This is a genomic window from Aliidongia dinghuensis (genome assembly GCF_014643535.1).
Taxonomy (GTDB): Bacteria; Pseudomonadota; Alphaproteobacteria; order ATCC43930; family CGMCC-115725; genus Aliidongia; species Aliidongia dinghuensis.
In genome coordinates, this window is record NZ_BMJQ01000004.1 from 1 (window position 1) to 110,444 (window position 110,444).

Here is a 110,444-nt window from a genome sequence, read left to right on the forward strand (position 1 = left end):
GGTGGTGGCGGCACCCGCCAGGGTCGCGCCGCCGCGTGCGGCGCCAGCCGCCACGCCGGCAGCAGCGCCGACAGCGCCAACACCGGCAGCCGCCAGTCCGACCCCCGCCGCGCCCACACCGGCGACGGCGAGGCCAGTACCAATGGCCGCACCGGCGCCGAGCTGCGGCCCGCCCGAGATCAGCCCGTTGGCGATCCCCGGGCCGAAGATCGTGAGCGCGAGCAAGGCGAGCGAGGCCAGGATCAGGGTCAGGGCATCGGAGATCGTCGGCGGATTGTTGAAGCCATTGGTGAACTGCCCGAAGATCTGCTGGCCGATGCCGACGATGACGGCGAGCACCAGAATCTTCACGCCGGAGGAGACGACGTTGCCGAGCACTTTCTCGGCGAGGAAGGCGGTGCGACCGAACAGGCCGAAGGGGACGAGGACGAATCCCGCGAGCGTGGTCAGCTTGAACTCGATCAGGCTCACGAAGAGCTGGATCGCCATGATGAAGAAGCTGAGGATCACGATCATCCAGGCGACCAGCAGGATGATGATCTGGACCAGGTTCTCGAAGACGCTGGTGAATCCCAACATCCCCGAGATCGAGGTCAGGATGGGCTTGCCGGCATCAATGCCAACCTGGGCGAGCTTGCCCGGCTGCAGGAGCTGCGCGGTCGAGATCGTGCCGCCGCCCGCCTCGATGCCGAGGCCGGCGAAGGAGTTGTAGATGGTCTGGGCGAGATTGTTGAAGTTGCCGATGATGAAGGCGAAGACGCCGATATAGAGCGTCTTGCGGATCAGCCGGGCGAGCACGTCCTCATCGGGCGCCAGCGCCCAGAATAGACCGGCAAGCGTGATGTCGATGCCGATCAGGACGCCGGCGAGCCAGCGCACATCGCCTTGGACGAGGCCGAAGCCTGAGTCGATGTATTGGGTGAACGTGCCCAGGAAATTGTCGATGACGCCGGTGCCACCCATCGCGCTTACCGCCCCTCCGCCGCAGGCTGGTCATTGAAGAAGCGCCGCCGGTTCTCAGCCCAAGTCGCCTGGCAGTCCGCGTCCTGCTCGGCGGCCGGCCCAAGCGCCTGGCAGCGAGCGAGCGCCAGCGCGAGCGGATCACGGCCGGAGGTCAGCGGCGGCGCGGTGTCGTGGCGGGCCGGACCACTGCGGGCCTGGATCGCGGCTAGGACGATCGCAGCCGTCACGAAAGCGAAAGCCGCAACGCGCCCGATCACCTTGAGGCTGGGGGGCCGGACGCGCATCAGTGGAACATCTGCGCGGAGCCGGGCTGGTAGCCAGCGCCGTAGTTGAGGAAGTTCTGCATCTGCTGCTGGGACTGCGCCTGGCTTTCGAGCCTGCCGGCGCCGTCGATGCTCTGCGCGCGCGCCATCGCGGCGATGACCGACGTCACGTCCGCGAGCTGCTGGGCGGCGAGGCCCATGAGCTGATTGCCGGACTGCGCCGCCTGCAGGGCGCCGCTGGCCGACTGGCTCGACGAGATCAGGGCGTTGATCTGGGTGCGGGCATTGTCGAGGTTCTGGACCACGCCGACCTGGACATGCATCGAGTCCTGATAGGCGGCGCGCGCGTTCTGCCAGCGCGTCTGGGCGTCGGCCAGGAGCTGGGCGTTCGGCGTCGAGCCCGAGTAGCTCTGCGGGTAGACCTGGGTGAAGGCCTGGTCGATCGTGCCGACGCTATAGGCGATGCGCTGCGCCTGGGTCAGGAGCTGCTCCGTCCGCTGGATCGACGCTTCGAGCTGCGCGACCGACGAATAGGGCAGGCTGGCGAGGTTCTTCGCCTGGTTGATCAGCATCGTGGCCTGGTTCTCCAGGCCCTGGATCTGATTGTTCACCTGTTGCAGCTCGCGCGCGGCGGTGAGCACGTTCTGCGAGAAGTTCGTCGGGTCGTAGACGATCCATTGCGCACGGGCGGGCGCGGTGGCCGTGACGAATGTCAGGGCGACGATGCCGGCGCCGAGCGCGGCGCGAACATGGCCTTGGATCATGATGTGGTCTCCTTCGCGGGCGAGAGCATGCCGGCGGCCCAGTCGAGCCCCTTGCTGCGCAGCCAGGCGGCGGCGAAGCCCGCCTTGCCGTGCTGGGCGAGGAGATCGGCGATGGCGGCTTGGTCGGTCTTCGACGATGCGGCGGTGAAGGCGAGCGCGACCTCCGAGAGGCCGAGCTCGAACAGGCGGTTCCCGCGGCGCGACTGGCAGTAGTAGTCGCGCTTCGGTGTCGCGCGGCTGAGGATCTCGATCTGCCGATCGTTCAGGCCGAACCGGCGATAGACCACGGCGATCTGCGGTTCGAGCGCGCGCTCGTTCGGCAGGAACAACCGCGTGGGGCAGCTCTCGATGATGGCCGGCGCAATGGCGGAGCCGTCGATGTCCGCGAGCGACTGCGTGGCGAAGATGACGCTGGCGTTCTTTTTGCGCAGCGTCTTCAGCCACTCCCTGAGCTGGCCGGCGAAAGCGGGATCGTCCAGGGCGAGCCAGCCCTCGTCGATGATGAGAAGCGTCGGCCGGCCGTCGAGCCGATCCCCGATGCGGTGGAAGAGATAGGCGAGCACGGCCGCGGCGGATCCGCTGCCGATCAGGCCCTCGGTCTCGAAAGCCTGGATATCGGCTTCGCCAAGCCGCTCGGCTTCTGCGTCGAGCAGGCGACCCCAAGGCCCTGCGACCGTGTAGGGCTGGATGGCCTGCTTCAGCGCACCCGACTGCAGCAGCACAGATAGGCCGGTGATCGTGCGCTCCTCGACCGGTGCAGAGGCGAGCGAGGTCAGCGCCGACCAGAGATGCCCCTTCAGCTCCGGCGTGATCGTCAGAGATTCGCGGCCGAGCAGCGCCGCCACCCATTCGGCCGCCCAGGCGCGTTCGCCGGGATCATCCACGCGCGCCAGCGGCTGCAGCGCCACGGGCTCGGCAGCCTCGCCTGCGAGGGCGCCGCCGAGATCATGCCAATCGCCGCCCATGGCGAGTGCCGCCGCGCGGATCGAGCCGCCGAAGTCGAAGGCGAAGACCTGGGCACCGGGGTAGCGACGGAACTGCAGCGCCATCAGCGCCAGCAGCACGCTCTTGCCGGCGCCGGTGGGGCCGACGATGAGCGTGTGCCCGACATCGCCGACATGGAGCGAGAAGCGAAACGGCGTCGAGCCCTCGGTCCGGGCGAAGAACAGCGGCGGCGCCTGGAAATGCTCGTCCCGTTCCTCCCCCGCCCACACCGCCGAGAACGGCATCATATGCGCGAGGTTGAGCGTCGAGATCGGCGGCTGGCGGACATTGGCGTAGACGTGGCCGGGCAGCGAGCCGAGCCAGGCTTCGACCGCGTTGACCGTCTCGCGCATGCAGGTGAAGTCGCGGCCCTGGATCGCTTTCTCGACCAGGCGCAGCCGGTCGTCGGCAGTATGCGCGTCCTCGTCCCAGACCGTGATCGTCGCGGTGACATATGCTTCGCCGATCAGATCCGAGCCGAGCTCCTGCAAGGCGGCATCGGCATCGAGCGCCTTGTTGGCGGCGTCGGAGTCCATCAGGACCGACGCCTCGTTAGTCATGACCTCCTTGAGGATCGCCATGATCGACTTGCGCTTGGCGAACCACTGCCGCCGGATCTTGCCGAGCAGCCTGGTGGCATCCGTCTTGTCGAGGCAGATGGCGCGCGTGGCCCATCGGTACGGAAAGGCCAGGCGGTTGAGGTCGTCGAGCAGGCCGGGCCAGGTCTGCGACGGGAAACCCATGATGGTGAGGGTGCGGAGATGCGCGCGGCCGAGACGCGGCTCGAGGCCGCCGGTCACGTCCTCGTCGACCAGGATGGCGTCGAGGTACATCGGCGTCTCGGGCACGCGGACGCGCTGGCGCCGGGTCGAGATGCAGGAGTGGAGATAGGTCAGCGTCTCGCCATCATCGAGCCAGGCGGCCTCGGGCATGAAGCCTTCGACCAGGGCGAGGACACGATCGGTACGGTCGGCGAAGCCATCGAGCGCCGCGCGCCAATCGGTCGAGCCGCTGGCGCGATTCTCGTAGAGCCAGGCCTCGGCCCGCGCCGCGTCGTCGGCCGGCGGCAACCACAGGAGCGTCAGGAAGTAGGCGCTCTCGAAGTGAGCGCCCTCTTCCTCGAACTGAGCCCGCCGCTCGGCGTCTACGAGCCCCGAGGTCGGTTCGGGGAAGTCGCTGACGGGATAGCTGTGCGCGGGTGCGCGCTGCGCCTCGATGAAGATGGCCCATGCCGATCCGAGGCGGCGCAGGGCGTTGTTGAGCCGCGAGGTGATCGCGACCAACTCCGCCGGCGTCGAGGAATCGAGATCGGGCCCACGGAATCGCGCCGTCCGCTGGAACGAGCCGTCCTTGTTGAGGACGACGCCCTCGGCGACAAGCGCCGCCCAGGGCAGGAAATCGGCGAGGCTCTGGGCGCTGCCGCGATATTCGGCGAGGTTCAGCATGGCAACCTCACGCGACCAGGTGCTGCGGATAGCGCAGGTGGCGGCGAACGACATCGACGAAGGCGGCGTCGCGCTTGGCGGCCCAGACAGCCGCGAGATGGCCGATCAGCCAGATCATGCCGCCGACGATCCAGAGCCGCAGGCCGAGCCCAACGGCTGCCGCGAGCGTGCCGTTGACAATGGCGACGGCGCGTGGGGCGCCACCCAGCAGAATCGGCTCGGTCAGGGCGCGATGGACGGGGGCGTAGAAGCCGGCGATGGGTACGTCCTGCTCCATCACTGCACCAGGACTCCGCCGCCGAACTGGAAGAAGCTGAGGAAGAAGCTCGACGCGGCGAAGGCGATCGACAGCCCGAACACGATCTGGATCAGCCGGCGGAAGCCGCCGGAGGTCTCGCCGAAGGCCAGCGTGAGGCCGGTCACCACGATGATGATGACCGACACCACCTTGGCGACCGGACCCTGCACGGACTCGAGGATCTGATTGAGCGGCTGCTCCCAGGGCATGTTGGAGCCGGCGGCGTAGGCCGGGGCGGTCATGAGGGTGACGACGGCAGCGGTTGACGCCACGGCGAGCGCGCGGCGGGCACGGTTGAGCATCACGGTTCTCCGGCGGGGGTGAGGACGTAGTCGCCGTCCGCGCCGAGGCCCTTCACGGCAGCCAGCTCTGCGAGGCGGCGGGAGGAGCCGCGCCCCGCGAGCACGGCGATGAGATCGATCGTCTCGGCGATGAGCGCGCGCGGGACGGTCACGACGGCTTCCTGGATGAGCTGTTCGAGCCGGCGGAGCGCGCCGATCGCCGAGCCGGCGTGGAGCGTGCCGACGCCGCCCGGATGGCCAGTGCCCCAGGCCTTCAGGAGATCGAGCGCCTCCGCCCCCCGGACCTCGCCGATCGGGATCCGATCAGGGCGCAGGCGCAGCGAGGACCGGACGAGGTCGGAAAGCGAGGCGGCCCCGTCCTTGGTCCGAAGGGCCACGAGGTTGGGCGCGGCGCATTGCAGCTCGCGCGTATCCTCGATCAGCACGACGCGGTCGTTGGTCTTTGCGACTTCGGCGAGGAGCGCATTGACCAGCGTGGTCTTGCCAGTCGAGGTGCCGCCGGCCACCAGGATATTGCGCCGCTCATGCACGCCGACGCGCAGCCGCTCGGCCTGGTCCGCCGACATGATGCCGCCGACGACGTAATCGCCCAGGGTGAATACCGCGACCGCAGGCCGCCGGATGGCGAAGCACGGCGCCGCCACGACCGGGGGCACCAGCCCCTCGAACCGCTCCCCCGTTTCCGGCAACTCGGCCGAGACGCGCGGGCTGCCGGCGTGGACCTCGACGCCGACGTGGTGGGCGACCAGGCGGACAATCCGCTCCGCATCCGCGGGGAGGATGCTGTAGCCGGTATCGGCGAGGCCACCGGACAGGCGGTCGATCCAGAGCTTGCCGTCCGGATTGAGCATGACCTCGACGACCGCCGGGTCTTCGAGGAAGCCGCCGATCGCTTCGCCGAGCGCGGTGCGCAGCATGCGCGCACCGCGGGCGAAAGCTTCAGAGCGAAGGGAGATCGTCGTCACGTCGAACCCCGCAAGTTCGCCTCAAGTCGGAGGCGGATGTGTCAGCGGGGTTGATTAGAAAGAGCCGGAAATATGCCTTTGCAACAATGGCGATGAGTGCGGAAGGCTCGCGGATGGAAAAACATGCCGCCGGTATAGTCGTGTCCTGGGCCAACGGCCGCGAGAATGACTGCTAACGGTCGGGACTCGAACCCCGACCCCAATTTTGGCGCACACCCCGCCAAGGGGCCTGCACGCCAGATATCGGCGAAGCATTCGCGCGCCACCATTCATTGAGGTCGATAGACCGCCTTTTGCCGCTCAGCCGGAAGCTGTGCGGTCCAGCTTGTCTCGATCAGACTTCCATCAGTCGCCAAGTTGTCGATGCCATACATAAATGGCTTGTCGTCGACCGTTTCGGTCCATCGCATTTCAGTCGGAGAGACCGTCTGTACCGCAAGTTTCACTGTCGAAACGGCTCGGGGACCTTGGTTGATCGCTGGCGGCCCATTCGGCGCCACGTCGAAGAAATTACCGTCTTCGAGTCTTGCCCAACGAATGCGGCCGTCGGAGAGAGCTGTCAGCGTCATTGTCTCGGCAACGTCGAGCCCCGGTTTGGTGCTCCGCCAGGTTCCAGCCAATCCGCGGCCATCGCCGACGCGCTGCAGGATATCCTGCGACCGCTCCTCCCCGCCATCAGGCAGGATCGCTTTTGTGTCGATGGTCAGCGTCTGCTGATCGGGCGAAACGATGATCAGGCTGCGATCGACTTCTCGGCCGTTATTGCGATGAATCCGCTTCCATTTATTGTCGCTGATTGCCTTGAGGCTCGTTGTCCGACCGGAGACCGTGGGATAAAATCGTCCATCATCTCCGATATCGAAGGCCGCCGCGCCGAAATCGAAATGATAGCCAGTGGGAATACGGGCGATTTGGATCGTCGCGCCTATCAGTTGGCTGTGAGCCCGGTCCAGTTTCCAGGTTCCAAGCCAAAGGATCTCAGCCGCGTGCAGAGGCTGTCCCAGAACCGTTAATGGCAACGCCAAAACGATATATAGCAGCACTCGAGGTTTCATCGATGTGTGGCTCCTTGTCAGCGCTGTCGCGTGACCGTCGCGTTCGAGCTTGCAGGAAACGCCTTAGACGTGTGGTAGATGGCGACCGCAAGCGACCCGCTAAAAAGCTTGTCTCGCTTGACCGGTTGACGCGTTATTTAACGCGCAAGAACCGTAGCTTGCTTGCGTAAATGGATGATTTGGGCGGTTAAGCCGACGACAAGAATGACCAGAAGGCTGGCCATAACGCCGGTCAGGATTGGCGAGTGCGGGTCGGTGACGAAAGGATGGCCGTCCGGAACACGGCGCAGGGTTTCAGAAACGGTTGGGACCGTCAGCAAGAATGCGGTCACGCTCAGGAAGATCGTTTCTATGTAGTCGGCCGCGCGTCCGAGGCCTGAGATCCGTTTGACGCCATAACCTGCTAGCAGGAACAGCATCGTAGCAGCGCCAATGCCGTAGCTGATTGGTTGATGCGCAACGAGAAAGACCGTCACAGCTCCTATGAGCATTGCCGCGAAATAGACCGTCCCTGGCGTCGATCGCGGCACGATCCGACCGTGACGCGCGAACATGTACACGGCCACAGGAATGGCGGGTAGACTGCCGAGTGTATGCACCCAACCCAGCGGTGAAATTCCGAACATGTAGAGATCCTTTTCATCATGTGTGAGAGTTGTCTTGGCGAGCTCAACGCACGCCCGAATTCGCCATTCAAATGCCGGCGTACCACTCGTACCCTCGGTCTTCCCAATATCCGCCGTTGCCGCCCCACAGGCCGCTGAAGCTGTCGATGATCTCGATGCGCATGAGGTACTTGGCCTGCTTGTAGCCGAGTTGCCTCTCGACCCTCAGTCGCAACGGCGCACCGTGGCCGACGGCAAGGTCCTTGCCGTTCATCGCGTAGGCGAGGATCGTCTGCGGGTGGAAAGCGTCGATCAGGTCGATGCTCTCGTAATAGCGGCCGCTGCCGTCCAGCGTCTTTTCGAGCTCGTCGGCACAGTGGAACACCGCGAAGCGCGCGGCGGGCTTCAGCCCGACCGAGCGAAGCAGGGAACCGAGAGGAACGCCCGTCCATCTGCCGATGGCGCTCCAGCCCTCGACGCAGTCGTGACGAGTGATCTGCGTCCGCGCCGGCAACGCCTTCAGATCCGCGAGCGAGAACTCGCGAGGCTGCGACACGAGCCCGTCGATCTTTAGGCGCCAGTCGGCGAACTTGCCGTCGAGGAGTGCTGCGTACTCGTCGCTCTCCGGCATGGTGCTGCCGTTCACCCTGAACGAGGGCGAAATGTCGGATTCTGAGAACTCCCGTGCGAGCGCGCCGCGCCCCTGCAGGAGCCGCTGGGTCCGCATCGTCAGTTGCTCGGCCGAGCGCAAGACAGTTGTCCCGTCGTCCTGTTTCAGCGCCTCATAGCCGGCGAGCGCTGCCGCGGCGGCGCCGAGCGTGCCGCCGATCATGAAACGGCGGCGTGACAGCGAGATCTTCGTCATGCTTTCGGTCCGCTCTCACGAATGGCGTAGCGCCCGGTGATCATGGAGCGCATGTTGTTTGCCGCGCCCGACAGGACGACCATCGCGACGTGAACCAGCACGAACGTCACGAGCAGCGAGGCGGTGATGAAATGGACGGTGCGGGCGGACTGGCGCCCGCCGAAGAGATCGACGAGCGCCGGAACGGCCGCATCGATGCCCGGCGACATGGTCAATCCGGTCAGCACCATCATCGGCAGCAGGCCGGCGATGACGACCAGATAGGTCAGCTTCTGCAGTACGTTGTAATGACGAGCCTCCTCGCCATGGGGAAACCGCAGGCGCGCATGCGTCACGATCTCGTGCCAGAGGCAGGATGCCGATAGCTGCCCGCGTCCTGGGGCGAGATCCCGACGGAAATGGCCACTCAGAATGCCGAATCCCAGATAGACGGCGCCGTTGATGACGAAGAACCACGCGAAGAAGAAATGCCAGCGGCGGCCGGTGGCGAGGTCCTGATAGGACGGGATGGTCAACCAGGCCGGAAAGGCCCGTGCCGTCGGCTCGCCCTCGAAAGTCGAAACGCCGAGGAAACCCGTCGTCGGGATCTCGATGCCGGCCGCCCGGACGAAGCCGCGCGGCCCGTCCTTGCCGTCGGCCGATCCGATCGTCAGGACAGCCGGATCGCCATCCGCGCCATATTGCCCCCAGTAAAGTTCAGGGTGCGCGTTAAAGATCTGCAGCCCGCTGAGCAGCAGGATGGCGAGGCAAAGCACGTTCAGCCAGTGCGTCACGCGGGTGACGACGGAATGGCGGCGGATCAGGATCGTCCCCGCCGGCCGGTCACCCGTGTGTCGGATCGTTTCGTCGCTCATGGAAGACTCCGAGATCTGGCGCGGCATTCGCCTCGAAGGGCGAGCGCATCGCTTCGATCGTTGCCGCCGGTCGGAGCCGGTAAGCGGCCCGGCGAGGGCCGCTCGATTCCGACCGGCGGCAGCGCGGCTCACATCGGCGGGACGACGCCGTGGGTGCCGACGACGATCTGGCGCGTCGCAAGGGTGCCCGACGGGTCCTTCACCGCCGTGATGAAGACGATTGCGCCCGGGATCAGATCGTCCTTGGTCGCGGGCGCCAAAGTGACGACCGGCGTGCCGTCGGGAATGGAGATCTTCTTTTCCTTGCCCTGGTAGGACACGGTGACGGTCTGCCCGTCGACCCCCTTGACCGCATCGGCGACCGTCGCGTTGGTCATGCTGCTATTGGGCTTCAGATCCCAGCCGTGGCTACCCTCTCCAGCGCCCTTGAGCGCCGGCGGGAATATCAGAACCTCGAGCGCGCCGTCGCCACCATCCGCCTTGCGCAGCGACGCGATGCCGACATAGTCGCCAGGCTTGATGTCCGTGATCGCGGCTTTCGCCACGCCCGAGACCTTCCATCCATTGGCCAGCGTCACATCGACTGTGCTGCCTTCGCGGGTCTTCACTTTGAGCGCCTTGTCGCCGAGGCTGATAACGCTGCCTCGCACGCGGACCTGATCCGCCGGCTGGCTTTGGGCCATCGCCGGCGCCGGCGCCGTAAGCACGGCAGCCGCAGGGAGAACTGTGGTGGCGACGAGGAGCGCCGGGAGCAACTTGCGAAGCATGAGAATTTTCCTTTACCTACTAGTCGGTAGCTTTGGGGCGCGAGTTTCGGGTTTATATCGATGCGATGCGCCACGTGATCGCTCGAAAAGCCGGCTGCCTAGGGAAACGATCGCGCCAATTCGACGTCGGCTGACACCTTTCTACTAGTTGGTAGTCTTATCGCCCCGCCAAAGCGGGTCTTGCGGCTGATCAATGTCGGGGGGCGAGCCTCTCCAGAAGCGAGGCCGTCACGACACTGAAAACCTTAGGATCGCCATAGGCCCGTGCGGACAGCATTGCGCCGTGAACCGTCGCCATGAAGGCTTCAGCCTCGACGCGCGGAGTACTCGTCAGGTGGAATTGGCCATTCAACGCACCGCGCTCCAGCACAACGGCCAGCCATTCCGACAGGGACCGGAAATGTGCCCGCACCTCAATGCCGACTTCCTCCGGCAGAACCGGGAGCTGGCTCGCTAACAATGCGCCAATACAGAAGGGAGCGCTGGCATCGGCAATGCACGCTTCCCAATATCCGACATAGAGCCGGAGCTGCCCGACCGGATCGGATACCCGTAGTTCCAGGTTCGCCAACCCCGTCCTGGCCTCTTCCCGATACTGCGCCACGAGTGTTCGGACCAGATCGACCTTGTTCGGGAAATGGTGATGGATGCTCGCCTTGCGAATCCCGACCACGTCGGCGATGTCGGCATAGCTGAAGCCATTATAACCGCCAGCGACGATCAGCGAGCGCGCACAGGCCAGGATGGCGTCGGAGGTGGATGACAGGTTACTCATGCCATATGTCTACCTACTAGTCGGATGGATGTCAAGCGTGTAGGATGCGTGCGACAATCGGAGCCGAGGCGTGGCAATGGCGCAGATGCAGCACTCCTTCCAGGATCGCGGGGATACGACTTGAGCAGCCAGCCAGTGATGCCGTATCGGCCGCCGCTGGCGCTTTCTCTCGCCTGGTTATGTGCCGCTGCCTGGCTGGTCGCGCTGATCGTCGGCGCGGCGGCCCCGCCGCCTTCCAGCGCAGCGCGGGTTATGCAGGCATTGCTGCTACTGTTCGTGCTGCTCCACGCCGGCGTAACCTACGGAGTTCGCGGGCTCGGGCTCTTTGCTTTGCTTGTCGGTCTGGTTTCTTTTGCGATGGAGGCGTCAAGCATCACGACCGGCTTCCCCTTCGGCTACTACGTCCATCACTTGGCGGGACCGAGGATCTTGGACGTACCGCTGGGCATCGTCGTCGGCTGGATCGTGTTGGGCTGGTTCGGCTGGACGCTCGCCCGGCTGATTGCGCGCCGCGACCCGGCCGCGCCGACTCCCTGGGATCGCTTCCTGACACCGCTGATCGGCACCTTTCTGCTCGGCGGCTACGATCTGGCGGCTGATCCGGTCGCCGCAACGGTGCATGCTCTTTACAGCTACCGCGTCCCGAGCGGGCTATTCGGAGTGCCGCTGGTCAATTTTCTCGGTTGGTTGCTGACCGGCTGGCTGGCGATGCAACTCTTCGCGCTCGTGGAGCCACATCTGACCGTGCGCCCCGTCGTTGAACGGAGAAGCTACTGGCTGGTCCCCGTGCTTGTCTGGTTGGTGATGCCTCTCACCTACGTCGCCGAGTTTCTCAGGGCTGGGACCGCGACGGTCGCGGTGGACGGGCGCCGCTTTCTAGTTTCAGACGTTCTTGAATCGGCGATCAGTTGCGCTCTTTTCACCACCGTCGCCACGTCCGTGCTCGGCTTGATACGGCTGATTCAGCGTCCGGGAAGAGAAAATACTCCTGACCCCAGGTGATCAAGCGCGCCTGCCCCCTAAGCCCGCAGAAGTTTTCGAACGCCTGCCGCGAGCGCGTTGGCAGCCCTTGAATGATGGGCTTCCGGAGTGCGGGCAAGCATCACAATACGAGACTTTGGAAGCTCTGGCAGCGCATCTCGTTTACGAAACGGCGTCAGTCCCATGGCCGTCAGGCGTCCCAAGGGTGCGACACCAGCACCGGCATCGACGGCGGCCGCCAGCGCCAGGCAGCTGCCGCCGGTAAAGGCTTCCCGCCAGTGCAGGCCGGATTTCTCGACCGCCGAAATGGCGGTCGCACGAACGCCGCACGGCGACGGCAGAAGCACGAGCGGCAAGGCGTCGCCGCGCGACGGTTCCGACGCGTCGCCATACCAGTCCAAACCGTCCTCGCCGAGCACCTCACCATCGCCGCCGCCGCCGTCGCGCCGAATGATGGCGAGATCGACCTCCCGCCGATCGAAAAGCTCACGCATCTCGTGCGACAGCCCGAGCCGGACGGTGAGTCGGGTGCGGGCCGGCAACCCAAACCGGAGCGACCTCAGCACCTCATGCAGCGAGGTGCCGAGCACATGGTCGCTGATCCCGAGGGTGACGGACGGGATCTCCACGCCCTCATCCATCAGGGCTGCATCATGGGCCGCCAGCAGCGTCCGCGCGTGGTTCAGGAACAAGCCGCCAGCGTCGGTCAACCTGACGAAACGCGGGCTGCGGTCCAGCAGTTTTCGGCCCAGACGGGCCTCGAGCGCCTTGATGCGCTGGCTGACAACCGGCTGAACGGTGCCGGCCGCTTCCGCCGCACGAGTGAGGTTGCCGTATTCCACCGCGAGCACGAACAGCCGAACCGATTCCAGATCGAGCATCATATGAATCCACGATGTTAGCTATAGGCAATCATCGTATTCATATATCATTGGGCCGGGCGCATGTATCGGTCGAAAGGAGATGACCGATGCCCATGATCACCGTTCGCTACGTAACCCCCAAGGAGGGAGAAGACCTCCGTCCCCGTATCGCCGAACTCGCTGTCCGGCTGGGGCATGAGAAGCTCGGCAAGGATCCCGGCGTGACCGCCGTCTTGGTCGAGGCTGCCGATCCGCAAGGCTGGTTCATCGCGGGAAAGCGACCGACCGATGCCGGATTGGCCGCGTTCTGGCTCGACATCAAGATCACCGCCGGCACCAACACGAAGGCGGAAACCGCCGCTTTCGTGAAGGCCGTGTTCGACGGCATGAGCGCGCTGCTCGGCCCCACCCATGAGGAGAGCTACGTGCTGGTCCATGCGGCCGACGGCGACGCCTACGGTTATGGCGGACGCACGCAGAACGCCCGCTGGGCGGTTGCGCATCCAGGTTGAGAGGAGACAGGGCACAGACGGTGGGCGGGCGTCGTGCCCGCCCACCGAAGAACCAGCCAAGCAGAGCGGGCGTGATGGCGCCCGTCCCGAAAGGAGCGGAGATGGATCGCAGACAGATGATGGCCGGTTCGATAGCGGCCGCGGCAGCCTTGGCTTTACCGGCCGCGGCCCAGACGAAGCAAACGGCGAAAGTACCGGCCCACAATGTCGTGCTCGTGCACGGCCTCTTCGCGGACGGCTCCTGCTGGTCCGACGTGATCGCCCGGCTCCAAGCGTCGGGGCTCGATGTCACCGCGGTCCAGAACCCGTTGACCACGCTCGACGCCGCCGCAGACGCGGTTCGCCGCGTGCTCGCGCGAACCGACGAGCCGACCGTCCTGGCGGCGCATTCCTTTGCCGGGACCATCATTTCCGAGGTCGGCGCCGCCGCCAATGTTTCCGCACTCGTCTATATCGCCGCGCGGGCGCCCGACGCCGGCGAGGACTATGCCGAGTTGGGCAAGAGATTCGCCTCCGCGCCGGCAACCGCCGGGATCATCTTCGATGGCGACGAAGGTCGGCTGAGTGAAGACGCCTTCCTGAACGATTTTGCCGGCGACATCCCCCGTGCGCGGGCCCGTATCCTCTATGCCACGCAGCAACCCTTTCGCAAGGTGCTGACGCAGGCGAAGACGACGAACGCCGCCTGGCGGGAGAAGCCGACCTATTACGCCGTCTCCGACGCGGATCGCACGATCAATCCCGATCTTCAGCGCTTCATGGCCAAGCGCATGGGCGCGTATACCATTTCGCTGGGCGCGAGCCATCTCTCGCTCATCTCGCAGGCAGACAAGGTCGCTGATCTGATCAAGCTGGCTTCGCGAGGAGCCTAGCGCCGCAATACTGAACGCGTTGCCGGCTATCCAAGGGGGCGCTACGGCGGTTGACGTGATGGCGCGCCCGACACGATTCGAACGTCTGGCCTTCACCTTTGGAGGGTTGCCCTCTAATTAACGGAGCTACGGGTGCCTAACCGATGAACTAGTCGTCGTACCTGTCCGAGTCAGCGAGGTGCTCGGGGCAGGCAGTACACGCCTCCGCCGCTGCGGATCCTTGCCTTCCGTCAGAGCCTTCCACCTCAAGGCGTTGCCGAGCCCCGAGTGATCGGCCTCACGAGCTTTGGTCGTCGTGAGACGGATGCGAAGCCTCCGAAACATCACGGATCACTTCGTCCGAAAGTTTCCGCCCGCGAGCCAATCGACGCCCAAGTGCTTCGATGAAGCCTTCGTACCGTTCACGGCCCTTGGTTTGGGCAACAGCAAGAGCCGCCTCAGGCAAGGCGGGCGTGCTGGTCAACCAGAAGCGAACGAACACGGCCAACGCCTCGTTCGAGATATCGACGTGTCGCTCGATCCGCTCAAGATGGCGGCTCATACGGTCGAGCCGCCGCGCCAATGCCGCTTCGAGCCGATCGGCACCGTCGGGTGAGAGATGCGACGCGAGGGCCGCTTCCACGACCAGGGCTTGGGGGACACGCTTTCGCGCAGCGTAGTCCGCGAGCTTGCCGGCGAGATCTGGCGGAAGACGGAATGTGTGCTTGGTCCGCAACGCCGCTACATCCCGAGATCATCGGCCGGATCGATGGCCGTCTGCTGCCGTACGGTCCCGAAATTGCGCTCCATGATGCGCTGACGCTGGACTTCGTCGTCGGTATCCTCCTCCGGCTCGAACTCGTTGATGACCTTACGAGGCTCGGGAACGATTTCTTCGTGCTCGGGCAGTTCCGGTTCGCGGCGGATGCCCGAATTGGCTGGATCGTCAGTCGAAGAGACGGATGGCGCGCCGATGACTGCCCCCTCCCACTCGCCGGAGGTCGCCACTGAGATCTCGGGCGCGGCGGATTGGCCGGGCGGAGCAAGACGCGGCGGCGGCAGGATGCGCGTCGTCAACTGGGCGTCCTCGAAGTATCGGATCTTCTTGGCCCGGATCGGGTTGCAGCCCGAGACCAGCACCAGCTCGTCGTCGTGCGGAAGCTGCATTACCTCGCCCGGGGTCAGCAGCGGCCGTGCGGTTTCCTGACGAGAGACCATCAGGTGGCCGAGCCACGGCGAGAGCCGGTGACCGGCGTAATTTTTCATCGCGCGCATCTCGGTCGCAGTGCCAAGGGCATCTGAGACGCGTTTGGCGGTGCGCTCGTCGTTGCTCGCGAACGAGACGCGGACATGGCAGTTGTCGAGGATGGAATTGTTCTGGCCGTAAGCCTTCTCGATCTGATTCAGGGACTGCGCGATCAGGACGCTTTTCAGCCCATAGCCGGCCATGAACGCGAGCGCGCTTTCGAAGAAGTCGAGGCGCCCGAGCGCCGGAAATTCGTCGAGCATGAGCAACAGGCGCTGGCGGCGTCCCTTGGCCTGCAGGTCTTCGGTGAGGCGACGGCCGATCTGATTCAGGATGAGGCGGACCAGGGGCTTGGTTCGGCTGATGTCGGACGGCGGCACGACGAGGTAGAGGGTCGCGGGCGCCTTCCCGCCGACAAGATCGCGGATGCGCCAGTCGCAGCGGCGCGTGACGGTCGCGACGACGGGATCGCGATAGAGGCCGAGGAACGACATCGCGGTCGAGAGGACGCCCGACCGCTCGTTGTCGCTCTTGTTGAGCAGCTCGCGCGCCGAGCTCGCGACAACAGGATGCACGCCGGCCTTGCCGAGATGCGGCTTGGTCATCATGGCGCGGAGCGTGGTTTCGATCGGACGCCGCGGGTCGGACAGGAAGTTGGCGACGCCGGCCAGGGTCTTGTCCGGCTCAGCGTAGAGGACATGGAGGATCGCGCCGACGAGAAGCGAATGGCTCGTCTTCTCCCAATGGTTCCGGCGTTCGAGCGCGCCCTCCGGGTCGACCAGCACGTCGGCGATATTCTGGACGTCACGGACTTCCCATTCGCCGCGCCGCACTTCGAGCAGCGGATTGTAAGCCGCGCTGGCCGCGTTGGTCGGGTCGAACAGGAGGACGCGACCGAACCGTGCCCGCCAGCCGGCGGTCAGCGTCCAGTTCTCCCCCTTGATGTCATGGACGATCGCGCTCCCCGGCCAGGTCAACAACGTGGGGACGACAAGGCCGACACCCTTGCCGGATCGTGTGGGCGCGAAGCAGAGGACGTGCTCGGGTCCATCGTGCCGGAGATAGTCGCCCTGCCAACGGCCGAGCATCACCCCATCTCGATGGACCAGACCGGCGGCACGGATGTCCTTGGCATCGGCCCATTGGGCGGAGCCGTATGTGGTGACACGCTTGGCCTCGCGGGCGCGCCAGACCGACAGCGCGATCGCGACGACGACAGCGGCGATCCCGCCCGAGGCCGCGATATAGGCGCCTTCGATGAAGATATCGCGGGCGTAGGCGTCGTAGGCAAACCACCACCAGAAAAAGGCCGGCGGCTGATAGACCGGCCAGCTCAGGACGGTGAACCACGGATGTCCTAGTTCGGGCTGATAGGCCAGACGCCACGCCACCCACTGCGTCGCGCCCCATACAAACGCGAGCGTGACGACGCTGACAGCGAGGATCTGGCCCCAGAGGATCTTGGTCGCATTCATGGCGACGAAAGATCAGGGTCTTGTCGCGGCTCTGCCGCAAGGCCCTGAAAGTAGCCATCGTAGTATCGGCTGAGGACGGATAAAAATAGGATAGGGCTGTCGAAACGGTCCTCAGACATCAGTCTTGAATATCGCTTAACGACGAAATCATTCCTCGAGGATCGTCAAAGCAACCTCTACGCTCATGACGTCGAGGCACGTCGAATCCACGATGCCTACGGCCAGGCCGCCTATGCGGGCCGCCTCACAGATGAGCCGTTCCGCTTCCTGCGTTGCGACGGACCAAAGCTCGCCCAAGCGTTTGGTGTCGATCGTGATCCTCTCGTACTCGGAATCCTCGACCTGCCTGGTCAGTAGAGCGGCCAGGCTTTCGAGCCAGGCCGAGGAAACAAGCGTCTGCGCTTCCGGAACCAATGCCATATCGCGTCCCCGAGCTGTGGCCGTTGGTGCTGGCCGTTCGGAGAGCATGCTGAGCATGTCACTGCATCCGGACAGGTCGTCGACTGCAACGTGCATTATAATACCCGTAGGCCACTCGACCTATGGGCGGTTTAGATGCCCAGGCCGCGCCTCCGGCCGAAGCTCCAATCAACCTGCCCCGACGGCCCCATGACGCCGCCGACCTGACGGCCGAGTTGCTGTTCGAGCGCTGGCCTCCACGGAACGAGTTGGAGGCTGGCGCCATCGTCGATCATGGCGAAGCGACCGGATGACAGGTCGACGCGTTGGCGATAGATGCCCGCGACGTGCTTACCGACAGCGGCGACGCGATACGGCAGGCCCGTCTCGGACGCGAGCCTGCCACCGATCTCGGCCAGCTCCCTGTCGCGCAGCGTGCTCAAAAGATCGCGGGCGAAAATAATCCGCAGACCCTGGCGGCGGGCGAGATCCTGCTCGATCAGGTGCTCGACGCGCTTTTCCATCGCCTCGCGTACTTCCCGCCCGAAGCCGGCGTTGCCCAGATCGTTGTCCTTCGCGAGAAGCTGGCGGTCCAGCCAGGTCGCGCCGGGCGCGGTCGTCTGGCTCTCGATCGACAGGTCCGATCGGGTCGCGAGCGAGAGGCGATGGCGGCCGCCGGCGTCTTCATAGGCGCGCGTCTCGACGATCGCGCCGGGTCGGGCATCGCCGGTGAATTCCAGGTCCGAGAAGCGGAGATGGTGCGTCCGCCCATCGACGCCGTCGATGACGACGTATGCCGTCCCTTTCAACTCGTCGTCGAGCCCGCGCTCGATGAGGCGGCCGACGACAGGTTGCTCGGGCTCGGCGCCGTGCATAGCGAACTGGCTGACATCGGGCTCGCGGCCCGAGCCGGACATGGCGCGGTGCATGGTTCTGATGATGTCGCCGCGATCACCCAGCTCACGCAGGGATGCCTCCAAGCCAGGCTTCAAGGACCACTGGGCAGGCCCCACCTGCTCGGCAAGGCCGAGGCGTTCCAGCTTCGTCGCCCGGCCGATCAACAGCCGCTGCGTCTCCGGATCATCGCCACCTCCCGGCCGGAGGTCGGCGACGCCGCCGCCCTCGTCGGCGATATCGCGCAGGGCGCGGTCGAGACTCGTCCAGCGCTCTGCGCTCACTTCCCGATCGAGGGCGTTGCGGATCTCTTGCTCGCTGCGCGGCCCCAGCTCCAGCGTGACGCGCTCGGCGGCCCGGTCGCGGAACCCGCGGCTGATGTAGTCGCGGCTGATCACGAGGTCCTCGCCGTCGTCGGTGCGCCCGCGGACCAGCACGTGGACATGCGGGTTGTCGGTGTTCCAGTGATCGACGGCGACCCAATCGAGCTTGGTCCCGAGATCGCGCTCGACATCCTGCATCAGCTCCCGGGTGAAGGTCCGCAAGTTCTCGAGTTCGCCGGCATCCTCCGGCGAGACGATGAAACGGAAGTGATGGCGGTCGTCCTCGGTCCGCTCAGCGAACGCGCGCTCGTCGGCCGCATCCGAGGCGGCATCGAACATCCTGGCGTCGGCGCCGTCGCGCGTGACGCCTTCCCGTTTCAGGTAGGCCATGTGCTTCGGCAGCGGCGCCGAGCGGAAGCGCGTGCCGCTATGGCGAACGACCCGAGCCTTCAGCACCACACGCCGCGCGTTCGAGCGCAGGCGCACCGAGGCGGCAGCACGCCGACCCCGGCCGAAGCGAGACTGGCTGCGGCCCTGGCTGGAGCGGAAGCTGTTGCCGACGTGACCTGCCTTCTTCGCGGCGCGCATCACCTCGCCGGCGAATGTCTTCGGACGCTGGGCGCCGCGGTTGCCGTGGCGGATGCGCCCGGGCCGGATATGCAGTTGGTCGTCACGCGTCGCCACGGCGATAAATCCATGATTTTCGGCCGGCGACGGCGGTCGAGTGATTGAAATCATTGAGGAAATACCCGGAAGCGCCAGCAGGTCCCAGTGCCACCGGCACCAAAATCCCTAACCCAACCAACCACTTGCGCCGCCCAGAGGGCCGGCCTTTTACCTTGCCGTCCGTTGGTCGTGTTCCCCTGCTATCCGTCCCCCCGACAGCTTCTACCAATTCAGCATCCATCACAGGCCCTCCCGCCCACCGGATCATTGCGGCCGCCGCGACGCAGACAGCGAGACGAACAGGCCGTCGGATTGCGGCGCGAGCCCGGTCCAATCGCGGACCGGTGCGTCGTCCGACTGCGGCTTGGGATTCGCCCCTGATGCTGGCGTTTGTGCAGACGGCGCGTCGTTCCGATGGGGCGGAAACAGTGCGGCTTCGGTCCAGGATTTGACGACGGCGGCGAGGATCGTGGTGTCGTCTTCGGCATGTCCGCCGATGATCGGGGCGAGACGGATCAGGTAGGCACGCGTTTCGGCCGACAGCGGTCGCCCGGTCGCCACGTGGTCCTCCCATCGCGCCGGCCCTGCATTATAGGCCGCGAGGAAACCGGGGATGCCGTAGCGGTCGTGCAACTCCCGGAGATACGCAGCGCCGGCGATGATGTTGTCGTGCGCATCGTAGGGATTGGCGCCAAGACCGTAGCGCCGACGCAGTAATGCCCACGTCTCCGGCATGATCTGCATCAGGCCCATGGCGCCCTTCGGCGAGGTCGCGCGGACGTCGCCGAAGCTCTCCGCAAGCATGACGGCGCGTATCCATGCTGCGGGAATGCCGAAGCGGCGCGCGGCCTCCTCTACGATCGGGGACAGGCCGGGCGCGACGGCCGGCGCGGCCGCCACTTCCAGCGGCGGCATCGCCTGGGCGCTTGCCGGGCCGCTCCATAGCGGAAGGACGGCGCCGAGAATGGCGAGCGCGAACCATCTGGCCCGCGCATCGGCGCCCGATCGACTGGCAGCAGCCCGTTGTGACGAGGCCGGGAAGGAGGAAGGGCATTGGCTGGCTGGCCTCATGGTCAGTCTCCCTCCCGCGTCCAGAGGGCGTCGGCCCGGCCGATGATCGTGGTGATGGGCAGAAGCCCGAAATACCGACCGTCGAAGGAGGCCTTTGACTGCCAGTTCATGAGAAAGACCTCGCCCGGTTGGACGGGACGGCAGCCGCTCCAGACGGGCAGCGGGCGGCCTCTGCCGTCGCTCGCGAGCGCGTCGCCCATGGCGATGCCGTCGACAGTGATCGTGCTGCCGACACGGCAGACGACTTGTCCCGGCAACGCCAGGACCCGCTTCAGCATGGGCACGCCGTTGGCGAGGTAGCGTCGCCGATCGAGGAACTCCGCCAGGGGCCCGGGCGGCTTTACGACCACCAGTTCGGTGACGCGGAGATCGCCTGTCGGTCGCACGCGGTAGAGGCCGATCGGCACGCTCGCGCTGGCGTTCCACATGAACTGGGCGCGGGGCGGCGCGACCGCGGGCCCGACGATGCAGGCGATCGCGGCGAGGCTCGTGGCGAGCCAGCCGAGCCGCGTCACGGCTGCAGCCTCCGGCGCAGCAGCCAGGCGCGGTGCTGGTCGAGACTATACGGGCGCGGGTCCAAACCGGCGTTCAGCCGGTTGTGGACCTGGCGCCAATGGTCGGGCGCCGCGTCCGCCGGGTCGATTTGCAGGGCGTCCACCGCGTCGATCGCGGCGAGCACGCGCTCGACTTTGGGCCAGCCGTTGATCCGCAGCAGGATTTCGCCGCCGGGACGGACAAAGGGCAGCGTCTGGAAGCCTTCACCCGGCGCCACTGCGCGCACGATGTCGATGCGGGAGACGGCGGTGCCGTAGTCGTTCGCGGCCCAGCGCACGAAGGCGAAGATCGTGTACGGCGCGAAGCTCAGGACGCGGCGACGGCGGTCGAGGATGGTTTCGGCGACGTCGCGCCCGAACCTGATCCAGTGCTCGATGCGCTTCTCGTACCAGGTCAGCTCGACGGCGGTCAGGTCGCCGGTCGCGGCGGCGCGCACGTCGCCTGCATTGCGATCGGCGATCATGAGGCGTCTCGTTCGGTGGGAGGAAATTCGCGGGCGAGCAGGTCGCGCAGCATGTCGGCGACGGTCTGACCGCGCTGAAAGGCGGTAATCTTGATCCGGCCGCGCAGCTCCGGCGTGACGTCGATGGTCAGTCGCGCCGTGAAGGCATCGTCGGCACCGGGCGCGCTTTTGGCAGCCGCCGGCGCGCGCACCCAGTCGTCGGGATCGCCGGGCCTGGCGACGAAGCGGCGCTGTGATGGGCGCTCGCTCATGGCGCTATCCGATCGACTTCGGCGGCGAAGGCGGCGATATCGCGCGTCGCAGCGGTGGCGCCATCCATGTCGAAGACCAGGCGGCCCGTGCGTGCGGCGTCGGCGAAGGCGACGCGCTGGCCGATGCGTGAGGCGAGCACCGGCGGCTCATGCTCGGCGAGGCCGTCGGCCGTGTCCCGTGCGATGACGGTGCGGGCCACGCACCGATTGAGCACGAAGCGCGCCGCCAGTTCGGGGCGGAAGACGCGCGCTTCATCGAGCAGCTTCAGCATCTCCGCGGAAGCCCATCCATCGAACGGCGAGGGCTGGGCCGGAATGAGAACGAGATCGGCGGCAAGCAAGGCCGAGCGCAACAGGCCGGCAACGCGCGGCGGCCCGTCGATGACGACGTCGTCGACCCCTTGGGCGAGCTCGGGTGCTTCGCGGTGAAGGGTGTCACGGGCCAGGCCGATGACCCCGAAAAGGCGCGGCACAGCCTCCTTGGCGCGCTGGGCGGACCAGTCGAGCGCCGACCCCTGGGGATCGGCATCGACGACGGTTACGCGGCGCCCCTGGCGGGCCCAGGCGCCAGCCAAGTGCAGGGCGAGCGTCGTCTTGCCGACGCCCCCTTTCTGGTTCAGGAGCGCGACGATCATCGCCGCCCTCCCGTTCCGGGTTGTCCCCGCGACTCACCGCCCCCAACAACAAAAAAGTTAGATTCTGAGTTAGAGTCTAAGTTAGGCGGCGACGAAGCCTCTGATTCGACTTCGGAAAATGCCGCTCTCGGTTCCTGATAGCACGAGGGTCCGGTTCCTAATGGCACGTGCCCGGCGGTTCCCGATAGCACGACCGGATTCACAGGTTTTCCACAGGCCTCGGCGGTGGATTGTGCATGCCTGACGAAGGCGAGCATCTCGCGGCCGCCGGTCGCGCGGTCGATACCGAGGCGATAACCAGGAAGGGGCTGCCGGCGCGCAATGTCGCGCAGTTCGAAGGCGAAGCGTTTGAACGGCGAAAGGCTCGCCGATTTGGCATAGAGGTGACGAAAATCGAACCGCCAGCCGGCGGACTGCTTGCCGGCGTGCTTGCGCACGAGGCGGTACAGCCAGCGCTCGAGACCGCCGGTGAGGTCGAAATACGCGCGGTCGATCGTCAGGACGAGCGCATCGTCCAGCACGGCTTTGTAGAACCAGTCCGGCACGATGAGATCGATGCCGGCGGCGTGCCCATGAGCGTCGGCGTGTTCCGTCCACTCGTTGATCCAGGAAAAGCGGTGCATGCGGCGTTCGCTCACCTGGCGCAGCGATGTCGCCACCGTCGTCGATTGGAGCCGATCCAGCGCCGCCTTCAGGCGGTGATAATCACGCGCGCTCGTGCCGCGGCCGATGAACGTCAGGATCTCGTATGGCGTCGCCGCCATGAGGCGCGAGGTCCGCAGGCCCGCGTCGCGCGCCTGAACGATCTGGGACGCCGCCCAGATGAGGATGTCGGCGTCCCAGATCGTGGCGAGACCATGCTCGGGAACGGCTTCGACGCGGATCGCCACCTCGTTCATGCGGTAGTCGATGGGCGTGGTGCGGTGCGTCTTGGCGAGGCTGAAGAACGGATAGGCCATGAGGTCCTGCGCGTCGCGCGGTGCGAGATCGCCTGGCAGCGCGCGGAAGAGTTCGAGCTGCTCGCGTTCGGATGGAGGGCGGTGGCGCACCAACATAGGGAGGTCAGCGGCGGGCCTGGCCGGCTGCGGCCAGCGCGTCGGCGGTGTGGCGCTTGGCCGGCAGCACCGTCGCGGAGCCGGGGTCGGAGGTCGACGCCTTGGCGGCGGAATCGACCCAGGCCTGCAGATCCTCGACGCGGTAGACGACACGCCCGCCGAGCTTCGAGTAGCGCGGGCCGGTACCATAGATCCGATGCTTCTCGAGCGTGCGGATGGAAAGGCCGACGAAGCGGGCGGCCTCGGGGGTGCGCAGATAGCGTTGCGGGACGCCATTCATGGGGGCGGACATGGGATACCTCCGTGATCGCAGCGGGGGTCGCCGAATGCCGGCGGCCGTTGTCGATCACGGTGGCGGAGGGCCCGAGCGCGCAGGAGTGCGATGTCGCCCGGCGGCGAGATCGCACTATTGCGGTCGGATAGGTCTCAGATCCTGCGCCGGAAGGGGTGAAGGAGGAGACGGCGATAGCCGCCGTTCATCAGGCGAAGGCCGAGCCTGACGAGCCGGCCGGTGCGATCGCGCAGATCATGATCGATCCAGTCGCGCTTGGTGAGGTTTCTCGGTCGAAAGAGCGCGGTCGCAATCTCGAACTGCGTCGCGCCGTCGAGTTTTCCGTCGAGCGCGCGCAGGGCGAGGATGAGCCGGTCGGCGGCTTGGGCCGTGAGCGCGCTCGGATTGGGCCCGGGTCGATGGCCACAGAGCATGCGCCATAGCCGGAGCGCAGCGGCGACGCGGGTCTCGAAGAGCTGATCGAGAGGCAGGAGCACGGCCTCGGCACCGTCGCCCAGGCCAAGCCGCTCTATCCTCAGCATCCCCCCATCCGCCGCGACCGCAATATTCTGGTGGGCGGTTTGGATGAAGGGTAGAAAAGCCTCGGCTGGAAGCTCAACCCCGGGAGCGGTAATCCTAATCGGTGCCGTCGTTACGGCAGTGACAGTGGGAAGCGCCTGCGCGGTCCAGAGGGCAATGCCAAGCGTCGTCCTGGCTGGCACATCGTCGAAATCGCACCCCCCAGCGCCGTGCGAAGTCGTCGGCGTCTGACGTCTTCAGTGCGCCCTGCCGATCAGCTTCCTCGAGGCTTATCCGTTCTTTGTTGAACTGCGCGTTCCGACGCAGATATTCCCAGGCGAAGCCGGGCGCGTCGAGGTCTCGGAGTTCCTCATACGGCGCAGGCGACCGCCAATCCTCGGAAGCCATTCCAGCTCCTCCCGGCATAGGCCGACCATTGGGGTGGCCTCCGAAAATGCACGTTTAGGTGGCGGAGCGAAACGGAGGCGTTCTGCATAGTACGTTGCAGAGTTCGCAAGGAACGAGTTCGCGCGTCGCGGGTCAGTGCGGCGCGCCGCCGCGGAGCAAGTGGCAATATCCGTGCTCGGTCATCCAGCGGGCGCGGGCGAGATGGCTTTCCCAAGCGCGGTGGGCGCGATCCGGTTCGCAGTCGGGATCAATGTGCAGGACGATCCTTGCGACCTCGCGCCAGTCGGCGCCCTCGGCCTCCGCGTCGAGGAGCCGAAGGTAGGTGATCAGGTGCTTTTCGTCATAGCCGGTGAGTATTGAGGCATCTGGAGCAAGGTCCGCCACGGGCGGGTCGAGCGGCGGTGGCTGCATCTGGCCCTCCAATCGATCAAGCGGAATATGAGTTGTTCTACTATACCCCGATGTGGGGGCGTTGGCGTGACGGTCCTTTCGCCATTTCGTCGTTCGCATCGTGAAGGAGCATCACGCCGCGTCCGCGGTCGGACTCGATGAACAGGATTCCAGCGCTCTCGAGCGCGCGACGCACCTGGTCGCGCGTGCTCTCGTGCGTCTGGAGATCGCGTTCCGATTCCAGGCGCTTGAGGGCGGTCAGGGCCACCAGGGCTTTTTCGGCGAGCATTTCTTGCTTCCAATTCAGCAAGGCCCGCGCTGCCCGAATCTGTCGGCCGGTGATCATTCATGATCACCTCCGACAGACGATCTGCACGTGCCAGGAATACGACTATAATAGTCGCTTTCTGGTCACTCAACGCCCGAATTGCCATGGTTTCGGTATCTGTCAGGGTCGTTCCGCTATGCTGATAACAAGCCGATTCGGCTAGTTAGCCGCGTATTATAATGCGTAGCAATAAAATACGCGAACGGCATCCATCCTTGGGATGGATATCCGGGTCGCATTTGGAAAAAATCTGAGACGGTTTCGGCTTCAGGCAGGCCTCAGCCAGGAGGCCGTCGCGGAGCGAATGAGCGTCGATCGTGCGCATGTCAGCAGCATGGAGCGCGGGCTGCAGAATGTGACGCTGCTGACTATCTGGGAGGCGGCACAGGCCGTTGCATGTGCGCCGGCCGACTTGCTGGCGACCGTGGGCGACGAGCCGGTCGTCGGGGCGGCGGTCGTGAAGGCGCCGAGACGCAGGCGCACGAAGTCATAAGCGAAGCCTTGGTGCGTATGGCAGCGATGGCCGGCCCGCCTGGGGTCCAGGCGGGCCGTCGCGTCACCGCTACTCGCCGCGCCGCCCGTTGGGGCGCGACCAGATGAGGCTGTAGCCCTCGCCGTCTTCGTCGTCGAAGAGGTTGGCGTAGATCGCGGCATTGAAGGAGGGATCGTCCAGCTTCACCGACAGGTAGTCGCGGCCTTCGTTGGAGCGCTTGGTCCACGCGGCGCCGATCTCGGCGCGGCCCACGAAGACGCGGTGGCTGGGAGCGTTGTCGTTGGCGCGGTTGGTCTCCGGAACGATCCGCACACCCTTGGTCTGGACGCTTAGGGTGACGATCTCGCCCTGGAACTCGCTGCCGACCTTCTTGAAAGAACCGATGTTGGCCATGTCACTTCTCCTTGCTGTTTCGAGCCCGCGACCACCGCGGCCTCGATGGCGATCGGCAGGCCGGAGGCGATCGGCGACGCACCCGCTCGCGGGCCGGAGCGCAGCGGAGGATGACGGCGGTGAGACTTTCTTGCCTCGCGAGGAATGGGCCTGCCCGGGGTCCCCACGAGGCTTGCCTCGTGGGGTGGGTGTCCCAGGGGAAGAAAGTCGATCCGCCGGCGTTGCGGCTCAGGCGATCGAGGCGTAGCCGCCCTTCGGCCAGATCAAGCCAAGGAGAGGCCAGGTGCTCGCGTGCCGAACAGCATCCTCGGGAGAAGCCTGGCTAAACTCGGTCACTGATCACAAGAGGGGCAGCGAACAGGGCGTAGAGAAAGAGTCTCTAGCGCAGAATAGGGTGTGGCCTCGACTCGGTCCGTTCGCGGCTCGATGAAGTGTGCCCCCACCTGCGGTCGTGCGCCGCCGCAGCGGCTAGCCGGATCAACCGCGCTCAATGCCCGTGATGCAGGAGGGGAAGTCGGGCGATCCCTTGTCGATGTCAGCCTCGTAACATCCCGACGATGAAGACGGCGAGGGCAATGGGCACGTCCGGGGTCACGTTACGGGTGCTGCGGTGGGAGCGCGGTAGGTGTCGGCCCTACCGCGGGCGGGCCGGCGATCGCTGCCATGCGCACCAAGGCCGTCCCCCCGACGCAGATTGCGCCGATCACGGCGAAGACGTCGCTCCAGATCAAGGACGGCGTTCCAATGCGAGACAGGCCAAGCGTCATGCAGAAACCGGCTATGGCGGCGGGTGCAGCGTAGAGCAGAGCGATGGCACCGCGCGCAATCGGCGAGCGTGTCGAGGCGAAGAGGAATTGTCCGATCATAAGCGTGGCGGCGCCGGCCAGAACACCGACGACGATGGCGCCCAAGACACCGGCGCCACTGTGGTAGGCCGCGAAGAACGCTGTGAGGCCGGCGTAAAAGGGCAAGGCATAGACGGCCAAGGTGAACAGCAACCAACAGAGGAAGCCGATCCCGAACACGCTGAGAATGAGGCCGACGATGATCATGGTGGCGGGCTCCGTGACTTGGGGTTCAACGGTCGCGTCTTCCACCACCACCACGACGCGTATTGGATTATAGTCGAAGGCCAAGAGCGCCGGGAGCGAAAAACGCATGAGGCTGAAGTATCCGGAGAGGCGGCTCGGCGGAGAGCCGTCGATCCGGCTTTGCGCCTTTCAGGCATTACGGTGTCGGGAGAGGCGGCGCTTACGCGCCGCCGAACTTCCAGACCGGGATGCCGAGCGCCTTGGCCTTGTCGGCGAGGTTGTCCTGGATGCCTGTGCCCGGGAAGTGCATCACCCCGATCGGCAGAACGTCGAGCATCGCATCGTTGCGCTTGAACGGTGCGGCCTTGGCGTGCTTCGTCCAGTCGGGCTTGAACGCGATCTGTGGGACCTTGCGGTTGTCGGCCCATTTGGCGGCGATCAGCTCGGCGCCTTTTGGCGATCCGCCGTGCAGCAGCACCATGTCCGGATGCTTGGCGTGGACCTGGTCGAGCTTGGCCCAGATCAACCGGTGATCGTTGAAGTCGAGCCCGCCAGTGAGCGCCACCTTGGGACCCGGTGGCAGGAGCACCTGGTTGTCGGCGCGCTTCTTGGCGCTGAGGAAGTCGCGGCTGTCGATCATCGCCGAAGTCAGGTTGCGATGGTTGACCTTCGACCCGTTGCGCGGCCGCCAGGCTGAGTGGGTGTGCTGCTCGAATTGGTCGGCGGCCTGGTCGCGCATCAGCTCGAAAGCATTGCGGCGCTCGATCAGCGTCTGGCCCTCCTCCGTCAGCCGTTCCAGTTCGACGGACTTTACCTCGCTGCCGTCCTGCTCCCGTTGCGAGCGCTGCTGCGCCAGCTCGTTGTCGTCGAGTTCGCGTTCGATCCGGTCGATAGCACGGTGGAACACGTTCACCGTCGACCAGAGCAGGTCTTCGAGGTCGGGTTCGAGGCGAGTGTCCGCCAGTGCCACCACCAGGGCGTCGAAGATGTCGGAGATGCTGCCCGCGAGGATATTTGCTTCAGGGAGCGGCCTGGGATCGGGCTCGTCGTGGAAGGGACGGTAGCCATAGAGCTGGAGTTCGTGGAGGACCTGGTCGGTAGGGGATGAGCTGTGATGCGGCTCGAAATCGTCGTCGCGGTCGGTGGTCATCGCAGGCTTCCTTCGTAGGATCGACCGCGCCCATCGCGGCCTTCATGGCGACGCAGGCGGCAGGCGGACCGGACCTGCACCCGAAGCGAAGCGGAGGGCCGAAGCGGCAGCGGAGGGCCGAAGGGGGCCGACTATTTTGTCTCGCGATGGAAAGGCGGCCTCGTCCGCCGCCGGAAAATAGTCGGCCCACAAGGTTGCCGGTCCGGGCCGTTTGCCGCCCGATCGCCCTCTCAGAAGGCCGTGGGAGTGGTCCTTTCCGACGTTGACAGGAAGCATGACCGGCGGCCTCGCCGTGACGACGCCGACGCGCCTCCTCATCCCGTTCCGGCTATGCTGCCAGCTCCATGAAACGGGTGACGTCCTGCGCTGCGATCTGTACCCGGCTTGCCGCCCGAAGCGCGTCGATTCCGAGCAGCCGGAGATCCTCGTTGAAGTCGCCGAGCCGTGGCGAAATCACGATCGCCTCGATCCCGGCCTCCTGCGCCCGGTCGACCAACGTCGCCATCGCGCCGTCCCCGGCGGGATCGTCGTCTCGGGCGATGTAGAGCCTGCGCAACGTGTCCGGGAACAGGATGGCGGAGAGATGCGCTGCCGAGAGAGCTGCGACCATCGGCAGGGTTGGCAAGACGCATCTCAGCGAAAGCATCGTCTCGATGCCCTCGCCGGCCGCCATGATTTCGCCCGCCACGCCAAATCGAACGGCGTGACCGAGCAGGTCGCCCATCGCCCGCCTCGGCGTGTCGATCGGCGCCTTGCCGAGCGTAGCCTCTGTGAAGCCGCCGGGATCGAGCCAGGTGCGATGCGCCCCGGTCAGATGGCCAGAGAGGTCGGTGACGGAAGCGATCATCGCCGGCCAGGTCTCGGTCGGGCTGTGCTCGTCAGGCCGGTAGTAGCAGCGCGGGTGGAAGCGCAGGCTTCCGGTTCCGTGCAAAGACGTAATGCCGCGGTTGCGGAGATACGTTTCTACGAGAGTACGGGAAATCGACTGCGACATGGCGAACAGCCGCCGTGCTGCTTCGGGTGATCCGGTTGGAGCGCTCGGTGGGCGTGATCGGGCACGATCCGGCTCCGGTTCGGGATGGGGTAAGCTGAGGAACACGCGCGCTTCGTCGGCGACGTCCTTGAAGTCGATCAAGCCGCAGCTTTCGCGGATCACGTCGAGCAGGTCGCCATGCTCGCCGGTTGCGGCGTCGGTCCATTTGCCGGCAGGCCCTTTCACCGACTCTTTCAGCCGCACGAACATCGAGCGGCCCGGCGTGTTGCGGACGTCGCCCACCAGCCAGTAGCGGCCCTCCCGCCGCCCGGCCGAGAGGTAATGTCGGCACACCGCCTCGGCGTCGCGCGCGAGACGGTGTGCCAGTTCGGACGCATCGTGGCGGGCCATCACGCGGCTTCCCGCTCGCCGATGCGCCCGATCGGATAGTGGTCTAGCACCTTCATCAGCACATCGGCGCCGGTCGGATCGGTCGGCACGAACATGCGCAGTTTCCAGGAGATGATCTCGCTGAAGAGGCCGTAGGCGCGTAGCCGGTCCCGCATCGTGTCGGCGAAGCCCGACAGTTCAATGCGCTGGGCGCCCATGACGCGCACCCGATGGAGCTGCAAGCCTTCGGCGAGGTCGAGGACGGTACGGCCCTCGATCAGCGCCGCGAAGGCCGCATCGGGTGTCAGACTGGTCGCTCCGGTCAAGGAGGCGTTCGCCGCCCAGGCGGGCGAGACCCTGCGGCCGATGATGCGTTCGCCCGCGTCGGTCTGGAGCCGATAGACGCGGGTCGACTCGTTCGGCAGGCGCTTCCAGATCGGCAACAGCAAGCCGGCGACGATATGGATCGTGGTGTCGGCGAACTCGGGGACCTCCGACACTTCGCGAGCCCATATCGCGGCGAAAGCCTCGCGGTCGGCTGCCTGCCAGTGGCTCTCATCAATCATCTTCAGCGAGGCGTGATGGTGCTCCATCGGCCGGATCAGCCGGACGCGGCGTTCGATCTCGCCGTCGTCGAGCATCAGGCTCGGCGCCGGGATCTGCACGGCGGCTCGGCCCGAGCGCTCGTTGATCAGCAGCCTCGCGCGAGGATCGGCGAGATGATCGAGCGCCTCATTGAGCGCCACCGGACGATTGCGCCGGCGCTCGGTGATGGTGAGCAGCCGGGTCTCCGCGCCAGTCGCGGGATGGGTGTAGATCGCGCGGCGATCGGTGACGACGAAGCTCTCGGCCTGCAGCGTCTCCAGGCCGACGTCATAAACGCCGCTGGCGATCGCGCCCTCGATCTTGGCGTTCAGCAACTGCTCGAACGCTGTGAACAGCACGCCCTGAAGGTCGATGGTGAGCGCCAGCAGGCGGTTGAGGAAGGTCGTGATTGGCGGCAGTTCGTCCTTGATGCCGTTGGCGTCCATGAGCTTGAGGCCCGTGGCGTCCTCGAACATCTGGAGCGAACAGTCTTCGATCTTGCCGCGCACGAGCAGCAGATAGAGCTGGCGCAGCGCGTCGCGGGCATAGTGCGATTCCAGATTGTCTTCGGGCCTGAACAATCCCTGTCCGCCGGTCTGGCGCTGGCCGCGGGTGATGGCGCCCAGCGTGTCGAGGCGGCGGGCGATCGTCGAGAGAAAGCGCTTCTCGGCTTTCACGTCGGTGGCGATCGGCCGGAAGAGCGGCGGCTGCGCCTGGTTGGTGCGGTTGGTGCGGCCGAGACCCTGGATCGCGGCGTCGGCCTTCCAGCCGGGTTCGAGCAGATAGTGGACGCGCAGCCGGCGGTTCCGCGCCGACAGTTCGGCGTGGTAGCTCCGACCTGTCCCGCCCGCCTCCGAGAAGACGAGGATGCGCTTCAGGTCGTCCATGAAGGCAGCGGTCTCGGCGAGATTGGCCGAGGCGGCGCGGTTCTCCACGACGAGGCGGTCGCCTTTGCGCACGATGCGGCGCGAGCGCCCGGTCACTTCGGCGACGAGGTCCGTGCCGAAGCGCTGGACGATCTGGTCGAGCGCGCCGGGCACCGGCGGCAGCGAAGCAAGCCGTTCGATTAGTTCGCCCCGACGGGCGACGGCCTCGCGGCTCTCGACCGGCTGGCCGTCGCGGAGAACGGGCCGGGACGAGAGGTTGCCCTCGTTGTCCGTGAACGGCTCGTAGAGCTGCACCGGGAAGGAATGGGCCAGATAGTCGAGGACGTATTCGCGCGGCGTGATGTCGACGCGGACGTCGTTCCATTCCTCGGTCGGGATTTCGGCGAGACGGCGCTCCATCAGTGCCTCGCCGGTGGAAACGATCTGCACCACGGCGGCATGACCGGCGGCCAAGTCCTGTTCGATCGAACGGACCAGCGTCGGCGTCTTCATGCTGGTGAGCAGGTGGCCGAAGAAGCGCTGCTTAGCGCTCTCGAAGGCCGAGCGGGCCGCCGACTTCGCCTGCCGGTTCAACGTGCCGGTCTGGCCGGTGATGTTGGCGGCCTGCATCGCCGCGTCGAGGTGATTGTGGATGATCGAGAAGGCGCCGGCATAGGCATCGTAGATGCGCCGCTGCTCGTCGGTGAGTTGGTGTTCGACTAGCTCGTATTCGACACCATCGTAGGAGAGCGACCGGGCGGTATAGAGACCGAGTGAGCGCAGGTCTCGCGCCAGCACTTCCATGGCGGCGACACCGCCATCCTCGATAGCCTCGACGAATTCGGCCCGCGTGACGAAGGGGAAGTCTTCGCCGCCCCAGAGCCCCAGCCGCTGCGCGTAGGCGAGATTGTGGACGGTCGTGGCCCCGGTCGCCGAGACATAAACCACGCGCGCATTCGGCAGGGCGTGCTGTAGGCGCAAGCCCGCGCGGCCCTGCTGCGACGGTGCGACGTCACCCCGTTCGCCCTTGCCGCCACCGGCGTTCTGCATGGCGTGGCTCTCGTCGAAAATGATCACTCCGTCGAAGTCGGAGCCCAACCATTCAACGATCTGGCGCACGCGCGAAAGCTTCTCGCCGCGGTCGTCGGACCGCAGCGTAGCGTAGGTTAAAAATAGGACGCCTTCGGTCAGCCGGATCGGCTTGCCTTGGGGGAAGCGCGAGAGCGGCGTGATGAGCAGGCGCTCCATGCCGAGCGCGGACCAGTCGCGCTGAGCGTCTTCGAGCAGCTTGTCGGACTTGGAGATCCAGACCGCCTTGCGCCGGCCCTTTAGCCAGTTGTCGAGGATGATGCCGGCCGACTGGCGGCCCTTCCCTGCGCCGGTGCCGTCGCCCAACATGAAGCCTCGGCGAAAGCGGACGGCGTTCTCCGCATCGTCGCGCGCGGCGGTGACGAGATCGAAGGTCTCGTCCACCGTCCAGGCGCCGGCGAGATAGTCGCCATGCGCCTCGCCGGCATAGATCACCGTCTCGAGCTGGGCGTCGGACAGGACTCCCTCGCTGACGAGACAGATCGGCAGGCGCGGCCGATAGCTGGGCTTCGGCGGCGCGACCGAGGACATGGCGGCGGACTGCACGAGCTTGGTGGGATGCGCCTGGGCGCCGGGAATCCGGATCGATTGAAGCCGGTATTCCTCATAGATCGCATCGCTGAGCCGGACGCCTTCAGCGGGCGCCCAGTCGATCGTCTCGTAGGCGAGATCGACCGCCTCTGGATCGGCGACTGAGGGCCTGGCGGCTTGCGCGGTAGCGGCGCGAGCGAGATAGCCGCGCACGGTTCGCGGCGCGGCGGCGGCCGACATCGGGATGGCAAGGTTGGGCGCGAGCGCCTGGCGAGCCGGAACGTGCTCGGCGATCCAGCTCAGCAGCGTGGCGACGTCGGGCGCGATGCCCCGTGACGCCGGCAAGGCGGACGGGTCCTCGGCGGGCGCCTTGTCGACGACGATCAGCCGCGTGTCGATGCTGGTACCATGCTTGGCGTAGACCGCGCCGTCGATTGCGGCGGTGAAGACGATGCGGCCGCGTTCCTGCAATCGAACGAAGGCGTCGCGCCAGGCCGGGGCGTCGGGCGAGAAATTCGCGCCGGTGATCGCCACCAGCCGCCCGCCATCGACGAGGCGCGCGAGGGCCGAGGCGATGTGGCGATAGGCAGTGTCCGCCATACGGCCGGTCACATTGGCCATCGCCGAGAACGGCGGGTTCATCAGGACGACGGTCGGGACGACGGCCTGATCGAGGTGATCGTCGAGCTGGGCGGCGTCGAAGCGGGTGACGGGGACGGTCGGAAAGAGAGGGGCGAGAAGCGCGGACCGGGTCTCGGCCAGCTCGTTCAGCGCGAGCGCGCCGCCGGCAATCTCGGCCAGGATGGCAAGGAGCCCAGTGCCGGCTGAAGGCTCCAGCACGCGATCCGCCGGCGTGATGGCCGCCGCGGTGAGGGCCGCGAGGCCGAGCGGAGCCGGGGTGGAGAACTGCTGGAAGGCCTCACTATCGGCGGAGCGGCGGGTGTGGGTGGGGAGAAGGCCCGCGATCCTGGCCAGGGCGGAAAGACGCAAAGCCGGAGAGCCGGCTTTCCGGAACAGCGCCTTTCCGTATTTACGCAGGAAGAGGACGGTCGCGGCCTCGCAGGCATCGTAGGCCGTCTTCCAGTCCCAGGCGCCAGAAGCGTCGGAAGCGCCGAAGGCCGCTTCCATGGCGGCGCGCAGGATCGCAGCGTCCACCCGCTGGCCGCGTTCGAGATGCGGGAGGAGTCGCTCTGCGGCGGCGATGATGGCGCCAGCCGTGTCAGGATGAGGAACAGGCGACAGCGGCGCGGCTTGGTCGGCCGCGATCGGAGAAAGGTCGTTCATGAAGGGAGCCTCGGGAGAGCGGGAACGGGGGAGCCGGTCGGCGCTCTCTCTCGGACCGCACCTGCTCAAACCCGTCCCGGCCATCCTTTCACTCTGGGGTCAGCAACGCCGTGGCGCGGGCGTTGCTGGCATAAAAAAAAGCCCGGCTTGCGCCGGGCTGTCTCAGGGTTCCGCGGTGATCAGTGGGGACGCTTCATCTCCTGCGCCATGGTCTCGACGACATGCTCGAACCGTGCCGGGTCGCGAACCGCGCTCTTGAGGAGGTCGGTCCAATCAGGATGCTCGTGCGTCCACGTCATCATCGATGCCGGGTCGATGCCGCGGTGCTTGATCAGAAAGTTGCTGATCTTCGCCGGGATGAAGCTGGCGACCGAAGCGGCGTTGGTGGGCTTCGCCCGCGCCAGGATGATGAAGGCGCGCGAGAAGCTCACGAGATCGTCCTCGTCGGCGAGTTGCGTGAGAAGATCGAGGACCGCGCCTGAGGAGTGGGTGTAGGCCGCCGAGCCGTGCTCCGCGATCGCCTGAGCGATGCGAAGTTGGGTTTCTGGTGTCACTGCTTTTACCTCGTTGCTGAGACCGTCAAGCGCTTCGGCTTTTGCCCGACGCTCGGCGGCCAAGTTTCGGATGTCGTCGGCGTCCCGTTCGGTTGGAACCCAGACCTTCACTTCCTGCCATCCTGCGGCAACGCGGATCTCGCGCTGCTTCTGGACGCGGGAGGGGGGCTTTGTGCTGGTCATAGGGGCTCTCGAGATTGGCAACGTCGTATGGTGGTACGACGTAAGGTGGTACTAAGGAATCCCATTGTCAAGATGCGTCCAATGGCGGAGCGGCCGGAGCCGCCCCGCCGGTCCGCTTACTCCACCGCAACGAGGTGGCGCTCCTCGTCGTCGGCGTCGGCGGAGGCCTCTTCGTCGTCGCCCGCGAGGAAGTCGGGCAGCGCTGCGCCGTCGTCTTCGCCGTCGGCCAGGGTGTCCGGCGTGGCCGCCTCGTTTCCGGAGATCAGGCGCAGCGGCTCCGGCAGCCAGCCGGTGTCGGCGAGCAGGCGTTCGGCCTCTTTGGCCATATCGCCCTTCTTCAGGTGGTCGATGAGCTGCGCGGCCTGCTCGCCGGCGCCTTCGCGCACGGCTTCGAGGATGCGGAGCTTGGTGACACGGCCGAGATAGTTGGCGGAGGTGGCCCGCCAGCCGGCACCGACCATGTCGAGACCCACAGCCCGAGCAAGTCGGTCGGCCTGGGCGACGCGGCGGTCAAGGCTGTGCTGCGAGAGGCCAGCGCCGCCGTAACGGTCGACCTTCTCGATCAGCGCGTTGACGCCGTAGCTGACGCAATGCGCGAGTAGCGCCATGCGGCTGGTGTCGTCGAGGCCAGCGATCCAGTCCCAGAGCACGTCGTCGTCGGTCGGTACGTCGGCTTTCCAGCCCTCGTGGCGCTCGGCGACCGACTTGGCGGACGGGCTGTCGCTGAGGTCGTCGGGCTGAGCGGGAAAGAAGACGTGGCGGACCGAGGCCTCCAGGCACCCGCCACTCGCCGAGGTTCGGAGAAAGCTGTCGGTGACGAACTGGTGGAGCAATGCAGTCATCGCGACGTGCGGATTGCCGGCAACCGCATCGCGCAGCGCGAGCGTGCGGTGGGCGGTCAATTCGGTCACCAGGCGCTCGGGGAGCGGCTTGATGACTTCGTCGTCCTCCTCCTCGGGCTCGGCCGGCTGGCCGCCGATGGTGATGACGGCGCGCTGAACCGCTTGCGCTTCGGTTGCTCCGTCCTGGCCGCCAGGCTCGACCGACCCGCCCTCCGGCTCCGCCCGCGCCTCGTCCTCCGGTCGAACATAGCCCCGATCAATGTCGAGCGAGCCGTTGGCGTCGATGCTGACGAAGACGCCGGCGCGCAAAACCTCGTCCGCATCGTAGAGGGTGGGGCGGTTGTCGAAGCTCGCGAGGGCCGTCTCGATCTCGCCGAGCCGCTGGTCGACTTCGTCGGGCAACTCGTCGGCTCCTTCATATTCGGCCTCGAGTTTGGCGTATTCCGCGTCCAGCGCATCGATCGTCGCCCGCTCGTCGGCGGTCAGGTCGATGGGGACGCCGACCAGCTCGCGCAGGCCGTTCGTGGCGCCGTAGGGAAAGCTCACCCCGACCGCGACCCATTTCCAGCCTTCGCGGGCGATCTCCTCGGCCACGGCCTTGAGCTTGTCGGTCACGAGCTGGTCGAGCAACGCCGCATCCTGCAGCCAGCCGCCGTCGTCATCCTGGAAGAGGTCCCGCATGATTGAGCCGCCAGCTCCCTCGTAGGCGTCTAGACCGACGAAGACGGCCCGCTTGTCGCTCGCGCGGACGGTCTGCTCCGTCAGCATGCGCCGGATCTGATACGGCTCCTTCGACCATGCGTTCTTGATGGTGTCCCAAACCTGTTCCTGGCGGCCGTGGTCGCCGGACACGGTGAACGCCATGAGCTGTTCCAGCGTCATCTCCTCCGCCTCGTAGACGTCGAGCAGCGTCGGCGAAACGGTGAGCAAGCGCAGGCGCTGCTTCACCACCTGGGCCTGCACGAGAAAGGCCGCGGCGATCTCCTCTTCGGACATGCCCTTCGACAACATCGCGGCGAACGCGCGGAACTGCTCGATCGGCGTCAGCGGCAGGCGATCGATATTCTCGGCGAGGGAGACCTCCTCGGCTAGGATAGGGCTTTTGGCGTCGCCGACGACGCACGGAACCGGCGCAGTCTTGGCGAGGCGCTTCTGCTTCACGAGAAGCTCGAGCGCGCGATAGCGACGGCCACCGGCGGGGACGTCGAACATGCCGGTCTCGGCGCCCTCGGCGTCGAGCACAGGCCGGACGTGAAGGCTTTGGATGAGGCCACGACGGGCGATCGAGGCCGCCAGGTCCTCGATCGAGATGCCGTCCTTGCGGGTCCGGACGTTGGTCTGGGACAGGATGAGCTTGTTGAAGGGGATGTCGCGCGAGGACGACAGGGTGATCTTCTGAACGGCAGTAGCCATCGGGATTTACTCCGCGACGGGCGGCCGAGAGCCTCTCTCTCGACCTCCAACCCGTCACGGAAATCCCGGCACTCCTCTAACTCTCTCGCTGCGCGTCCCCCGACCGGGCACGTCGAAGCTCAGCCATGCGAAACGACTGCCTCGCGCTCCGGCGCCGCCGTGTCGGGCTTGACCTCGAGCCGAAGGCCGATCGACGACAGCACCTTCAGAACCGTCGTGAACTCGGGGTTCCCCTTTGGATCGAGCGATCGATACAGGCTTTCGCGCGCCAGCCCCGTTTCGCGCGCGACCTGACTCATGCCGCGGTCGCGCGCGATCTGGCCGAGCGTTTCCTTGATCGCGGTTGCGTCCGAGCGGGCGAGCGCGTCGTTGAGCGCCTTGACGACCTCGTCGAGCGCTGGGGCTTCGGGTATCGCGGAGGCGTTGGTCTCGTCCGAGGCTTCCTCGACCTTTTGACCGGACGGCGCTTTCTCCATCGCCGACAGGAAGGTGGGCTGATCGCTGATCTCGACCAACCGCCATTCGTCGGGTGTGGCGCGTTCCTTTACATCCCGGCGCAACTCATCGCTGCAATGCGCAATGAAATTCCTCCACGCGTCGACCGACTTGATGTTGACGACGTCCTTGTCCGGGACGTTGAACAGCACCGCGATCTTTCCAGCGATGGCGAGACGCAGCACGTTGAGAACGGTGCCTGGGCTTTTGCCATCCCAGATCATCAGGCCGAAATCGGCCTCGCGCGCCATCTCGCGGTCCTTGGCGGCGTAGAACTGAAAGCCCTTCGCGTTCTTGGGCGCGTCGACTTGATGGGTGAGCCAGGTCCCAAGGTTGTTGCGCGGCGAGGCGCCCGAGCAGAACACGGTGACCTTGTCATAGTGGATATCGTGGAAGTGCTTCTGCACGGCCTTGTCGGCGCCATTGGCATCTCCGACGATGACGCGGTGGCCGCTCGCGACGACATTGTCGAGCCGCTTCTTCACCTCCGAGGGAAGCCGGGAAACGTGTCGCGAGCCGCCTATGAAGATCGTGTTCAATGGTTGCTCCGTGTCTTGGTGATGGTGAGGGCGCGGACGACTGCCGCCTGTCCTGGGCCGAGGAGCTGGTCCGTGATGGCGTTCATGGTCGTCCCCGATCGAAAGAGATCGTCGAACAGGAGAATACTGCGGCCGCGTGTCTGCGTTGCGTCGACCTGATAGAGGCCGTCGACCTGCTTTTTCCGTTCCTCCGGATCGGTCACGTTCTTGAGCTGCGTGGTCGGTCGGGTCGTCGTGATGCACGACAGCACTGGAACGCCAAGCTGAGCTCCGATGCCCTCGGCGAGGACGATCACTGGCTGCAGGGCGCGCTGGTGGGATGGCGGAACCGGCACGATGCTATCGAACCTGTCTCGATAAGGCGCGAGGAAATTGGCGGCGGTTTCGATGATCGGACCCGCGGCGTCCCGGTCGCCTCGATTCTTCAGCCGGTAGAGAAGCTCCGCGATCTCTGGCCGCACGGTGTCGAACTGCATATGGCCGTATTCGTTGTATCCGACGGGCGTGCTGCTGGTCGTGTGGAGGTCGAGGGAAATCCCCGACTGCCACCGCCCCGCAATCTGTATCGGATTGATCTTGACGATAGCCATCCGTGCTCCCGAACCTCACCAACTGTAACCTATGGGCTACAGGTGGGCAAGGTCCGGTCGCTATTCAAGCGTGTGGAAAGTCAGGCGGCCTGGCTGAGGGGCCCGGCCGCGATGTCGTGATCGGGGAGGAAGCCTAGCAGATAGTCGGCCGCTTTGCTGGCCTGGCTCGCCGCCCGCACGATCGCGCGGTTGTCCTCCCGCAGGACCTCGAGCCAGGAGCCGATATAGTCGGCATGCCGTACCGTGGGCACGATGCCGATCGTCGCGCAGCAGAAGGCGGCGTTGATCTCGGCGACCAGCTCTTCGAATGCGTATTTCTTGGTGCCGAAGGAGCCCGAGAGGTCGCGGCCGAGACGGGAGGGATGGCCCGTCGCGTGCCCAAGCTCGTGCAGCGCCGTGCGGTGCCAGTTGATCGGCTCGAAATAGGCCTGCGGGGGCGGAACCTGAACGAAATCGGGGCCCGGCGCATAGAAGGCGCGATTTCCCCCGATGCGGAAGTCGACGCCGGTCGCTTTGATCAGCGCTTCGACGCGAGGCTCGATGAGGTCTGGCGCCGGCGGCGGGACCGGCGCAGCGAGGTCGTCGGGAAGACCCTCGCATTGCGCCGTGTTGAAGACCGTGAAGCGCTTCAGGAAAGGGATCGCCTGTGCGTCCTCGCCAGCCTCGCGGGCGCGCCGCTTCTCGTCGTCCGGAATGAAGCGGTCGGCGTAGACGACGGTGGTGCCGCGCTCGCCTTTTCGGACGTTGGCGCCGAGCGCGAGGGCCTGGCGGAACGTGAGCCAGCTCTGCCCCAGATAGCCGTGCTCAATGACGGCGCCCCAGAGGATCAGGATGTTGATCCCGGAGTAGGCCCGCCCGGTCGAGGCATTCCGCGGCATGGCAAGCGGCGCCTTCGCCGCCGCGGTGCCCCAGGGCTGGACCCAGGGCAGCCGGCCTGCCTCCAGCTCTCCGATGATCTTGTTGGTGATGTCGTCGTAGAGGCTCGCCCGATCGTGGGGCGCTTGACGCTGATGCTTGGTCATCGCGGATCTCCGCGACGGGCGCCGGAAGCCTCTCTCCCAGCTTTCAACCCGTCACGGCAAACCCGTCCGCACTCTCACTCTCGGCGGGGCGTTGCGGGGCAGCCGGCCCCGCAGAAGGGGGCGGCCGAGACCGCAGGACTTGGACGCGGGGGAAGGCTTTCCCCGCAAATCCGTGGAGCCGTAAATGCGTAGATCAGGGTGTCAGAAGGCAAGCGCGCCCTGATCGTGGTAGACTCGTCCGTACCGGCTCGGCAACTGCTAAAGCCCCTGCCGACAGGATCGCTCACGGTCGAACAGGTAGGGTGAAGGCGTGACATGACGGCGTCGACCGGCGCCGCAGCGTAAGTTCGGGGGAAGCTTGGGTACGGCAATCACACTTGATGTGGCCGGAGTGTCGGTCACGTACAGCAAAAACCACCGAGGAATTGATCACGGATCGATCTTTCAGGAACAGGATCGGAGGGCGGTCAAAAGCGATCAGCTCGACTATGACTGGTACCAGGAAAAGGGGGAGGATCCGACGTCATCTGAGATGGCGTTCACGCGGCCGCTCAAGGACGTTGTTCCTCGGCTGGAGTTGCTGGGCTTCAACCTGGACCGCGTGGAGCGAGAATACGCCGCCGTCGCGCGGCATTGGCTGGATCAAAGGTCAACACTTCAGGGCGAGGATGACCAGCCCGGCCCTGATCTGATGAGCTTTGCGGAGTTCTTCGCATTTGTGACGGCGCACCCGCTCGACAGTCTCGACGACACTTTCATCTCAAGTACAGATGACGCGACCGAATCGAAGATCCGCGGGCGTTTCGCCGCCATGCCGCTTGAACGGATTCCCAACTATCGGTCTTATGACGTCAACGCCTACTCCGAGCGAAGTTTCTTCGGCGAACTGGTGGGGATTCTCGATCCATATTCCGTATTGCGAATATTGGCAGAGGCGCAGGCGAACAAGGATGTTCCTGTTATCTGGCAGTACGGCCCCCTGGTGCAAGGGGGCTATGCCGCAGAGAGGGAGTTTGCGCCTCACGCCCGCCGGACAGAGACGTTCCTGATAGCCACCGAAGGCAGCTCAGACGTCCACATTCTAAAGCACGCATTATCGCTGCTGCGGCCAGGGATCGCGGATTTCTTTCGCTTCATCGACGTGAGCGAGAGCCACCCGTTTTCGGGTACGGGCAACCTCGTTAAGTTCGCCGAAGGGCTCGCGAAGATTGACGTCCAAAACCAGGTTGTTTTCCTATTCGATAACGACGCCGAGGGACTCGACGCTCATCAGCGGCTGTCAGGGTTCCCCCTGCCTGCGAATATGCGCGGGATAATGCTCCCCGAGCTGGATGACTTCCGTTCGTTCCCCGCGCAGGGGCCTGAGGGCATCCGAAACTCTGACATCAACCGGCGAGCCGCCGCGATCGAGTGCTATCTCGATCTCGATGCAGGTGGACATCCGCCGGCCAAGGTGCTCTGGACCAACTACAAGAAGAGCCTGGGCAGCTACCAGGGGGCGCTGGAATACAAGGAGTCCTATTCCAAGGAATTTCTGAGGCAGACGGCTGCGACGTTGGCCGAAGGTCAGTATGACACTCGCAAGATCGAGGCTGTCCTCGATCGGCTGGTTGCGGAGTGTACTGCCATCGCGGTCGACCGATGGAACCCGAGTGAGGTCGAGTTGAGAGATGTCTTCTGATGGTTGAGAAAAGCGCCTTTCAGGAGACCTACGTGCGCGCGGCTGGGGCCGTCGCGTTCGTCGCCGTCATCGATGCCAGCGGGCACGAAGGAATCGGCACAGCGTTTCATATCGGCGATGGGATCTTCGTAACGGCCCGGCACGTCGTCGATGGCGTGACCGTCAAGGAGATCGCTACGACCAAGTCGGCGCATCTCACGGAAGAGGCAGGTGGGAAGGCGGGACCGCCGCGGCGGCTGAACGTGATCGACGGACCCTATTTCGGTCGAGATGATCTCGATGTCGCGGTCTTCCGGGTCAATCTCGGTGACACGCCCCTACCGGCGATCACCGTCAGCCAGCATACTGACTATTCGCTCGGAGAGAACGACCTCGTACTTTCCGATATTCTCGTCATCGGCTACCCACCGATCCCGTTCACAACGGTTCCAAACCAGGTGGTCACGCTCGGACAGATCAACGCCGTGGTGCGCGTGCGTCATTCTCCGGTCTTGCATTTCATCGCCTCCGCCATGGCGCGAGGCGGGTTCAGCGGAGGCGTCGCGCTCGATCAGTCCGGTACCGCGCTGGCGCTCGTGACCGAGAGCCTGGGCCAAGGCGATATGCCGGTGGAGACCGGCTACATGAGCCTTCTGTCGATCGAGCCTGCTGTGGATCTTGCGGCCGAAAAGTTTGGGTTTGGAGTTGAGAGCGGCTATCCCGGCCGATACACTGACACTTTGTTCGCGGCGAAGTTTTCGGATCCGTCCAGCCGGTCGTTGAGCTCCTTCATCTATGACGCGAGTCTCTACGTGTACGACGACGATCGCGATGTGTTCGTCGAAATCAACTGTGCCGACGAGACGTTGCTGGCCGAGGCGGTCGCGACGTTTCACGCTGTCACGCCTCTGACCCGCCACGACGTCGTCGATGGGTCCGTCCTGTACACCCCGGACGAGAATCCGTCCGCAAAATTGCTTGCGGCGGGAGGCGAGGCGGTCGCTGCGGTGTTCGAGCGAGCCGGCTACAAGAGGATGGCGTCGGAACGCAGTCAGTGGCAGCTCAAACGGAAGGCGTAGGAAAAGATTTGCGCGGCTGATGATGGGCCCGCAAGACTATGCGCCTTTCCGCAGGAGATTCAGATTGAGCGCGCCGCATCCGCACCTCAATGCTTCCTTTCTGCCTCGGTCGGGAGCGACGAAGTACATCTCGTTGCAGGTGCCGCAGCCGAATGCGTCAGTGAATGCACGGAAGGCGGCGACCACGGGGATGAAGTCCTCCCTCTTGAGGTCGGCCCAGTCGTTGAAGTGAACGGCCGTGTTGATCTGCCAAGTCTCGTAGCCTGTCTTGGTCTTGGCTTCTCCGAAGGCAACCTCGATGGCGCCGATGCACTCGACGACGTCCTTCTGGTTCCAGGAATTTGCGGCGACCTTGGCCTTTTTCAGGAGGTCGCCCAGCGTGCTCGTCGCATTGGGGAGAAGATCGCCGAGCATGAACTGGGCGTCGCCTCTGAACTCAACATCGGCGCGTAGCCGATCGCAAGCCTCTTTGGCGAAATGTTCGAGGTAGTGGCGGAGCAGAGCGGCAGCGGCGCGCACATCGTTTTTGGCAAGGTAGCCTTCAATCTCGGCCCAGACGTCGCGATCGTCCCACTCGGTCGGGCCAAGATCCACGGTCCAGGTCCGGAAGTGGGCGAAGTTGCGGCCCTTGATGAGTCCCTCGGACTTCATGTGACGCAGCCAGATTTCGTCATGCGTTGTGAAGATGAACTGCGTGTTGGGGAACATCTCTTTGAGGAGGGTGCAAACCTGACGGCGGTGGCCGGCGTCGACCGACATCAGCACGTCGTCCAGGACCGCGAACGTAAAACTCGTTCCGAGCAGATGGTTCATTAGAGCAAGGTAGAGGCAGAGACCCATTCCGTCCTGGTGGCCCTCGCTGTGATATGCGCCAGGCGGAAAGTGGCCGCGTCCATAGAAGTCTACGTCGAAACCGAGTTTGCCGATCGAGGGCATCAGCTTTGCCGTGAATGCCTTCTCGTCGTCCTCGTTGATTTTCCGGTAGTAGCTCGCGAAGGCGATCTCTACGTCCTTGTAGATCTTTTCGAGCGCGGTCGTCGTGACAGTGCCATAGCTGGTGAAGACCTTCGTGGCGCGGTCAGCGCGGACCTTGCCGGCAGCCAACTTGAGTCGCGCGGTTCGGTAGATCTCAAGCCGCTCCTGCGCGAGGACCAGGAAGTCACGCGCTGCGTCCTGCTTGGTGGGTTCGGGTATTGCCACGATCGCGGCCGTAAGCGCGGCCAGCGATGGCTCCATATCCGGAACGCTGTGAGCCGCCGATAGGACCGCGCGTGTGTCATCGAGCGGCAAGAGCTTCTGAAGCTGCTGGTATCGTCCCCGAAGAACGGTCCTGAACTCGGTGAGCGCGGTGGCGACGATCTTCGGCGAGAACAGGCCAGCGTAATCGATCATCGTGTTCAAGGCGGTGCCGGCGGCATGGAGGGCGTCGAGGATCGGCTTCAGTTCCGCTTCGATCGCCTCGCGCCTTTTGCTCACATCTTCAAGGTGCGCCAGCTTGCCGGACAGGTGGCCCGTGAAAGCGTCCGGCTCGAACGGCGTGTCGCAGACCGGGCACGCGGCCCCATCATACAGCTCCAACGCCGACTTCAGGAGGGCCTCGCGCGACAGGCCGTTGAGGCTTGCGGCATCCTTCCCGAGCTCGGCCGCGTTGGCCTCTGCGGTTGAGCATGCTTGCTTGAAGGACGCACTCTCGAGCGCCTTGAGTGCCTCTCGCAAGGTTGCAAGATCGGCGGCAGCCTGCACCTTCGGCACGCGGCCCGGTGCGCTCGCGGTGGTCGTGGTCAGCCCATCTTTGACCGAGGTGTTGGCCTCAAGGTCGGTCAGCGGTGGGAGGCCGAGCAGCTCCCGGCGCGGATTGACCGCGTCGAGGACGGATTTCTTGCTGAGCTGTGCGGTGTCAAGCACGGCAAGAAGATTGGTGATGGCGTCTCTCTCTGAGCGCTCCAACCCCGGGAGGTCCTTGGTGCAGGTATTGGCGATCTTCTGCAGCACGCCCCGCAGCCGCTCAATGTCGTCGAGGCGGAGGAGCGATTGGACCTCCTTTGACCGTTGGCCTGGCTCGGAGATGACATACCGGATCAGCTCGCGGCGCGAGAGGACGAACTCTGGGTGAAGGTTGACACTCTCGAACGCGGCGATGACGTCCTTGTCGGCCGGCTCGATCTCCGGCGCGCTTGCCGATTTCACAGTTCGGCGGATCTGGGCCTTTTTATTGCCGAGGGAAGGGATCGTGACGTCAAGGGTCACCGACGCGGCCTCGGGCTTGTTGCGGCTGTCGACATGGGGACCGTGCGCCTTGACCGAGAGACCTCCGGTCCCCGCGCCGGCTAGGCGCGAGATGTTGCCAGTCAGGGCAAACTCGATCGCATCCACGATGCCGCTCTTGCCGGTCCCATTCGGTCCGCAGGCAGCGAAGTTCTGACCCTTGAGCCCAAGGGTCAGCTCTCGGATGCCGCGAAACTCCTTGATGTGTATCTTGTCGATCCGGATCATGAGGCTTCCGGAAACAGGGCGGCGCGGATCGATGGCTCCGCAAAGACGCCGTCTTCGAGAACAACCTTGCGGAGCCTGGGCGCTATTTCGCCGAAGCCTTTCTCCTTTTCCAAGGTATCGAAGAACTCGCCAAGGATAGTGGCGGCGACCGACTTCACCTTTGCGGGCGGCTCGGCCGCCTGATCTCCATCCTCAATGGTGTCCAAGATGTTTTCCCCCGACGCATGCAAAATAACAGGAAACGCTGCTTGCGTCAGGGTGGGACTCGCGCACTGGACGCCGCTAAGCGAGGATAACTCGGCTAGGAATAGAAGCGCCCCGCATCGATGCCGATTTCGATGATCTCTGTTCCAAGGAAGCCGTAAACGGGCAAACCCGGAAAAGCGGCAATGACATCGGCCAGCTTGAGCCGAACCTGTCCGACGGTTGGGCCGAGGTCAGGCATCGACGGATCGTAGCCGGGGATTTCCGTGAAAGGGATCGCCTTGGCGACAACAAGCTCCTCGGCGAGATTGACGAATATACCGAGTGTATCGGCGTCCGTTACGGTCCATTCGTTGTAGTCGCTCGCCTTGGCGAAAGTTTCCTCCACGGCATGCCGCGAGAATGGGACGCCGGCTCCGGTCCTCTTGCCGGTCACGGGATCATAGGAGGTTCCGGCGTCACCCGGGCAGACAGATGCGATTGAGGCCGTCGAGCGCGGGTTCAGAATGATGCCAATGGCGCCGTAGGTGTGAGTGTGAGCGGGCCAGATGAGTGAGCAGCTCAGCTCCTTGCCCTGGTTGGCGCAGATCTCAATGGCGTTCTTCAGATCATCGGGAAAGAGGAGGCCCCCCGTCCCTTCATCGGCTTTACCTGGCCGCGAGCAGTGAACGATTAGCGCTTTGCGCGCCTTCAGTAATTCAAGCAGTTCATCTTTGGTCATGGATCCCCCGGCGTGTGACTTCTGTCCGGTCTGCCAGTGAAAATCGCGGATTCGTACTTTTATCTTGTTGATGTGCAGGCCGGGAATATGGTTGTCGCATGCGCGCAGGCCCTTTGGCGGCAGTCCCGCTAAGATTAATCCTTGGCCGAGCACGACGCGGCGATCGGCGATCTCCAGAAGGTATCCATGGAGCGGCTCACCCTTAAATACGTCTGGAAGCAGAAGGAAATTCCGGTCGTACTGCGCCGGACTGGACGTGGTGAGAAGCTTCGGGTGCGACTGCCATTTGCTGACGACAACCGGCAATGGCTTCAGAACGAGCGACGAACGGCTCCTGAATGGATTGGCGGGACAGATGCCTACTGGGAGCTGCCGAAGTCCTGGTTCAACGACTTCGTCGATCGGGCGCTGCAGCGCTACGGCAAGGTCTACATCATCCAGCCTTATCGCGAGCAGGAGATCTGCGCGCGGGCGTGCCAGGAAGCACAGGGGCACGAATGCCAGTGCTCCTGCATGGGCGCCAACCATGGCATCGGCAACGACGGTTCCTGGTTCGAGGTCTCCGATACCTTCTCGACCCGCTGGGGCGAGCGCGAGCTCGCCTGTCGTTTGCTCACAGCCCGGTAGGGACTCGTGCCCAATCAGAAACTCACGTCGTCGGGCAACGGATGAATTGCTCGACCGCGCCGTCGAGAAACATCCGCTCAATGTGGTGCCCGGCGCCATCGACGAGACTGCGCGCCACCATCGGCAGCTCCCGGACCGAGCGTTGCACGTCATCCATCGCGATTGGCGCATCGCTTTCTGGCACATCGATCCGTGTGACGTTGTTCTTGCCGACCAGCAGATAGGCTTGGCCCAGGGCATTTCGGGACTGCGCGCGGGCGGCCGCATTGAACGAACGCAGGAACGCCCAGTCCCTGATGCCGCCGTTGCGCACCCGCTCATCGACGGTGAAGGTGGAGTCACCCGTGCCCAGGCTCAGGATACGCACGTCCTCGCGCGCAATGTCGAAGCAGGCAAGGGCGTCGACCAGGGCGTTCATGACCGGATTGTTGGCCCAGATGCCACCATCGATCATGATGTAGCCGTCGTCCTCGACGCCGGGGTAATAGGAGGGGGCCGCCGTCGTGTGGAGCGCCACATGGGCGAACTTCTTGTGGCGGTCCTTCTGGTAGTCCGGGTGGTGCGGCGTCTTGTAGAGGAACGGCTCGCCGTGACGCCCTTCGAAGCTCGGGATCACCAGGCGGGTGACGGCATCGTCGAGCACCTTGTCGCCAAAGATCCGCAGTAGCTCCTCTTTGAGGGCTGCTTGGTCGTGCTTTGGCTTGAACACCCAGCGCAAGGCCCTCGACAATTTGCCGAGCCCAGCCGCCGGCGGAAAGATGCGCTCGCCGCGCTCGAGATATATGTTCAACGCCTGTCGGGATGTCATCCCGTGGGCAAGGGCGAGTGCGATGATGCCGCCTGTTGAGGTGCCAGCAATCATGTCGAAATGATTGGTGATGGAGGCGCCGCCCAGGAAGCGGTTTTCGAGTTCGGCCAGCACCGCTGCGGGGAAGACGCCGCGAATGCCGCCACCGTCGATTGAGAGAATGCGGAAAGGCCGGCCCAGCGGCCACGGCTGTTTCAGGCGCGCGTGCTGGATGGTGCCGTCCGATCGCCGCGGCGGAACATAGTTCATTGTGTTGTCTCCCTTGCCTCGCCGAGCTCCTGTCCGGCGTGGCGCCCGCCGCCGGTCCAGCGCCCGGTCATCAACCAAAGTTCGTAGCAGGCGAGCCAGTCGAGCGCCCAAGGGACGGTCGTGCTGGCGATGGTCATCGCCGATGACCATTCCCGTTCGCGGGGATCGAACAGGCAAAGAGTCGGATCATCGGCCGGCGGATAGACATGGGGTAGCTGCCCCTCGGAATTGCCGGGTAACCGAATCAGTTCGGGGGAGAGCACCCGCACCTCGGGGAACGACCCGAGCTCGTAGCGGATTTCGAGCGAGTAGCTTGAGTATTGCGGCTTGACGCTTCCCACCCACCGAGCGGACTGAGTGCGGCGATCTACGCGGCGCGCAGCGAACCGCGGCCAAGCCGCCTTCATCGCGGCGATCTGCTGGTCGATGGAGAGGGGCCCCGCCCGCATTAGATCTTGCGCCCGAAGAAAGTGTGAGGCCGCGCCGCCGAGACCACCGGGTTGACGGTCGACGCCGCGACCGCAGCGGCGGTAGGCAACAGCACGCCGCCGCGCCGCGTGTAGAGCTGGCGCGACTGCTGGATCCCGCCGCCAACCTCCGTGGCGATCTGGTCGGCGGCACGGGTCACGACACGGTCACCGAAGTCGTCGCGCAACGTGTCCATCATCGCGTTGGGGAACATCTCGCCCTTGCGCATCGCCTCGAGCGAATGGACGAGTTCGCGCAGGTGTTCGGCGAACTCATCCTGCTGAGCGATGGATTCCGGCCAGCGGTCGGTAAACACATCGGCGGCGCATACAGGATTGGCGACATGCAGGAGCCGCCGGTAGAGCGAGGCCTGCTCGATGTCGCGAATGATCCAGCTCGCGAGGCGAACGAGCATGGCGCTGAGCGACATGTTCGGCTGCGCGGCGAGCCCGGCGTAGTAGGAGAGCATCACCGACGGCGGAATCCGGCCGGCATACCTGGCATAGCGAATGTTGCGGAAGCGCTTGAGGAGCTGGAGGGCCAGCGTCGCCGTGTTCTTGACGATGAAGTCACACTGATCCGGAACGTCGTCCACATCGGCGTCGGCGCGCGCGGCAAGGCCGGCATGGTCAAGCCACCGCCGGTGGAACGCCTTCGCCATGCGCAATTCGAGCGGGGTTCTGCTCGCATACCACTGCGCAAAGCCATAGGCGTTCATGTCGACGAGGCGATCGTCGGCCGAACGACGCGGACCCTTGGCGTGGGTGATCAGGCTCTCGCGATCGAGCGAAGCGTAGACGCGCAACGACGGCGTGACGTCGAGGTGCATCTTGTCGGCGTAGAACAAGGTGACGCAGCGTGTCTGCCGCAACACCCGCTGCACGGGATAGTCGGCAAGTGCGGCTTCGAGCTCGATCAGGATTTCAAGCGGCGCCATGCCGCGAAAGCGGCCGCCGAGCTGCGAGACGATGTCGAGATCATACTCGTCGTCGGTGCCGCGGGTCGAAATCGTGGCATCGATCGCCATGGAGCCCTGCGGGTAGAAGTGCTCGATCTGGTCGAAGAAGGCGGTCGTCGCCTCGAGGTGGCGGCGCACAGCCTCGTAGCGCGACTTCGCCTTGTCGTGCAGCGAGGGCGGGAGCTGAACGCTGAGCGCGATCTCCGCGAGGATGCGGTCGAGAGGGTCGTCGAACGGATTGAGGCCAGTCGGCGCAAGCTGGATGTTCACATCGATCTCCGTGGCGGGCTGCGTTTGCGCATCTCGCCACCGCCCGCGCGATGTTCGGGATGATATAAGGTCAAGTACGTCTACTCCGAACAAGATGGGAACCTTGAATGCGTCTGTCAAGGGACATAGAATATAGCTACTCCGAACGCGGGTTGAGCGGATCGAGCAGAAGGGCCGGCAATGAAATTTGGTGAGCGGATCAAGGACTTACGAACGAAGAAGGGCCTGACGCTCGATCAGCTCGCGCAGGAGACCGGCTCGTCGAAGAGCTATATTTGGGAGCTCGAAAACAAGAATCCGCCGAGGCCCTCGGCCGAGAAGCTGTCCGCGATTGCGGGCGCCTTAGGGGTGACCGTCGACTATCTGATCGGGGCCGACACGCAGACGCTCAGCGAGGCCGAGGACACCGCCTTCTTCCGGCAGTACAGCGGTCTCCCTGAGGAAACGCGCCGGCAGATTCGCGAGATGGCTCGCATCCTCGACACGAAGACCCGCAAATGAGCGAGCCGATCCGCCTCCGGCCGCTGAAGGAAGCGGCCCGTATCACCCAGATGCTCGATCTGGTCCTTGGAGCGGATCGGTTTGATCGCGCGCCGGTGGATGTGATCAGTCTTGCGCTAGAGTATTCCCGCCAGGTCGCGCCCAATAGCCCCATCCACGAGGTTGTCGAGCGCGACATCCCGGGCTGCGTCGGCGCGTTGGTCTATGGGGAGGCGCGGCCGCGCCAATGGGCGATCATGTACCATGTCGGTCAGTCTAACGGACGTCGCTCGTTCACCGTGGGTCACGAGTTTGCCCACTACGTCCTGCACCGGGAGCTGATCGAAGAGGACGAGGGTTTCGACGGTGGGATCTATTGCGACGAGAACGCGGTGGTTCGCCGCGACGGGTCCGGCATTGAACAGGAAGCCGACGAGTTTGCCGCCGCGCTGCTCATGCCGTTTCATGACTTTCGCCGCCAACTGCCGGCCAAGGCTCACGCCGATTTCGAAGCGCTCGGCCGACTTGCAAAGCGCTACGGAGTTTCGCTGACAGCGGCGATCCTGCGATGGCTCGAATACACCGAGACGCGGGCGATCATGGTGGTTTCGAATGAGGGATTCGCTCATTGGGCGAAGCCCAGCAAGGCGGCGCTTAGATCGGGGCGCTACATCCGTACGAGGGACACTGTATTCGAACTCCCACTGCAAGCGTTTGCGGCGAGACGCGATTATTCCGAGGCGGCGCTGACCGGCATTATGCAGCAAGCGGGGGTCTGGTTTCCCGAGCCGGTGCACGAGATATGCCTTCGCTCGGATCGCTACGATCAGGAGATCACCGTGCTTCAGTTTGAAGCGGACGGCCCTCGCTTTCAGGAGGAGGAAGAAGAGAGTGACGTGTTCGACCATTTTCTACGGAACGGACAGGCTCCGGATCGTTGACGCTTAGGCGGATCAGTTCGTGGATTTTATTCATATCGCCATTTCAGCCCGCCTGGCCCACGGCGATCTCGTCGCCGCCGACGCTGCCCTTGAAGCAGGTCCCGTCGATGACGGCGTAAGGCTCATTCTGGTGAAACAGCTTCTGGTATCCTGCGCGAACGTCACCGATCTCGAGCTGATCTGTCGTGCGCTCTACAAGGACCATCCGGCCATTTCGGAGATCATCACGCCGCATCGGCGAAACTTCGAATTCGCCAAGTACATCCGGAACATCGCGGTTGGCCACGTCAATCCGGCACTCAGCCAGAAGACCCTCGAATGGCGGCCCGAGCTCAACGCTGTTCTTACGAAACCTGGCGCGCCGGCCGAGGCGTTTCTGGGCTACGCGGTGTTAGAGAGCGCGATCAACACCTTCGTGGACGGCGAGCGGCATCGTATCTTTGATAGTGATACCGACCTGGCTTACCCGCCAGACCAGACCCGATTCCTCAATTTCTTAGGGTCAACTGTGCATGTCGGGATCGCTTACTGCGCTGCGGTGGCCGCTGCGGCGATCGAGCACGCCAACCTGCCCAATTTCAGTGAGAACTGGCTGGAGTTGTCCGCGAAAGCAGGCGCCACCGACTTCGCTTTCATTGCGCGTAAGGGGTAGGGATGGCTGACGGTCTAGACGACCTCGACAACCTGCCGAAGCGCGACGCCAATCATGCCGCGGAAGAGAAGGCGGAAACGGCCTTCCAGGAGCGCCTAACGGCGAGCGGTCGTTTCCTGCTCCAACGCGCCGACCGCAAGGACTATGGAACGGACTGCGAGATCGAAGTCGTTGACCAGGAGCAAGTGACGAACGTCAGAGTCCACGTGCAGCTCAAGGGGACCGAACGCCCGCTCAACGCGGATGGCTCTCTGAGCATCGAGGTCAGCCGCTCAAACCTGAATTACCTGCTGATGCATCCGCACAGCTTTTATTGCGCATATCACATTCCGACGTCGTCGCTGCGCATCTGCCTCGCGGAGACCGTGCTCCGCCAGTACGAGCACAGGGGAAAGAACTGGAGCCACCAGCAATCGCTCACCGTCAATTTCACTGACGAGCTGACGATCGCGCGACTGGATCGGCTCGCGACGTTGGCCAGATCCGCGGCGCGGGCGGCGCGCGATCGACGGATCGAGCAAACCCGGGCGGCGCCTGGCGACGTCGCTCGTATCCTCCGGCGCGGTGTCCCAGACATACATGTTCCGGACGATCCGGAAGTAGCCCGCCACCTCCTAGAGCACCTCTACAATCAGGACGCCGACACGGCGATCAGCGCGGCCTTTGATCGGTTCGCGGCGGTGCTCGGAGCCGGCAGCGAAGCCATGGGCCCAGGCTACATGGCCGAGATCAATCTTGGGATGGCGGGGCTGAGCCGGTCGCGCGCCCGGATCGAGGACGCCGTGGCGCACTTCAGAGATCAGCTAGACTTGGGCCGCTACGAGCGGGGCAGCCTTCACTACACGATCGGCAATGCCCTCTCGGCGCTTGGCCGGGAGGAGGAAGCCAAGACCGCGTATGAGGCGGCTCTCGCCGATCCCGTGTTAGCTAGTGCGCCAGACCTAGCATCTCAAGGCCACAAGAACCTCGGGACGAGTCTTGAGCGGCTCGGAGATGAGAAGCGAGCAGTCGAGCACTATCGTGAAGCTTTGCGGCTGAACCCGCACCTTCCTGAAGCCCACAATGCCCTGGCCCAATTCTACGTGCGCCAGGGCGAATGGAAGGACGCTCTCGCCCATCTGGATCAGGCCGTCTTCACCGACTCGACACGCGCTAAGGCGGCCGGCGTTGCAGGGTGGAGGGCCAACGTGCTCTTCAACATGGGAGAGGGGAGCGCGGCGTTCCGTGAGATCAATAGTCTCCTCGCCCAAGCTGACAGCGAGCCATGGATCTGGCCGTTCTTCGCGCGGCTGGTGGCGAGCTTCGGTCGGACGACGACGGAGAATGCGCGTCAAGCGCTGGGCTTCTGGCACAGGTATGTCGGGGCCTTCCCGGAGACCTCCAGCGGCCGTCGCGAGCTGCTGTTGGCAACCTTGTTCCTGCGATCAGAGGAGCAGGATATTGGCCAGACCTACGCTCGATTCCGGGTCGAGTTTGACCGCCAAATCGAGCATGTCGACGACAAGGATGAAGCCGCGTTCTTATGGGATCGCCTTGGGCACTGGGCGCAAGATGAAGCGAACTGGATTGAGGCTGAGTTCTGTTTTCGGAAGGCCTTCGATCTGGCGGGCGGTCACTACGGCTATTGTCTCGGGACCGCCCTCAACTTTCTCGGCCGGTTTGAAGAAAGCCTGCCGATTCTGCGCGAGCAGGCCGAAGGCATTCAGCCTGATGCCATGAGCTGGTTTCAGCTCGGCGCGGCCTACGGCGATCTTGGTCAGTCCGCGCAGGCCATCGACGCTTATGAGAAGGCGCTCGCGCTCGATCCTGATTACGATCTGGCGATGTTCAATCTCGGCGGCGTTTATTGGAACAGGGGCGAGGAGATTGAGGCTTTGGCGATTTGGACGACAGCCATCGACCGTTTCCCGCATCACGAGCTCGCCGCCAAGCTCCGACGTGATATGCCGGTCTTCTTTCCTCCCACGCCCAACCGACAAGCCCAATCTTCGGACGACGTCGGTCTCGACTAGACGGGAGGTTCGCCAAGCAGATGGGACAGCGCTTTTCACGAGACATTTGGGTCGGCAAGGATGGCCGGTGACGGTGCGGTCTGCATTCCGAAATATCGCTTGCGATCGACGTCCTCGACGGTAGTTTTTTGCGCGGCATCGGAAATCGTTGGGCGAATGAAATGCCCAAGTGCGACACGCCCCTGCCGATAGATGCTGAAACCGCGAAAAAAATTTTCGGCCAAAAAACCCTGCAAAATCAGAAGCGTAGGATTTTGACGGTATCAGCGTCGGTGCTTTGCACCGCTTATGGAAAATTTGACAATAAAATCAGATGGTTAGATGGTGTTTGAACAATCGAGTGGGAGTGAGGGGTGTGGGATACGGTGGAGGGCTCTGGAGGGGAATGGCGTAGGAAAAGGCAGGGAAATCAGCGGCTTCCATTTACGATAGGATCTGCATTGTCAACGAGAATGAGGTAAATCTCTAAGGCGTTGATTTTTATTATTTTTCGATGTCAGCAGCGTCATCGAGCACCCGGCACCAAAAAGATTTGACGGTGTTTCTGTCGGTAGTTGTCGGTGCTCGCCGCATCCAAAAAATAAACTACCGTCGGCACAAAATTGCCGCTGACGGTAGTTTGATGGCGCCTAACTTACCGGTTCCGCGCAGAAATTCCGAATTTGGCCTAGGTTTTGGCGCCTGGCTGCGTTTGATGACGCTGTTACTTTGTCCGGCGGAATCGGCTTCTTCGCTCGGCGAACGCAATGGATGCTGAAGGTTCGCTCCCAGCTGATCCCCCCAGAGCCGAACCTCGGTTATGCAGTCAAATCCTGAGCTTGGCCAAACCATCGGGACATGGCCTGAGCGAGACCTTCATCGTCATCGGCGGTATCCGTGGCCCAGGCGACGATGCCATCGGGGCGCACCTGCAAGGCGCTCAGGCCCAGACGATTCTTTACGGCGCCCGAGACATAGTCGATCCGGTCGCCCCAATGGCCGGCGAGCGTCCGACGCAATGGGCGCCCGTCGAAGTCCAGGATCAATCCTCGTCCGTTTCGGAGATGCTCGTTCAGTCTCGTTCCATCGGCCATCTCGAAGTCGGGCGCGTTGCGGCCGATGAGCGGATGCCCCTCGCCGAGATCGTAGCGGAGCGAAATGCCCAGCACGCGCCCGGCGAAATATGTCGCGCAGTCGCGCGTCTCGATCAGGTCGCGGATGATGGCCTCGAGTGCGCGTGAAATCCGGCTCGGCCGTATGATTGAGACCTGGGCGCGCGACCAATCGAGGATCTGGGCGCCCACCGAATGGCGCTCGTGCGCATAGCTGTCGAGCAGGCCTGGCGGCGCATCGCCGCGGATCGTAGCGGCGAGTTTCCAACCAAGATTCATCGCGTCGCCGAGCCCGAGGTTGAGGCCTTGGCCGCCCAGCGGCGAATGAATATGCGCGGCATCCCCGGCGAGCAGTACGCGCCCTTTGCGATACTCGGTCGCCTGATAGGCGCGGTCGGTCCAGGTGGCGGCCAGTTGGAGTGCCGTCACCGTGACATCGGTGCCGGAGATCTTGCGGAGCATCGCCTCGACATGATCGCGCGTGATCGGATCGGTCCGGTGGAAGGCGCCGCCGTCGAAATCGACCATCGCAATCGTCCCTGGTGCCGCGTAGGTGTACATGCCGGTCGCGGTGTAGTGGCGCCCCGGCGCGAGCTTGTCCGGATCGGGCAGTTCGACCTCGACCGAATAGCCGGTAAACTCCGGATCGGTGCCGGTGAAGCCGATACCGGCTACCTTGCGCACCGTGCTGCGCCCACCGTCGCAGCCAACCAGCCAGCGACCGCGAACCGTCTCGGCGTCGGCGCGGACAGTTACATCCTCATTTGACTGCTCGAAGTACTCGACGCCGCAGCCGCGCCTGATCTCGACGCCCATCGCGATCGCGCGATCGGCCAGGACGCTTTCGATGCTGCCCATGTCGACGGCCATGCTGTCGACGGAAGCCGGCAGTTGATAAGGCCATTTTTCGCTGCCGATTTGATCGCTGAAGAACTGGATGCCGGCAAAATGGCCTGCCGGCCGGCGCTGTTGTGGTCTCCAATGCGCGACCGCCGGAGCGTCATGGCTAACCGCGCGATCCTTGATCGCATCCAGCAGATCGCGGCGATCGAAGCTCTCGATGGTCGGTACTGAAAGGCCGCGCAGCCCGAACGGCAGCCCTTTCAACGGCGAATGCGGGTCTTGCGCCTGTTCCAGAACCAGTACGGAACAGCCTGCGAGGCGCAGCTCACAGGCGAGAAATAGGCCAACCGGGCCTGCACCGGCAATGACGACGTCATAGAGGGCGGTGTCGGGAATACGCATGAACTACTCCATTGTCGATGTTCGACCGGAGCGTTCCTCGAAATTGAGTACCTCACGGACGAACGATTGGGCGCTTCAATAGCGTCCGCTGTTCGTCGTGGGGATCTCGTGCGCGAGGCCAAAGACCAGAGCTTTCGTTACCGAAAGGACTTGGGCTTACCAAACCAAGTCTGCCTTTTCCGACAGCGCCAAGATAGCGTCGTAGGGATCGGTCCGCAACGGCACAGGGTGGTCGCTACCATCTGATCGACGACAGCGTCCTTCGCCGTGCCACAAGCCCGGCTGGCCGTAACGCTGACGGTAGTTTTCAGAAGGTCAGGGTGAGACTAGGCTTAGGTCCAAAGGTCCTGTTTATGGTTGTTCGTGCCGATAGCTGCTGAAAGTTCAAAAAAATTTCTGGCCGAATTTCCAAGCGAAATCAAAAGCGTAGAATTTTGACGGGATCACTGACGGCGTCTTGCGTCGCGATGGGAAAATTTGGCAATGAATTCATGCGGTTAGAGTGTATTCGAACAATCGAGTGGGAGTGACGGGGGCGTAGAACAGCATAGGTTAGCGATAGGCGCGGATAGGATAGCGAAGCGGAATCAATTGCTTTTCTTCGATAGTCCTCGAAAGGTCCTGAGCCGATCTCGGCCGTCGACCGGCATTGGTTCACCGATGCGATTATTCTCGGCGAAGCAGAGCGCAAAAAACTTGCTGGAGCGTGTAGCTCTATCCGGTCACTTGGCGGCGGAGTTGAAGTAATGAGCATCCATGTCGGCGAATAGGCCTCTTTGCTCGGGATTCCAGCCGAGCGTTTGACGCGTCCATTCGTTGGACGCGGGGTTGTCGAGGCCTATGAAGCCCCCAAGCATCCCGAAATGCTTGGCAGCCTTCGAAGTTGGAATGCTCACGGCGGGAACGTTTAGTCTGGTCGCGATAAGGGATGCGATGTCTTGGAATGGGATGCCGGCTTCACCGACGCCGTGATACTTCGCGCCCGCTTCCCCCTTTTCCAGGGCCAGCCGAAACAGTTTCGCCGCATCGAGCCGATGCACGGCGGTCCATCGATTGGCACCATCGCCGATGTAAGGTGAAACGCCGTTCTTGCGAGCCGCCTGCACGATATGTGGAATGAACCCATGGTCGCCATCGCCATGCACCGTTGGCGCGAGGCGGACTGCCGAGGCCCGAACCCCGCGCTGAATGAAATTGAAGGCTGCCCGTTCCGAGAAAGATCGGTTCGGCACGTTGGAGACATGGCTGTCCTTCTCGGTCGCAACCTTTCCCTGCGGCAGATAGAGAATACCCGACGCCACGACCAACGGCCGTCCAGAATTCTCAAGACCTGAGCCCAAGGCACCGATTGCGCCGGACTCGGTCTCGGCCAGGATCCGCATGAAGCTGGATACGATCCCACCATTGAGCGCACCCGCGAATAGTCGGACGCGCATCCCTAAGCTCATTGAGGAAAGGCCATGAATGAAGGCGGTGTGGATGACGCCATCGGATTCTGCGGCAGATTTGCGAAGCAGATCGTGCTGGCCGAGTTTTCCGACATAGGCCTTTGCCCCCATTTTCTGGAGCTTCTGGGCGCCTGCAGCACTGGTCGTTAGTCCGCTCACATTGTGGCCCGCGGAAAGCAACTCTTCGACGACGGCTGAACCGATCCAGCCCGTTGCGCCTGTGACAAACACATGCATGAGCGATGTCTCCAGATTTCACTGGGAGACACATGTCGCCACTCGGCCTATGCTAGTAAAGTCGAGAGATTATGGTAGTAAGATGACTAACACGGTAACCGAGCGTCCGCCTGTCGAGAATCCGCTCGGGATCTACCTGAGAGACCGTCGCAGCAAGCTCGATCCGACGGCTTTTGGCCTTCCAGTGGAACGCCGCCGCACGCTCGGCCTGCGCCGCGATGAAGTGGCGCAGCGCGCCAACATCAGCCTGACTTGGTACACGTGCCTTGAGCAGGGGCGCGGCGGCGCGCCGTCGGCGGACGTGCTCGACCGGCTTGCCCGCGCCCTTATGCTGACCGATGTCGAGCGCGAGCATCTCTTCCTGCTTGGCCTCGGTCGTCCGCCCAAGGCGCGCTACCGGGGGGACGAAGATGTAACGCCACGACTACAGCATGTGCTTGATGCTTTGCATCCGAGCCCGGCGCTGATCTTGACGGCGGTCGGGAACGTGGTCGCCTGGAATCGAGCGGCGACTGTTGTGCTGGGCGATTATGCGTCCCGTTCGCAAGATCAGCGCAACGTCTTGCGCATCCTTTTCCTCGATCCGCGTGCCCGCGCGGCGCAGGACGACTGGGAAAGTATCTGTCGCCGTCTTGTAGGCGCGCTTCGAGCGAACGCCGCGCGCGCGGGAGCCGGGGCGGAAATAGCGCCTCTTGTCGACGAGCTCCGCCAACTCAGTCCAGAGTTCAGGAAAATTTGGGACGAGAACGACGTTCATGGCGTTGACGGGGAAGCGATCAAGCATATCCGACATCCGGTGCTCGGTCGGCTCGCCTTCGAATTTTCCATTTTCGCTGTCGATGGTCGATCAGACCTCTATATGACGGTCTATTATCCTTCGACTCCAACGGATGCACAGCGGATCATGTCGTTGATGGAAGCTCGATCTATCGACGCTCAGTGACGGTTCGAAACCCGTCCCGCGCGGCCCAGAACGGTGCAGAAGTAGGACATCTGATGCTGCCGTTAGATGATGAAGGGTGCGTTCATCAGAAGCGTCGAATTCTGCCAAAATGACCTTGCCGTCCGCATCAGCAATGGCATTCTTCGAGGTATTTCGCTCGGCGCACTACTGTTGAAGCGCCAATACCATGGGACGGCAATGGATCCGTTTCATGGCATCGGCGCCGCGCGTGGCTGAGCCCTTTGGGCGCGCGCCGGCCCTCGGTCTAGTTCGTGCGCAGGTGGGGCCGCGTCGGACAACTTGAGGCTGATAGCGGGCGTACAGGCGCTCGGCCCAGGCGGAAGCGGCATTCATCTTGAGCGGCTCAGCCGGCAAAACAGCGCCAGTTGCCCTCGGAGATCACCTGGACCTCGCCGTCGACCACCTGGATGGCCGTCTGGTCATCGATGGCGTAGGCCAGGCCGCCAATCTCAGTCGCCCATTTCTCGGCGCAGGCCATCGTGTTTTCGTCGAAGCCCGGATGGTCCAGGTGAGGAAAGATTGAGAAGTCGACGATGCCGAGCGCCCGATCTTCACCGGTGATCGGCGGCCTCGTTTCGATGAACGCCTCGCCCACCATCGGCGCCATCACCATGCTGCCAGCGCTCAATCCCACCCATACCGTGTGTTCCAGTGAAGGAAGTAGCGCCGCCAACCCAGACTCCCGCATCCAGTGCGCCAGATAGAGCGCGTCGCCGCCGTTCACCAACAGCGCATCGGCACCACGAACCCAAGGTTCCCAGCGTGCGGCCCCGATGCTCGGCAACGCGGTGAGTTCCAGCAGGCCTACCGACTTCCATCCAAGTTCGACCATCGGACAGATGCTCCGGCGGCCCGTGACGAAGCGCCACGCTCCCTCAGGGCTCCCCATGGGATGCCCGTAGCCTGCCGTTGGAATGCATAGGGCCGCGCACTCTTCGATTGGCTTCCCCAGCAGATCGAGCAGTGCTTTGTGAATGCTGGCGTTACGGATGCCGCCGGACGTCAGGAGCAGTTTCATCGTGTGTCGTCCATTGGTCGTTACGAATCCGTGGTCCGTGAAGGACCACCAGGGTCTGCAGTTGTTCCCACTCGCAGGACGAGCACCGTCAAGGCTCGTAAGAGTGGCGGCTGTGTACGCAGAAACAACTATGAGTGCCAAACAGCAAAGCGCCAAGATGATACGACAATATCAACTCGGAACCATCGCACACTGTCACTCCAGTGCAAATACGTCGGTCGAACGGAAAAGATCAACATCACCATCCCTGGGTACATCTTGGCCAAGGTTGATGACTACGCCAAGTCCCTCGGCCTGACCCGTTCCGGCTTCCTCGTTCAGGCTACCGAACGTGCAATTCGCTGAACATGGCATTTTTCATGGTATTGACCAACCGCACTCAAGCCAACGCCGCGCCAGTGCTGATGTTTGCTTGCTTGTTGATGATCGAGTGGGAGTGAGGGGGAGTACCCTGGAGTGGTATCGGATAACAGAGGACACGCGGGCAAATCCTAGGCTATCGATAGCAGTCGATCGAGTCTAAGCGACTCGCAGATCTGTCGCTCCGTCGGGCGTCTCCCCGCTCTTCGAACGGCGCCGATACGCCGATTATTGCTCCTTCTTGAACAAGTCCTGGAAGATGAGCTGGCCCCAGATGCGGCCGCGTGCCTGCACCAGCGCGCCGCCCTCGTTGAGCTTTCCCAGCTTGACGGGTGCGAAGCCGAGTTGCTTGGCCAAGGCCGCCACGGGAGCGGTCGCGTCCTCGTCGTCGCTCGACAGAAAGACGACCCGGTGGCCGCCCTCGACGGTCGGATCGGCAGCTAGGGCGGCCGCAGGCAGGTGATTGAACCCTTTCACGAACTTGGCGCCGGTGAACGCCTTGGCGATGACGGCGGAGGACGGGAGACCGTCCAGCTCTTCAAGGAGAACTCCATACGCGTTCGTCGCGTCGATGACCGTCTTGCCCTCCCAACTCGGCAGGGCCTTCGCAACCGCGCGGTGCTCCCAGAACGGGATTGCCAAGATGATCGTGTCGGCCTCGACTGCATTCTGCAGCGACTTGGCGACGACCGAGGGTCCAATCGCCCGAGCCTGCGGTGCCAACGCCTCGGGCGGCCGGCGGCTCGCGACGGTCACGTCGATGTTTTTACGGGCGAAGGCGTGGGCGAGAGCCTGGCCTATCTTACCGAATCCTATGATCGCGTAGCTCATAATGCTTCTCCGATTTTCAGATGGCCGAGAAGCCGCCGTCGACAGACAACTCCACCCCATTCACGAAGCTCGAATCGTCCGAAGCAAGAAACAGCGCGACCGCCGCAATTTCCTCAGGACGACCCATCTTTCCCCGCGGGATCAGGGATTCGAACATTTGCTTCGCCTCCTCGGTGAGAACTTGGTCCTGCATCGGTGTGGCGATCGGCCCCGGGCTCAGCACGTTCACCCGGATATTCCTGCCCTTCAGTTCGTTGAGCCAAGTGCGTGCGAATGAGCGCAACGCCGCCTTGCTCGCCGAATACACGCCGTAACCAGGAAAACCTTTCACCGAAGCAACGGACCCGGTCATGAAGATCGATCCGCCATCGTTGAACAGCGGCAACGCCTTCTGCACTGTAAACAGCGTTCCGCGCGCATTCAGGCCGAAGGTCGCATCGAAGTGCTGCTCGGTAATCTCGCCCAGTGGGACGGCTTCGCCCGTGCCGGCGCTCGCGTACAGGACGTCGATCCTGCCTTTTTCCCGCTTGACCGTGTCGAACAGGCGGTCGAGGTCGTCGAGACTGGCCGCGTCGCCGCGCACGCCGGTCACGTTCCGGCCAATCAGCTTGACGGCCTCGTCGAGCGTTTCCTGCCGACGGCCCGTGATGAAAACATAGGCGCCTTCTTCGACGAACTGCTTGGCGCTCGCCAGCGCCATGCCGCTCGATCCACCCGTGACGACTGCAACCTTACCTTCAAGCTTTCCCATGACTTCTCCTTTCAGGCTCCGTCTTTGTCCGGGGAGGCCCCGGAGAAGCTCCAGATGGGTTCGCCGGCGCCAGGCGTTGAGTGCGGAAGCGCGCACATGGGTGGTGCGAAATCGATCCGGTTGGACAACCGACGCCCGCCGCGACGATCGGTGTCCGCCGTTCGGAATTGGGCCGCGCGTGGCTGCATAGGCTATGATGACCGCCAGTGCTACCCACAGACGAGATGCTGTTCGATGTGTTGGGCACGGGCTTTGGAAGGCGCACCCAGGCGGTGCCGGATTGCACCATGATCGACTGGGATGACGTTCGCTACTTTCTTGCCGTCGCACGCGGAGGCTCGGTGCGGGCTGCCGCCGCGCACCTCGGGGTGAATCATTCAACCGTGCTGCGACGCGTCGCCCAGCTCGAGGAACGCCTCGGGGCGCACATGTTCGAGAAGCTGCCTTCGGGCTACCGCCTGACGGCTGTGGGGGAGGAGGTCCTCGAGCTCGCGGTCCAGATGGAAGCGTCGTCGCACCAACTGGAGACGCGGGTCTTCGGCCGCGACCAGAGTGTGCGCGGGCTTCTGCGGGTGACACTGGCACCGCCCCTCGCGACACACCTGCTCATGCCGGACTTCGCCGATTTCGCGCGTCTGCATCCGGATATCGAGATGGAAATCTTGTCGTCCGGCGAGCTGGCAAATCTGACCAACCGAGAGGCCGACGTCGCGATTCGGGTCGTCTACGACCGCAAAACCCTGCCGCTCAATCTTCACGGCCTGAAGGGACCGGAGCTGTTCGGAGGCGTCTACATGTCTCGCGATCGACTAGCCGCGTGGCGTGCGGGCGCGCCTGATCCCATCCGGTGGATCGTCATAAGCATTCATGGAATTCCGGACTGGGCCCGCGAGGGTGAGGTTCGCACCACGGGCGTTCCATTCAGGACCACGGACGCCGAGGCGCAGATCGTTGCAGTACGGCAAGGGCTCGGGATGACGACACTGCCGTGCTTCGTCGGAGATGCCGACCCTCTGCTGGTGAGGGTGCCGGGCACCGACCTGCACAGGTACGGAACGCTCTGGCTTCTCACACAGAGGGAGACACGCAAGACGAAGCGCGTGCGGCTCTTCACTGAGTTCGTATCCCGCAGGCTCGCCGCGTACGCTTCGCTTCTCGCCGGGCTGTCCCTATCGCGCGACTGACGCGCGGCGGGTCGCCGGCGACGTTATGCTTAGCTTATTCAACGAACGGCAGCGTCTCACCTACCTCACATTCCGTGAGTGGCCAGCTCTCCCGTCAACGGAAGACCGGATTGAGTGCAAGCCAGCAGCATCTTCGCATCGGCAAGATCGGGCGTGTTGAAACCTTCGGTGAACCAGCCATAGATCGGCACGAGCAGGTCACGCGCATCCGTGTGGCGCCCTTGCTCGCAATAGAGCCGCGCCAGGTTCGCAGCGGCACGTAATTCCCAGAGCCTGGCTTCCTGCTGCTGGGCAGTGCCAAGGGCGCCGCGAAACAGATTGGCAGCAGCCTCGGTATCTCCTTGACGCAGCAGCAACTGTCCTTTGTGCCGCTTCAACTCTGTCTCGAACCAACGCTCCCCAGTCCGCGCGACGAGCTCGACTGCCTCGTCCAGCAGGGTTGCGGCTTCCGCGATCTGTCCGGCAGACTGGCATCCGGCGGCCAGCAGGTCGATGAAATGCGGCAACCACATTACCGCTCCGGTATCGCGGTAGGCCGCCACGCCCTCACGCAGAAGCGTTATCCCGCCCGCCACGTCGCCGTCCTGGACCCTCGCACGACCTCGAAAGATGGCCCCCCAGGCACGGTAGAAGGGCAATCCCTGCTCCGTCGCCACGGCCGTCAGTTCGTTCGCCTGCCTGTTCAGGGCTGCATGGTCGCCAGCGAGCGAGGCCTGCAAGGCACCGATCGCCAGGCTCACGGCCAAAGATGTCGGATGGCCCAGTCGTCGTGCATCGGCGATCGCCGATGCACTCCGCGCGCGAGCCTGATCTGGATGGCCGAGACAGAGCAGCGCAAGCCCCAGGAAGGCCTGCGTCATGAGTGGGTGGGAGCCAGCCTGATGGACCAGCGTGCCATGGAGTGCAGGATCATATATGGCCAGCAGCCGTTCCAGATGCGGCCGCGAGTCCGCAAACTCGCCCGCCAGCAAAAGACTTTGTCCGGAGACGCTATGCCCCAGCACGAGCCCGGCAGAGTCGTCATGATTGCGACTGAGACGGAGCAATTCCTCGCCCACGCGCCGCGCCTGACCGAGTTCGCCGCGGTAGACGTGGACCATCGACTGCCCATAGGGCACCTGACGGAATTCCGGCGGGGAGCCAAGCTGCTCCCACAGGTTTCGCATGTAGGCATACGCCTGACCAGTCTCTGGCGCGGCCTGTCCTTTGAGGAAACGCAATGTGGCACCCAACCCGCTGCGAATTTCGAGCTCTTGACGGAGACGTGCGGTGCTGTCCGGCAGGAGTGCCAACTGGTCGAGGGCCTTTTGAAACTGTGCCGCCGCTTCGGCCAGCGCCGAGCGCGCAGCGGACCGCTGCCCGGCCTTAGCCCAGAAGGAGACGGATTTCTCCACGAGCCCGGCCTCGGCGTAATGCCATGCGAATAGTTCGGGCTGCGTCTCCATCAGCTCCGTGGACTGTGCTTCGAGTGCGTGGGCAATCCGGGCGTGCAATTGCTGCCGGGAATCACGCAGCATGCTTCCGTAGGCTGCGTCCCGCACCAACGCATGCTTGAAGCTATAGGTCGCGTCGGGCGGCGTGCCGCGTTGGAACACCAGCTCGGACGCGGCGAGCCGGGCAAGAGCGGTTTGCAGTTCAGCCTCGGAAAGAGGCCATGCGGCTTTAAGCACCTCGTAGGAAAACTGGCGTCCGATTGCGGCGCCGATCTGTGCCGCCAGCCGCACCGAGTTCGAGCGGTCGAGCCGTGCCAGCAGCGAAGCGCGGAGGCTCGTCGGGATCGCCAGCGACGGCAACGCTCCATCGATGACGTAGCGATCCGCCTCCGTCCGCAGCAACCCGCTCTCCAGCACGCTCTTGGTCAATTCCTCGACGAACAACGGCACGCCATCGGTACGATCGGCGATTTGGTCGATGACGGCGTCCGGGAGCGCCTTGCCGGCGATCAACGCGACCAACGCGATGCGGTCGTGCCTGTCCAGGCGGCTCAGCGCCAGCGTCGTCACCCGCGGCTGGCCGGTCCAGGGCGGCTGAAATTCCGGACGAAACGTCACGATCAGCAGCATCTTCAGGTCGGGGGCCTGCTCGATGATCATGTCGAGCAGCTCGCGCGACGTCGCATCGATCCAATGTGCGTCTTCAAAAATCACAGCCAAAGGTTGCTTGCGCGCCAGCTTCTCGAGGTACCGGCAAATGGCCTCCAGGATCTGCTGCTTCTTCTTCGCCGGGCTGAGGTTCGGCAGCGACCGGCCCTCCGGCATTGGCAAACCCAACAGATCCGAGAGCAAGACCGCATTCTCGTCCGGCAGGCCCAAGCCGGCCAGCAGGGTTTGGAGCTTTTCGAGTCGCGATGTCGGCGTCTCGTCGCGCACGAAGCCCGCTGCTCGTCCGAGTTGGTCGACGAACGGAAACAGCGGGCTATCCTGATGATGGGGCGAGCAGAAATAGCGCAAGCGGAAATGCGCGTCGGTATCGAGACGCTCCTCCAGGGCCACGGTGAGGCGCGACTTGCCGAGACCGGCCTCACCCGAGACCAGCGCGACCTGACCCTCGCCGGCCGTGACACGCGACCAGAGGCGACGCAGCAGGCCGATCTCCTCCTCGCGACCGACCAGCCGCATCAGCGCCGGCCCGCGCAGGGCCTCAAAGCGATTCGCCGTGGTGTTCTCGCCTAGCACCTTCCACACGCGCACGGGCTCGGTGCCGATGGCGGTATCGATCGTGCCCAGATCGCGAGAATGGAACAGACCGCCGATCAGGCGCCTTGTTGTCGACTCGATCGCGACGACACCCGGCTGCGCCGACAGTCGAAGCTGTGCCGCCAGGTTTGGGGCCTCCCCGATGATCTCGCGATCCTGGCCCGCGCCGCCCGGGCTGAGATCGCCGACGATCGCCATGCCCGTCGCGACGCCGACACGGCACTGCAGCGACGCTCCCACCGCAGCGGGTCTCAGGGCGCTCACCGCTGCGCACAATGCGAGCCCGGCGCGGACGGCATGTTCGGCATCATGCTCGTGCGCGACGGGATAACCGAACAGAACAAGCACGACATTCCCGAGATGGTCGGCCACGAAGCCACCGTGGCGATCGACCGTTTCTGCGACGCGGCGCTGAAAGGCCGCTATGGCGTCGCGCTGCTCTTCGAGACCCACACCGTCGGCGCGCCCCGCCGTTCCGATTAGTTCGCAGGATATGGCGGAGATCGGACGACATTCCACGTCAACCCGCGGCTCGGCTGCGAGCTCGCGCGCGGCCTTGATCGGCGGCAACGCGCCGCCCTTCGCGTCTTCCGCGACAACCGGAGCGACAAAGCGATAGCCGCGGCGGGGCATGGTCTCGATCCAGCGGTCGCCGCCGGGAATCGCGCCGAGGACGCGCCGCAACGCCGCGATCTGAACCGTAAGATTGCTGTCCTCGACCAGCTGGCCGGGCCACGCGGCCTCGATCAGCGCGTCTTTCAGCACCAGCGCGCCACGCTGTTCTATCAGCACCCGCAACACGGCGACGGCTCGCCGGCCGAGCGCCACCGGCTCGTCTCCCAGCAGCAGCAGCTCGCTCCGCGTGTCCAGCCTAAAAGGTCCGAGCGCGTAGGTCGTCATAAGCAACGAGCTTATCTCTCATTTTTGTAAATTTTTCGGAAATTCTTCCGCCTTCGTTCACGACACCGGCCCTTGGGGAAAACATAGTCTCGCCCGTCGCGACTATACCCGACAGCGAGGACAGAGACGCGACAACCAGCAAGGCGGGAGGCCACGTCAATGCGGATCAATTCTGAAGCGCCGAACTTTACGGCCAACACCACCCAAGGGACGATCGACTTCCATCAGTGGATCGGTGACAGCTGGGCGATCCTGTTCTCCCACCCGAAGGACTTCACCCCGGTCTGCACCACCGAACTCGGCTACATGGCCGGGCTCAAGCCCGAGTTCGATAAGCGCAACACCAAGATCATCGGCCTCAGTGTCGATCCGGTCGAGAATCATGCGAAGTGGGCGCAGGACATCGAGGAGACGCAGGGGCACGCGGTCAACTATCCGATGATCGGCGATACCGAGCTCAAGGTCGCGATGGCCTACGAGATGCTGCCCGAGGGCGCCGGCACCACTTCCGAAGGGCGCACGGCCGCGGACAACGCCACCGTGCGGTCGGTCTTCGTGATCGGCCCGGACAAGAAGATCAAGGCGATGCTGACCTATCCCATGTCGACCGGCCGCAACTTCGACGAGGTGCTGCGGTTGCTCGACTCGTGCCAGCTGACCGCGAAGCACACGGTGGCGACGCCGGTGAACTGGCGCCCCGGCGACGACGTCATCATTCCGCCGGCGGTGTCGAACGAGCAGGCGGCGGCGAAATTTCCGAACGGCTGGAAGACGCTGAAGCCCTATCTGCGCGTCGTCGCGCAGCCCGACTGAAGCCGACGAAATCCCGTCGCCACTCATTTGATCGAGAGCGCAAACGTCATGTCATCGCATCTTGCATCCAGAATCCGGACCCCCAGGATGTTGCCGGCCATCGGCATCGCCATCGGTGCGGCCCTCATGCTGCAATCGGCGCCGCGCGCCCAGGCCGACCCGATCGTCTATGATTTCGCTGCCGACACCGTGCTCGATTTCAGTAATGGCGATACCGAGACGCTCCAGGGCACCATATCGGTCGACACCACGACGGACCCCGGATTGGTATTCTACACCTCGGATTTCACGCTGACCGGCAGCTCGCAGGAGGCTGGACACTACACAGGAACTCTCGGACCGGTCGGGAGTTTCGACAGATTTGTTTTCAGCGCCTACAAGCCCGCGCTGTTGTCGACCGTTGTATTGAACTTAGAAATGGGCCCCCCCCTCGGCTACCTGCCGGCGACCTCTTCGATCCTTTCGGTGAGCGCGGATGAGGATTTTTGCACGGACCCTGTCACCACCCCGACAGGCCCCGGTTGTTATGCCGATACATTCACGTCTCCGACGGCGACGGTCGTCAGCGGCGGTGGCCTCGCTGTCGCGGGCTCACCCAGCACAGATGTTCCGGAGCCGGCGAGCCTCGCCCTGTTCGGTGCCGGCCTGGCTGGTCTGATGGTCGCACTCCGCGGTCGCTATAGCTCTACTCGCAGGGCGTACATGGTCTTGCCGCTTCCGTGAAGTGGCCGGTGCCGTAGCCTACTCCTCTCGTCGGAGGTCATGAGCAATCGAGTGGGAATGACGGGTGCAAACGGCGGCAATTTAGGGGGTGGCAGTGTCCTCGCGTAGACTGGCCTGCCCAAAGGCGGGCCTGATTCGCGCCCAACCTCGGTCGTAGGGAAGGTCGATTCATTCGCCCGAAGCGGGACAGGTGGTTTTTCCGCGGCGAGGGCTCAAGCCCCGGGCCGGCCTGCGATGGACAACGGCCTGTCCACTTCCAGCTATCAGAATGGGCAGGCCGCCGTCGGAGAGCGCTATTTCAGCGGCAGGAAGAGTTCCGCGACCACTTCATGGACCGGTACGTCCGGGAAGAAGGACAGCCATCGTTTGCTATGGATCGGGAAGTCACGCACTTCCTCGCCGCTGGCCGGAAGCCAGTCCCGATAAAGGAAGAGCCCTTCGGGCTCCAGATTGTTGGAAGCGCCGTTGACGGCGCGCAGCACCGCGCACCGTCCCCCGGGGATTACACCGGCCTTCACCTGCACGTCATTCGCCGCGATCGGCTGGTCGGTCCCGACACATATATCCATGCTATAATCTGCCGGGACCGCGGGAATCCTCTCGGAACGAAAGATCATGAAAGTAGGGCTTGTCTCCGGCGACAGGCCGGCGGCCTTGCGCCAAGCGTTGAACCGCTGGAAGGTTTCTCCGAGCGTCGCGCGGTCGCCCCGGTGCTCCATGATCGCCACCGCCGTGGGGGGCACATCGCGGATCGTCACGTCATCGCGCGTATAGGTAGTGTGCATGAGCTTGCTCCTCGCATTGTCGAGAGGCCCGAAGGCCGCAAGCCACGGCGCCCAATCGGGCGACTTCCGGAACGATGAGGGCGATTGCCCGAACCGTTGCCGAAAGGCGCGGGCGAAGGCATCCGGTGCATCGTAACCGGCATCCATCGCTATGTCCGTGACGCTTTGGGCGTCTATGCAGGCCAGCCGGTGCGAAGCGCGCTTCATACGGGCAAGCTGGATATAGCGATGCACGGTTAACCCGAAGGTCGCCGTAAACTGCCGGTGGAAATGAAACTTCGAGAAGGCCGCGACACCGCTCACCGCCTCCAGGTCCAGATCACCGTCAAGATGCCGGTCAATAAAGTCCAGCACCCGCCGCATCCGGGCCTGATAGTTTTGAAGCGCCGCCTTCATCATCCCTCCTCCGTGGCGGCTCCAGTTGGCCGCGGATGGCCATAACGTGCTCGACCGATCTTGCGGTTTTGCATAGATCGACCCGGAATTTCCAACGCCCCCCTGCAGGCAAGTCTGACGTCGGGATGAATGGCAAGATAGCCGTAGACGATCGAAATGCCGGAGCCGCGCATGGCCAGGATATTGGCTCCGCCAATTACCTTCCGACAAACTTGACGAAGCCGGCCAGCACCAATCTTCCAATGAGCGGCATGGGGTAACCCCGATAGCAGGGCAGGTCTGTCGGGGAGGTTTCATCCGGCACGGATCCTGTGCAGATTCGCATCCGCACCGCCGGCACGTCGCCGTGGAAGCGGTCGCGGTTCATCGAGACCCAGTGCTTTGAATCGTCGAAACCGAGATACATCATCGCATTACAGCAAGTTGCCACGTATCGGATCGTGGCGGATGACGACTTCAGCTTGAGCCCGCGGAGAAGGTCGACGCCCTTGATAGGATGCATGCGATCCTTTCGGAAAACGAGGAAGGCGGTACCCCCGCTTGCGTCCAGGACACGCGGGGCTGCTGGCAGGGCTTCGATCTGACGCGCAGCGGTCCGGCAATCCGCGCAATGACAGGCAACCGCCACAATCGGTGAGCCGATGGTCTCGAGCAGGACGCTTCCACAGGCGCAGGACGATCTGAAGCGTGGCGTGGGCGGCATGGAATGGGCTACTCGGGTGACGTAAGTTCAGGAGTGGTCGTCAGGGCGACCGCGTTTTCGACAGGCTGCGTAACTTATTTTTCGGCAATGTCGAATCCGGCGGCTCCGGATCGACAATCGGGCGATGCTGATCATCCGTGAAGGAGCGAGCCACCATGCGCTACGTTTGCCTGATTTATTTCGATCCAAGGAAGGTATTCGATGGAAGTGCCGAGTCTAATGCGGTGCTTGCTGCCCTTGCGGCACATGACCAGGCCCTGAAGGCAAATGGCCAGCTGGTCTTCGCCCAGCCGTTGGCGTTGCCCAACGCGGCGATGACGGTGCAAGTGCGCGACGGCAAGATGTCCGCGACTGACGGCCCGTTCATGGAAACCAAGGAGATGCTGGGCGGTCTCGTCGTCATCGAGGCGTCTGACCTCAACGCGGCGGCGCAGATCGCAGCCGGCATACCGTTCGCGACGTTGGGCTCAATCGAGGTGCGACCAGTCCCAGATTATACGAAGCCACGCCCGAAACTGTGATCGAGCCCGGCGCCTATGTCGCTCTCGAGGCCGCATATCGGATCGAGGCGCGCCGTGTCCGCGCCACGCTGATCCGGCTCCTGGGTGACTTCGATGCAGCGGAGGAGGCGCTCCACGAGGCCTTCGCCGCCGCCGCCGACCGCTGGCCCAAGGAGGGTATTCCCTCGAACCCGTACAGCTGGTTGGTCTCGGCCGGTCGGTTCAAGACAATCGACCGCTGGCGTCGCGAAATGCGGCTCGCGCGTGCATTGCCGGCGCTGGCCCCGCTCGCCGAGCCCAGTCTCGAGCGTGACATGCCCGAAGTGATAGAGGATGACGAGCTGCGGCTGATCTTCACCTGCTGTCATCCAGCACTTCCGCCGGATGCGAGGATCGCCCTCACGCTGCGCGAGGTGGCTGGGCTCACAACCGAGGAGATCGCCCGCGCCTATCTCGTATCGCCGCCCACGATCGGACAGCGCATCGTGCGGGCGAAAGCGAAGATCCGCGAAGCGCAGATCCCTTACGAAACGCCGTCGCCCGATGATCTGCCAGCGCGTCTCGAACCAGTGCTCAAGGTGATCTACCTCGTCTTCAACGAGGGCTATGCCGCGACGGAAGGCGACGCGCTGACACGGCCGGTTTTTTGCGCGGAAGCGTTACGGCTCGGGCGACTGGTCGTCGGGCTGCTCGACGAGCCGGAGGCGCGAGGCCTCCTCGCCCTGATGTTGCTGCACGATTCGCGCCGCGCCGCTCGCGTCGATGCGGCAGGCGACCTCGTGCTCTTGGAGGACCAGGATCGCTCACTTTGGGACCGGAACAGCATCTCCGAAGCGATCGGGCTCATCACGGATGCGATCGCCGAGCGAAAGGCGGGCCCCTACCTCCTGCAGGCGTTGATCGCGGCGACGCACGCCGAGGCTGAGAGCTTCGACCGCACCGACTGGGCGCGGGCCGTATCGCTCTACGATGCGCTCTGCCAGATTGAGCCGTCGCCGGTTGTGGCGCTCAACCGGGCCGCGGCGATCGCGATGCGCGACGGGCCGGAAGCGGGGCTTGTGGCGATCGATGCCGTAATGACCTCGGGCGAGCTCGATCAGTATGCTTACGCTCATGCGGCCCGAGCCGATGTCCTCCGACGGCTCGGCTGTGTGGACGCCGCGCGCGCATCCTACGAACGCGCGCTCGCGCTCACCCGTCAAACGGCTGAGCAGAGATTTCTGCGACGCCGGCTTGCGAACTTTGGGCCGACGATGCGCGTCGTTTAGTGCCGTCGATCTCAACCGCCGAAAAAATTGCAAGACGAGGTCGGCTTCCGAAAACCCCGTTCGTCGTTCCGATGCCAGGCCGCTGAGGCCGGCTCGAACAAGGAGACAGGCGATGCGTGTGATGGTGCTCGTGAAGGCGACCGAAGACAGCGAAAAGGGCTATTCCCCGGAGCCCTGGACGATCCAGATGATGGAAGCGATGGGCAGATTCAATGACGAGCTGAGGAATGCCGGCATCCTGCTCATGGCCGACGGCCTCAAGCCCTCTTCGCACGGCAAGCGTGTTGCGTTCGATGGTCCCGGCCGCACGGTCATCGACGGGCCTTTCGCCGGGACCCGCGAGCTGGTCGCCGGCTTCTGGCTCTGGGAAGTCAAGGACATGGACGAGGCGGTGGCCTGGGTGAAGCGCTGCCCCAATCCCATGCCGGGACAGAGCGAGATCGAAATCCGGCCGCTGTACGAGGTGGCTGATTTGCGATGAGAAGCTGACGCCGCCGTCACTTTTGCGGGTTTATCGCCGCAGTCCAAAGGGCGCTGCGCACGGCCCGTGGGGCCGCGCGCGACCGTCGCCTCCAGTCGTTAGTCTGGCAGTGCCACCACCCGCAGATATGGCTTCAGCGTCTTCCAGCCGTTCGGGTATTTCTCGGCCGCCTGTTCATTCGACACCGACGTCGGAATGATCACGTCGTCGCCGGGCTGCCAATTCACCGGCGTCGCCACCGTGTGCTTCGCGGTGAGCTGGCAGGAGTCGAGCAGGCGCAGCACCTCGTCGAAGTTGCGGCCGGTGCTCATCGGATAGGTCAGCATGGCCTTGACCTTCTTGTCCGGGCCGATCACGAAGACCGAGCGCACGGTGGCGTTGTCGGCCGCGGTGCGGCCCTCGGAGGTGGTGCCGGCGCCCTCGGGCAGCATGTCGTAGGCCATCGCCACCTTGAGCTCGGTATCGCCGATCATCGGGTAGTTGACGGCGTGCCCCTGAGTTTCCTCGATGTCCTGCGCCCACTTCGCGTGGTTGTCCACCGGGTCGACGCTGAGGCCGATGATCTTGGTGTTGCGCTTGTCGAACTCGGGCTTCAGCCCGGCCATGTAGCCGAGTTCGGTGGTGCAGACCGGGGTGAAGTCCTTCGGGTGGGAGAACAGGATCGCCCAGCTGTCACCGATCCACTGATGGAAGTCGATCGTTCCATGTGTCGTGTTCGCGGTGAAGTTCGGTGCTTCCGAGTTGATTCTCAACGACATGTTCGTACTCCTTCCTTGGGGCAAGGCGCGATGGAGTTTCCCGCGGGAGACTCGGCTGAAACACGGCGTCCCGGCACGCATGGCATGAGCGGGCACGGACGCGATCTTAGGCCACCTGATATGGTCCGCGTATTGAAAACCGCTTCCCGGACAGCTTTACGCTCGGCGGATAGATCGTCCCGGCACGCTACCGCACGGCGCCGGCGTCGTCACCGTACGAGGGAGATCACGGGATACCATCGCCTCGATCACCCGTCTGACACTGCCTGGGTGCATACACCGGACAAGCAATTCAACGTTCTCGCTCCGGACTGATCCCTGCTCCGTGACGGTATTGGCCGCGGCCGGAGCACGGCGCCTTGACATTTTCTAGTTTGCTAGCAATCTAGTATTTATGACGAACGAAGGCGTGAAGCAGTTCAACGTGTATCTGCCGGTCGGGCTGATCAGGCAGGTCAAGCATCACGCCATCGAGGCGGAGCTGTCCCTGTCGGCATTGGTCGCTGATGCGCTGCGTGCTTACCTCGACACCAACCAGAAGCAGCGACCGTCCGCCGGAAAGCCTGATAAGGAGACGTGATATGACGACCGATGGTATCGAAGCCGTCTTCCTGACGACCCATAACTGGGGCAAGGCCGCCAAGTTCTTCCAGGCGCTGGGCTTTAATCTCGAATTCGAGACCGACCACAACTCGGGCCAGCTCCGCAGCGGCGACGGCCCCTATCTCTTCATCGCGGAGGTTCCGGCCAGCGAGACGCCCGAGGCGCATGTCGTGCTCAAGGTGCCCGACGCGGACGCGTTCCGGCCTGAGGCCATCGTCGATGTGATGACGCCGTTCCAGGACACCCATTGGGGAACAAGGGAGATGACCGTCCGGGATCCCGACGGGCGCATCTGGCGGCTCCAGGCCCCGGCCAAGGCGCACAAGTGAGTTTGCGATCTTGAACGACCGGCAAGACGGGGCGCCGGACAGCACGGCGGCGCGGGTCGCCTTGTGGCGCGCCCTGCATGTCGAGATCGATCCGCCGCCGCATGTGCTGGAAGACGAGAACGGACTCAAGTTGCTGGCCCCGGACGAGGGCTGGCGCCGCCGCGGGGACATGGACCCTGGGTTCACGCGGCCGTTCCGCGCTTCCATCGTGGCGCGCGCTCGCTTTATCGAGGACCTTGTCGTGGAACAGGCCGGCCGCGGCCTCAGCCAGTATGTCATCCTCGGCGCCGGCCTCGACAGCTTCGCCCAGCGCAGGCCGGAGATCGCATCCCGTCTGAGCGTGTTCGAGATCGACCGGGCTGGTCCTCAGGCTTGGAAGCGCCGGCGCCTGATTGAACTCGGCTTCGGTGTTCCGGACTGGCTGCGTTTCGTGCCGGTCGATTTCGAGGCAGGCGAGGCCTGGCGGGATCGGCTCGTGACGGCTGGCTTCGATGAGAGCAAGCCGGCGATCGTGGTCTCCACAGGTGTCAGCATGTATCTCACCAAGGAGGCGAACGCAGCCACGCTGCGCCAGGTCGCAGCACTCGCCCCGGGATCGACGCTCGCCATGACGTTCCTGCTTCCGCTGGAACTGGCGGACCCCGAGGTCCGTCCCGGGCTCGAGATGGCGGAAAAAGGCGCGCGGGCAAGCGGCACGCCGTTCCTCAGTTTCTTCACGTCGCCGGAGATTATGGCGCTGGCCCGTCAAGCCGGGTTTCGGGAAGTACGGCATGTTTCGGCGGCCGATCTGACGCAGCGCTACTTCGGGGGGCGGGCAGATGGCCTTCGCCCGCCGGATAACGCTGAGGAACTCCTGGTCGCAACGACGGGGCGATGACGGCGCTCCACCGACTCGGCCTTGACCTCACGCACCATCGTGCTAGAACAAAGAGTGAACAAGCGTGATGGTGATGCTGTGGCGACCCTTGTGCAGTTCGGCGGCAAGAAGCAGGCGGCCTTGGTGGCGCTTCGGGCGGCCCTGCGCCGGCTCGAAGGGCCGGGGCGGGCCGCGGCGGGCGTGGTGCCGACCGGGTTCGACGCGATCGACCGGGCCTTGCCGGACGGCGGGCTCGCGCGGGGCGCGCTGCACGAAATCGTGGCGGACGAGGCGGATCAGGCGGCGGCGAGCGGCTTTCTCGCTCGCCTGCTGGCCGGGCTCGGCGCAGCGGGGCCGGTGCTCTGGTGCCTGGCCGACCCGGATCTCTACGGACCAGGGCTGGCGCGGCTGGGCCTGGCGCCGGGCCGGCTGATCCTGGCGCGCGCCCGGCGTGACGCGGACCTGCTTTGGGCCATGGAGGAGGGGTTGAAGACGCCGGGCCTGGCCGCCGTGCTGGGCGAGCCTCACGGGCTGGACTTGACGGCGAGCCGCCGGCTGCAGCTTGCGGCCGAGAGCACCGGCGGCGTGGGCCTGGTGCTGCGCCGGGCTCAAGCCGCTGACGCGGACCAACGTGGTAAGGCGACGGCCGCGGTTACGCGCTGGCGCGTGGCATCGGCGCCGAGCCTGGCCGATCTGCCAAATCTGGATCTGCCAGGCCTCGCCGTGCCGCGCGATTTCGGCCTGATGCGCGGCCGCTGGCGGGTGAGCCTGGAGCGCTGCCGTGGTGCCGTCCCGATCTATGACGGTGTCTCCGGGGACGGCAGCTATGGCGAATGGCTGGTGGAGGAGACGGATGCGACGAGTGCTGTCGCTGTGGCTCAGCAATTGGGCGACCGATCGGGTGCATCGCCGGCGGCGGTTCGAGCGGTCCGGCGCGTCGGTTGAGGCGTCGCCCGCCGATCGGCTGCCGCTCGTCACCGTTGCCGATCTCGCCGGCCGGCGCGTGCTGGCCGCGGTCGATCCGGCGGCGGCGCTTGCGGGCCTCACGCCCGGCATGAGCCTCGCCGACGCGCGGGCGCGCGTGCCCGATCTCAGCCTGGTCGATGCCGATCCCGAGGGCGACGCCCTGGCGCTCGCCCGGTTCGCCGATTGGTGCGGCCGCTACAGCCCCTGGACCGCGGTCGACGGCGCGGACGGCGTCTGGATCGACGTGACCGGTTCAGTGCCGCTGTTCGAGAGCGAGGCGGCGCTCGCCCGCGACCTGGTGGCGCGCGCCGCGCGGCTGGGCTTTGCCGCGCGTGCCGCCGTCGCCGATACGCCTGGGGCGGCCTGGGCCGTGGCGCGCTACGGCGCGCTCGCAGAGGGCGTGCGCATCCTGATGCCCGGTGAAGCGCGGCCCGGTGAGGCGCGGGGGGTGCTGGCCGATCTGCCGGTCGCCGGGCTGCGCTTGGCCGGCGAGATCGTCGCGGACCTGAAGCGGCTTGGCCTGAAGCGGATCGGCGATCTCTACGGCATGGCGCGGGCACCCTTGGCACCCCGGTTCGGCGAGGCGGTGGCGCGCCGGCTCGACCAGGCGCTGGGCCTCGTCGAGGAGCCGATCTCGCCGCGCCAGCCGACCCAGCCGCGCCTGGTCCGGCGCGTCCTGGCCGAACCGATTTCGACGGCCGAGGCGATCGAGCACGGCCTCACCCAGCTCATGGCCTTGCTGTGCCGCCGGCTCGAGACGGAGGGGCTGGGTGCCCGCCGGATCGAGCTCGCCTGCTACCGCGTCGATGCCCAGGTCGAGCGTATTACGATCGGCACCAGCGAGCCCAGCCATGCGCCGGCGCATCTCGCCCGCCTGCTCGCGGAGAAGATCGGCACGATCGCGCCCGGCTTCGGCATCGAGCTGATGCAGCTCGAGGCGCATGCGGTCGAGGCCATGGCGCCGCGGCAGCAGGGGCTCGACGCGCGGGCCGATCAAGGCGCCGTGGCGCCGCTGGTCGACCGCCTCGCCAACCGGCTCGGCGCCCGCAATGTGCTGGGCTTGGTCCCCGTGGACAGCCACCTGCCGGAGCGGGCGGCGCGCCTGGTTTCGCTGCTCGACGGCCGGTCCCGGCAGCCCGGCGGCAAACAACCGGATTGGACGAGCCGGCAGCCGCGGCCGATCCGGCTCCTGGCCCATCCCGACCCGATCGAGGTCATGGCGCCGGTGCCGGACGATCCGCCGCTGATGTTCCGCTGGCGCCGGGTGCCGCACCGCGTGCGCCGGGCCGAGGGGCCGGAGCGCATCGCGCTCGAATGGTGGCATGAGCCGCCAATAGGGGCCGAGGGAGCCGGCACGGACGGCATCCGCGACTATTACCGGGTCGAGGACGAGGCGGGCCGGCGCTTCTGGCTCTATCGCCGCGGCCTCTATCGGCCGGAGGTCCCGCCCGCCTGGTTCCTGCATGGGTTCTTCCCATGACCGACTATGTCGAGCTGACCGTCACCTCGAACTTCACCTTCCTGGAAGGCGCTTCCCACCCGGGCGAGCTGGCACGCCAAGCGGCGCGGCTCGGCCATAAGGCCGTCGCCATCACCGACCGCAATACCTTGGGCGGCGTGGTGCGCGCCTGGGCGGAGGCGAAGGAGGTGGCGGCCGAGATCGAGGTGGCCCGGCCGAAGCCCGCTCCCGGCGAGGGAAAAGCGGATGGGGCGGAAGAAGAAAAAGAGCCGCCTTTTCGCAGCATCATCGGCTGCCGGCTCGATTTCCGCGACCGGCCTAGCCTGATCTGCCTGCCGACCGACAAGGAGGCCTATCACCGCCTGTCACGCTTGCTCACCATCGGCAAACGGAAGGCGCCCAAGGGTGAGTGCTGGCTCGACGCTGCCGACCTGCCGGCCCATGCCGATGGCCAGATCCTGATCGTGCTGCCGCCCGACGAGGCCGATCCCGGTTTCGCAGACTGGGTGAGGAAAGACGGCGAAGCCTTTGCGGGCCATTGCTATCTGGCCGGCCAGCATCGCTACCACGGCGACGATGCGGCGCGGCTTGCCTGGCTTGCGGCCGTGGCCGAGGACGCCGGCACGCCGCTGGTCGCGACCAACGACGTGCTCTATCACGTGCCGGAACGTCGGGTGCTGCAGGACGTGCTCGCCTGCGTGCGCATGAAATGCACGATCGACGAGGCCGGCCGCCGGCTCGAAGCCCATGCCGAGCGACACCTGAAGCCGGGCCAAGAAATGGCGCGCCTGTTTCGCGACTATCCCGACGCGCTCGCCCGCACGATCGAGATCGCCGACCGCTGCCGGTTCGACATGGGATCGCTCAAATACGAGTATCCGGACGAGGAGGGGCTCGAAGGGCGCACGGTGGCCGAGGAACTGGTCCATCGGGTCGAGGCAGGCATCCGCGACCGCTATGGCGATGACGTGCCCCCCATAGTGCGCGAGCAGATCGACAAGGAGCTGAAGCTCGTCGCGGAGCTCGAATACGAGCCCTATTTCCTGACCGTGCACGACATCGTGCGTTTTGCCCGAGAGCTCAAGCCGCCGATCCTGTGCCAGGGCCGCGGCTCGGCCGCCAATTCGGCGATCTGCTTCTGCCTCGGCATCACCGAGATCGACCCGAAGGAAGGCAACAACCTGTTCGAGCGCTTCCTGTCGCACGAACGGCGGGAGCCGCCCGACATCGACGTCGATTTCGAGCATGAGCGGCGCGAAGAGGTGATCCAGCATATCTATAAGCATTACGGGCGTCATCGGGCAGCCCTGGCCGCGACCGTCATCTGCTACCGCATGCGTGCGGCGCTCCGTGACGTCGGCAAGGTCATGGGGCTTTCGGCCGATGCGGTCGCAGCCTTGAACGGCACGATCTGGGGCTGGAGCAACCAGGGCCTGCCGGAACATCGCGTGCGCGAGCTGGGGCTCGATCCGGCCGACAAGCGGTTGGCCTTGACCCTGATGCTGGCCCAGGAGCTGACCGGCTTTCCGCGCCACCTGTCGCAGCATGTCGGCGGCTTCGTCATCACCAAGGGGCCGCTCGGCGACCTGGTGCCGATCTCGAACGCCGCCATGGAGGAGCGCACGGTCGTCGAGTGGGACAAGGACGATCTCGACGCGCTCAGGATCCTCAAGATCGACGTGCTGGCGCTCGGCATGCTGACCTGCCTGCGCAAGGGTTTCGACCTGATCCGCGACCATTTCGGGCAGTGCTGGGAGATCGCGACCGTGCCGCAGGACGTTCCGGGCGTCTACGAGATGATCCAGCGCGCCGATACCATCGGGGTGTTTCAGATCGAGAGCCGCGCGCAGATGAGCATGCTGCCGCGGCTCAAGCCCGAGAATTTCTACGATCTGGTGATCGAGATCGCGATCGTCCGGCCCGGCCCGATCCAGGGCGACATGGTGCATCCCTACCTGCGCCGGCGCCGCGGCGACGAAGACGAGCCGGCCTATCCCTGCAACGAAGAACTGAAGCCGGTGCTGCACAAGACCCTGGGCGTGCCGCTGTTCCAGGAGCAGGCCATGCGCATCGCCATGGTCGCAGCCGAGTTCACCGGCAGCGAGGCCGACAAGCTGCGCCGGTCCATGGCGACCTTCCGGAAGAACGGCGATGTCGACAAGTTCAAGGACCGCATGGTCGGCCGCATGATCGAGCGCGGCTACGACCGGGATTTTGCCGAGCGCTGCTTCAAGCAGATCGAGGGTTTCGGCGACTACGGTTTTCCCGAGAGCCACTCGGCGAGCTTCGCCAAGCTCGCCTATGTCTCGTCCTGGATGAAGTGGCGCCATCCGGAAGTATTCGCGACGGCGCTGCTCAACAGCCAGCCCATGGGCTTCTATCAGCCGGCGCAGATCGTGCGCGACGCGCGCGTTCACGACGTCGAGGTGCGCGCGATCGACGTCAACCACAGCGATTGGCACTGCACGCTCGAGGCGGGCAGGGCGAGAAAGCCGCTCAGGCTCGGCTTCCGCCTCATCAAGGGCATGGCCGAGGACGAGGCGAAAAAGCTGATGGCGGCGCGGGCAGGTGGGCCGTTCCGCTCGCCTGAGGAGTTGGCGCGCCGGACCCGCGTCAACGCGCGCACGCTCGACTGCCTCGCCAAGGCCGACGCGTTCCGCTCCATGGGGCTCGACCGGCGCGCGGCGCTCTGGGCGATCAAGGGCATCGAGACCGACCGGCTGCCGCTGTTCGCCGGGCTCGACGGACCGCTCGCGACGGAGGCGCCGGTTGTGCTGCCGGCGATGAAGCCGGGCGAGCATGTGGTGGCCGACTATGCCGCGACCAGCCTGTCGCTGAAGCGCCATCCGGTGGCCTTCCTGCGCGAGCGGCTCAGCGCGCGCGGCATCCTGCCGACGGAGGCACTGGGGCGGACGCGCGACGGCCGGCGCGTCACGGTCGCGGGACTTGTGTTGGTGCGCCAGCGGCCGGGCACCGCCAGCGGCACGATCTTCCTCACACTCGAGGACGAGACCGGCATCGCCAACATCATCGTCTGGCCCGCACAGTTCGAGCGGTTCCGGCGCATCGTCATGGGCGGCGCGCTCGTCGCGGTCCAGGGGCGGCTGCAGCGCGAGGGCATCGTGCTGCATCTGGTGGCCGAGCACATGGTCGACCTCAGCGCGGAGCTGCACGATCTCGACCAGGAGCGGGCGCTTGCCGTACCCCGTGCCCGGGCCGACGAGATACTCCACCCGGGTGAGGATCGGCGCGGGCTCCGGATCCGCTCGCGCGATTTCCATTGAAAGTGGTGATGATTCTCGGAAGACCGCGGAACCGAATGCGCTAGCCCCTTGTTGAGAAAGAGTAGGCATGGGCCCAAAGCCCAGTCCGGCAACGGGAGTGAACTCGATGAACAAGCTGATGATGACCGTCGCGTCGCTCGCCCTGATCGGCATCGCGAGCCCGGTCCTCGCTCAATCGACGAGCAATGGCCCGGCCGCGACGCCGCCGAGCGCCACTTCTCCTGCCACCCTTCCGTCCACCAGCCCCGCGCCCAGCGTGACGCCGCCGAGCAGTTCCTCGAGCGACATGCCGCAGGATACGGGGTCGATGAACTCCAAGGGCAGCACTTCGGCAGTCTCGCCGGCGCAAAGCGATACGCAGCCGAGTGCTGACACGGGCAGCGCGCCGTCCAGCCAGAAGGCGACGCACAAGACCCATCATGCGAAGCCGACGGGCAGTTCCAAGACGTCGGGCAGCAAGAGCACTGATCACGACGCCGACATGCTCAACCAGCAAGAGCTGGGCAAGATCCAGTCGCCGAAGTCCTGATCGGTCCTGGATATCCTTCGTGGAACGGGGGCGGGTTCGAGAGTCCGCCCCGTCGTTCCGCGATGGAGCAGGGCGGGTTCGAGAGCCCGCCCTGTCTTTTTGATAGATTGGCTTTTTGATAGATCGGCTTTTTTGCAAGCCGCTTGTTTTGACGCGCCACGCCGTGCGTGACACCCTGCCGTCGATTTAGCGGGCAGGAGGGGTATCATGGTGACGCGGGAAGATGTGCTCGATCGGGCATCGGCACGGTTCGACAACGGGACCTTCCTGGCGGCGCTTGCCCGCCGGGTCGCCGTGCCGACCGAGAGCCAGGAGCCGCGCGGTGCGCGGCATCTTGCGGACTACCTGACCCACGAAATCCGGCCGACGTTCGAGACGCTCGGCGGCCAGTTCCATGTCTTCGACAATCCCGTGGCTGGCGGCCCGCCGATCGGCGTCGGCCGACTCGACGAGGATCCGGCGTTGCCGACCGTGCTCGTCTATGGCCATGGCGACACCGTGCGCGGCCAGGAGGGTCAATGGGCTGAGGGGCGCGATCCCTGGCGGCTCGAGCGCGTGGGCGATCGGATCTATGGCCGCGGCGTCGCCGACAACAAGGGGCAGCACTCGGTCAATCTCGCGGCCCTCCAGACGGTGCGCGAGACGCGCGGGCGCTTGGGGTTCAACCTGCGCTTCCTCCTGGAAATGGCCGAAGAGGTCGGCTCCACGGGCCTGCGCGAATTCTGCGAGGCCGAGCGCGACCTGCTCACGGCCGACTTGCTGATCGCGTCCGATGGGCCGCGGCTCGAGATCCACCGGCCGACCGTGTTCATGGGCGCGCGCGGCGCGCTCAATTTCGACCTGTCGCTCGAGTTGCGCGCGGGCGGGCATCATTCCGGCAACTGGGGCGGCTTGCTCGCCAACCCGGCGATCCGGCTGATGCATGCGATCGCGAGCCTGGTCGGTCCGACCGGCGCCATCCTGGTGCCGGAGCTGAAGCCGGCGCAAATTCCGGAGAATGTGCGCGCCTGCCTCCGCGGCCTCGCCGTCGACGGCGGCCCGGACGCGCCGGAGATCGATCCCGGCTGGGGCGAGCCCGGCCTGACGACGGCCGAAAAAGTGTTCGCCTGGAACACGTTCGAGGTCCTGGCGATGACGGCGGGCAATCCTGCGGCACCGGTCAACGCCATTCCGCCCTCGGCGCGGGCGCATTGCCAGATCCGCTTCACGGTCGACCGGGACGCGTCGACCTTCCTGCCGGCGATCCGGCGCCACCTGGTGGCCGCCGGCTTCGGCGATGTGGTGGTGACGCCGGCCGAGAAGGGCTATTTCAACGCGACCCGGCTCGATCCGGATCACCCGGTCGCGCAATGGGCGGTCCGCTCGGTCGAGCGCACGGTCGGGCAGGCGCCGGCCGTGCTGCCCAATCTCGGCGGCTCGCTGCCGAACGACCTCTTTGCCCGGCTGCTCGGCATGCCGACGATCTGGGTCCCGCATTCCTACGCCGGTTGCAGCCAGCATGCGCCGAACGAGCACGGGCTGGCGCCGGTGCTGCGCGAGGGCCTGCGCGTCATGACCGGCCTGTTCTGGGACCTGGGCGAGGCGCCGCCGGCGCTCTGATGATCCAGATCACGCGCAGCATCGCGATCGACGAGCGCGAGCTCGAGGAGAGCTTCGTGCGCGCCTCGGGGCCCGGCGGCCAGAACGTCAACAAGGTTTCGACCGCGGTCGAGCTGCGCTGGAACGTGGCACGCTCGCCGGCCTTGAGCGAACCGGTTCGGGCGCGGCTTGCTGAGCTCGCCGGCCGGCGCCTGACCCAAGACGGCGTGCTGGTCATCGAGGCCGACCGGTTCCGCTCCCAGGAACGAAACCGCCAGGATGCGCTCGACCGCCTGATCGCCCTTGTGCGCCAGGCGGCGGTGCCGCCGGTGCCGCGCCGGCCGACCCGCCCGACGCTCGGCAGCAAGCAGCGCCGGCTTGACGCCAAGGGCCGCCGCTCCAATCTCAAGAGGGACCGCGCGAACCGGGGCGACGAATAACCCGGATTCCGTGCGGCGGACGGAGAGCCACGATGGCAGCGACATGGTTTCGGCGGAAACGCTTCGGCTATGGGGCGACCCCGGCCAGTTGGCAAGGCTGGCTCGCGACGGCTGTCCTGATCCTGCTGGTGGCCGTGCCGTACAGCGTCTACGTCGCACTCGTCGGGCAAGAGGCTGCCGCCCCCGTGCGGATCGGTGTCGATGTGGCGCTGATCGCGGGCTACGTCCTGCTGGCGCATCGCAAGACCGAGGGCGGCTGGCGCTGGCAATGGGGCCAGCGCCGCTGAGTCACGGCCGACTGGTGGGCAGGCCCTGGATCAGGTCGCGCATCGGCAGCTGACTCACGGTGATGAGGCCGCGGTAGGGGCGATCGAGATCGATCACCAGGATCAGCACGGTCGCGATCAGCAGCGCCATCAGCAGCTTGGAACCGCGCTCGCCGTCGCCAGAGAGGCCCGCGCCATAGCCGGTGAAGCCGGTCGCGATGACGGCGATCAGGTAGAGCAGCAGCACGACCGTCTCGGGCACGTGATTGCGCAGCGCCGTCAGCCGCTTCTCGTGCATGTCGATGACGTCGTTCAACGCCTGGACATAGAGCCCGATCGGTGTCGAGCGCGGGTCAGCGGCGCTGGCGGCAACCGCTTCGCGCCAGAGTGCCGCCTGCAGTTCGAGCGAGCGGGCGATCGCCTCGCGCCACGCCGGCGTCTCGTAGCCGGCTTGGCCCAGCGCCAGCCGGGCCTCGGCATAGCGGGTAAGCAGGTCGGCCGAGGCACGAGCCTGCGCTTCCGGCAGCATTTCAGCGCGCAGCGCCGCGGTGCCGATTGCATTGGCCTCGTCGAGCACGGCGGCCTTGCGCGTGTCATAGCGCGTGAGCGCCATGGAGAAGGTGAAGCCGATCATGAGTGCCAGAAGCCCCAGGCTGGCGCTCTCGATCGTGCCCAGTGCCGGCGTGCCCAGTGCCGGCGTGTCCAGCGCCGAATGGTCGCCCGCGGCATGGGCGCGGCGACGCCGGCCGATCCAGCGCCCGAGCTCCAGCGCGCCGGCCAGGGCGAGGAGGCTCGCGCCATAGATCCAGGCCTGGCCGACGCCGTAGAGGAGCTCCGTTTCCACGAGACCGATCTCCTTGGGTTTTGCGCGCGTTGCCATCCTGACGGCGAGGATGGGATGCCCGCAAGCCATGCGGTCGCCGGAGCGGGCGAACACAACCAGATAATGTCGGAATAGCTTACAGGTTGCGCCGCGGTCGACCGCTAAGTCTTTGGTGGCGCTGGATCCGGATGTCTGGCCATTGTCTTGCATACGATGGTACGCAGGATGGCGTGGCACCCATCCGCGAACCCCTCGGTCATTCTCTCGCTCCTGCCAAGCGGCCGGTCGCCGCATCGGGTGGCGATCCAACCAGGGGAGACGCCATGCGCGGAAAAATCCTCATACCCATCGTGCTCGCGGCGCTCGGCGCGTTCGTCGAGCCGGCCTACGCCAGCATCATCGCCGAGCCGTCGCGCTTGGCACTCGGCGGCAATTACACGGTTGATTGGAGCCTGTTCGGCTCCGACGGCGCCGGCCTCAGCACGCCCGTGTTCGAGACTGTCGGACCCGAGACCGTGAGCGTCGCCTCGTCGAGCGGCGCGCTCGATATCATGAAACAGGGTACCGACTGGAACGGCAACTTCGCCCCCGGCGACAATCTGCTGTATCAGCCGAACCTGAGCGACTCGTTCACCGTCGCCTTCGCAACGCCGGTCAGCGCCGTTGGCACGCAAATCCAGAATCAAGTCTTCGGCGCCTTTACCGGCATCATGGATTTTTTCAATAGTTCCAATACATTACTGGGCGAAGTGACGGTTGCGGGCGACTCGACCTCGGCCGGCGACAATTCCGCCGTGTTCATCGGCGGGCAATCGACGGCGAACGACATCAGCTATGTCATGTTCCTGACCAACGACAACCGGCCGGGCTTTCCGGTTCATGGCGACCTCGCGATCAACCAGCTCGATTTCCAGCTGGCGACCGTGCCGGAACCCATGTCCCTGGCGCTCTTCGGCACGGGGCTGGCCGGCCTCGGCCTGTTGCGCCGCCGACGCCGTTTCTAGATGCGATGGCTCGGCATGAGGTTCCTCATGCCGAGCTTTCCATTCTGGAACAAACACCTTGCGTTAATTTGGCTCAACCCGAGTACCGTTTCGGTATACCAGTCGAAACGGATGGATTGGCTGGACGCGCGAGGAGAGCGATGCGGGACGATGCCAGTACGGCGCTCGAGGCGCCCGCAGGGGACACGCACTGGCGGCGCAACCTTTACGTCTGCCTCACCGGTTCCTTCACCACGATCGTCGCGATGACGCTGCTCCTGCCGTTCCTGCCGCTCTATGTCGAGCAGCTGGGCGTCGCGGATCATGCCGCGATCGTGCAATGGTCGGGCGTCGCTTATGGGGCGACCTTCTTCGCCGCGGCCCTGGTGGCGCCGCTCTGGGGCCGGCTCGGCGACCGCTACGGCCGCAAGCTCATGCTGGTGCGGGCGAGCCTCGGCATGGCGGTCGCCATGTCGCTGATGGGCATGGCTGAGAACGTCTGGCAGCTGACGGCGCTCCGGCTGTTCGTCGGGCTGGCCGGCGGCTATGCGTCCGGCTCGACCATCCTGGTCGCGACCCAGACGCCGAAGGCGCGCTCCGGCTGGGCGCTCGGCATGCTGTCGTCCGGCATCATGGCCGGCAACCTGGTGGGGCCGCTGATCGGCGGGGCCCTGCCGCCGCTGATCGGCATCCGCGGCACGTTCCAGCTCGCCGGCGGCGTTATCTTCCTGACCTTCCTTGCGACCTGCTTCCTGATCCGGGAGGAGCGGCGGCCCAAGGCGGAGCGGAAGGCGAGGGCCCAAGTCGGCTGGTCGTCGATCCCGGACGCGCGCCCAGTCGTCGCGATGCTGGCGACCGGCACGCTCCTGATGGTCGCCAACATGTCGATCGAGCCGATCATCACCGTCTATGTGGCCGAGCTCGTGCATGATGCGGCCCAGGTGACGCTCGTTGCGGGTGTCGTCATGTCGGCGGCAGCGCTCGGCAGCATCTTGTCCGCGGCCCGGCTTGGCCGGCTCGCCGATCGGATCGGCCATTGGAACGTGATCGTCGCGGCACTCGCCGTGTCGGCGCTGCTGCTGATACCTCAGGCGTTCGTGACCGCCGGCTGGCAGCTGATCCTGCTGCGCTTCCTTATGGGGCTGGCCTTGGGTGGGCTCTTGCCCTGCATCACCAGCGTCATCCGCCACAATGTGCCGGACGGCATCGCCGGGACCATGCTGGGCTATGCGACCTCGTCGCAATATGTCGGGCAGGTGGCGGGGCCGCTCATCGGCGGCTTCTTCGGCGGCCGGCTCGGCATGCCGTCGGTGTTCCTGGGCACAAGCGTCCTGATGGCGGCAGGGGCGGGCTACAACTGGCTGGTGCGGCGGCGCTAGGCGCTGCCGCTCATTCCCGATGATATGGGTGGCCGGCGAGAATGGTCTGGGCGCGGTAGAGCTGTTCGGCGACGAGGGCGCGCACCAGCATGTGCGGCCAGGTCTGCTTGCCGAGCGACAGCATGAGGTCGGCCCGCGCCCGCGCGACATCGCCATGGCCGTCGGCGCCGCCGATCAGGAAGGCCAAGTCCGCCACGCCCTGGTCGCGCCACTGGCCGATGCGCTCGGCAAAGGCCGGGCTGGCGAAGTCGCGGCCGCGCTCGTCGAGCAGCACGATCGTGCCCCCCTTGGGGACGGCGGCGAGCAGCAGCTCGGCCTCGCGCGCCTTGAGCTGGGCTGCGGGCAGCGGGCGCTTCTCCTCGACCTCGACAAGGGCCAAGGGCGGCGACAGGCGTTGAGCGTATTCGAGGAACAGGTCACGCGCCGGCCCCGGCTTGGCCCGGCCGACCGCGATCAATGTCGCGCGCATAGGCGCGGGCCTCGACGCTCAGGCATTGGCGCTCAGGCCCGATGGACGGCCTGCGGCAGCTCGCTGGGCCCGCTCCACATCTTCTCGAGCTTGTAGAACTCGCGCACTTCCGGCCGGAAGATGTGGATGATGACGTCGCCGGCGTCGAGCAGCACCCAGTCGCCCTGGGCCTTGCCTTCGACCGAGACGCGGCCCTGGCCCATGTCCTTGAGCTTGCTGGCGATCTGTTCGGCGAGCGCCGTCACCTGTCGGCTCGAGCGGCCGGAGGCGATCACCATATGGTCGGCGATCGAGGATTTGCCGCGCAGATCGATCGAGACGATCTCCTCGGCCTTGCCGTCGTCGAGGGTCGAAACGATGACGTCCAGCAGGGCCGGCGCGGCGGCGGCAACGGGTTCGGCTGCCTTGGGCTTCTTGGCGATGGTCTATCCCCTTCGGATACCTGGTAATGCTCGTTCTGGTACGGCTCGTTCCGGCGCCGGTCAGTGCCGTGCTCGTGGCGCGAAGACCGAGCGGCGCCGACGCACCCGGATGGCTGTCGCCGACAGCGGATCGAGCCGTGTCGCGAAAAACACCCAGGCCGGCGGCGGGGCCGATGCGAGGCGCCGAGCCGCCCCGGGAAACATCCGATAGCGCGCAAAACGACGCGCGGCCAAACTGCCGAGCGCTGCCAAAGAATAGGCCGGGCGGGCGAAAACCGCAATGGGCACAAGCTCGAAGATCCGGGTCCAGCGCTCCCAGCGATCGATCTGGCGCAAGTTGTCGGCGCCCATCAGCCAGACGAATCGTGTTGCCGGAAAGCGCTTCTTCAATGAAGCCAAAGTATCGGCCGTGTAACGGCTGCCCAGGGCTGCTTCGATATCCGTAACCCGGATATGCGAATGTTGCGCGACTTGAGCGGCCTGGGCGAGCCTCTCGTCGAGCGGCGCCATGCCCTCGACCGGCTTCAGCGGATTCTGCGGCGAGACGAGCCACCAGATCTCGTCGAGCTCGAGATGCTTCAGCGCCAGCAGGCTGATGTGGCGATGGCCGCGGTGCGCCGGGTTGAAGGAGCCGCCCAGCAGCCCGACCTTGCGGACACGGCGGTCACCCAGGGTCGGCGGCAGCGTGAGCGTGCCGGCGATCGCCCGGCGGGTCGGATGGGGAACGTTCAGGGTCGGATCTGCCCGGTGCCGCGCACGCGATATTTGTAGCTGGTGAGTTCCGCGACCCCGACTGGCCCACGCGCATGAAGCCGGCCGGTCGAGATGCCAATCTCGGCGCCCATGCCGAACTCGCCGCCGTCGGCGAACTGGGTCGAGGCGTTGTGGATGACGATGGCGCTGTCGACCCGGGCGAGGAAGCGCTCGGCGGCGGCCGCATCCTCGGTCACGATCGAGTCGGTGTGCTGCGAACCGTAGGCCGCGATATGGGCGATCGCCGCGTCGACGCCGTCGACGATGCGGACCGACAGGATCGGCGCCAGATATTCGGTCGACCAATCTTCCTCGGTCGCAGGCTTGACCCGATCGTCGAGCGCTTGGGTCGCGGCATCGCCGCGGATTTCGCAGCCGGCCGCGATCAGGTCGGCGAGGATCGGCACGAGATGGCTCGCCGCCACCGGCCGGTCGACCAGCAGCGTCTCGGCGGCGCCGCACACGCCGGTGCGCCGGAGCTTCGCGTTCAGGACGATCGCACGCGCTTTGGCGAGGTCGGCTGCCTTGTCGACATAGACGTGGCAGATACCGTCCAGATGCTTCAGCACCGGAATGCGCGCCTCGGCGGCAACCCGCTCGATCAGCGACTTGCCGCCGCGCGGGATGATCACGTCGATATATTGGTCGAGCCGCAGCATCAGGCCGACGGCGGCGCGGTCCTGGCTCGGCACGCGCTGGACCGCGTCGGCCGGCAACCCGGCCGCCTCGAGCCCGCGGGCAAGCGCCGCCAGGATCGCAGCCGAGGATTGCGCGCTCTCGCTGCCGCCGCGCAGGATCGCGGCATTGCCGGCCTTGAGGCAGAGGGCGGCGGCGTCCGCCGTTACGTTCGGCCGGCTCTCGTAGATGATGCCGATGACGCCCAGCGGCACGCGCACCTTCTCGATTTGGAGCCCGTTCGGCCGGCTCACGACCGAGTCGATGAGGCCGACCGGATCGGGCAAGGCGGCGACCTCTTCGAGCCCCACCGCCATCGCTTCGATGCGGCGCGGATCGAGCGTCAGCCGGTCGATCATGGCCGGCGTCATGGTGCGCCCGGTTGCGGTTGCGAGATCGCGCCGGTTGGCGGCGAGGATCAGCTCGGCATCGGCGCGTAGAGCCGCGGCGGCGGCACGGAGCGCCTCATTCTTGGCGTCGGTCGGGGCGTCGGCCAGCCGGGCGGCGGCGGCGCGGGCACGCCGGCCGAGCGCCGTCATCTCGGCCTCGAGGTTCCGATCTTCGGCGTTTTCCGTCCCGGCGAGGCTGACCGCCATCTGGTTAAGTCCTTTATCCCACGACAAGATCGTCGCGGTGGATGATCTCGTCCCGGCCACGGTAGCCCAGCAGAGTCTCGATTTCACCGCTTTTGTGACCGAGCAGCAGGGCAACGTCGGCGCTGGTGTAGGCCGAGAGCCCGCGGGCCACGACCTGGCCGTCGGGGCCGCGCACCAGGATCGCATCGCCGCGCTCGAAGGCGCCCTCGACCGCGACGACGCCGGCCGGCAGAAGGCTGCGCCCGGACTTGAGCGCCGTGACCGCGCCCCGATCGACGACGACCGTGCCCAAGGGCGCGACGCTGCCGGCGATCCAGCGCTTGCGCGCGGTCAGCGGCTCGGCTTGCGGCAGGAACCAGGTGACGCGGGCGCCCGACTCGATCGCGGCCAGCGGATGCTCGACGTCGCCGCGCGCGATCAGCATGCGGCAGCCGGCGGCCATGGCGATGCGCGCGGCGGCGAGCTTCGTCACCATGCCGCCCGAGCTCATGCCGGGCAACGGCGGGCCGGCCATCGCCTCGATCTCGGGCGTCAGCTCCGCGATCTCGGGCAGGTGGCGGGCGGTCGGATCGGTGCGCGGGTTCGCGGTATAGAGCCCGTCGATGTCGGACAGCAGCACGAGCGTGTCGGCCGAGATCATCTGCGCCACGCGCGCCGCGAGTCGGTCGTTGTCGCCGAAGCGGATCTCCGACGTCGTCACCGTGTCGTTCTCGTTGACCACAGGCACCACGCCCAGCGCCAGCAGCTGGTTGATGGTCGCGCGCGCGTTCAGGTGCCGGCGCCGGGCCTCGGTATCCTCGCGCGTCAGCAGGATCTGCCCGACCGGGATGTCATGGCGCGCCAGCGTCTCCTGATAGAGCTGGGCGAGCCGGATCTGGCCCACGGCAGCCGCGGCCTGCTTTTCTTCGAGCCGAGTCGGGCGATGGGCGAGGCCCAGGCCCGTGCGCCCGACGGCGATGGCCCCCGAGGTGACGATCAGCACTTCCTGGCCGCGCGCCCGGCAACGGGCGACATCGTCGGCGAGCGCATCGAGCCAGCGCCGGCGGATCTCGAGCGTCGCAGGATCGACCAGCAACGCCGAGCCGATCTTGACGATCAATCGTCGCGATTGGGCGAGGCGGTGCGGGCTCGTCATGGTCGTGCTAGACCGTGTCGAACTGGGCGCGCTGGGCCGCTTCGGCCGCCTCGCGCTTCGCCACCATCTCGGCGCGGAGCGCATGGAGCACGGCGGGGACACCTTGGCCGGTGGCGCCCGACAGCACAAAGACCGGCCGTTTCGACGAGCGCTTGAGCTTGGTCACCTTGGCCTTGAGCTCGTCCTCGGGAATCGCATCCGCTTTGTTGAGACCGATGACCTCGGGCTTGTCGATGAGGCCGGCGCCATAGGCCTTCAGTTCCTTGCGGATCATCTTGTAGGCGCCGAGCACGTCTTCTTCCGTGCCGTCGATCAGGTGCAGGATGACGGCGCACCGCTCGACATGGCCCAAGAACCGATGGCCGAGGCCGGCGCCGTCGCTCGCCCCTTCGATCAGGCCCGGCAGATCGGCCAGCACGAATTCCTCGTCGCCGACGCCGACCACGCCCAACTGCGGCTTCAAGGTGGTGAAAGGATAGTCGGCGATCTTGGGCTTGGCGCGCGAGGTGGCGGCGAGGAAGGTCGACTTGCCGGCGTTGGGCAGGCCCACGAGACCGGCGTCGGCGATCAGCTTCAGCCTGAGCCAGACCCAGCGCTCGTCGCCCGGCCAGCCCTGATCGCGCCGGGTCGGCGCCTGGTTGGTCGAGGTCTTGTAATGATGGTTGCCGAAGCCGCCGTCGCCGCCGCGCAGGAACACGATGCGCTGCCCCGCCTCGGTCAGGTCGAGCAGCACGGTCTCCTTGTCCTCGTCCAGCACCTGGGTCCCGACTGGCACCTTGAGGACGATGTCCTCGCCGCCGGCCCCGGTCCTGAGCCGGCCGGCGCCGGGCCGGCCGTTCTGCGCGCGGAAATGCTGTGTGTAGCGATAGTCGATGAGCGTGTTCAGGTTCTCGACGACCTCGAACACGATGTCGCCGCCGCGCCCGCCGTCGCCGCCGTCCGGGCCGCCGAACTCGATGTATTTCTCGCGCCGGAAGCTCGCCGTGCCGGCACCGCCGTCACCGCTCTTCAGGTAGATCTTGCACTGGTCGAGAAATTTCATGATCGGGGCGCGACTTTCCGCGCGGGGGCGGCTGTTGGGTAAAGAAAAAGGGGCGGGCAAAGAAAAAGGGGAATGGCTGCCCATTCCCCTTCGAACCGAACCTTCCCTCCGGGGAAGGGGAGGCGTTACTCGGCGGCTTCGGCCACCGGCGCCGGCTCGACCGCCACATAGGTGCGGTCCAGGCGGCCGTGCACGAACTTGACCGAGCCATCGACCAGCGCGAACAGCGTGTGATCGCGGCCCATGCCGACGCCTTCGCCCGGATAGAACTTCGTGCCGCGCTGGCGGACGATGATGTTGCCGGCGAGGACTTCCTGGCCGCCCGACTTCTTCAGACCGAGGCGGCGACCAGCGGAGTCGCGACCGTTGCGGGACGAGCCGCCAGCTTTCTTATGTGCCATCGAACCTTACTCCTGCGCCTGGGCGGCGGTCGTCACGATGTCGGTGATCCGCAGCACCGTCAGGTACTGGCGGTGGCCGTTCTTGCGACGGTAGTTGTGGCGCCGCTTCTTCTTGAAGACCAGCACCTTGTCATCGCGCTTCTGCTCGAGCACGGTCGCCTGGACGGAGACGCCCGAGAGTTCCGGCGTGCCGGACGTGGTGCCGGCCTCATCGCCGACCATGAGGACGTCGTCGAGCACGATCGAGGCGCCGGCTTCGCCAGCGAGCTTCTCGACCTTGATGACGTCGTTCTGGGCGACCTTGTACTGCTTGCCGCCGGTGCGGATGACTGCGAACATGTTTGGTCTTCTTCGACTGAATTTACGAGGGCGAACCAGGCCGCCCGTTTGGAGCCGCGCATCATATAGGCGGTCCCTGCACTGTCAACGTGAATTGAGCGGAAACCTGCCATGACCTGAGTGAAAGCGCCTTGCCAGGGGCAAAATCATGCGCTAGATACGCGCTCCTCGCCGCCGGGGCCCACAACCAGGCCCCGTGAAACAGCAGCGAGCGATCCGCTAGGAGGATCCATGCGGACAGGTGGCCGAGTGGTTGAAGGCGTCAGTCTCGAAAACTGAAGTGCCCGTAAGGGTACCGCGAGTTCGAATCTCGCCCTGTCCGCCATTCTCTCTTTATTTCGGAAAGATCCCCAGGGGCCTGTTACCTGGGCGTCACGCCTTCGAGGCGCCGATTCCAGACGTACTGGTCAAGCCTGGTAATGCCGCATCGCTGAAGAATGCTCGCCTCCCTGAGGGCAGGCTCGGCGGCTCTCATGTAGCGACAATGGAGCTCGTCGTGAACGAGCATGATCTTCTGGCGGCCGGTTTCGGTCAGGATGTCCGGATCATAGAGGGCGTACTGCGCGATCTGTCCGGCAACGGCCCGGCGGATCGGCTTGCTTCCGCGCCCATTATAGTGGGCGCTCAGGCGGCTCCGTATGGTCGTCCCGCGCTTGTTTTCGTTGCCGTCAAGCCTGCCTCTGGCGCGACCGAGGTATCTCGGGACAAATGAACTCGGCCGCACCCAAAAACCGATTTCGTAGATGCCCGCCTCATCCGGTGCTTCGAGATAGTCTGAAAGCAGGATCACATTGGACCAAGACGACATGGCGCAACGTCCTTCTCGTTCTCGTTGAGTTGCAGGCTATCACGCTACCTGCCGTGCGCCAATTTGCTCAGATTGCCGATCGGGCGACGCGAGGCAAAACGAGAGCTAGGGCGTAAGCCCGGGAAGATTCTGCACCAAGGTGTCGAGCAGGATCTCCTTGAGCCGGCCGGCCGCCGGCGACAGGGGGCGGCCGGCATCATGGAGGCAGAGGGCTATCGTCGGCACCGCAGGCAGCCCGGCCTGTTCGCCGAGCACCACAAGCGAATCCGGCAGCCCCGCGGCCGTGCGCAGGGTAACGCCCAGTCCTGCGTCGACGGCGGCCCATAGGCCGTGCAGGCTCGTGCTGGTAAAGGCCGTGCGCCAGGGCATGCCGGCCCGGTCGAGCGCGTCGATGCCGGCCTGGCGGAAGAAGCACGGCGGGCCGTACATCACCAGCGGCAGCGCCTCGCCCGGCGCATAGATCGGCTCGCCCTTCGCCGGGCCGATCCAGCGCATCGGCAGGGTTGCCAGATGCTGCGCATCGCTCCGCGCCTCGCCGCCGAACACCAGCGCCAGATCCAGGCGGCCCTTGTCGAGATCATCGAGTAGCACGGCGTTCCGATCGACCACGGCCTCGATCAGCACCGCGGGATGCGCCCGCTTAAAGCGGCCGAGCGTCGTCGAGAGCCATGTCTCGGCGAGATCGCTCGGCAGGCCGAACCGAACGGCGCCGTCGACCGCGACGCCGCGCACGGCGGCGACGGCCTCGTCGTTGAGCTCCAGCATGCGGCGGGCATAGGCGAGCATGACGTCGCCGGCCTCCGTCATCGCCAGGCCGCGGCCGCTCTTGCGATAGAGCGTCTCGCCCACCTGTTCCTCTAGCCGGCGGATCTGCTGGCTGACGGCGGATTGCGAGCGGCCGATCCGATCCGCCGCGCGATTGAAGCCGCCGAGCTGCTCCGCCGTCACCAGCGTGCGCAGGATGTCCATGTCGAGGTTGATGCGCGCAACCATGCAATTTCCTGGAAGAGTTCATTTAAAACTATAAATTATTCTTATTTCCTCCGGGCCTTTAACTCCAGCGCATCGTCACCGGCCTGGAAGACCTCACATGGAAGACCTGTTCCGCCTGACCGCCACCGCGGCCCGGCTTTTGATCTCAGCCGGGCGGCTCGACCCGGCGGATCTTCTGGAAGCTTGCCTTGCCCGCATCGCCGCGCGCGAGCCTGCCGTCAGGGCATTCGCTTTCGTCGATCCCGCGCAGGTCCGGCGCGCGACGCCTCGGCCGGGCCCGCTCGCCAGCTTCCCGCTTGCCGGCATCCCGCTCGGCGTGAAGGACGTGTTCGATACGGCCGACATGCCGACGGAGCACGGCTCGCCCATCTGGCGCGGCTGGCGTCCCAAGGGTGATGCGGCCGCGGTCAGCCTGGCGCGCGCCGCGGGCGCCACGGTCATCGGCAAGACCGTGACGGCGGAATTCGCGATCCGCACCCCGGGGCCGACGGCGCATCCCCAGACATTGCAGCACACGCCCGGCGGATCGAGCAGCGGCTCGGCCGCGGGCGTCGCCGACGGCTTCTTCCCGCTGGCCTACGGCACGCAGGCCATGGGCAGCCTCATCAAGCCCGCCGCCTATTGCGGCATCGTCGGCTACAAGCCGAGCTTCGGCGCGATCAACCGCGCCGGCATGAAGATCGTCGCCGAGACGCTGGATACGGTCGGTGTGCTGGCACGCAGCGTCGCGGATTGCGCGCTGTTCGTCGGTGCCGTGACCGGGCTCGACCTGGGCGATCCGGATACCAGGCCCGAAAGGGCGCCGCGGATCGGTCTTTGCCGGTCGCCGGCCTGGAGCAAGGCGCTGCCGGAGACCCGAACCTTGCTGGCCAAGGTCGAGGCCGCCTTGGCCCGGGCCGGCGCCGCCGTCGTCGAGCGCGAGCTGCCGTCGGCGTTCGATTGCTTTCAGGAGGCATTTCCGCGCGTGCTCAATCGCGAGGCGGCTCACGGATTGCGCTGGGAACTGCTCCATGCGCCCGAGCAGATCAGCCCGCCGCTCTATGATCAGCTGCAAGCCGGGCTTGCGGTCGGTGCTGCGGACTATGTCGCTGCGGCGGAGACGCTGACCGAACTCCGTCGGGCCTTTCCGCTCGTCATGGAGGATCTCGACATCCTGGTGACGCCTGCGGCCACGGGCGAGGCGCCGGAGGGCTTGGCCTCGACCGGGGATTCCGCCTTCAACTCGCTCTGGACGGCCCTCTATGTGCCCTGCGTCAGCGTGCCGGCCGGCGTCGGTCCGACGGGGTTGCCGCTCGGCATCCAAATCGTGGCGCGCCGTGGTGCCGACCGCGCGGCGCTCGCCTGGGCGCAATGGGTCGCGGCCGCTCTGGAGGCCGGCCTATGAACCGGATCCTCTACACCATGATCCGGGTCGGCGATCTCGACCGAAGCGTCGCGTTCTACCGACGGCTCGGCCTGACCGAGCTCCGCCGCCGCGACGTGCCGGAAGGCCAATACACCCTCGCGTTCTTGGGCTTTGCCGAGGACGAGCACGCCGCCGGGATCGAGCTCACCTACAACTACGACGTCGAGCGCTATGAGCATGGCACCGCGTTCGGGCATCTGGTGTTCGGCGTTGCCGATCTCCATGGGCTCTGCGAACGCCTGCGTGCCGCCGGCGTCAAGATCCGGCGGGAGCCCGGGCCGGTGAAGTTCGGCACGACCCTGATCGCCTTCGTCGAGGACCCGGACGGCTACAGGGTCGAGTTGATCGAGCACGGATAGCCGATTGAGCGTTACTCGACGGCCGGATCCGACCGTGGGTCCAGTTCCGGCAGGCCGGCCGGCGCGGCAGGGGCCGGCACGAAGTTGCTTTGCTGGGCGATCGGCACGGCGGCGCGCAGCCGCATGCGGGCAGCGGTGAACAGACCGACACTGCCGAGGGCTGCGACCAGATAGACGAACAGGCCCGACGGGCCGAGCCAGGTCATGACGGTGGCGGCCACGGTCGGCCCGATGCTGGCGCCGAGCGACCAGGCAAACAGCAGGCCGCCGCTCGCCGCCACGAACTGGTCGGGCGCGATATAGTCGTTCGTCTGCCCGGCGCCCAATCCGTAGAGCGGTGCCGTCATGCCGGCATAGAGGGTGCCGAACCCGATCAGAACGGCCAGCGGCGCCTGGCCAGACAGTCCCAGCACCAGCGCGAAGGCGAGGGCGAGGAACAGGACGGCGAGCGTCACCGGGCGGCGCCCCAGCCGGTCCGAGATCATGCCGATCGGATATTGCACCAAGAGGCCGGCCACCATCGCGGCCGAAACGAAGACGGATACGCCGCCGGCCATGAAGCCCAGACGTTCGAGATAGACCGGCGCCAGCGCGTAGAAGGCGCTGTTGGCCAAGCCCGAAGTCACGCAAACCACGACGCCCAGCGGCGAGACGCGCAGCAGATGGGCGAGGCTGAAGCGGATGCGCGGCCCGATCTGCGGATTGGCCTGTTGGGTGAGCGCCATCGGCAGGAGCGCCGTCGAGAAGGCGATCGCCGCCCAGACGAAGAGCCAGCCGGAGCCGTCGACGAAGTTGAGGGCGAGCGGGCCGATGGCACTGCCGCCCCAGGATGCCACGAGATAGGCACCGAACACGCGCCCGCGCGTGGTCTTGTCCGCGCGGTCGTTGAGCCAGCTTTCCGCCACCAGGAACAGGCCCGACATGACGAAGCCGATAAGCGCACGCAGCAAGGCCCAGACCCAGGGGTTGCTGGTGAGCGCCATCAGCAGGGCGGCATCGGCCGCGAGTGCTGCGAACACGGCGAAGGCGCGAATGTGCCCGACGCGCGTCACGATGCGGTCGGCGCTGAGCGCGCCCAGCAGGAACCCCACGAAATAGGCGGAGGCCACGACCCCGATGACGCCGGTCGGCGTCGCCTGGCGCAGCAGCATGAGCGGGATCAGCGGCGTCATGATGCCAAGCGCGATCTGTGCGCTGACCACGCCCAGGAGGACGGGCGCGATGGGGGCGAAGCGGACGTTCATGATCCTCGGATCATCGGGCATGATCCTTGGATCATGCCTGCAGACGGGCCGGCGGGCGCATCGGTTTTTTCGATACGCCGATCGCTTTTTGGTCTTTGCCAGTGCCGCGCCCGACGAAGGATCATCCCGGCAACGAAAGTGCCGCCACAGGCACCGCGGGGAGGATCAACGCGATGGAGTATGTGCGGTTCGGGCAGACCGGGCTCAAAGTCTCGCAATTCTGTCTCGGCACCATGTCGATCGGCACCTCGAAATGGAAGGGCTGGGTGCTCGACGAGGACCGGTCGATCCCGATCCTGCGCCAGGCGCTCGATCTCGGCATCAATTTCTTCGACATGGCCGACTGGTATTCGACCGGCGTCAACGAAGAGGTCGTCGGGCGCAACCTGCTCGGCATGGTGCCGCGCGACGATCTGGTGCTGGCCACCAAGGTGTTCTACCCGATGAGCGAGGCGCCCAATGACGGCGGCCTGTCACGCAAGCACATCCTGTCCTCGATCGACCGGTCGCTGAAGCGCATCGGCACCGACCATGTCGATCTCTACATCATCCATGCCTTCGATCCGGCGACACCGATCGAGGAGACCATGGAGGCGCTCGACACGGTCGTGCGCAGCGGCAAGGCCCGCTATCTCGGCGCCTCGACCATGTATGCCTGGCAGTTCGCGCTCATGAACGCGGCGGCCCGCCGGAACGGCTGGCACGGCTTCGTCAACATGCAATGCCAGTACAGCCTGCTCTACCGCGAGGAGGAGCGGGAGATGATGCCCTATTGCCAGCATCAGGGCCTCGCCGTCTCGACCTTCAGTCCGCTCGCCCGCGGCTTCCTCTCCGGCGTGCAGCAGAGTGCCCGGACCACGCACGATATCTATCTCAACTGGTTCGGCGACGAGATCGATGTCGAAATTGCGCGGCGCGTACGGGCGCTCGCCGAGCAGCGCGGCGTGACGCCGGCCCATATCGCGATGGCCTGGGTCGCCGGCAGCCCGAACGTGACCGTTCCGCTCATCGGCGCGGACAGCCCGGAACAGGTGCGCGTCGCCATCGAGGCGGGCGCGCTCGATCTCAGCGAAGCGGAGCGGGCCGAGCTCGAGGAGCCCTATCGGCCGCGCGACATGATCAATGACTACAACCTGGTGCGGCGGCCGCGCGCGCTCGCGCGCTGAGCTGGTCCGTCAAGTCCAGGGCGAGGAGGAACCCCATGCTGAAGATCGGCGAAGGCTTCGTCGGCGGCGGCCCGAATGCCGCCCATATCAACCTGTATCTCGGACCCAAGGACGGCCCGATCGCCGGCGCCTTCGTGGCCGCGGCGGCCAGTCCGGGGCCGGGCCATATCCCGTTCCAGGCGGTGATCAAGCCGAACGTGCCGGCGAAGCCCGTCACGCTCTTCGTCGCCAAGTCGGTGCTGAAGAATGCCCAGCACGAGACCATGACCTGGGGCCCGGCGCAGGCCGGTGTTTCCGCGGGCATCACCAAGGCGCTGCTCGACGGCGTACTGCCGGCCGAGGCCGAAGACGGCTGGCTCGCGGTCGCCGCGGTCTGGGTCGACCCCTCGGCCAATGACGCCGACACGGTCTATGCCAACAACAAGGAGGCGGCCTACGAGGCGGCGAAGCGCGCCATGACGAGCGGCTGGCCGAGCCGTGCCGCGCTCGCCGATGCGCTCGGTTCCGTCGCCAACCCGTTCTACACGCCGAAGCAGCCGTGAGCGGCTTCACCCTCGACCGCGTGCCGCGTCTCGTCCAGGAGGCGGGCGCGCTCGACCGGATCGGCGAGACAGCGAGCCGGCTCGGGCAAGGCGCGCCGGTCTTGCTCGTCGCCGATCCCGGGTTGGCCGCCGCCGGCATTATCGATCGCGCCCAGGGTGCCCTGCGTGGCTCCGGCCTCGGCGTCGTGACCTTCAGCGCATTCAAGAGCGACCCCAGTTGCGCCCAGATCGATGCCGGCGCAGAGCTCGCCCGAAACGAACGGGCCGGCGTCGTCGTGGCGCTTGGTGGCGGCTCGGCGCTCGACGTCGGCAAGGCGGTGGCAGCGCTAGCGCCTGAGGCGGCGCCGGCGAGCCATTACCAGCTCTGCCAGCATCCGCTGCCGGCCCGGCCCCTGCCCAAGATCTGCGTGCCGACGACGTCCGGCACCGGGTCGGAGACGACGCGCACCGTCGTCGCCTCGACCGACGAGGGGGCCAAGATCTGGCTGTGGGGCGACGAGCTGAAGGCCGATGAAGTGGTGCTCGACCCGACCTTGACCGTCGGCCTGCCGCCGCATCTCACGGCGGCGACAGGCATCGATGCACTGGTCCATGCCGCGGAGGCCTCGACCAACGCCAATGCCTTCACGGCCAACGACCTCTATTGCCATGCCGCCATCCGGCTCGTCGCCCGGCAGCTGCCCGAAGCCATGGCGCGGCCGGACGACCTCGCGGCGCGCGCCGGCCTGCAGCTCGCCGCCGCCTTCGCCGGCATCGGCATCGACAATGCCGGCACGGCGATCGCCCACAATATCGGCCATGCGCTGGCGTCGCTCCGGCCGGTCCATCACGGCCGCGCCGTCGGGCTCGCCATGCTCGCGACCCTGCCCTGGAACACCGAGGAGGATCCGGAGGGCCGGTTCGCGGCGGTGGCGGACGCGATGGGCGCCGGCCGCGACGCGCGGGCGCTGCCTGGCGCCTTCGAGCGGCTGCTGCGCGAGGTCGGCATCAAGGTGTCGCTCGCCGGCGAGGGCCATGACGACGTGACGCCCGAGCGGCTCGCGGCCCAGATGGCGGCGCCCGAGAACATGCCGATGCGCCGCTCGAACCGCCGCCCGGTCACCGACGAGGATGCGGCCCGCTTCGCCCGCATCCTGCTCACCCAGCACTGAGGATTCCGTCATGGCCCAGAGCCGCGCCTTCATCGATGGCCGCTACGTGGCGCCTTCGGCCGACGGCTTCGCGAAGGCGACGCCGATCGACAAATACACCGACCTCAAGACCATCTGGACGGCTTTCAAATGACCGGCGTCAAGCAGGTGAAGATCTCCGGCATCGAGATCAGCCAGCATCGGCTGGAATTCGCACCGCCCTTCCATGCGAGCTGGGACTCGAAGCCGCGCCATCACTGGGACGCGACGATCGTGCGCGTCCATACCGATGCCGGCCTGACCGGCATCGGCTCGGGCGACCTGATGCTGGGCTTCGCCGGCCATGAAGAGCTGTTCGTGGGCGAGGATGCGCTCGCGATCGAGCGGCATTACCGGGTCTTGAGCCACATCAACTTCCATTACGGCCGTTGCTGGCCGCTCGACCTGGCGCTCTGGGACCTCGCCGGCAAGATCACCGGCCAACCGGTCTGGAAGCTCCTGGGTGGCCTTGCCGACAAGGTCAGGGCCTATGCCTCGTCGGGCACCTTGCGCGGCCCAGCCGAGATGGCCGAGGTGGCCGAGCGCTACCTGGCCCAGGGCTTCCGCGCCATGAAGATCCGCTTCCAGCGCGGCGACTGGCGCGACGACATCCGGGCGCTCGAAGCGGTGCGGGCGCGGGTCGGCGACCGGCTCGAGCTGATGGTCGACTGCAATCAGGGCTGGCGCCTGCCGCACGACACCTACGCACCCTGGACGCTCAAGGATGCGGTCGCGGTCGGCCGCGAGCTCGAACAGCTCGGCGTCTACTGGATGGAGGAGCCGCTGCATCGGGCCGACCGCGCCGGCATGCGGCGGTTGCGCGAGATGGTCGATGTGCGCATCGCCGGCGGCGAGATGACGCGCGAGCTGACCGAGTTCCGCGACCTCATCGTCGAGGGCTGCCTCGATGTGGTGCAGCCGGATGCGGCGCTCGTCGGCGGTATTACCGGCCTGCGCCGGGTCGCCCTGATGGCGCAGGAACATAATCTGGTCTTCACGCCACATACCTGGACGAACGGCATGGGCGTCATGGCGAATGCGCAGCTCGTGGCCGGCGTCGCCGATGCGCCCTATCTCGAATATCCCTACGACCCGCCGGAATGGGATCTCGACCGGCGCGACTATATGATGGCGAAGCCGCTCAGCCTCGATGCCGAGGGCGCCATTCCCATGCCCGATGCGCCGGGCTTGGGCTACGCTCTCGACGAGGATCGGCTCGCGCGGACGCGCGTCGGCTGAGGGCGGCATGACGGGGAGCAGGCGATGATGGACCGGCGATGGCTTCCGCTGAATGCGCTCCGAGCGTTCGAGGCGGTCGGCCGCCATCTGAGCTTCACGGCGGCGGCGAACGCGCTCTCCGTCTCGCAGAGCGCCATCAGCCGCCACGTCATCAGCCTCGAGGCGCTGCTGGGCGTGCAGCTGTTCGAGCGCCGCCCCCAGGGGCTCGCGCTCACCGAGGCGGGGGCAAGCCTGCTGCCGGTCGTCCATAAATCCTTCGATCGGCTGGTGCAGGCCTTGAACGACATCGTCAGCGACGGCGGCGGCAAGGTGCGCACGCTGCGCGTCCAGATGCCGCCGACCTTCGCCCATCAGCTGGCGGTGCCGATCCTGCGCGACTTCCGGCAGGCCTGCCCCGACATCATCGTCGATATCGAGAGCCCGCACGGCGTCAGCGCGTCCGCGCGCGATGCCGACCTGTCGCTGGTCTATGCCAAGCCGCAGGTCAACGACTATGTCGCCGACCTGCTCTGGATGGTGCGGCTGACCCCGCTCTGCCATCCCGACCTGGCGCACCGCTTCAAAGGCGCCGAACTCGCGCAGTTCCTGACCGAGAACGAGCTCCTGCATGTGAAGCTCGAGAACGAGCCGCGCTACGTGCTGTGGGACATGTTCGTGCGCCAGTCCGGTGTCGGGTCATCCGGCGTCGGGTCGATCGATGTCGAGCGCGGCCTGGTGTTCGACACGGCGATCCTGGCCGCGCAATACGCGCTGAGCGGCGAGGGTGTCGCCCTGCTCGACGCCCACATGTTTGCGGCCGAGATCGCCGCGGGCCGACTGGTCGCCCCCTATGAAAGGTCGCTCGAGGACGGCTACGGCTATTACCTGCAGATCCATCCGGAAGACCTGGGCGATCCCGCGATTGCGCTCTTCCGTTCCTGGATGATTCAGAGATTCGCCGGCGCTAAGCCGGCACCAGCGGCGGCCGGCAAGGCCGCGACCCGGCCACGGCTGCGCAGCGTCGAGCCTGGCTGAGGATAATCAAAAATGACCATGGGAGGACGCCACCTTGTTCAAGCTCAGGACCAACAGCGGTAGAGCCCTGCATCCTGCCGTTCCGGCGCTGGCCGACCAGCTGGCGAAGGGTGAGATCGGCCGGCGCGACTTCCTGCGCACGGCCGCCTGGCTCGGCGTGTCGGCGGCGAGCGCCCAGGCCTTCGCCGCGGCCTTCGGCGGCGCGCTCATGGCACCGGGCCGGGCCGAGGCGGCCGAGGTGCCGAAGAAGGGCGGCAGCCTGCGCTTCACCTGCCAGATCCAGGAGATGAAGGATCCGGCGCTCGTGTCCTGGATCGAGGCGTCGAACCTCTACCGCAACAGCCTCGAGTTCCTGACGTTGGTCGATGCCGACAACGTCACCCACCCCTATCTGGCCCTGAGCTGGGACCCGTCGGAGGATCTCAAGACCTGGCGCTTCAAGCTGCGCCAGGACGTCAAATGGTCGAACGGCGATGCCTTCAACGCCGACGATGTCGTCTTCAACATCAAGCGCTGGATCCAGCCGACCTCGAAATCCTCCAACCGGACCGCGTTCGCCGCCGTCTCGGACGTCGAGAAGACCGGCGAGCATGAGGTGACACTGCACCTGTCGCGCCCGGTGCTGTCGATCCCGGAGATGCTCTACGCCTATACCTGCCCGATCTTGCATCGGAAGTTCGAGGAGCAGGGCGCCGACTGGCCCAAGAACCCGATCGGCACCGGACCCTACAGCCTCGCCGAATATAATGTCGGCCAGCGCGCGACCTTCAAGCGGCGCGAGGGCTATTGGGGCGAGCCGCCTTATCTCGACGAGATCCGCTACATCGACATGGGTGCCGACGTCACCTCCCACGTGGCGGCCTTGGCCGCGGGCCAGGTCGACGTGCTCTACCGCGTCACCATCGCCGAGCTCGATCTGGTGAAGCGCCTGCCCAACGTCCAGCTCTTGACCGGTCACGCCGCGCAGACGCTGTGCCTGCGCATGCAGGTCGACCAGAAGCCGTTCGACGACAAGCGGGTGCGCCAGGCAATCCTGCTCGCGGCCGACAATCAGAAGATGCTGGACCTCGCCTACCGCGGCATGGGCGTCGTGGCCGAGGACCATCACGTGGCGCCGTTCCAGCCGGAATATTTCAAGCTGCCGCCGCTGAAGCGCGACGTGGCGAAGGCGAAGCAGTTGCTGGCCGACGCCGGCTACAAGGACGGGCTCGACGTGACGCTCACTGTCGGCAATACCCAGGGCCGGTGGGAGCAGGACACCGCCCAGATCCTGCAGCAGAACTGCGCCGAGGCCGGCGTGCGCATCAAGCTCAACGTCATGCCGGCGACCGAGTATTGGAACATCTGGAACAAGGCGCCGTTCAGCGTGACCTATTGGGCGCACCGGCCGCTTGCCGTCATGACGCTCGACCTTGCCTACCGCAAGGGGGCCGAATGGAACGAGACTCATTTCGACGACCCAACCTTCGAGGCGGCCCTCGACAAGGCGTTGGGCATCATCGATCCCAAGGCGCGATCGCAGGCGATGGAGGCGGTCGAGCGCAGCCTGCAGGATGCGGCGATCATGGTGCAGCCCTATTGGGCCGACGAGTTCACCGCGGTCTCCGCCAAGGTCAAGGACTACCGGATCCACCCGGCGCATTACTTCAAGATGGACAAGGTCTGGCTGGCCTGATGCCGGGAGGGTAGGGCAGTGACGCGCTACGCACTCGGCAAGGCGATCGAGATGGTGGCCGCCATGGTGGCCGTGTCCTTCGTCGTCTTCCTCATTCTCGAGGCCAATGTCGATGGGGTCGCGGTCAAGGTGCTGGGCCAGTTCTCGACCCCCGACCAGCGCCAGCTCTGGCTCAGGGAGAACGGCTATTTCGATCCGTTCTTCCTGCGCTATCTGCGCTGGCTCTGGCATTTCGCGACCGGGCAGTGGGGTGAATCGACTCATTACCGAGAGGCGATCCTCAACCTGCTGCCGGAACGGCTGGCGGCGACCGGCCTCCTGGCGCTCTGCACGCTCGCCGTCATGGTGCCGCTGTCGCTGATCCTGGGCGTGCTCGCCGGCGTGCGCGAGGGCTCGCCGATCGATCGGGTCGTTACCCTCTTCTCGGTGGTGACCATCTCGGTGCCGGAGTTCGCGAGTGCGGTCTTCCTCTCGGCCCTCTTCGTGTTCTCGCTCGGCTGGCTGCCGGGCGCCAGCACCATGACTTCGGGCTTCTCCTGGCGCGAGCTGGTCCTGCCGGTCATGGTGCTGGCGCTCTATTCGACCGGCTATCTTGCCCGCATCACGCGTGCCTCCATGGCCGAGGTCATGGCCTCGCCCTACATACGCACGGCGCTCATGAAGGGGGCCTCGCCGGCGCGGATCGTGTTCCGCCACGCGCTGCGTAACGCGCTGATCGCGCCTGTCACGGTCATCATGCTGCAGGTGCCATGGCTCCTGTCCGGCGTGATCGTGGTCGAAGTGTTCTTCGCCTATAAGGGCTTCGGCACGCTGCTCTACGAGGCCTCGCTCAACAGCGACGTCTATGTCATCGAGGATTGCGCGATGGTGAGCGTCGTGGTCGTGGTGTCGACCCAGCTCGCCTCCGACCTCATTTATGCCTGGCTCAACCCGCGCATCGAATTCGGCCGCAAGGCCGGGGCAGGCACGCGATGAAGGCCGGGCGTATCCTCGCGGCGCTGGCACGGCCGACGGTGCTCGTCGGCGTCGTGCTGGTTGGCATCTGGATCGTCTGCGCGCTGTTCGCGGGCGTCCTCGCCCCCTATGACCCGCTGCAGAGCCAGATGCCGCTCGTTCCGCCGGGCGGCGCGGCACCCGACGGGCACCGCTTCTGGCTCGGCACGGATCTGCTCGGCCGGGACATCCTGTCACGCCTCATCTATGGCGCACGCACCGTCGTGATCTGGGCCGGGCTCGCGACGGCCACCGCCTACATTGTCGGCATCGCCGGCGGCCTGGTCGCGGGCTATTACCGCGGCCGGGTCGATGCGGCGCTGTCGTTCCTCGCCAACGTCGTGCTCTCTTTCCCGGTTCTGGTCCTCTACATCCTGATCATCGTCACGCTGGGTGCCTCCGGTGCCAACATCGTGATCGCCGTCACCTTCGCGAGCGCGCCGGCGATCTTCCGCCTGGTCCGCGCGCTGACCATCGATATCAGCGGCCGCGACTTCGTGGCCGCGGCCGTGACCCAGGGCGAGAGTGCCGTGCGTATCATGACGGTCGAGATTCTGCCGAACGCGACCGGCCCGTTGGTCGTCGATGCCTGCCTCCGGCTCGGCTACACCAGCATTACGATCGGCGTGCTGGGCTTCCTGGGCCTCGGCCTGCCGCCGCCCACGCCGGACTGGGGCGGCATGGTCAATGACGGGCGGGCGATGGCGATCGCCTTCCCGCATCTCGTGATCTTTCCCTGCATCGCGATCTCGTCCCTGATGCTGGGGCTGAGCCTGCTCGCCGACGGGCTCCGCGAATTCTCCCGCTCGGCCCCGCGGGGCGGTGAAGCGGCGGAGGCCAAGTCATGAGCGAGCCCGTCATCTCGGTCGAGAACCTGTCGGTCGCCCTGCCGCGCGGCGCCGACCGGCGTTGGGCCGTCGAAGACATGAGCCTCACGGTCGAGCGCGGCGAGATCCTGTGCGTGGTCGGCGAGTCCGGCTCCGGCAAGTCGGTGCTGGCGAGCGCGCTCATGGGGGCGCTCGCCAGCGGCCTCAAGGCGAAGGGCGGCCGGGTCCTGTTTGAGGGCGAGGACCTGGCCCGCGCCCCGGCCCGGCGCCTGCGGTCGATCCGCGGCAACAAGATCGCCATGATCTTCCAGGAGCCGATGGCGGCGCTCAATCCCGCGGTCCCGGCCGGCAAGCAGGTCGAGGAGGTGTTCGAGATCCATGCCCCGGCGATGGGTGCGGAGGAACGCCGGCGTCGCGCGCTGAAGCTGCTCGCCGACACGCACCTGCCGGAGCCCGAACGCATCGCGGCCTCCTACCCGCATCAGCTGTCCGGCGGCCAGTGCCAGCGGGTGGTGATCGCCATGGCGCTCGCCATGGAGCCGCTCCTGCTGATCGCCGACGAGCCGACGACGGCGCTCGACGTCACGACCCAGGCGCAGATCCTGAAGCTGGTGCGCGAGCTCCGGGACGACCATGGCCATGGCATCCTGTTCGTGACCCATGATTTTGGCGTGGTCGCCGATATTGCCGACCGGGTCGCCGTCATGCAGGGCGGCCGGCTGGTCGAGATCGGGGCGGCCGCTGACGTGCTGACCCGGCCGCAGCATCCCTATACGAAGAAGCTGCTCGCCGCGGTGCCGTCCCTGGCGCCGGCCGCGGCCCGGCCCATGGTGGTGACGCCGCCGGCGATCCGGCTCGAAGGCGTCTGCAAATCCTATGGCCGCCTCCAGGCGGTGCGCCAGGTAACGCTCGAAGTGCCCAGGGGCGCCACGCTTGCGGTCGTGGGCGAGTCCGGGTCAGGCAAGAGCACGCTTGCCAAGACCGTGATCCGGCTCATCGAGCCCAGCGACGGGCGCGTGCTGATCGAGGATGTGGATTTCGCACGCCTGCCCAAGGTCGAGCTCAACCGTCGGCGCCGCCTGATCCAGATGATCTTCCAGGATCCCTATGGCTCGCTCAATCCGCGCCGGACGGTCGGCGACATGCTGGTCCGTGCCGGCGTGCTCGGTGGCGCCTCGACAGGGGAGGCGCGGCGGCGGGCGGCCGAGCTCGTCGAGCTGGTCGGGCTCCGGCCGGAGGCGCTCGGGCGCAAGCCGCACGCCTTTTCCGGCGGGCAGCGCCAGCGCATCGGCATCGCCCGCGCGCTCGCCATGAATCCCTCGATCATCATCGCGGACGAAAGCGTCTCGGCCCTCGACGTCTCGGTGCAGAAGCAGGTGCTGGAGCTGCTCGAGGACCTGCAGCGGCGCACCGGGCTCACCATGCTGTTCATCACCCACGACCTGCGCGTCGCGGCGCAGATCGCCGATCTCATCGCAGTGATGCAGCGCGGCGAGGTCGTCGAGTTCGGGCCTGCCGCGGAAGTCCTGTTTGCCCCCCGCCATACCTATACGGCCGAGTTGGTCGACGCCGCGCCGGGCCGGCACTGGCAGCGGCCGGCAGAGCTCGCCGTTTGAAGCTCGCCGTTTGAAGCTCGCCGTTTGAAGCTCGCCGTTTGAAGCTCGCCGTTTGAAGCTCGCCGTTTGACAGGCGAGCGGCGGAGGCTCAGGCTATTGTCGGTGCCGGATGACCCCGCTGACGGCGCTTTACAGGCCCCATCGGGGCAGACGGCTTGTCTTTCGCGCTCGGAGGACATGTCATGACCATTGCACCCACTCTCGAGCAATATCTGACCCAGCGCGGGATCGCCTATGATCTCGTGCGTCATGCGCCAACCCTGTCGTCGATGCGCACGGCGCAGGCAAGCCACGTTCCGGGCCGCCGCCTTGCAAAGGCGGTCCTGGTGCGGAAGGACGCGCATTATCTCCTAGCCGTCCTGGCCGCCTCCCGCCACCTCGAGCTCGATGCCCTCTCGGCGCGCCTCAACCACGCGGTGGAACTGGCGAGCGAGCAGGAGATCGGCTCGCTGTTCGGCGACTGCTCCCGCGGCGCCGTGCCGGCACTTGGCACCGCCTATGGGCTGGACGTCATCGTCGACGACAATCTCATGGCGGAGCCCGAGATCTATTTCGAAGGCGGCGACCATGCGACGCTCGTCCATATGACCGGCGCCCAGTTCACGCAGGCCACCGCCGGGATGATGCATGGGCAGTTCAGCCGCGCCTGAGGCGCATCTGCTGCGGTTTGCCAGCTTGACGCGGCGCGAGCGTCCTCATAGATGCGGCCGAAATGGCGGCGCTCAACCCGATCGTCGTTCGCCGACATCAACGGGCGACCGGGGCTGGTGCTGTTTACGAGCGAAGCCCTATTCGCGGCGCTGACGATCGAGGCCAGCGACGGGCGGATAGCGGCGATCTACCCGATCCAGAGTCCGGAAAGGCTGCGCCGCCTGGCGCAGGCGCTGCCGTTGGGTTCGCTGCCGTTGGGTTTCTGGGCTTGCTGAAGGGGAGAGGAGCCGAAAAAAAACGGCTCCTCTTAGCTGTCAGCGCGTGACCAATGAATCAGGTCGGATGGCCATTCTTGTCCTGCTGGTGCGGGGCCGCCTGATGCGGCTGTTGCGGCCGGGCCTGTGGCTGTGGCCTTGGTTGGGATTGGGGTTGGGGTTGCGGCCGAGGTTGAGGCTGGACGTGGACGGGCGCTGGCGCTTGCGGCCGCGGCGCAGCTTGGGGCTGCGGCCGGGGCGCGACTTGCGGCTGTGGCCGCGGCGCCGGGTGATATTGCGCCGGAGGCGGCGGTGCCGGCCGGGCCTGGGGCTGGACATGAACGGGTGCCGGCGCGCGTGGCGCCGTCGTCGCGGGGGTGGGCGCGTGGGCCTGCGGCTGCGGTTGGGGCGCTGGGAAGCGCGTACCCTCGTTGCGCGGCTGGGCGATGGGCGTCGGCGGTTGCGGTGCCGGGCGAGCCGTGGGCACCGACTGCGGCGCCGGATGCGCCTGCGGTACCGGATTCGGTCGGGCTGCCGGTGTCGGCGCGCCCGCATGGAACGGCGCCGTCGGTGCCGCGCCGTTGCCCGGATGCGGCACAGCGCCGTTGATCGGGCCGACCGGATGGGGCTGCGGGACGCCGCCCGGACGCGGTGTCGCGGTTGGCGCCGCGCCGCGGGGCTGAGCCGCTGTCGGCGTCGCGCCGATGCCTGGGTGTGGCACGGCACCGGCGATGGGGGCGGCCGGGTGCGGTTGCGGAACCGCCCCGGGCTGCGATGTCGCGTTCGGCGCGTTGGTGCGCGGCTGAGCGGCTGTCGGCGTCGTGCCGATGCCAGGGTGCGGCACGGCACCGGCGATCGGGCCGACCGGATGCGGCTGCGGAACGCCGCCCGGATGAGGGGCTGTGGGCGGGACTGCGCCGCGCGGCTGGGCCGTCGTCGGCGTCGTCCCGATGCCCGGATGCGGCACGGTACCGGCGATCGGGCCGCCAGCGACGGGGTTGCCAGCGACGGGACTGCCAGCGACGGGGCCGCCAGCGTGCGGCTGCGGCACGCCGTTGGGACGTGCTGCCGCGGCCGCCGTCGGCGGCACAGCCGGGTGCGCGCCCGCCGGTGCGGTGCCTGCCGTTCGTGCCGCCGGTGCCGCGGGGACGGCGGTCGGCACGACCCGGCCTTGCGGCGTCGTGCGGGTCGTCGGCATCTGCAGCTTCGCCTGCGGCGGTGCCTGCATGGGATGGGCAGCCGCGGCAGACCCGACCCGGCTGGCGACGGTCGGCTGGGGCAGGGCGGACGCGAGCGCGTTCGCATGCGCCGGGCCGGCCGCTGCGGCGATCGGGTGGGTAAAGCGCGCCGCTTGTGCGGCCGGCAGCGCCGCCTGACGCACCGGCTGGGCATTCACGAAGGTATTCCGATTGACCGCCGTCACGGCACGCTGGTTGACGTAGGTGGTGTTGTTGACGTTGGTGATGTTGTTCACGTTATTGATGTTGTTCACGGTCTTGTTGACCGTGATGTTGTTGATCTTCGTCTCGGAAACGTTCGTGATATTCACGTTGTGGATGTAGCGGTCGCTGTGGTGGTACCACGGCTCATAGACCTCGTCGGGGCCGAGCGGCACCCAACCAACCGCGGCACCGAAGCCGACGCCGATGCCGATCGAGACGCCGACACCGATCCCCGGATCGCCGCCGACGAAGGCGACGAGCGCCGGTGCATAGACCGGTTCCGCGACTTCCTCGCCCGGGACCCAGCCCCACCGATCATCGACATAGGCCCAACGACCGTAGTGGAACGGCGCGAAGCCCCATGGCTCGTCATCGACCCAGGTCCAGCCCCAGGGGCCGACATAGCTCCAACGGCCCTCGCGATAGGGCGCCCAGTCCGCGTCGACCGCGGACGGGTACCAGACCGCGCCATATTGCGGCGACTGCTGCCAGGTGCCGTATTGGTCGAGATTGTCGGCGCCGACCATCTGCGGCGAGGTGTAGCGATGGGCGACCGGTCGCTCGAGCGAGTGCGTCCGGTCGGCGACCCAATGGTCGAACCCGTCGTCCTGGATCGGCTGCTGCGTGTATTGCAGCGGATCGCCGGAGCTCACGACCAGCTCGTTGTTCGTCTCGACCGGCACGGTGCCGCTCGGTTCGATCAGCTGGGCGTTGCCGTAGAGCGCGCCGACCTGCGTCGGGTTCTGGTCGTCGCCCGCCGTGATCCGATAGGTGCCGTCGGTGTTGAGCGCGACGGTGCCGCGCGGCACCGTCACTTCGTAGGTCTCGTTCGGCTGCCGGTCGTGCAGGCGCACGTCGACCCGGCCCTGCGGCACGTTGATGTCGACGCTGTGGTCGTCGACCGCGACGATGTCGACCTCGGTGCCGCCGTCGAGATCGACGCGGGCGGCGCCGATCTGGATCTCGGCCTTGCCGCCCGGCTCGGTCCACAGCGACGAGCCGGCCGTCATCGGATAATTGACCGTCGCCGCGGCCCAGGGATCGTTGGCACTCGGGTGCAGCGACACCGTGCCCTCGACGAGCGAGACATAGCCCACGCGCGCAGGCGGATCCTGCGACGGTGCATCCTGCGCCCGGGCGGGGACGCCGCCGAAACCGAAGGCGGCGAACGCGCAGAGCGCCACGCTCAATGCACCCGAACAGCTCAGCCGAAACTTCCCGGACATTTCCCGCTCCTTTGCGCCTTCAGGCGAACGGATATCTGGAAAACGCCCAAGCGCATCTCCCTATTCCGGACCGTGCGGGCAGCGGTCGGACATGGATTTCGATGTTTTTGCAATGGCTTGGCTCCGTGGCGGCTGCCTCTCGGCCCGGCGCGCCAAAATTGCCTCACCCCCAATTGTCTGAGCCTGGGCGAAGAGGGGACATCGGTTCCCTTCTTAACCTCAGCGCAACCTCCACC

115 protein-coding genes and 1 tRNA gene are annotated in these 110,444 nt (G+C 65.7%); 48 read left to right on the forward strand and 68 right to left on the reverse strand.

What is annotated here, in order from left to right:
- The 13 genes from trbL to IEY58_RS08275 all read right to left on the reverse strand — a co-directional run.
- Positions 1–963: P-type conjugative transfer protein TrbL (trbL, locus tag IEY58_RS08215; protein WP_189044557.1), on the reverse strand; the 963-nt coding region annotated here is incomplete at its 3' end.
- 5 nt (positions 964–968) lie between these two features.
- A complete protein-coding gene (trbK-alt, locus tag IEY58_RS08220) occupies positions 969–1,247 on the reverse strand; it encodes a putative entry exclusion protein TrbK-alt (protein WP_189044559.1) in 279 nt (92 codons plus the stop codon).
- Entirely contained in the window at positions 1,247–1,990 is a 744-nt protein-coding gene (gene trbJ / locus IEY58_RS08225) for a P-type conjugative transfer protein TrbJ (RefSeq protein WP_189044561.1), read from the reverse strand. Before trbJ ends, trbK-alt begins: the two co-directional genes overlap by 1 nt.
- A complete protein-coding gene (trbE, locus tag IEY58_RS08230; RefSeq protein WP_189044563.1) occupies positions 1,987–4,419 on the reverse strand; it encodes a conjugal transfer protein TrbE in 2,433 nt (810 codons plus the stop codon). The genes trbJ and trbE overlap by 4 nt, the downstream gene beginning before the upstream one ends.
- Positions 4,420–4,426: 7 nt before the next feature.
- Positions 4,427–4,696 carry a VirB3 family type IV secretion system protein gene (locus IEY58_RS08235; RefSeq protein ID WP_189044564.1) on the reverse strand — a complete coding sequence of 90 codons (270 nt, stop codon included), beginning with the start codon at positions 4,694–4,696 and terminating at the stop codon, positions 4,427–4,429.
- Positions 4,696–5,019, reverse strand: a complete 324-nt coding sequence (locus IEY58_RS08240) for a TrbC/VirB2 family protein (protein ID WP_189044566.1) — start codon at positions 5,017–5,019, stop codon at positions 4,696–4,698. Before IEY58_RS08240 ends, IEY58_RS08235 begins: the two co-directional genes overlap by 1 nt.
- Complete coding sequence (gene trbB, locus IEY58_RS08245) at positions 5,019–5,936, reverse strand: P-type conjugative transfer ATPase TrbB (protein WP_189045302.1); 918 nt, start codon at positions 5,934–5,936, stop codon at positions 5,019–5,021. The genes IEY58_RS08240 and trbB overlap by 1 nt, the downstream gene beginning before the upstream one ends.
- 317 nt (positions 5,937–6,253) lie before the next feature.
- Positions 6,254–7,039 carry a hypothetical protein gene (locus IEY58_RS08250; RefSeq protein WP_189044568.1) on the reverse strand — a complete coding sequence of 262 codons (786 nt, stop codon included), beginning with the start codon at positions 7,037–7,039 and terminating at the stop codon, positions 6,254–6,256.
- Positions 7,040–7,176: 137 nt separating this feature from the next.
- A complete protein-coding gene (locus tag IEY58_RS08255; RefSeq protein WP_189044569.1) occupies positions 7,177–7,665 on the reverse strand; it encodes a hypothetical protein in 489 nt (162 codons plus the stop codon).
- A gap of 67 nt (positions 7,666–7,732) precedes the next feature.
- Complete coding sequence (locus IEY58_RS08260; protein WP_189044571.1) at positions 7,733–8,509, reverse strand: molybdopterin-binding protein; 777 nt, start codon at positions 8,507–8,509, stop codon at positions 7,733–7,735.
- Positions 8,506–9,363, reverse strand: coding sequence for a cytochrome b/b6 domain-containing protein (locus tag IEY58_RS08265; RefSeq protein ID WP_189044573.1), 858 nt, complete (start codon positions 9,361–9,363; stop codon positions 8,506–8,508). Before IEY58_RS08265 ends, IEY58_RS08260 begins: the two co-directional genes overlap by 4 nt.
- Before the next feature lie 128 nt (positions 9,364–9,491).
- On the reverse strand, positions 9,492–10,130 hold the full coding sequence (locus IEY58_RS08270) for a hypothetical protein (RefSeq protein ID WP_189044575.1): 639 nt from the start codon (positions 10,128–10,130) through the stop codon (positions 9,492–9,494).
- 190 nt (positions 10,131–10,320) lie between these two features.
- Positions 10,321–10,905 carry a TetR/AcrR family transcriptional regulator gene (locus tag IEY58_RS08275; protein ID WP_189044577.1) on the reverse strand — a complete coding sequence of 195 codons (585 nt, stop codon included), beginning with the start codon at positions 10,903–10,905 and terminating at the stop codon, positions 10,321–10,323.
- 120 nt (positions 10,906–11,025) lie between these two features.
- Between IEY58_RS08275 and IEY58_RS08280 the strand changes: the two genes are divergently transcribed.
- Positions 11,026–11,907, forward strand: a complete 882-nt coding sequence (locus tag IEY58_RS08280) for a carotenoid biosynthesis protein (protein WP_189044579.1) — start codon at positions 11,026–11,028, stop codon at positions 11,905–11,907.
- 17 nt (positions 11,908–11,924) lie between these two features.
- Here the strand turns inward: IEY58_RS08280 and IEY58_RS08285 are convergent, their stop codons facing one another.
- Positions 11,925–12,770 carry a LysR family transcriptional regulator gene (locus IEY58_RS08285; protein ID WP_229743574.1) on the reverse strand — a complete coding sequence of 282 codons (846 nt, stop codon included), beginning with the start codon at positions 12,768–12,770 and terminating at the stop codon, positions 11,925–11,927.
- Between the two features lie 86 nt (positions 12,771–12,856).
- On the opposite strand from IEY58_RS08285, the gene IEY58_RS08290 reads away from it, so the two are divergent.
- Positions 12,857–13,261: a tautomerase family protein gene (locus tag IEY58_RS08290; protein ID WP_189044581.1), complete on the forward strand. Its 405-nt coding sequence runs from the start codon at positions 12,857–12,859 to the stop codon at positions 13,259–13,261.
- Positions 13,262–13,377: 116 nt separating this feature from the next.
- Positions 13,378–14,133, forward strand: coding sequence for an alpha/beta fold hydrolase (locus IEY58_RS08295; RefSeq protein WP_229743575.1), 756 nt, complete (start codon positions 13,378–13,380; stop codon positions 14,131–14,133).
- 277 nt (positions 14,134–14,410) lie between these two features.
- Here the strand turns inward: IEY58_RS08295 and IEY58_RS08300 are convergent, their stop codons facing one another.
- The 16 genes from IEY58_RS08300 to IEY58_RS08370 form a co-directional block, all read right to left on the reverse strand.
- The gene (locus tag IEY58_RS08300) at positions 14,411–14,848 is read right to left on the reverse strand and encodes a CopG family transcriptional regulator (protein WP_189044583.1); all 438 of its coding nucleotides are present in this window, start codon (positions 14,846–14,848) and stop codon (positions 14,411–14,413) included.
- A gap of 5 nt (positions 14,849–14,853) precedes the next feature.
- Entirely contained in the window at positions 14,854–16,833 is a 1,980-nt protein-coding gene (locus tag IEY58_RS08305) for a conjugal transfer protein TraG (RefSeq protein ID WP_189044585.1), read from the reverse strand.
- Between the two features lie 147 nt (positions 16,834–16,980).
- Positions 16,981–17,310 (reverse strand): hypothetical protein, encoded by a 330-nt coding sequence (locus tag IEY58_RS08310; protein WP_189044587.1) that lies wholly within the window; start codon positions 17,308–17,310, stop codon positions 16,981–16,983.
- Positions 17,311–17,384: 74 nt separating this feature from the next.
- Entirely contained in the window at positions 17,385–19,133 is a 1,749-nt protein-coding gene (locus IEY58_RS08315) for a relaxase/mobilization nuclease domain-containing protein (protein WP_189044588.1), read from the reverse strand.
- Positions 19,120–19,356, reverse strand: a complete 237-nt coding sequence (locus tag IEY58_RS08320) for a flagellar basal body-associated FliL family protein (protein ID WP_189044590.1) — start codon at positions 19,354–19,356, stop codon at positions 19,120–19,122. Before IEY58_RS08320 ends, IEY58_RS08315 begins: the two co-directional genes overlap by 14 nt.
- A 23-nt stretch (positions 19,357–19,379) precedes the next feature.
- Positions 19,380–20,186 (reverse strand): lytic transglycosylase domain-containing protein, encoded by an 807-nt coding sequence (locus IEY58_RS08325; RefSeq protein WP_189044592.1) that lies wholly within the window; start codon positions 20,184–20,186, stop codon positions 19,380–19,382.
- A gap of 2 nt (positions 20,187–20,188) precedes the next feature.
- On the reverse strand, positions 20,189–20,701 hold the full coding sequence (locus IEY58_RS08330; RefSeq protein WP_229743576.1) for a S26 family signal peptidase: 513 nt from the start codon (positions 20,699–20,701) through the stop codon (positions 20,189–20,191).
- Positions 20,698–21,204, reverse strand: coding sequence for a DUF2840 domain-containing protein (locus IEY58_RS08335; RefSeq protein ID WP_189044594.1), 507 nt, complete (start codon positions 21,202–21,204; stop codon positions 20,698–20,700). The genes IEY58_RS08330 and IEY58_RS08335 overlap by 4 nt, the downstream gene beginning before the upstream one ends.
- Positions 21,201–21,455: a hypothetical protein gene (locus tag IEY58_RS08340; protein ID WP_189044596.1), complete on the reverse strand. Its 255-nt coding sequence runs from the start codon at positions 21,453–21,455 to the stop codon at positions 21,201–21,203. The genes IEY58_RS08335 and IEY58_RS08340 overlap by 4 nt, the downstream gene beginning before the upstream one ends.
- Positions 21,452–22,090: a ParA family partition ATPase gene (gene parA, locus IEY58_RS08345; RefSeq protein ID WP_189044598.1), complete on the reverse strand. Its 639-nt coding sequence runs from the start codon at positions 22,088–22,090 to the stop codon at positions 21,452–21,454. Before parA ends, IEY58_RS08340 begins: the two co-directional genes overlap by 4 nt.
- Entirely contained in the window at positions 22,087–23,145 is a 1,059-nt protein-coding gene (locus IEY58_RS08350) for a replication initiator protein A (RefSeq protein ID WP_189044600.1), read from the reverse strand. The genes parA and IEY58_RS08350 overlap by 4 nt, the downstream gene beginning before the upstream one ends.
- Before the next feature lie 7 nt (positions 23,146–23,152).
- Entirely contained in the window at positions 23,153–23,437 is a 285-nt protein-coding gene (locus IEY58_RS08355) for a helix-turn-helix transcriptional regulator (RefSeq protein ID WP_189044602.1), read from the reverse strand.
- Between the two features lie 134 nt (positions 23,438–23,571).
- A complete protein-coding gene (locus IEY58_RS08360) occupies positions 23,572–23,958 on the reverse strand; it encodes a DUF2285 domain-containing protein (RefSeq protein ID WP_189044604.1) in 387 nt (128 codons plus the stop codon).
- 94 nt (positions 23,959–24,052) lie between these two features.
- The gene (locus IEY58_RS34780; RefSeq protein WP_407648383.1) at positions 24,053–24,361 is read right to left on the reverse strand and encodes a transcriptional regulator domain-containing protein; all 309 of its coding nucleotides are present in this window, start codon (positions 24,359–24,361) and stop codon (positions 24,053–24,055) included.
- Between the two features lie 114 nt (positions 24,362–24,475).
- On the reverse strand, positions 24,476–24,754 hold the full coding sequence (locus IEY58_RS08365; protein ID WP_189044605.1) for a DNA -binding domain-containing protein: 279 nt from the start codon (positions 24,752–24,754) through the stop codon (positions 24,476–24,478).
- A 40-nt stretch (positions 24,755–24,794) separates the two neighbouring features.
- Positions 24,795–25,079 carry a helix-turn-helix domain-containing protein gene (locus tag IEY58_RS08370; protein ID WP_189044607.1) on the reverse strand — a complete coding sequence of 95 codons (285 nt, stop codon included), beginning with the start codon at positions 25,077–25,079 and terminating at the stop codon, positions 24,795–24,797.
- A 202-nt stretch (positions 25,080–25,281) separates the two neighbouring features.
- Between IEY58_RS08370 and IEY58_RS08375 the strand changes: the two genes are divergently transcribed.
- Positions 25,282–25,554 (forward strand): helix-turn-helix domain-containing protein, encoded by a 273-nt coding sequence (locus IEY58_RS08375; RefSeq protein WP_189044609.1) that lies wholly within the window; start codon positions 25,282–25,284, stop codon positions 25,552–25,554.
- Positions 25,555–25,623: 69 nt separating this feature from the next.
- On the opposite strand, the gene IEY58_RS08380 is transcribed toward IEY58_RS08375, so the two are convergent.
- The 10 genes from IEY58_RS08380 to IEY58_RS08425 all read right to left on the reverse strand — a co-directional run bounded on the left by IEY58_RS08380 (position 25,624) and on the right by IEY58_RS08425 (position 39,484).
- Complete coding sequence (locus IEY58_RS08380) at positions 25,624–25,947, reverse strand: DUF736 domain-containing protein (RefSeq protein WP_189044610.1); 324 nt, start codon at positions 25,945–25,947, stop codon at positions 25,624–25,626.
- A 596-nt stretch (positions 25,948–26,543) separates the two neighbouring features.
- Positions 26,544–27,107, reverse strand: a complete 564-nt coding sequence (locus IEY58_RS08385; RefSeq protein ID WP_229743577.1) for a hypothetical protein — start codon at positions 27,105–27,107, stop codon at positions 26,544–26,546.
- 91 nt (positions 27,108–27,198) lie between these two features.
- Positions 27,199–28,128 (reverse strand): DUF2493 domain-containing protein, encoded by a 930-nt coding sequence (locus IEY58_RS08390; RefSeq protein WP_189044612.1) that lies wholly within the window; start codon positions 28,126–28,128, stop codon positions 27,199–27,201.
- A 328-nt stretch (positions 28,129–28,456) separates the two neighbouring features.
- Positions 28,457–29,512 carry a DUF7146 domain-containing protein gene (locus tag IEY58_RS08395; RefSeq protein ID WP_189044614.1) on the reverse strand — a complete coding sequence of 352 codons (1,056 nt, stop codon included), beginning with the start codon at positions 29,510–29,512 and terminating at the stop codon, positions 28,457–28,459.
- A complete protein-coding gene (locus IEY58_RS08400) occupies positions 29,512–33,846 on the reverse strand; it encodes a strawberry notch family protein (RefSeq protein WP_189044616.1) in 4,335 nt (1,444 codons plus the stop codon). The genes IEY58_RS08395 and IEY58_RS08400 overlap by 1 nt, the downstream gene beginning before the upstream one ends.
- A 179-nt stretch (positions 33,847–34,025) precedes the next feature.
- Entirely contained in the window at positions 34,026–34,583 is a 558-nt protein-coding gene (locus tag IEY58_RS08405; protein WP_229743578.1) for a hypothetical protein, read from the reverse strand.
- 116 nt (positions 34,584–34,699) lie between these two features.
- On the reverse strand, positions 34,700–36,637 hold the full coding sequence (locus IEY58_RS08410; protein WP_456057518.1) for a ParB/RepB/Spo0J family partition protein: 1,938 nt from the start codon (positions 36,635–36,637) through the stop codon (positions 34,700–34,702).
- A 320-nt stretch (positions 36,638–36,957) separates the two neighbouring features.
- Positions 36,958–37,872, reverse strand: coding sequence for an addiction module antidote protein (locus tag IEY58_RS08415; RefSeq protein WP_189044619.1), 915 nt, complete (start codon positions 37,870–37,872; stop codon positions 36,958–36,960).
- Positions 37,869–38,462, reverse strand: coding sequence for a ComF family protein (locus IEY58_RS08420; RefSeq protein WP_229743579.1), 594 nt, complete (start codon positions 38,460–38,462; stop codon positions 37,869–37,871). Before IEY58_RS08420 ends, IEY58_RS08415 begins: the two co-directional genes overlap by 4 nt.
- A gap of 80 nt (positions 38,463–38,542) precedes the next feature.
- A complete protein-coding gene (locus IEY58_RS08425; protein WP_189044621.1) occupies positions 38,543–39,484 on the reverse strand; it encodes an ArdC family protein in 942 nt (313 codons plus the stop codon).
- A gap of 358 nt (positions 39,485–39,842) precedes the next feature.
- Between IEY58_RS08425 and IEY58_RS08430 the strand changes: the two genes are divergently transcribed.
- Together IEY58_RS08430 and IEY58_RS08435 are read left to right on the forward strand one after the other, a co-directional pair.
- Positions 39,843–41,165: a HEPN/Toprim-associated domain-containing protein gene (locus IEY58_RS08430; protein WP_189044623.1), complete on the forward strand. Its 1,323-nt coding sequence runs from the start codon at positions 39,843–39,845 to the stop codon at positions 41,163–41,165.
- Positions 41,165–42,223 carry a S1 family peptidase gene (locus IEY58_RS08435; RefSeq protein WP_189044625.1) on the forward strand — a complete coding sequence of 353 codons (1,059 nt, stop codon included), beginning with the start codon at positions 41,165–41,167 and terminating at the stop codon, positions 42,221–42,223. The genes IEY58_RS08430 and IEY58_RS08435 overlap by 1 nt, the downstream gene beginning before the upstream one ends.
- A 36-nt stretch (positions 42,224–42,259) precedes the next feature.
- Here IEY58_RS08435 and IEY58_RS08440 read toward each other — a convergent pair whose 3' ends face one another.
- From IEY58_RS08440 to IEY58_RS08450, 3 genes are all read right to left on the reverse strand, one after another.
- Positions 42,260–44,716: an AAA family ATPase gene (locus IEY58_RS08440; protein ID WP_189044627.1), complete on the reverse strand. Its 2,457-nt coding sequence runs from the start codon at positions 44,714–44,716 to the stop codon at positions 42,260–42,262.
- Positions 44,713–44,922, reverse strand: coding sequence for a hypothetical protein (locus IEY58_RS08445; RefSeq protein WP_189044628.1), 210 nt, complete (start codon positions 44,920–44,922; stop codon positions 44,713–44,715). The genes IEY58_RS08440 and IEY58_RS08445 overlap by 4 nt, the downstream gene beginning before the upstream one ends.
- A gap of 95 nt (positions 44,923–45,017) precedes the next feature.
- Complete coding sequence (locus tag IEY58_RS08450; protein WP_189044630.1) at positions 45,018–45,794, reverse strand: hypothetical protein; 777 nt, start codon at positions 45,792–45,794, stop codon at positions 45,018–45,020.
- Between IEY58_RS08450 and IEY58_RS08455 the strand changes: the two genes are divergently transcribed.
- Entirely contained in the window at positions 45,783–46,268 is a 486-nt protein-coding gene (locus IEY58_RS08455; RefSeq protein WP_229743580.1) for a hypothetical protein, read from the forward strand. The two genes, IEY58_RS08450 and IEY58_RS08455, sit on opposite strands and share 12 nt — an antisense overlap.
- A 22-nt stretch (positions 46,269–46,290) precedes the next feature.
- Here the strand turns inward: IEY58_RS08455 and IEY58_RS08460 are convergent, their stop codons facing one another.
- The 3 genes from IEY58_RS08460 to IEY58_RS08470 are packed head-to-tail and all read right to left on the reverse strand — an operon-like array spanning position 46,291 to position 49,021.
- Positions 46,291–47,325 (reverse strand): CBASS cGAMP-activated phospholipase, encoded by a 1,035-nt coding sequence (locus IEY58_RS08460; RefSeq protein ID WP_189044632.1) that lies wholly within the window; start codon positions 47,323–47,325, stop codon positions 46,291–46,293.
- Complete coding sequence (locus IEY58_RS08465) at positions 47,322–47,774, reverse strand: hypothetical protein (RefSeq protein ID WP_229743581.1); 453 nt, start codon at positions 47,772–47,774, stop codon at positions 47,322–47,324. Before IEY58_RS08465 ends, IEY58_RS08460 begins: the two co-directional genes overlap by 4 nt.
- Positions 47,774–49,021 carry a nucleotidyltransferase domain-containing protein gene (locus IEY58_RS08470; RefSeq protein ID WP_189044634.1) on the reverse strand — a complete coding sequence of 416 codons (1,248 nt, stop codon included), beginning with the start codon at positions 49,019–49,021 and terminating at the stop codon, positions 47,774–47,776. The genes IEY58_RS08465 and IEY58_RS08470 overlap by 1 nt, the downstream gene beginning before the upstream one ends.
- Before the next feature lie 180 nt (positions 49,022–49,201).
- Here IEY58_RS08470 and IEY58_RS08475 point away from each other — a divergent pair, with 180 nt between their 5' ends.
- The 4 genes from IEY58_RS08475 to IEY58_RS08490 are packed head-to-tail and all read left to right on the forward strand — an operon-like array spanning position 49,202 to position 53,106.
- Positions 49,202–49,522: a helix-turn-helix domain-containing protein gene (locus tag IEY58_RS08475; protein ID WP_189044636.1), complete on the forward strand. Its 321-nt coding sequence runs from the start codon at positions 49,202–49,204 to the stop codon at positions 49,520–49,522.
- Positions 49,519–50,442 carry an ImmA/IrrE family metallo-endopeptidase gene (locus tag IEY58_RS08480; RefSeq protein ID WP_189044638.1) on the forward strand — a complete coding sequence of 308 codons (924 nt, stop codon included), beginning with the start codon at positions 49,519–49,521 and terminating at the stop codon, positions 50,440–50,442. Before IEY58_RS08475 ends, IEY58_RS08480 begins: the two co-directional genes overlap by 4 nt.
- Before the next feature lie 19 nt (positions 50,443–50,461).
- Positions 50,462–51,094 (forward strand): hypothetical protein, encoded by a 633-nt coding sequence (locus IEY58_RS08485; protein WP_189044640.1) that lies wholly within the window; start codon positions 50,462–50,464, stop codon positions 51,092–51,094.
- 2 nt (positions 51,095–51,096) lie between these two features.
- The gene (locus IEY58_RS08490; protein ID WP_189044642.1) at positions 51,097–53,106 is read left to right on the forward strand and encodes a tetratricopeptide repeat protein; all 2,010 of its coding nucleotides are present in this window, start codon (positions 51,097–51,099) and stop codon (positions 53,104–53,106) included.
- Between the two features lie 797 nt (positions 53,107–53,903).
- On the opposite strand, the gene IEY58_RS08495 is transcribed toward IEY58_RS08490, so the two are convergent.
- Complete coding sequence (locus tag IEY58_RS08495) at positions 53,904–55,442, reverse strand: FAD-dependent monooxygenase (RefSeq protein WP_189044643.1); 1,539 nt, start codon at positions 55,440–55,442, stop codon at positions 53,904–53,906.
- Between the two features lie 722 nt (positions 55,443–56,164).
- Positions 56,165–57,127 carry an SDR family oxidoreductase gene (locus IEY58_RS08500; protein WP_189044645.1) on the reverse strand — a complete coding sequence of 321 codons (963 nt, stop codon included), beginning with the start codon at positions 57,125–57,127 and terminating at the stop codon, positions 56,165–56,167.
- Positions 57,128–57,209: 82 nt separating this feature from the next.
- On the opposite strand from IEY58_RS08500, the gene IEY58_RS08505 reads away from it, so the two are divergent.
- Together IEY58_RS08505 and IEY58_RS08510 are read left to right on the forward strand one after the other, a co-directional pair.
- On the forward strand, positions 57,210–58,070 hold the full coding sequence (locus IEY58_RS08505; RefSeq protein ID WP_189044647.1) for a helix-turn-helix transcriptional regulator: 861 nt from the start codon (positions 57,210–57,212) through the stop codon (positions 58,068–58,070).
- A 66-nt stretch (positions 58,071–58,136) separates the two neighbouring features.
- Positions 58,137–58,307, forward strand: a complete 171-nt coding sequence (locus tag IEY58_RS08510) for a hypothetical protein (RefSeq protein ID WP_189044649.1) — start codon at positions 58,137–58,139, stop codon at positions 58,305–58,307.
- Positions 58,308–58,434: 127 nt separating this feature from the next.
- Here the strand turns inward: IEY58_RS08510 and IEY58_RS08515 are convergent, their stop codons facing one another.
- On the reverse strand, positions 58,435–59,109 hold the full coding sequence (locus IEY58_RS08515) for a Type 1 glutamine amidotransferase-like domain-containing protein (RefSeq protein ID WP_189044651.1): 675 nt from the start codon (positions 59,107–59,109) through the stop codon (positions 58,435–58,437).
- A gap of 30 nt (positions 59,110–59,139) precedes the next feature.
- Here IEY58_RS08515 and IEY58_RS34785 point away from each other — a divergent pair, with 30 nt between their 5' ends.
- Positions 59,140–59,454 (forward strand): type II toxin-antitoxin system HicB family antitoxin, encoded by a 315-nt coding sequence (locus IEY58_RS34785; RefSeq protein ID WP_407648386.1) that lies wholly within the window; start codon positions 59,140–59,142, stop codon positions 59,452–59,454.
- 243 nt (positions 59,455–59,697) lie between these two features.
- Here IEY58_RS34785 and IEY58_RS08525 read toward each other — a convergent pair whose 3' ends face one another.
- Positions 59,698–60,300 carry an NADPH-dependent F420 reductase gene (locus tag IEY58_RS08525; protein WP_229743582.1) on the reverse strand — a complete coding sequence of 201 codons (603 nt, stop codon included), beginning with the start codon at positions 60,298–60,300 and terminating at the stop codon, positions 59,698–59,700.
- A 16-nt stretch (positions 60,301–60,316) separates the two neighbouring features.
- Entirely contained in the window at positions 60,317–61,051 is a 735-nt protein-coding gene (locus IEY58_RS08530) for an SDR family NAD(P)-dependent oxidoreductase (RefSeq protein WP_189044657.1), read from the reverse strand.
- A 224-nt stretch (positions 61,052–61,275) separates the two neighbouring features.
- On the opposite strand from IEY58_RS08530, the gene IEY58_RS08535 reads away from it, so the two are divergent.
- Positions 61,276–62,235, forward strand: a complete 960-nt coding sequence (locus IEY58_RS08535; protein ID WP_229743583.1) for a LysR family transcriptional regulator — start codon at positions 61,276–61,278, stop codon at positions 62,233–62,235.
- Between the two features lie 65 nt (positions 62,236–62,300).
- Here IEY58_RS08535 and IEY58_RS08540 read toward each other — a convergent pair whose 3' ends face one another.
- Positions 62,301–65,831 carry an AAA family ATPase gene (locus IEY58_RS08540; RefSeq protein WP_189044659.1) on the reverse strand — a complete coding sequence of 1,177 codons (3,531 nt, stop codon included), beginning with the start codon at positions 65,829–65,831 and terminating at the stop codon, positions 62,301–62,303.
- A 159-nt stretch (positions 65,832–65,990) separates the two neighbouring features.
- Here IEY58_RS08540 and IEY58_RS08545 point away from each other — a divergent pair, with 159 nt between their 5' ends.
- Together IEY58_RS08545 and IEY58_RS08550 are read left to right on the forward strand one after the other, a co-directional pair.
- Positions 65,991–66,644: a peroxiredoxin gene (locus IEY58_RS08545; RefSeq protein ID WP_189044661.1), complete on the forward strand. Its 654-nt coding sequence runs from the start codon at positions 65,991–65,993 to the stop codon at positions 66,642–66,644.
- An 87-nt stretch (positions 66,645–66,731) separates the two neighbouring features.
- The gene (locus tag IEY58_RS08550) at positions 66,732–67,367 is read left to right on the forward strand and encodes a PEP-CTERM sorting domain-containing protein (protein ID WP_189044663.1); all 636 of its coding nucleotides are present in this window, start codon (positions 66,732–66,734) and stop codon (positions 67,365–67,367) included.
- 293 nt (positions 67,368–67,660) lie between these two features.
- Here IEY58_RS08550 and IEY58_RS08555 read toward each other — a convergent pair whose 3' ends face one another.
- Positions 67,661–68,551 carry an AraC family transcriptional regulator gene (locus IEY58_RS08555; protein WP_229743584.1) on the reverse strand — a complete coding sequence of 297 codons (891 nt, stop codon included), beginning with the start codon at positions 68,549–68,551 and terminating at the stop codon, positions 67,661–67,663.
- A gap of 193 nt (positions 68,552–68,744) precedes the next feature.
- Positions 68,745–69,251, reverse strand: a complete 507-nt coding sequence (locus tag IEY58_RS08560; RefSeq protein WP_189044665.1) for a GFA family protein — start codon at positions 69,249–69,251, stop codon at positions 68,745–68,747.
- Between the two features lie 155 nt (positions 69,252–69,406).
- Here IEY58_RS08560 and IEY58_RS08565 point away from each other — a divergent pair, with 155 nt between their 5' ends.
- The 3 genes from IEY58_RS08565 (at position 69,407) to IEY58_RS08575 (ending at position 71,500) form a co-directional block, all read left to right on the forward strand.
- Positions 69,407–69,772, forward strand: coding sequence for a YciI family protein (locus IEY58_RS08565; protein WP_189044667.1), 366 nt, complete (start codon positions 69,407–69,409; stop codon positions 69,770–69,772).
- Complete coding sequence (locus IEY58_RS08570; RefSeq protein WP_189044669.1) at positions 69,769–71,019, forward strand: RNA polymerase sigma factor; 1,251 nt, start codon at positions 69,769–69,771, stop codon at positions 71,017–71,019. The genes IEY58_RS08565 and IEY58_RS08570 overlap by 4 nt, the downstream gene beginning before the upstream one ends.
- 112 nt (positions 71,020–71,131) lie before the next feature.
- Positions 71,132–71,500, forward strand: a complete 369-nt coding sequence (locus IEY58_RS08575; protein ID WP_189044671.1) for a YciI family protein — start codon at positions 71,132–71,134, stop codon at positions 71,498–71,500.
- A 98-nt stretch (positions 71,501–71,598) separates the two neighbouring features.
- Here IEY58_RS08575 and IEY58_RS08580 read toward each other — a convergent pair whose 3' ends face one another.
- Positions 71,599–72,258, reverse strand: a complete 660-nt coding sequence (locus tag IEY58_RS08580; protein WP_189044672.1) for a peroxiredoxin — start codon at positions 72,256–72,258, stop codon at positions 71,599–71,601.
- Positions 72,259–72,652: 394 nt separating this feature from the next.
- Between IEY58_RS08580 and IEY58_RS08585 the strand changes: the two genes are divergently transcribed.
- The 10 genes from IEY58_RS08585 (at position 72,653) to IEY58_RS08630 (ending at position 82,589) form a co-directional block, all read left to right on the forward strand.
- A complete protein-coding gene (locus IEY58_RS08585; RefSeq protein WP_189044674.1) occupies positions 72,653–72,838 on the forward strand; it encodes a ribbon-helix-helix domain-containing protein in 186 nt (61 codons plus the stop codon).
- A gap of 1 nt (position 72,839) precedes the next feature.
- Positions 72,840–73,190, forward strand: coding sequence for a VOC family protein (locus IEY58_RS08590; RefSeq protein WP_189044676.1), 351 nt, complete (start codon positions 72,840–72,842; stop codon positions 73,188–73,190).
- A 10-nt stretch (positions 73,191–73,200) separates the two neighbouring features.
- Positions 73,201–74,067, forward strand: coding sequence for a class I SAM-dependent methyltransferase (locus tag IEY58_RS08595; RefSeq protein WP_189044678.1), 867 nt, complete (start codon positions 73,201–73,203; stop codon positions 74,065–74,067).
- 78 nt (positions 74,068–74,145) lie between these two features.
- Positions 74,146–74,991 (forward strand): ImuA family protein, encoded by an 846-nt coding sequence (locus tag IEY58_RS08600; protein WP_229743585.1) that lies wholly within the window; start codon positions 74,146–74,148, stop codon positions 74,989–74,991.
- Positions 74,900–76,492: a Y-family DNA polymerase gene (locus IEY58_RS08605; protein WP_189044680.1), complete on the forward strand. Its 1,593-nt coding sequence runs from the start codon at positions 74,900–74,902 to the stop codon at positions 76,490–76,492. The genes IEY58_RS08600 and IEY58_RS08605 overlap by 92 nt, the downstream gene beginning before the upstream one ends.
- Positions 76,489–79,755, forward strand: coding sequence for an error-prone DNA polymerase (locus IEY58_RS08610; protein WP_189044681.1), 3,267 nt, complete (start codon positions 76,489–76,491; stop codon positions 79,753–79,755). The genes IEY58_RS08605 and IEY58_RS08610 overlap by 4 nt, the downstream gene beginning before the upstream one ends.
- 106 nt (positions 79,756–79,861) lie before the next feature.
- The gene (locus IEY58_RS08615; protein WP_189044683.1) at positions 79,862–80,284 is read left to right on the forward strand and encodes a hypothetical protein; all 423 of its coding nucleotides are present in this window, start codon (positions 79,862–79,864) and stop codon (positions 80,282–80,284) included.
- Positions 80,285–80,491: 207 nt separating this feature from the next.
- Positions 80,492–81,883, forward strand: coding sequence for a M20 family metallopeptidase (locus tag IEY58_RS08620; protein WP_189044685.1), 1,392 nt, complete (start codon positions 80,492–80,494; stop codon positions 81,881–81,883).
- Complete coding sequence (gene arfB, locus IEY58_RS08625) at positions 81,883–82,302, forward strand: alternative ribosome rescue aminoacyl-tRNA hydrolase ArfB (protein ID WP_189044687.1); 420 nt, start codon at positions 81,883–81,885, stop codon at positions 82,300–82,302. Before IEY58_RS08620 ends, arfB begins: the two co-directional genes overlap by 1 nt.
- A 32-nt stretch (positions 82,303–82,334) precedes the next feature.
- Positions 82,335–82,589: a hypothetical protein gene (locus IEY58_RS08630; protein ID WP_189044689.1), complete on the forward strand. Its 255-nt coding sequence runs from the start codon at positions 82,335–82,337 to the stop codon at positions 82,587–82,589.
- 1 nt (position 82,590) lies between these two features.
- On the opposite strand, the gene IEY58_RS08635 is transcribed toward IEY58_RS08630, so the two are convergent.
- Positions 82,591–83,412, reverse strand: coding sequence for a bestrophin-like domain (locus IEY58_RS08635; protein ID WP_229743586.1), 822 nt, complete (start codon positions 83,410–83,412; stop codon positions 82,591–82,593).
- 302 nt (positions 83,413–83,714) lie between these two features.
- Between IEY58_RS08635 and IEY58_RS08640 the strand changes: the two genes are divergently transcribed.
- Positions 83,715–84,395 (forward strand): PEP-CTERM sorting domain-containing protein, encoded by a 681-nt coding sequence (locus IEY58_RS08640; protein WP_229743587.1) that lies wholly within the window; start codon positions 83,715–83,717, stop codon positions 84,393–84,395.
- Between the two features lie 140 nt (positions 84,396–84,535).
- Entirely contained in the window at positions 84,536–85,753 is a 1,218-nt protein-coding gene (locus IEY58_RS08645) for an MFS transporter (protein ID WP_189044691.1), read from the forward strand.
- A 10-nt stretch (positions 85,754–85,763) separates the two neighbouring features.
- Here IEY58_RS08645 and rlmH read toward each other — a convergent pair whose 3' ends face one another.
- Together rlmH and rsfS are read right to left on the reverse strand one after the other, a co-directional pair.
- Complete coding sequence (gene rlmH / locus IEY58_RS08650; RefSeq protein ID WP_189044693.1) at positions 85,764–86,222, reverse strand: 23S rRNA (pseudouridine(1915)-N(3))-methyltransferase RlmH; 459 nt, start codon at positions 86,220–86,222, stop codon at positions 85,764–85,766.
- Between the two features lie 32 nt (positions 86,223–86,254).
- Positions 86,255–86,581: a ribosome silencing factor gene (gene rsfS, locus IEY58_RS08655; protein WP_308422407.1), complete on the reverse strand. Its 327-nt coding sequence runs from the start codon at positions 86,579–86,581 to the stop codon at positions 86,255–86,257.
- On the opposite strand from rsfS, the gene IEY58_RS34325 reads away from it, so the two are divergent.
- Positions 86,501–86,671 carry a hypothetical protein gene (locus IEY58_RS34325; protein WP_229743588.1) on the forward strand — a complete coding sequence of 57 codons (171 nt, stop codon included), beginning with the start codon at positions 86,501–86,503 and terminating at the stop codon, positions 86,669–86,671. The two genes, rsfS and IEY58_RS34325, sit on opposite strands and share 81 nt — an antisense overlap.
- 33 nt (positions 86,672–86,704) lie before the next feature.
- Here IEY58_RS34325 and IEY58_RS08660 read toward each other — a convergent pair whose 3' ends face one another.
- The 6 genes from IEY58_RS08660 to rplU all read right to left on the reverse strand — a co-directional run bounded on the left by IEY58_RS08660 (position 86,705) and on the right by rplU (position 91,585).
- Positions 86,705–87,409 (reverse strand): nicotinate-nucleotide adenylyltransferase, encoded by a 705-nt coding sequence (locus IEY58_RS08660; RefSeq protein WP_308422408.1) that lies wholly within the window; start codon positions 87,407–87,409, stop codon positions 86,705–86,707.
- The gene (locus IEY58_RS08665) at positions 87,373–88,668 is read right to left on the reverse strand and encodes a glutamate-5-semialdehyde dehydrogenase (protein ID WP_407648384.1); all 1,296 of its coding nucleotides are present in this window, start codon (positions 88,666–88,668) and stop codon (positions 87,373–87,375) included. Before IEY58_RS08665 ends, IEY58_RS08660 begins: the two co-directional genes overlap by 37 nt.
- A gap of 13 nt (positions 88,669–88,681) precedes the next feature.
- The gene (gene proB, locus IEY58_RS08670) at positions 88,682–89,803 is read right to left on the reverse strand and encodes a glutamate 5-kinase (protein ID WP_189044695.1); all 1,122 of its coding nucleotides are present in this window, start codon (positions 89,801–89,803) and stop codon (positions 88,682–88,684) included.
- A gap of 7 nt (positions 89,804–89,810) precedes the next feature.
- Positions 89,811–90,845 carry a GTPase ObgE gene (gene obgE / locus IEY58_RS08675; RefSeq protein ID WP_189044696.1) on the reverse strand — a complete coding sequence of 345 codons (1,035 nt, stop codon included), beginning with the start codon at positions 90,843–90,845 and terminating at the stop codon, positions 89,811–89,813.
- A 125-nt stretch (positions 90,846–90,970) separates the two neighbouring features.
- A complete protein-coding gene (gene rpmA / locus IEY58_RS08680; protein WP_189044698.1) occupies positions 90,971–91,246 on the reverse strand; it encodes a 50S ribosomal protein L27 in 276 nt (91 codons plus the stop codon).
- Positions 91,247–91,252: 6 nt separating this feature from the next.
- Positions 91,253–91,585 (reverse strand): 50S ribosomal protein L21, encoded by a 333-nt coding sequence (gene rplU, locus IEY58_RS08685; RefSeq protein ID WP_189044700.1) that lies wholly within the window; start codon positions 91,583–91,585, stop codon positions 91,253–91,255.
- Between the two features lie 235 nt (positions 91,586–91,820).
- Between rplU and IEY58_RS08690 the strand changes: the two genes are divergently transcribed.
- Positions 91,821–91,910: transfer RNA gene (locus IEY58_RS08690), tRNA-Ser, on the forward strand.
- Positions 91,911–91,946: 36 nt separating this feature from the next.
- Here IEY58_RS08690 and IEY58_RS08695 read toward each other — a convergent pair.
- Both IEY58_RS08695 and IEY58_RS08700 read right to left on the reverse strand, forming a co-directional pair.
- A complete protein-coding gene (locus IEY58_RS08695) occupies positions 91,947–92,393 on the reverse strand; it encodes a hypothetical protein (RefSeq protein ID WP_189044702.1) in 447 nt (148 codons plus the stop codon).
- Between the two features lie 105 nt (positions 92,394–92,498).
- Positions 92,499–93,386, reverse strand: a complete 888-nt coding sequence (locus IEY58_RS08700) for a LysR substrate-binding domain-containing protein (RefSeq protein WP_229743589.1) — start codon at positions 93,384–93,386, stop codon at positions 92,499–92,501.
- Positions 93,387–93,483: 97 nt separating this feature from the next.
- Here IEY58_RS08700 and IEY58_RS08705 point away from each other — a divergent pair, with 97 nt between their 5' ends.
- Together IEY58_RS08705 and gloA are read left to right on the forward strand one after the other, a co-directional pair.
- Positions 93,484–94,770, forward strand: a complete 1,287-nt coding sequence (locus tag IEY58_RS08705) for an amidase (RefSeq protein ID WP_189044703.1) — start codon at positions 93,484–93,486, stop codon at positions 94,768–94,770.
- Positions 94,767–95,150 carry a lactoylglutathione lyase gene (gene gloA / locus IEY58_RS08710; protein WP_189044705.1) on the forward strand — a complete coding sequence of 128 codons (384 nt, stop codon included), beginning with the start codon at positions 94,767–94,769 and terminating at the stop codon, positions 95,148–95,150. Before IEY58_RS08705 ends, gloA begins: the two co-directional genes overlap by 4 nt.
- A gap of 11 nt (positions 95,151–95,161) precedes the next feature.
- On the opposite strand, the gene IEY58_RS08715 is transcribed toward gloA, so the two are convergent.
- Entirely contained in the window at positions 95,162–96,415 is a 1,254-nt protein-coding gene (locus tag IEY58_RS08715) for an MFS transporter (protein ID WP_189044707.1), read from the reverse strand.
- A gap of 152 nt (positions 96,416–96,567) precedes the next feature.
- On the opposite strand from IEY58_RS08715, the gene IEY58_RS08720 reads away from it, so the two are divergent.
- From IEY58_RS08720 to IEY58_RS08770, 12 genes are all read left to right on the forward strand, one after another.
- Positions 96,568–97,560, forward strand: a complete 993-nt coding sequence (locus tag IEY58_RS08720) for an aldo/keto reductase (RefSeq protein ID WP_189044708.1) — start codon at positions 96,568–96,570, stop codon at positions 97,558–97,560.
- 35 nt (positions 97,561–97,595) lie between these two features.
- Positions 97,596–98,102 (forward strand): formaldehyde-activating enzyme, encoded by a 507-nt coding sequence (fae, locus tag IEY58_RS08725; protein WP_189044710.1) that lies wholly within the window; start codon positions 97,596–97,598, stop codon positions 98,100–98,102.
- Positions 98,099–99,253, forward strand: a complete 1,155-nt coding sequence (locus IEY58_RS08730; protein WP_189044712.1) for an iron-containing alcohol dehydrogenase — start codon at positions 98,099–98,101, stop codon at positions 99,251–99,253. Before fae ends, IEY58_RS08730 begins: the two co-directional genes overlap by 4 nt.
- Positions 99,254–99,263: 10 nt before the next feature.
- On the forward strand, positions 99,264–99,386 hold the full coding sequence (locus IEY58_RS34585) for a hypothetical protein (protein ID WP_268237558.1): 123 nt from the start codon (positions 99,264–99,266) through the stop codon (positions 99,384–99,386).
- A complete protein-coding gene (locus IEY58_RS08735; protein ID WP_189044714.1) occupies positions 99,383–100,510 on the forward strand; it encodes a mandelate racemase/muconate lactonizing enzyme family protein in 1,128 nt (375 codons plus the stop codon). The genes IEY58_RS34585 and IEY58_RS08735 overlap by 4 nt, the downstream gene beginning before the upstream one ends.
- A gap of 24 nt (positions 100,511–100,534) precedes the next feature.
- Positions 100,535–101,524: a LysR family transcriptional regulator gene (locus IEY58_RS08740; RefSeq protein WP_189044716.1), complete on the forward strand. Its 990-nt coding sequence runs from the start codon at positions 100,535–100,537 to the stop codon at positions 101,522–101,524.
- A 34-nt stretch (positions 101,525–101,558) separates the two neighbouring features.
- Positions 101,559–103,199 carry an ABC transporter substrate-binding protein gene (locus tag IEY58_RS08745; RefSeq protein WP_189044718.1) on the forward strand — a complete coding sequence of 547 codons (1,641 nt, stop codon included), beginning with the start codon at positions 101,559–101,561 and terminating at the stop codon, positions 103,197–103,199.
- A gap of 18 nt (positions 103,200–103,217) precedes the next feature.
- Positions 103,218–104,174 carry an ABC transporter permease gene (locus tag IEY58_RS08750; protein WP_189044720.1) on the forward strand — a complete coding sequence of 319 codons (957 nt, stop codon included), beginning with the start codon at positions 103,218–103,220 and terminating at the stop codon, positions 104,172–104,174.
- On the forward strand, positions 104,171–105,040 hold the full coding sequence (locus tag IEY58_RS08755; protein ID WP_189044722.1) for an ABC transporter permease: 870 nt from the start codon (positions 104,171–104,173) through the stop codon (positions 105,038–105,040). The genes IEY58_RS08750 and IEY58_RS08755 overlap by 4 nt, the downstream gene beginning before the upstream one ends.
- Positions 105,037–106,635: a dipeptide ABC transporter ATP-binding protein gene (locus IEY58_RS08760; protein ID WP_189044724.1), complete on the forward strand. Its 1,599-nt coding sequence runs from the start codon at positions 105,037–105,039 to the stop codon at positions 106,633–106,635. Before IEY58_RS08755 ends, IEY58_RS08760 begins: the two co-directional genes overlap by 4 nt.
- A gap of 182 nt (positions 106,636–106,817) precedes the next feature.
- Positions 106,818–107,285 carry an aminoacyl-tRNA deacylase gene (locus IEY58_RS08765; RefSeq protein WP_189044726.1) on the forward strand — a complete coding sequence of 156 codons (468 nt, stop codon included), beginning with the start codon at positions 106,818–106,820 and terminating at the stop codon, positions 107,283–107,285.
- Between the two features lie 51 nt (positions 107,286–107,336).
- Positions 107,337–107,561: a hypothetical protein gene (locus IEY58_RS08770; protein WP_189044728.1), complete on the forward strand. Its 225-nt coding sequence runs from the start codon at positions 107,337–107,339 to the stop codon at positions 107,559–107,561.
- Between the two features lie 58 nt (positions 107,562–107,619).
- Here the strand turns inward: IEY58_RS08770 and IEY58_RS08775 are convergent, their stop codons facing one another.
- Positions 107,620–110,208, reverse strand: coding sequence for a DUF6600 domain-containing protein (locus IEY58_RS08775; RefSeq protein WP_189044730.1), 2,589 nt, complete (start codon positions 110,206–110,208; stop codon positions 107,620–107,622).
- Positions 110,209–110,444 lie beyond the last annotated feature (236 nt).

What these genes read in the sequence shown, in the direction of transcription:
- IEY58_RS08615 (WP_189044683.1), top strand. Translation starts at nt 79,862, where the DNA reads ATGAACAAGCTGATGATGACCGTCGCGTCGCTCGCCCTGATCGGCATC.
- IEY58_RS08340 (WP_189044596.1), bottom strand. Translation starts at nt 21,455, where the DNA reads ATGAGCGAGCGCCCATCACAGCGCCGCTTCGTCGCCAGGCCCGGCGAT.
- IEY58_RS08265 (WP_189044573.1), bottom strand. Translation starts at nt 9,363, where the DNA reads ATGAGCGACGAAACGATCCGACACACGGGTGACCGGCCGGCGGGGACG.
- IEY58_RS08405 (WP_229743578.1), bottom strand. Translation starts at nt 34,583, where the DNA reads ATGACCAGCACAAAGCCCCCCTCCCGCGTCCAGAAGCAGCGCGAGATC.
- IEY58_RS34585 (WP_268237558.1), top strand. Translation starts at nt 99,264, where the DNA reads ATGGCCCAGAGCCGCGCCTTCATCGATGGCCGCTACGTGGCGCCTTCG.
- IEY58_RS08250 (WP_189044568.1), bottom strand. Translation starts at nt 7,039, where the DNA reads ATGAAACCTCGAGTGCTGCTATATATCGTTTTGGCGTTGCCATTAACG.
- IEY58_RS08545 (WP_189044661.1), top strand. Translation starts at nt 65,991, where the DNA reads ATGCGGATCAATTCTGAAGCGCCGAACTTTACGGCCAACACCACCCAA.
- IEY58_RS08665 (WP_407648384.1), bottom strand. Translation starts at nt 88,668, where the DNA reads ATGGCGGTCAGCCTCGCCGGGACGGAAAACGCCGAAGATCGGAACCTC.
- IEY58_RS08495 (WP_189044643.1), bottom strand. Translation starts at nt 55,442, where the DNA reads ATGCGTATTCCCGACACCGCCCTCTATGACGTCGTCATTGCCGGTGCA.
- IEY58_RS08365 (WP_189044605.1), bottom strand. Translation starts at nt 24,754, where the DNA reads ATGCAGCCACCGCCGCTCGACCCGCCCGTGGCGGACCTTGCTCCAGAT.
- IEY58_RS08695 (WP_189044702.1), bottom strand. Translation starts at nt 92,393, where the DNA reads ATGTCGTCTTGGTCCAATGTGATCCTGCTTTCAGACTATCTCGAAGCA.
- IEY58_RS08335 (WP_189044594.1), bottom strand. Translation starts at nt 21,204, where the DNA reads ATGATCGCCGATCGCAATGCAGGCGACGTGCGCGCCGCCGCGACCGGC.
- trbK-alt (WP_189044559.1), bottom strand. Translation starts at nt 1,247, where the DNA reads ATGCGCGTCCGGCCCCCCAGCCTCAAGGTGATCGGGCGCGTTGCGGCT.
- IEY58_RS08720 (WP_189044708.1), top strand. Translation starts at nt 96,568, where the DNA reads ATGGAGTATGTGCGGTTCGGGCAGACCGGGCTCAAAGTCTCGCAATTC.
- IEY58_RS34325 (WP_229743588.1), top strand. Translation starts at nt 86,501, where the DNA reads ATGGTCGGCGATCGAGGATTTGCCGCGCAGATCGATCGAGACGATCTC.
- IEY58_RS08590 (WP_189044676.1), top strand. Translation starts at nt 72,840, where the DNA reads ATGACGACCGATGGTATCGAAGCCGTCTTCCTGACGACCCATAACTGG.
- IEY58_RS08390 (WP_189044612.1), bottom strand. Translation starts at nt 28,128, where the DNA reads ATGACCACCGACCGCGACGACGATTTCGAGCCGCATCACAGCTCATCC.
- obgE (WP_189044696.1), bottom strand. Translation starts at nt 90,845, where the DNA reads ATGAAATTTCTCGACCAGTGCAAGATCTACCTGAAGAGCGGTGACGGC.
- IEY58_RS08380 (WP_189044610.1), bottom strand. Translation starts at nt 25,947, where the DNA reads ATGGCCAACATCGGTTCTTTCAAGAAGGTCGGCAGCGAGTTCCAGGGC.
- IEY58_RS08460 (WP_189044632.1), bottom strand. Translation starts at nt 47,325, where the DNA reads ATGAACTATGTTCCGCCGCGGCGATCGGACGGCACCATCCAGCACGCG.
- IEY58_RS08515 (WP_189044651.1), bottom strand. Translation starts at nt 59,109, where the DNA reads ATGAAACTGCTCCTGACGTCCGGCGGCATCCGTAACGCCAGCATTCAC.
- IEY58_RS08630 (WP_189044689.1), top strand. Translation starts at nt 82,335, where the DNA reads ATGGCAGCGACATGGTTTCGGCGGAAACGCTTCGGCTATGGGGCGACC.
- IEY58_RS08755 (WP_189044722.1), top strand. Translation starts at nt 104,171, where the DNA reads ATGAAGGCCGGGCGTATCCTCGCGGCGCTGGCACGGCCGACGGTGCTC.
- arfB (WP_189044687.1), top strand. Translation starts at nt 81,883, where the DNA reads ATGATCCAGATCACGCGCAGCATCGCGATCGACGAGCGCGAGCTCGAG.
- IEY58_RS08775 (WP_189044730.1), bottom strand. Translation starts at nt 110,208, where the DNA reads ATGTCCGGGAAGTTTCGGCTGAGCTGTTCGGGTGCATTGAGCGTGGCG.
- IEY58_RS08275 (WP_189044577.1), bottom strand. Translation starts at nt 10,905, where the DNA reads ATGAGTAACCTGTCATCCACCTCCGACGCCATCCTGGCCTGTGCGCGC.
- IEY58_RS08550 (WP_189044663.1), top strand. Translation starts at nt 66,732, where the DNA reads ATGTTGCCGGCCATCGGCATCGCCATCGGTGCGGCCCTCATGCTGCAA.
- IEY58_RS08490 (WP_189044642.1), top strand. Translation starts at nt 51,097, where the DNA reads ATGGCTGACGGTCTAGACGACCTCGACAACCTGCCGAAGCGCGACGCC.
- IEY58_RS08760 (WP_189044724.1), top strand. Translation starts at nt 105,037, where the DNA reads ATGAGCGAGCCCGTCATCTCGGTCGAGAACCTGTCGGTCGCCCTGCCG.
- IEY58_RS08400 (WP_189044616.1), bottom strand. Translation starts at nt 33,846, where the DNA reads ATGAACGACCTTTCTCCGATCGCGGCCGACCAAGCCGCGCCGCTGTCG.
- IEY58_RS08290 (WP_189044581.1), top strand. Translation starts at nt 12,857, where the DNA reads ATGCCCATGATCACCGTTCGCTACGTAACCCCCAAGGAGGGAGAAGAC.
- IEY58_RS08475 (WP_189044636.1), top strand. Translation starts at nt 49,202, where the DNA reads ATGAAATTTGGTGAGCGGATCAAGGACTTACGAACGAAGAAGGGCCTG.
- IEY58_RS08620 (WP_189044685.1), top strand. Translation starts at nt 80,492, where the DNA reads ATGGTGACGCGGGAAGATGTGCTCGATCGGGCATCGGCACGGTTCGAC.
- rplU (WP_189044700.1), bottom strand. Translation starts at nt 91,585, where the DNA reads ATGTTCGCAGTCATCCGCACCGGCGGCAAGCAGTACAAGGTCGCCCAG.
- IEY58_RS08505 (WP_189044647.1), top strand. Translation starts at nt 57,210, where the DNA reads ATGACTAACACGGTAACCGAGCGTCCGCCTGTCGAGAATCCGCTCGGG.
- IEY58_RS08235 (WP_189044564.1), bottom strand. Translation starts at nt 4,696, where the DNA reads ATGGAGCAGGACGTACCCATCGCCGGCTTCTACGCCCCCGTCCATCGC.
- IEY58_RS08310 (WP_189044587.1), bottom strand. Translation starts at nt 17,310, where the DNA reads ATGCTCAGCATGCTCTCCGAACGGCCAGCACCAACGGCCACAGCTCGG.
- IEY58_RS08285 (WP_229743574.1), bottom strand. Translation starts at nt 12,770, where the DNA reads ATGATGCTCGATCTGGAATCGGTTCGGCTGTTCGTGCTCGCGGTGGAA.
- IEY58_RS08605 (WP_189044680.1), top strand. Translation starts at nt 74,900, where the DNA reads ATGCGACGAGTGCTGTCGCTGTGGCTCAGCAATTGGGCGACCGATCGG.
- IEY58_RS08480 (WP_189044638.1), top strand. Translation starts at nt 49,519, where the DNA reads ATGAGCGAGCCGATCCGCCTCCGGCCGCTGAAGGAAGCGGCCCGTATC.
- IEY58_RS08540 (WP_189044659.1), bottom strand. Translation starts at nt 65,831, where the DNA reads ATGACGACCTACGCGCTCGGACCTTTTAGGCTGGACACGCGGAGCGAG.
- IEY58_RS08385 (WP_229743577.1), bottom strand. Translation starts at nt 27,107, where the DNA reads ATGCGTTTTTCGCTCCCGGCGCTCTTGGCCTTCGACTATAATCCAATA.
- IEY58_RS08410 (WP_456057518.1), bottom strand. Translation starts at nt 36,637, where the DNA reads ATGTTCGACGTCCCCGCCGGTGGCCGTCGCTATCGCGCGCTCGAGCTT.
- IEY58_RS08465 (WP_229743581.1), bottom strand. Translation starts at nt 47,774, where the DNA reads ATGCGGGCGGGGCCCCTCTCCATCGACCAGCAGATCGCCGCGATGAAG.
- IEY58_RS08325 (WP_189044592.1), bottom strand. Translation starts at nt 20,186, where the DNA reads ATGAGGCCAGCCAGCCAATGCCCTTCCTCCTTCCCGGCCTCGTCACAA.
- IEY58_RS08525 (WP_229743582.1), bottom strand. Translation starts at nt 60,300, where the DNA reads ATGAGCTACGCGATCATAGGATTCGGTAAGATAGGCCAGGCTCTCGCC.
- IEY58_RS08295 (WP_229743575.1), top strand. Translation starts at nt 13,378, where the DNA reads ATGATGGCCGGTTCGATAGCGGCCGCGGCAGCCTTGGCTTTACCGGCC.
- IEY58_RS08610 (WP_189044681.1), top strand. Translation starts at nt 76,489, where the DNA reads ATGACCGACTATGTCGAGCTGACCGTCACCTCGAACTTCACCTTCCTG.
- trbE (WP_189044563.1), bottom strand. Translation starts at nt 4,419, where the DNA reads ATGCTGAACCTCGCCGAATATCGCGGCAGCGCCCAGAGCCTCGCCGAT.
- IEY58_RS08530 (WP_189044657.1), bottom strand. Translation starts at nt 61,051, where the DNA reads ATGGGAAAGCTTGAAGGTAAGGTTGCAGTCGTCACGGGTGGATCGAGC.
- parA (WP_189044598.1), bottom strand. Translation starts at nt 22,090, where the DNA reads ATGATCGTCGCGCTCCTGAACCAGAAAGGGGGCGTCGGCAAGACGACG.
- IEY58_RS08560 (WP_189044665.1), bottom strand. Translation starts at nt 69,251, where the DNA reads ATGCCGCCCACGCCACGCTTCAGATCGTCCTGCGCCTGTGGAAGCGTC.
- IEY58_RS08565 (WP_189044667.1), top strand. Translation starts at nt 69,407, where the DNA reads ATGCGCTACGTTTGCCTGATTTATTTCGATCCAAGGAAGGTATTCGAT.
- IEY58_RS08765 (WP_189044726.1), top strand. Translation starts at nt 106,818, where the DNA reads ATGACCATTGCACCCACTCTCGAGCAATATCTGACCCAGCGCGGGATC.
- fae (WP_189044710.1), top strand. Translation starts at nt 97,596, where the DNA reads ATGCTGAAGATCGGCGAAGGCTTCGTCGGCGGCGGCCCGAATGCCGCC.
- IEY58_RS08350 (WP_189044600.1), bottom strand. Translation starts at nt 23,145, where the DNA reads ATGTTGGTGCGCCACCGCCCTCCATCCGAACGCGAGCAGCTCGAACTC.
- trbB (WP_189045302.1), bottom strand. Translation starts at nt 5,936, where the DNA reads ATGCTGCGCACCGCGCTCGGCGAAGCGATCGGCGGCTTCCTCGAAGAC.
- IEY58_RS08360 (WP_189044604.1), bottom strand. Translation starts at nt 23,958, where the DNA reads ATGCTGAGGATAGAGCGGCTTGGCCTGGGCGACGGTGCCGAGGCCGTG.
- IEY58_RS08735 (WP_189044714.1), top strand. Translation starts at nt 99,383, where the DNA reads ATGACCGGCGTCAAGCAGGTGAAGATCTCCGGCATCGAGATCAGCCAG.
- proB (WP_189044695.1), bottom strand. Translation starts at nt 89,803, where the DNA reads ATGACGAGCCCGCACCGCCTCGCCCAATCGCGACGATTGATCGTCAAG.
- IEY58_RS08645 (WP_189044691.1), top strand. Translation starts at nt 84,536, where the DNA reads ATGCGGGACGATGCCAGTACGGCGCTCGAGGCGCCCGCAGGGGACACG.
- IEY58_RS08395 (WP_189044614.1), bottom strand. Translation starts at nt 29,512, where the DNA reads ATGGCCCGCCACGATGCGTCCGAACTGGCACACCGTCTCGCGCGCGAC.
- IEY58_RS08575 (WP_189044671.1), top strand. Translation starts at nt 71,132, where the DNA reads ATGCGTGTGATGGTGCTCGTGAAGGCGACCGAAGACAGCGAAAAGGGC.
- IEY58_RS08355 (WP_189044602.1), bottom strand. Translation starts at nt 23,437, where the DNA reads ATGTCCGCCCCCATGAATGGCGTCCCGCAACGCTATCTGCGCACCCCC.
- IEY58_RS08240 (WP_189044566.1), bottom strand. Translation starts at nt 5,019, where the DNA reads ATGCTCAACCGTGCCCGCCGCGCGCTCGCCGTGGCGTCAACCGCTGCC.
- rpmA (WP_189044698.1), bottom strand. Translation starts at nt 91,246, where the DNA reads ATGGCACATAAGAAAGCTGGCGGCTCGTCCCGCAACGGTCGCGACTCC.
- IEY58_RS08500 (WP_189044645.1), bottom strand. Translation starts at nt 57,127, where the DNA reads ATGCATGTGTTTGTCACAGGCGCAACGGGCTGGATCGGTTCAGCCGTC.
- IEY58_RS08425 (WP_189044621.1), bottom strand. Translation starts at nt 39,484, where the DNA reads ATGACCAAGCATCAGCGTCAAGCGCCCCACGATCGGGCGAGCCTCTAC.
- IEY58_RS08535 (WP_229743583.1), top strand. Translation starts at nt 61,276, where the DNA reads ATGCTGTTCGATGTGTTGGGCACGGGCTTTGGAAGGCGCACCCAGGCG.
- trbJ (WP_189044561.1), bottom strand. Translation starts at nt 1,990, where the DNA reads ATGATCCAAGGCCATGTTCGCGCCGCGCTCGGCGCCGGCATCGTCGCC.
- IEY58_RS08440 (WP_189044627.1), bottom strand. Translation starts at nt 44,716, where the DNA reads ATGATCCGGATCGACAAGATACACATCAAGGAGTTTCGCGGCATCCGA.
- IEY58_RS08740 (WP_189044716.1), top strand. Translation starts at nt 100,535, where the DNA reads ATGATGGACCGGCGATGGCTTCCGCTGAATGCGCTCCGAGCGTTCGAG.
- IEY58_RS08305 (WP_189044585.1), bottom strand. Translation starts at nt 16,833, where the DNA reads ATGAATGCGACCAAGATCCTCTGGGGCCAGATCCTCGCTGTCAGCGTC.
- IEY58_RS08585 (WP_189044674.1), top strand. Translation starts at nt 72,653, where the DNA reads ATGACGAACGAAGGCGTGAAGCAGTTCAACGTGTATCTGCCGGTCGGG.
- IEY58_RS08705 (WP_189044703.1), top strand. Translation starts at nt 93,484, where the DNA reads ATGGAAGACCTGTTCCGCCTGACCGCCACCGCGGCCCGGCTTTTGATC.
- IEY58_RS08375 (WP_189044609.1), top strand. Translation starts at nt 25,282, where the DNA reads ATGGATATCCGGGTCGCATTTGGAAAAAATCTGAGACGGTTTCGGCTT.
- IEY58_RS08700 (WP_229743589.1), bottom strand. Translation starts at nt 93,386, where the DNA reads ATGGTTGCGCGCATCAACCTCGACATGGACATCCTGCGCACGCTGGTG.
- IEY58_RS08640 (WP_229743587.1), top strand. Translation starts at nt 83,715, where the DNA reads ATGCGCGGAAAAATCCTCATACCCATCGTGCTCGCGGCGCTCGGCGCG.
- IEY58_RS08510 (WP_189044649.1), top strand. Translation starts at nt 58,137, where the DNA reads ATGATGAAGGGTGCGTTCATCAGAAGCGTCGAATTCTGCCAAAATGAC.
- IEY58_RS08555 (WP_229743584.1), bottom strand. Translation starts at nt 68,551, where the DNA reads ATGATGAAGGCGGCGCTTCAAAACTATCAGGCCCGGATGCGGCGGGTG.
- rlmH (WP_189044693.1), bottom strand. Translation starts at nt 86,222, where the DNA reads ATGCGCGCGACATTGATCGCGGTCGGCCGGGCCAAGCCGGGGCCGGCG.
- IEY58_RS08320 (WP_189044590.1), bottom strand. Translation starts at nt 19,356, where the DNA reads ATGGATGCTGAATTGGTAGAAGCTGTCGGGGGGACGGATAGCAGGGGA.
- IEY58_RS08255 (WP_189044569.1), bottom strand. Translation starts at nt 7,665, where the DNA reads ATGTTCGGAATTTCACCGCTGGGTTGGGTGCATACACTCGGCAGTCTA.
- IEY58_RS08770 (WP_189044728.1), top strand. Translation starts at nt 107,337, where the DNA reads ATGCGGCCGAAATGGCGGCGCTCAACCCGATCGTCGTTCGCCGACATC.
- IEY58_RS08580 (WP_189044672.1), bottom strand. Translation starts at nt 72,258, where the DNA reads ATGTCGTTGAGAATCAACTCGGAAGCACCGAACTTCACCGCGAACACG.
- IEY58_RS08260 (WP_189044571.1), bottom strand. Translation starts at nt 8,509, where the DNA reads ATGACGAAGATCTCGCTGTCACGCCGCCGTTTCATGATCGGCGGCACG.
- IEY58_RS08420 (WP_229743579.1), bottom strand. Translation starts at nt 38,462, where the DNA reads ATGGCTATCGTCAAGATCAATCCGATACAGATTGCGGGGCGGTGGCAG.
- IEY58_RS08270 (WP_189044575.1), bottom strand. Translation starts at nt 10,130, where the DNA reads ATGCTTCGCAAGTTGCTCCCGGCGCTCCTCGTCGCCACCACAGTTCTC.
- gloA (WP_189044705.1), top strand. Translation starts at nt 94,767, where the DNA reads ATGAACCGGATCCTCTACACCATGATCCGGGTCGGCGATCTCGACCGA.
- IEY58_RS34780 (WP_407648383.1), bottom strand. Translation starts at nt 24,361, where the DNA reads ATGCCGGGAGGAGCTGGAATGGCTTCCGAGGATTGGCGGTCGCCTGCG.
- IEY58_RS08435 (WP_189044625.1), top strand. Translation starts at nt 41,165, where the DNA reads ATGGTTGAGAAAAGCGCCTTTCAGGAGACCTACGTGCGCGCGGCTGGG.
- IEY58_RS08715 (WP_189044707.1), bottom strand. Translation starts at nt 96,415, where the DNA reads ATGCCCGATGATCCGAGGATCATGAACGTCCGCTTCGCCCCCATCGCG.
- IEY58_RS08370 (WP_189044607.1), bottom strand. Translation starts at nt 25,079, where the DNA reads ATGATCACCGGCCGACAGATTCGGGCAGCGCGGGCCTTGCTGAATTGG.